The following is a 115,009-nucleotide window of genomic DNA, read 5'->3' on the forward strand; positions in this document are numbered from 1 at the left end:
GGCCAGCCGATCCGGCCGTCGGTGTGCCGCACCATGGGCCCCAGATGACCGGCCCGTACCGCCTTCGCGGCGCCCGTACCGAGATCGACCTGTGCGTAGGTACACGTGGCGAAGCGTTCGGTGTCGAGTTCCGCCAGGAAGCGTGAGGCGCGCGCCAGCACGGTGGACGGGGTGTGGCCCTCGGCCGCGTAGGCGCGCAGGGCGATGCGGAGCTGGCCCATGATCGCGGCGGCGTGGGTGTCGTGGCCCTGGACGTCGCCGACGACGATGCCGATGCGTCCCCTCGGCAGCAGGATCACGTCGTACCAGTCACCGCCGACGTCCCGGCCGCTCCAGGCCGTCCGGTAGCGCACGGCGATCTCGGCGCCGTCCACGTCGGGGATGTGGCGCGGCAGCATGGCGGACTGGAGGTCGGTCGCGAACTTCCGCTCCTCGTCGAAGAAGATGGCCCGTTGCAGGGACTGTCCGACGATGCCCGCGAGGCCGATGCACAGGTTGCGGTCCTCGACCGAGAACTCGGTGCGGTCGCGGTAGAAGAGCCCCAGCCCGCCGATGGAGCGGGCCTGGGCGACCAGGGGCAGGAAGGCCGCCGCGTCGAGCCGGCGTCGCCGGATGTACGGGCCGAGGCTGGGGAAACGGTCGGCCAGGGCGGGCAGCGAGGCCACGAAGCGTGGCTGCTGGGTCAGGACGGCCTCGGCGAGCGGCTGTGAGTGGTCCGCGAGGGGGAACGAGTTTTCGACGTGGTCGAGTTCCATCTCGGTGAGCATCGACATCGGCTCACCCGCGAGGCCGACGAGCTTCAGTTCGCTCCCCTCGACCAGCCCCAGCACCAGCCCGTCGGCACCGAAGCGCTCCATTCCGCCGGGGCCGGTGAGTACGGCGGTGACATCGGCGACGGTCACGGCCTGCGAGAGCGCCTCCGTGGTGCCCTGGATCATGGCGGTCATGCGCTGTCTGCCCGCTTCGAGCGGGCTGACCACGCTGAACTCGGACAGGTCCGTCGTCGCGTTCCGTACGATGCCGAGCACGCGAAAGGGCACGCCGGCTTCGTCACGGACCAGGTGGCCACGGATATGCGTCCACTGCCGCAGACCGTCACGCCGCCGGATCTGGAAGTAGCCGCCGTAGGACGGAAGCCCGGCGTCCACGGCCTTGCGCAGCGCCGTTTCGAGCCGGGCGCACTCCTCCGGGGGGACGCGCCGGGCCAGTGAGTCGGCCATGCCGTCGAATTCGTCCGGGCGCAGATCGAAGACGGCCAGGCCGCCCTCGTCGAACACGAACGTGGACCGTTCCAGGTCCCAGTCGAACGTGCCCATGCGGTTGAGGACCAGCCGCTTCTCCGCACCGATGTCCGGTCGATCACGTGCTGCCATGCGTACGCTCCACAGGGGCCGGTCTCACCGTGACTGCTGGTCCCGTGCTGTCCCGAGCATAACTTTGCGGCGTGTCCCGCGCACGGCCGCCGGAACGGGGCCGACCACGTCCGCCCTCACCTGGTGCGGCGGCGGAACACATACCCCCCGCAGACCGCCCCGGCCGCGAAGACTCCCACCAGCGCGAGCCACAGCGGCATCGTGACCTCGGGAATCCACAGACGGATGGTGACGTCGCCCGTGTTCACAAAGATGAAGACGACCGCCAGAACGGCCACGGCGATGACGGCGATCCGGCCGGGGGTGAGCAGGCCCTTCCCGGTCGTTCCGCCGCTCGATACGTCCTTGGGGCTCATGGTCCGGCCTTTCGCTGGAACCTCGTCGGCGGCACCCCGCAGCCGCCCCCGGCTCCCATGGTCCCCCACCCCGGGCACGGAGAGCAGCGGTGTACCGCCATTCGGGTGACAGCGTCCGCAGTCCGTGGCCGGTGAGCCGACCGGTCAGCCCGCCGGCACCACGGGCAGCTCCAGCACCCCGGTGTCTCCGGGTGCGCTGACGACGGTGACGGGCTTGATGCCCCGGTTGCCGAAGTACGCGGTGTCGCTCGCCGCGATCACGAACCGGAGCCGGTGCCCCGCCTCGTACCGGTGCACGATGCCGGGCAGTTCCACGGTGAAGGGTCGGGTGACGTCGGGGACCCGCACCGGGGAGACCAGGCGGTTGACCAGCTTCTGGCTGCCGTCCGGGGCCACGTCGTAGACCTTCGCGAACAGGACCAGTCTGTCGGAGGCGTCACCGCTGCTCTGGACACGCTCCGTCTTCGGCGACACGACCTTCAGGGTGGCCTTCGGGGCGCCGACGACATCGACGGGCGCGGTGAGCGGCGCACTGGTCCAGCCGAGGTACGTGCCCTTCGTGTCGTAGGGCGCGCGGTCGGGCAGTCCGGTCAGACCGGCGAGCGAGCTTTCGGAGTGGCTGGTCGGTACGGGCCAGTTGTTGTACTGACGGCTGCCCCGGACGACCTCGGACCGGTTGTCGACCAGCTTTCCGTCGCCCGAGAGGTACATCGCACGCGAGAGGGCGGGCAGGGCGCCGGCCGTGCCGTATCCGCTCCGCCAGCTGCGGTAGTACGCGAACGCCGGTCCGGTGCCGGTGTCCTTCTTCCGGAGGTAGCGGTCGAACCAGGCGAGCACGCGCCGGCCGACGTAGCTGGTCTCCAGGTTCCCTTCCGAGAGGTTCAGTTCACCGGGGACCTGGCCGCCGCTGTGCCCCCACGACTGCCAGATCATCTTCGCCGTGGTGCCCCGCGCGGTGAGCGTCTTGTACGTGGCGGTGGCCTCGTTCAGGTTGAACAGGCTGTCGGACTGGCCCTGGACGAGGAGGGTCGGCGCCTTGACGCGGTCGAGGTACGAGGCGGGCGAGACACTGCGCGCGTAGGCGAGCATCCGGTCCGTCTCGTCCTCGGGGTAGCGCCCGGAGTTCAGCAGGCGGATGGTCTCGCAGGCCCGCGCCGCGAAGTGGAGGCAGGTGAGGCTGCCGAATCTGGACGGGTCGAGGCTCGCCTCGATCAGCGTCTGCCCCTCCCCCATCAGATAGAAGCCGTTCGTCCACTGCCACTTGAAGACGCCGGGGGTGTCGGAGGAAACACCCTGACGCGCCCCGGTGTTGTTGGGGGCGAGCGCGTAACCGAGGTCGTTCCAGGTGATGAGCGGGACGAGGGCGTCGACCCGGTGGTCGACGGCTGCCGTGGCCAGTTGGACCGCCCCGCCGTACGAGCCGCCGATCATGCCGACGCGCGGGTCGCCCGCCCCGTCCTGCGTGACGAAGTCGGCCTGGGTGCCGTCGTCGGCGGCGCGGGACCCGGCCAGGAAGTCGAGGAGCCCGGAGGCCGCCCTGCCGTCGACGGCGGGGTCGTCGAGGGTGATGAGACAGCCGGATCTGCCGAAGCCGAGACCGGAGTAGACGAGGCCGACGTACCCGCGCGCCGCGAAGGCCTTGCCGATGGCGTCCGTCGATCCGTCGGACTTGCTGCCGCCGAACCCGTTGGTGGCGAGGACGGCGGGCGCGGGATGCGCCGCGTCGACGCCTGCCGGGCGGTAGAGGTCGGCGTCGACGGTGCAGGAGCGCTCGCCCGCCCGGACGGTGAACTTCAGCGGGGTGACGGTGTACGGAGACGTGTCCGCCCGGGCCGGACCGGCGAGTGCGAGGGGTGCGGCCAGCGCCGCGCTCGCTGCGAGGACAAGCGGTTTGCGGAACCTGGAGACAGCACCTGACACGAAGACCTCCACACCGACGAAACCTTACCGACCGGTAAGTACCGGGCCCCGATCATGCTGTGGCAGGCGTCACAGGCGTGTCAACGCTCCAGGCGGCGTTTCCTGAATCCCGCTCAACTTCTGCACGCTTCCGAGGAATTCAGGCGAGCGCCGGCAGGTCCGCGGTGAGCGTGCACCGGCCGCCGTCCTCCGGTGCGTCCAGCACGGCGGGCACACCGAGCGGAATCGTCAGCGCCGTCGGGCTGTGTCCGAAGCCCAGCTCCTCGACCACCGGGACGCCCAGACCACCGAGCCGGTCCACGAGCACGGCCCGCACCCCCTCGTAAGGACCGCAGTCCACCCAGGAGCCGCACGCCACCCCGGAGATCCCGTCGAGGGCGCCGGCGCGCAGCAGTTGGGTGAGGATGCGGTCGATCCTGTACGGGTCCTCGCCCACGTCCTCCATGATCAGCAGCCCGCCCCGGGCCGACCTGCGGGCGTGCGCGGCGCCGATGTCCGCGGCGAGCAGGCTGACGCAGCCGCCGTAGGTGATGCCGCGGGAGCGGCCCGGGACCAGTGCGGTCGCGGACTCCAGACCGAGCGTGCGGACCGACTCCGGCTCGAAGAGGGTGGCGCGCAGGGACTCCTGGGTCGCGCTGTCCTTGAGGAAGGGCTCGGTGGCGACCATCGGTCCGTGCAGGGTGGAGATCCCCGTCCGTACCGCGAACGCCTCGTGGAGCGCCGTGATGTCGCTGTAGCCGACGAACACCTTGGGCCCGGCCGCCCGCATGGCCGTCCAGTCCAGGAGGTCGACCATGCGGTGGGCTCCGTATCCGCCGCGGGCGCACAGCACGGCGTCCACGGAGGGGTCGCACCAGGCGTCCTGGAGGTCCCGGGCGCGGCCCTCGTCCGATCCCGCCAGGTAGCCCAACGCCGGGTGCCCGTCCAGGACATGGGGGGCCACCACGGGGTCCAGATCCCAGCCGCGCAGCAGGTCGAGCCCGGCGTCGAGCCGCTCGGCGGGTACGGGTCCGCTGGGGGCGACGACGGCGACCCTGGCACCCGGCCGGAGGCGGGCGGGCCGGGTGAGGGGCTTGAGCGTCACTTGGTCAGCTCCAGTCGCGGTACGTCGGGGAGGTCGATGCCGAACGTCTGGGCGTACAGGGACAGTTCGGCCTCCAGCGCCCGGATCAGGGTGTCCGCGCGCCGGAACCCGTGGCTCTCCCCCTCGAAGGCGAGGTACGCGTGCGGGACGGCCCGGCCGGCCAGTCGGGCCAGGAACCGTTCGCACTGCACGGGCGGGCAGATCACGTCGTCGAGCCCCTGGAGCAGCAGGAACGGAACGGTGAGCCCTTCGGTGCGGTGCATCGGTGACCGCTCGTCGTAGCGCTCCGGCACCTCGGCGAACGGCCCGACGAGCGACTCCAGGTACTGCGACTCGAAGTCGTGGGTCTCGCCGGTGGCCCAGCCCGCGAGATCGAGGATCGGGTACTGGATCGTCCCGCAGGCGTAGACGTCGGTACCGGTCAGCGACGCGGCCGCCGTCCAGCCGCCGGCGCTGCCGCCGCGTACGGCCAGCCGGTCGGGGTCGGCCGCCCCTTCGGCGGCCAGTGCCTCGGCGACGGCGGCGCAGTCCTCGACGTCCACGACACCCCACTGTTCGCGGAGCCGTTCGCGGTAGGCGCGGCCGTAACCGGTGGAACCGCCGTAGTTGACCTCGGCGACGCCGATGCCGCGGGAGGTGAAGTAGGCGATCTCCAGGTCGAGCACGAGCGGGGACTGCCCGGTGGGGCCACCGTGCGCCCAGATCACATAGGGGGCCTTCTCGCCCTCGGGGCCGATGTGGTCGGGGTGGTGCGGCGGGTGGACGTGGGCGTGGATCTCACGGCCGCCGGGTCCGGTGAAGGTGCGTTCCCGCGGCTGGGAGTAGTACGCGGGGTCCACGGCGTCCTGGTGGTGCGCGCCGATGATCCGGGTGTGCCCGTCGGAGGTGTCCAGTTCGACCACCTCGTAGGTGGTGTGCGTGCTCGCGGCGACACCGATGACCCTGGTTCCCCGCACGGCGAGCGTTCCGGCCCAGGCGGTCCAGGGACCCGCCACGTCGGCGAGTTCGCCAGTCTCCGGATCGAGTACGCCGAGCCGGGTGGTGCCCGTGCCGTGGATGACGGCGATCAGTCCGTTGTCCAGAACACGGAACCAGCGCAGCCCGATCCGCCACAGGGGGCCGCCGAACTCCTCGCTCCGGCCGCCGCAGATCCCGCTGCTCGGTACGACGGAGCCCGCCGGGGCGTCGGGGCGGATGCGCTGGAGTTCCCACCAGCCACTGACGTCGGAGACGAAGACCAGGGAGCCGTCGTGGTCCCATTCGACCTGGCAGACGGACTCGTCGGTGTCGCCGACGAGCGGGTGGACGCCGGTGAAGGTGTCCGCCTCGGTGATGTCCGCGACCATCACCACGGTCCTGTCCCAGGGCATCTGAGGGTGGTCCCAGGCGATCCAGGCGGCCCGCCGTCCGTCGTGCGAGATCTTCGGTCCGGTGACGAACCGGTGCCGGTCGTCGGAGAGCTCCCGTACGGCTCCGCGGTCCTCGGCGGCCGAGCCGTCCAGCGGCACGGCCACGATCACCCGGCGGACGTCGGTCGGCGCCTCGCCGGTGAACTCCTCCATGACGCACAAGACCTCGCCCTGCGCACCGCTCTCCGTACGGACCGGGCGGAGCTGCGGGTCGGCCCAGCGCAGCCCGTCACCGACGGCGGACACGGGGGTGAGCGGCCACGGGTCGCGGGGGCCGTCCGGTTCGTACGCGTACAGCCGCTGGTCGTCGAAGTGGACGAAGACGATCAGCGGTCCGCCCTCGGAACGCTCGGCCCCGGCCCAGGGCTGCCCGCCGTACTCGATGACCCGGCTGCGGGCGTTCCAGGGTGCGGGCAGCGCCGACGCGGTGGTGCCGTCCGCGCGGCGGCGTACGAGGGCGCGGCGGCCCCCTTCGGCCGGGCGCGGCTCGGTCCACCACACTTCGTCGCCGATGGCGTCGACGTACTCGGGCCGGCCGTCGTGCGAGGCGGCGAGTGCCGCGTCGATCGGCGACGGCCAGCTTCCGTAGGGCGCTGTGGCCATGTGATTCCCCCGTATCGGTCAGGCGGTGCGCAGATAGTGGTCGAGGACGCGGACGCCGAAGTGCAGGGCGTCGACGGGGACCCGCTCGTCGACGCCGTGGAACATGGCCTGGTAGTCGAAGCCGACGGGCAGCTTCAGTGGCGAGAAGCCGTAGCCGGTGATGCCGAGCCGGGAGAACTGCTTGGCGTCCGTGCCGCCGGACATGCAGTAGGGCACGACGTGGCCGTCCGGGTCGAAACGCTCGACGGCGGCGCGCAGTCTCGCGTACGTGGGTGAGTCGACGGGGGCCTGGAGCGCGACCTCGCGGTGGTGGAACTCCCAGGAGACGCCGGGTCCGGTCAGCCGGTCCAGGGTCTCGTGGAACTCGTCCTCACCACCGGGCAGCATGCGGCCGTCGATGAAGGCGGTGGCACGGCCAGGGATCACGTTGACCTTGTATCCGGCGTCCAGCATCGTCGGATTGCTGCTGTTGCGGACGGTGGGTTCGACGAGTGCGGCAGCCGGTCCCAGCTTGCCCAGCAGTTCGTCGACGTCGAACCCGGGGGCCTCGGTGTCGACGGGGATGCCGTGCAGTGCGGCGATCTCGGTGAGAGCGGCCCGGACTGTCGGGGTGAGCCGTACCGGCCAGGGGTGCGCGCCGATCCGGGCGACGGCCGAGGCCAGGGTGGTGACGGCGTTGGCCCGGTTGACCTTGGAGCCGTGCCCGGCCTTGCCCTCGGCGGTCAGCTTGAGCCAGCCGGTGCCGCGTTCACCGGCGGCGATCGGGTAGAGGGACATGCCCTCGCCCGCGTGGAAGGTGAAGGCCCCGGACTCGCTGATGCCTTCGGTGCAGCCGTCGAAGAGGCCGGCGTGGCGGTCGACGAGGAAGCCCGAGCCGTCCTCTGCACTGGCCTCCTCGTCGGCGGTGTACGCGATGACGATGTCGCGGCGGGGGCGGACTCCGGCGCGCGCCCAGGCGCGTACGACGGAGAGGACCATCGCGTCCATGTTCTTCATGTCGACGGCCCCGCGGCCCCAGACGACGCCGTCGCGGACCTCCCCGGAGAACGGGTGCACGGTCCAGTCGGCGCTCTCGGCCGGGACGACGTCCAGATGCCCGTGTACGAGGAGGGCGTCGGCGGAGCGGTCCGTGCCCTCGATGCGGGCGACGACGTTGGTACGTCCTGGCGTGCGCTCCAGGAGGGCCGGTTCCAGTCCGGCGGCGGCCAGCCGTTCGGCCACGTACTCGGCTGCCGGGCGCTCCCGGCAGTCGCCGCCGCCCCGGTTGGTGGTGTCGATCCGGATCAGTTCGGAGGTGAACGTCACCGATTCGTCTAGTGCCTGCTCGTCCACCGGACCGAGCGGGCTGGTCGCCTCAGCCATATTGTTCCTCCACGGCGGACGACACGATGGTCGTCACCGCCTTGAACGTGCGAATACCTTCGTACATCGTGCCGCTCGTGTAGGCGACACGCCGTTCACCGGTGGGCGCCACGCCGGGTACGACGGTGGCGGCAGCGGCCAGATGCTCGGCATCGAACTCCAGCTCCACCGTATAGCCGCCGCCGGTGACCGGTGACCGCCGGACGGCCAGCGCGGTGGCGTCCGCGGCCGCGGCCCTGATGTCCGCGGCGGTCCGGGTGGGGGTGCGGCACACCGCCGCGTACCGCGACACGTGGTCCTTCACCGCGACCTTACGGGCGTCGGGCGCGTATCCGTCGGCGTCCACGCAGGTCAGGTCGTCCCCGGTGACCAGGACGACCGGGACTCCGTACTCGGCGGCGACGTGCGCGTTGAGCAGTCCCTCGCTCGCGCGCACGCCGTTGAGCCAGACTCCGGTGATGGAGTTGGCCAGATAGGTGTGGGCGAGCACACCTTCCGTACCGGCCCCGGTGTGATAGCCGACGAACGCGACGGCGTCGACGTCACCGTGCTGGATGCCCTCGACCATCGAGAGGGACTTGTGCTTGCCGGTGAGCATCTGGACCCGCTCGTCGAGCCTTTCCAGGAGCAGGTTGCGCATGCTCCAGTGGGCTTCGTTGACGAGCACCTCGTCGGCTCCTCCGTCGTAGAAACCGAGGGCCGCGGCGTTCACGTCGGAGGTGAACATGGAGCGGCACCGCTCCCACTGCGGAGTTCCGGGCAGCACATCGGCGGGCCACGTCACTCCCGTGGCGCCCTCCATGTCCGCGCTGATGAGGATCTTCATCGGCGTCACGTTACGCGTCGCCACGCGAGCGGGCCAGAACCACTGGAAGGTTTAATGGTCCAGTCCTGTGAAGCGGGTCGTCTTCACCGCCGGGGAGAGCTCGGCCGGCCAGGCGCCGCGGCACAGGTGTGGCGGTCACTCCGCGAACGGGTCTCCTACCCGGTCGCCCCATGCGAAGACGTACGCACCTCTTTCCCGGTCAGCCCTGACCGTGATGCCCGGGTCCGCCGCGCCGAGCCGCTCACCGAGCCAGCCCGCCATGCACACCGCGGCGACCTCGGGCCGGTAGTCGGCCACGGGATATACGAGAGCGTGCACCTGAATCTGGACACCGTCCGGGTACGCCTCGGTCAGCTGCCGTCGCATCAGCGAAGCGCCGAAGGCCAGCCAGACGAGATCCTTCCAGAAGATCCCGGCGGGCGGCAGCGTGAGCCAGATACCTCGGTGCACCGTGGTGCTGTGCTCCGGCCGGACATCGACCGGCCGGAGCTCGGCGTCCAGTTCGGCCGCCAGGCCGCCCAGGGGCGCCGACCACCGACGGAACGCGAAACTGCTTCTCACGGCTCTCCTCTCATGTTCCCGTCGGCCATCTATGTTTCCGGCCCCGCTCCGCCGTCGCGCGGACACGTGGCACAGGCCAGTGCCCCGACAGCCCCGCCGCCGGTGCCCGGGACGCTGTGACCGGCCAGCACGCCGGCTGCCCCGGCACCCACGACGAGACAGGCAGTCGTGAGTCACAGCAGGCCCCTTCCACCACGAGCGGTGCGGACAGCATGACTTCCCTTCGTCGCACAGTTGTCGCAACCAGAATGGGCCCCGCCGGTCGGATTCGCCGAACCGGTGGGGCCCATTCTGTTCATCTGCCGCTGTGCCGTCTCATCGGTTCGTCAGTCCCGTCGGTTCAGGAAGGGACGACGACCGAGCGAAGGTACACCGTGTAGGCGCTGTCGTTGGTCACGTCCACCGAGACCGTATACGTGGGCGACGGGCCCGGTTCACTGGTTCCGTCCGAAGAGCCCTCGAGGTAGGTCCGCCCCGGTCTGCTCGACCAGCCGGCCTCGTCGGCGTCCTCGACGTAGAAGCCCTTGCGCATCTCACTGCGCGGAACACCGATGCCGTCCAGGAACATCTCCATGTCCGTCTTCGGCAACCGGAACGTGAGGCAGAGGCTGTACGAGGACCATCCGTCGCTGATGAGGGAGTACACGTCCTGCGCACCTGGCGGAACGTTCAGCCGGTGCAGGTCCAGGACCTTGGCCGACGGGGCGCCGGATGTCAGTCGCCCCTGCTCGTCGGAGACCGTCTGCTTCGGGTCCGTACCGGAGCTCGTGACGGCTCCGTTCACGCCGCTCTCCTGTCCGCACCCGCTCACCCCCGCGAGGAGGACCGCCACGAGCAGCACGCCGACAGCGGAATTCGCTCTCCCCATGGCTACCACCCTCCGATGGTGAAGGCCGTGGTGCCCTTCACGTCATACTCCTGGGCCATGCCGACCACATGGAGGTGGGCCATATCGTACTGCTTCAAGGAGACAGGCCCGGCGTGCACATCCTTCCTCGGGACGGATTCGGTGCCGTTGCCCCAGTTGTAGCGCTTGTACACCGAAAGCTGCGCGACCATGACGACGTCACCGTTTCCATTCACGGTCTCGCGCCCTTCGACGCGGTACTGGAATCCGTTCAGCGCGTAGTACCAGTCGAGGCTGTCCTTCTCGTCGGTGCGGGTCGATACCCACCCACTGTCGAAGGAACTGTCTCCCTTGTATTCCTTCAGCGTCTTCCCCAGGTGCTCACGGAATCCGGGGAGGTCCTGGAGCATTTGCGCGGGGTCCACGTGGTAGTCCTCGCCCGAGTTCTGCATGTAGTGCATGAGCAGGTTGTACGCGTTCCCGAATCCCTTGTGCGCGAGACCCGACATGACGAGGGTGTTGACCTTCCACCACGTCTTGCGGTCCGTGGAGTTGGCTTCGTCCGTGTCGTAGGCCCGGTAGTCCGAGGCCGGCGGGACCGGCTTCCCGTTGGACTCGTAGTAGTCCGGGGAGACGGTGCCACCGCTGTCGCGCACGATGTTCTCGTAGTTGTTTCCGTAGCCGGTGACCTTCGTGCCGCCTTCGCATGTGTACATGCCGGAGGCGCACTCCTCAAGCTGGTGCCCGTCGAGTTCGATACGGCTGACGGGGTTGCCTCCGGTGAAGGCGTAGCGGTTGTTGGTGAACGGGTCCATACCGAGGCCCATGTCCGCGAGGGCGCCGTTGAACATGTCCCGGCTGGTGAAGCGGTTGAGGCCCGGGTCGTACGCGCGGAAACCCATGTCGTACGTTCCCGACGAGGCGTCCCACCGCTTGGCGTTGTAGCGGTAGGGGTTGTGCTCCTCCTTGGTCGGGTCTGCGGCATCGGGCTTGTCGATACCGGTGAACTCCGATGTGTCGTTCGCGCCGTAGGCCGTGTAGCCGTAGGTGGACTCGGTGTCGCCGGTGGCGCCGGTCAGGGTTTCGACGTCGGTGTGGCTGTTGTAGCCGTAGTACCCGTCCTCCGTCGTACCGTCCGCGTTCTGCTTGACCTGGGAGAGGCGTTCGCCCCACGGGCTGTACTGGTAGGACTTGGTCATTTCACCGGCGACCTCTTCACCCAGAACCTCTTCGGACATGCCGAGGTAGGTGAAGTCGGTGGTCTTGCCGTCGGCGGTCTTCGACGCGGTGCGGTCCAGCGGGTCGAAGGTGTACTTCGTCGACTTGAGCACGCCCGTGTCGTCCATCTTCTGCGACTCCACGACGTGGTCGAATCCGTCGTACACGCTCCGCGAGACGACCTGACCGCCCGAGGTGATCGACTCCTGGCGGCCGAAGGGGTCATAGGTGTAACTGCCGCTGACTCCGGACGTCGAGGACGTCAGCAGCCGGTTGCGGTCGTAGGTGAACGTCGTCGGCGTGCCCTTGACGCTCTGGCTGATGACGTTGGCGTTGTCGTCGTGGACGTACGTCTCCGTCCCGGCACCGTTACCGGTCTTGACCGACGAGGCGAGCCGGTCGGCCGGGTCGTAGGTGTACGCCGTGGTGGATTCGAGGTACGCCGCGTGGTTGTCGGCGTTCATCTTCTTCGCGACGTCCTGCGTCTTGCTGCCGTTCGCGTCGTAGGCGTAGGTGTGCGAGGAGACAAGGGTTCCGTTGGCCTTCTTCTCCACCGTCGACTTGACCGGTCCGTCGAGGAAGTAGGTGTAGTCGACGGTGTTCTTGTTGGCCTTGGTCTCCCGGAGCTTCACTCCGCGGTCGGTGTAGGTGTACGACGACACCTTCGGCGCCGTGTCCGTCGCCGTCTTGCCGACCGACACCGTCTTGACCAGCTGGCGCAGATCGTAGGTGTAGGTGGAGAACTGGTCGGGATGGGTGACCGTCTCCGGCTGCCCGTTGGCATCGTAGGTGTACGACGTCGCCTTCGTCTCCTGGCCCGCCAGCGCCTCCGTGGACTTCTGGACCTGGTTGAGGCCCGTGTACGTGAGGGTGTAGGCGTCGACCTTCGCGCCGGACGAGGTGTCGTCGATCGACGTCAGATTGCCGTTGACGTCGTAGACGTAGGTGAAGTTCCGCTTCTCCGCGTCCGTGTCGCCGCTGGTGTCACGCACCAGTTTGACCGCGTCCGCGACCACGGTGCCGCCGCTGTTCTGTTCCAGTTTCAGCTTGGCGTCGTTGCCCTGCTTCAGGGTGTACGCGCCGAGGCTCACCCACGTCCCCGGGGCCAGGTTCTGGTCCTTGGTGACCGGCGGCTGGACGTTGCTGCCCTGGGTGAGGGTGTACTTCGCCGTCGTCGCCGCACCTGTGACCTGCGGGTACTTCACGTACGCCGTGTACGTGCCGTCCTTGGGAACGTTGAGCGTCCAGTTGAACGAGTCGGTACCCGCACCGGCCGCGTGCGTCCGGTGGTCGTAGCCCTGCTGACCGGTCGCGCTGGCCTTCGCCCACGTGCCCACGGCCGAGGTGTTCTGGTCGTCGGAGTTGTCGGCCAGGATCACCGACTTACCTACCGGCACGCCGTCGTCCGACTTGGCCTTCAGTGACCCGTCCGGGTAGTACGCCCACGACATCGTGCGGTCGGATGACCCGCCGGCCGAGGTGAGCGTCCTGGCCTTCTGCTGCCCGAGCTCGGTGTAGTCGTACGTCGTCGCGATGTCCCAAGGGTCCGTGGACTTCCGTGCGAGACCGTTGTCGAAGTACTCGTACGTGGTGTCGTTGCGGACGGTCTGGCCCGCCGACGGAGGCAGCGAGGTCTTCGCCACCCGGCCCACGGCGTCGTACGCGGTCTGCGTGTAGACGTCCGCCTTGTTGTAGCGGGTGTCGGCGGGGTCGTACGGCTGGAACTGCTTGACCGGACGGTTCATCACGTCGTACTCGGTCCGTGCGGTGAAGTCGTCCTCGGCGGCCGTGGCCACACCGCGCGGAGTGATCACCTTGGTGGCGTTGCCGACCTGGTCGTACTCGAACTTCGAGGTCCGGTACGTCGGCGCGGCTGCCGTGCCTCCGTGCGGGGTCTGGACCTGGGTCCGCTTGCCCCGCGCGTCGTAGGTGACCTTGGTGGTGGCGCCTTCCTGATCGGTGGCCTCGATGATCCGGGAGTCGAGGTCGTACTTCGTGGAGGTGGTCCTGCCCGCCGCGTCCGTGGCCGTCGTGGCCCGGTGGTTCAGGTCGTAGGCGGTCTTGGAGGTGTAGTCGTCCGGGTCGGCCGTGGCGTTCTTCTTCGGGTCGACGACCTTGGTGACGTTGCCGACGTTGTCGTAGGTGTAGGAGATCTTGTCCTGCGCGGAGTTCACGACGTCGGTAGTCTGGTAGATCACGTCATAGACGTTGGTGGTGGTGAAGGAACCCGCCACCGCGCCGGTCACGTTGCCCTTGGGCTCGGTGGTCGTCTTGAGGTTGCCGACCTTGTCGTACGTGTAGGTCGACTTCCGCGGGACGGTGTTGTTGTTGGCCGGTGTCGTCGCCGCGACGATCTGGTCCGCCGGGTCGTACGTGGCGGTGGAGACCGCGCCGTTCGGCTGGGTGGATGTCGTCACGTTGTCGTTCGCGTCGTAGACCGGCGCCGGCGTCGTGATCAGGGCTCCCGCGTCCTGGTCCTTCGGCACGGTGCTGACCAGCGGACGGCCGTACGTGTCGTACGTCTGCGTGGTCTTCTTGCCCAGCGCGTCCGTGACCTGGGTGACCTGGCCCCGCGCGTCGTACACGAAGTCCGTCGACTTGCCCAGGGCGTCGGTGATCTTCGCCGGGAACCCGGCCGGCCCGAACTCGCTGTTCGTCGTCGGATTGCCGTTGGCGTCCGTCGCCGCGGTCATCTGGCCGTGGACGTCGTACGCGTACGACGTGGTGTAGTCACCAGTCGTGACCGTCTCGGTGCCCTTGGGGTCGCTGACTGTCTTGAGGTTTCCGTAGACGTCGTATACGAACTGCCAGGCGTGGCCCAGCGGGGACGTCCTGCGCGACAGGTCCGCCGCGTATCCGTCCGGACGCGGCTGGTATGCGAACTTGGCGGAATTCGCCGGGTACACGTCCGGAGCGCACTCCGCGGCGCTCGGCACCCCGGCCTTGTTGTTCTCCGGGTCACGTTGCCACAGCGGATAGCCGGTCTTCTGGTCGTAGCAGTAGGCGGTCCTGGCGCCGTTGGCCTCTTCCAGATAGGTGACGTTGTTGTCCGCGTCCCACGCCATTCTGGTGGTCTGCGACTTGGCGTTGGTGGTCCGTACCGCACGGCCGAAATCGTCCGTCACGTAGTCGGTGACGTGCGCCTCGGCGTCCTTGACCGCGGTGGCGGTGAACTTCGTGTTCGTGGCGTCCGGGGTGTACGTGAAGCCGGTGGCACCGTTCAGACGGTCGGTGATCGTCTGCGTCCACCAGTGGTACTTCGGGTCGTCGCCCTCCCTGGGGAAGTAATACGCAAGGTCGGTCGCGTTGCCGCGCGGGTCGGTCGCCCGCACCAGCTTGACGTTCTTGGTGCCCTGCGTGGCGTCGTAGGTGAACGCGAATACCTTGGGCTGGCCGGAACCGAGACCGTCGGTGATCTGCCCGAGGAGACCCTTGTCGGTGTAACGGAATGAGACCGTACGGCCGGAGACGTCGGTGACCGACTTGATGTGGTCGTAGATCTTCGAGTTGGTCAGGTTCGTACCGGTGGCGACCACGCCACTGTCATTGACGTACTCGTACGACGCGTCACCCTTGGTGAAGTAGTTCACCGTCAGCGACTGCCGGCCCACCGGGTCGGTGATGTACTTGAGGAACTTGGTGGGCTTGTTGTTGGACTTGCGTTCCTCGTATGTGTACGTCTGGGTGTTGCCGTTCTTGTCGACGGTCGACGTCATGTAGCCGTCGCAGCCGAAGAAGAACCGCGTGCCGTCCGGACGGGTCATCGTCCAGGCGTCGGGGATCGGGTCCTTCAGCGGGGTGCAGTCGAGGTCGGGCTTGGCGGCCAGTTTGTAGTGCACACCGGCCGGGGCCTTCCAGGTGCCGTCGGGCTGCTTGGCGAAGACGTGCGTGGTGCCGTCGCCGTCCGGGAGCCGGATTTCCCTCGGGTTGGGGTTGGGGTGGAAGTCCAGCGGCGCGCCGAGACGGATCGGACCGGCAGCCTGCATCGACCAGCCGTGCCCCGAGACCGTGTCGGAGGTGTCCAGGGAGTTGTAGGCCATACGGAAGAAGGTGTTCAGCCCACGCCCGGGGTTGGTGAAGGCGTTGTAGGACCACACTCCGTTGCCGGAGGCCAGGTTGTTCATCAGCGTGGAGCCGGCGCCGGTGTTCTTGCCGGTGTAGGAGTAGAACTTCTCCAGGCCGAGCTGGTTGGAGGTGGGGTCCTCCACGGCGACGTTCTGCTTCAGGCCGGCGATACCGGCCGTCCCGGAGACCCAGGTGCTGGTCGTCTTGTTGTAGACGTCCCAGGTCAGCGCGTAGTAGGTGCGCTTGTTGCCCGAGTCGGAGTTGATCGGGGTGTTGACCTGGGCCTGAAGGCTCACCGAATCGCCCGGTGCGACATCACGGGGCAGGGCGGTCTGGATCTGGTTGCCGCCGTTGGTCACGTCGGTGCCGTCCGGGAGGGCCCACGTGTAGGTGAGGACCTGGTCGGTGGCCTTCCATGTGGCCGTGGTGGTGTTCGTCAGGGTGAAATCGACCGTGTAGGTGGTGTTCGGCGTCATCCGGGCCGGGGTCTGCGGCGCGAAGTACGTCGAGGCCGTCGTCGAGTCGATGTACGTGACGACGATCTTGGGGTGGAGCTTGGGCTCGGCACCTTCGGAGGACAGGAACAGGGTGCGTTCCTGCTTCGCGGTCTCATCGGCCATCTTGATGGCGACGCCCTTCTGGGACGTCGGGGTGGTCACCCAGGACTGGGCGAGTGAGGTGACGTTCCAGTCGTGGCGGGCCGGGTCGTTGGTCTTGGACCCGTTGTCGGACACGACCGCGCCGACGTCACCGCCGGGGGCGGTCCAGCTGGTGGTCGCGTTCGACTTCACCCACGTCGCGGTCTCGTCGAAGTCCCGCGTCAGCGGACGCAGTTCGTAGACCGCTCCGGTGGTGTCCTGGCTGGTCTGGGTGCCCCACAGCCGTACCGTCGCGTCCAGGACACGGGCCGTGGCCGGGATGCCGAGGGCCGGGAACTTCAGCAGGGCGCGGGTGTCACCGTAGGTGAGGGAGTTGTTCCCGGCCGATATCCAGTTCTGCGGAACACCCTCGGTGAGGGTGTCATGGGGCAGGGAAGGCTCGGCGGACGACAGGGTGGTGTCGGCGGATGCCTCCAGCACCTTCGTGGTGCGGCCCGCCTTCGGAAGACGGACCAGCTGCGTCTGGGCGCTCAGGACCTGGCGGTCCTTCGTCTTCACCGCGACCATGTAGTAGTACGCGCGGCCGAACGGGTCCGCGTCATCCGCCTTGGTCGGAGTAGCCGTGGTATCGGTGAACGACGTGGTGCCCGGGGCGACCGGGGACACCATCGTCGCCGCCGACGGGGTGAACGACTGGTTGATCGAGCGGTGGACCTGGTACTCCACCAGGTCGTCATCCGTGCTCACCGCCGACGGGTCCGTGTACGCGGACCAGTTGAGTTCGGCTCCGGTGTCGTGGATCGTGGTCGGGGCAGCCAGGTCGACGCCCTGGCGGCCGTAGGTCAGGACCAGCTTGGGATAGTTCGCGTACTCACCCGCGTACCCGAACTCACTGCCCTCGTAACGCGGCCCGCCCTTGGGCCCGTTCGCCGATTCGTCACCGGCCTTGATCACGAAACCGTTGTTCGTGTTCGTACCGTCGATCCACGACTGCACGGTCTTCGTCACGGGGAAGGAGTGCCAGGTGTTGAGCTCACCGGGCTTCTTCGTGACCACACCCCCCTTGGTGAAACGCACCGAATCCGCCAGGACCGTGGTGGAGGTGGAGGCGGGCCCGTCACCCAGGACTACCTTGCCCAGGGTGCCCGCCTTGAACGGGTGCGTCCCCAGCGTCTTCCACACACCACCCGTACCGGCCTGCTGATTCACCGCGTACGTCTTGGAACCACCGCTGTAGGTCACGGTGTACGGGGCGTTGGTGGCACGGTCGACAGCCGGAACGTAATGCGCCTCGACCTGGTAGTCACCGTCCTCCGGCAGACTCGGCTGCCAGCTGTAGGAGTCCCCCGCGACACTGTCCTTGTTGTACAGGTAGTCCAGGTTCGTCGCGTACTGGGTGTACGCCGTGTTCCCCGACGCGGGCCAGGCGCCCACCGCCGCGGTACGCCCGGCGTCACCGTCATCGACCAGCACCGACGTACCCGACAGCTCACCCGTGTAGGTGCTGGCGTTGTTCCACGTCGCACCGGCCTCGGTCCACGGCTGCGTGGCCCGGTGCGCCTCCAGCTGCACCTCGGTGTCACCCGAGGTATGCGTCTGGTCGTAGTACAGCTTCAGATCCGCCGAATCCAGCTTCGTCCCCGCCGGAACCGTACCCAACGGGAAACGGATCAGCGCACGCGAAGAACCCGTGCTCGTGTTACCGACCGACAGACGCCAGTTGTCGTCGTAGTTCGACGCCGGACCGTCCGACGAGATCATCACGTCCTGCGCCGAGGACGGCGTCGGCGCGATCGTGATCGTCGGATCGATGGTGACCGGATACTGCCGCTCCTTCGCGGCCAGCCACTTCACATCCGGAACAACCGTCAGCTTCCAGCCCTTACCGGACTTGGTGAGCTTCTGCTCGACAGACCGGCTGTAACCCGTCCCATAGGCAGCCTTCACGTCCCTCTTCGCGTCCGTCATGAACGCCGGAGGAATCACCAGCACCGGATTCGGAGCGTCACCGTACAGCTTGACCGAGCCGTCCTTGCCCGCCTTCGGCGTCAGACCACCCGCGTCCAGGGTGAACGTGAACGACACCGGACCCGTGGGCGGCTCGGGCAGGACGATGTTCTCCTTCACCCGCCCCGCACCCACCACATACGACAGATCCGCGCCACCCACCGCGTTCTTGTACGTCACGGTGCTGCCCTCGGCCACCGGGGCGAGCTTTCCCGCACCCTCCAGGCCCAGCGTCACCGTGTGACCCCCGGCCTCGAACCGCAGCAGCCGGCCCGCATCCGTACCGAACCAGCTACGCGCCGCGTTCGTCGTGTTCTCCAGCACGAAACCCTTGGCACCGGTGGGCCTGACCGTCGGATCGATGTCCTTGAACGACTTCCCCGACCGGTACCCCGTCGGCGTCACCGACACCTCGGCCTGCACCCGGCCGTCCGACAATCGCCAGAACCGCTCGTTCGCCGTCCGCCGCCCCGTCAGCTCAGCAACACGCTTCGCCTTCGGAGCCGCCTTCCCGGCCGGCAACTTCTCCCGGCTCGGCAGCGTGGGACTCCCGCCGGTCGATGCATCCGCGGACGCGTTCCTGTCGCTCTCGTCGTCGGAGAACCAGCCCGTGAAAGCATCTGCAATTCCCTCGCCGCCATCATCCGAAACATCGGCCGCATAAGCGACCTGCGGCAACAGAGTGGAAGCGACCGCCGACACCACGAGACAGGCCACAGCCCGCCCGAATCTCACTTTCAACGCCATTCCCTTCATCGGCACGCCGGCGAGGGCCCCCCTGCCGGTCGCGCTGAATGCCGACCCCGATCACCTCGAATCCGGGCATGACAACCGGACCACCCTCCCGAGCACGGGAAAAGCGGCCTCGCCGGTCACGTATCGATCAAGGTCCGGGACTGTTTAACCGACAGCTCGAACCATGGTCAAGGGAATTCACAATTCGGGCATTCGGCTCCCTCGCGAGAAATTCGACGAGCATTACAGAGAGAGCCGAAGGACAGCGGGAAGAGAATCGTGGTGTCCATATTCGCCCGCTTCTTCCCTGTCCTGGCACACACGGATTCCGATGGTGTATAACCCAGGGCGAACTCGCTTCGACCGAAAGCGCGGCCATGCCCACAACGCAGGAACAAAACGAACCGGAACAGGCAGATCAGGCAGAACAGGCAGAACAGTCCTGCCCGTCCGACGGGCAGGAAGCCACCGGAAAGCCGTCCCGGAGCCCCGACCGCCGCGGCATCGCCGTCGCGGCCGCGCTGCTGCTCGCCTGTGGCGCGCTCATCACCTACGGGATCCTCGACACCGGCGACGACCGGGCCGACAAGGAATCCGCGGTGCCCACCGCCGCCGTGACCTACGAAGTACTCGGCGAAGGCACCGCGGACATCACCTACCGTGGAGACGGCGACGACGACCGCGCCGACACCGTGAAGAACGCCGAACTCCCCTGGAAGAAGACGGTCGACGTGCCCCTCGGCACCGCCCCCGTCATCAGCATCACCCTCGGCGAAAAGGGCGGCGAAGCCAGCTGCACACTCGCCGTCCGCGGCAAACACGTCCAGCGCTCCACCGCCTCGGGAGCCTACGGACGCAGCACCTGCACCACCGAACTCTCCGCACCGGAACCCTCGGCGCCCACCGAGGAAACCGGGTAGTGCGCCCGGCGGGGTCTCGGGCTCACGCCCCCCGGCGGATATGCGGCGGTGGAGGCGCCGCCGCCAGGCTCTGTTCCGTCCAGATGACCTTGCCGTCGCCGGTGTAGCGGGTCCCCCACCGGTCGGCGAACTGGGCGACGAGGAACAGGCCGCGGCCGCCCTCGTCCGTGGTGGCCGCCTGCCGCAGATGCGGCGAGGTGCTGCTGTGGTCGGAGACCTCGCAGATCAGCGAACGGTCGCGGATCAGCCGTACGCGGATGGGGCCGACCGCGTGGCGAATCGCGTTGGTGACCAGTTCGCTGAGGATCAGCTCGGTGGTGAAGGATTCCTCGGTCAGCCCCCACTCGGCCAGCTTGCGGGACACGTCGGCCCGTACGAGGGATACCGCCGCCGGATCCGACTGCACGTCCCAGTCGGCCACGTCCGCCGGATCGAGCCGGTGCGTACGGCCGACGAGCAGGGCGATGTCGTCGCGGGCGGGATGGCTCACCAGTGTGCGGACGACTGCCGAACAGGTGACCTCCGGCAGGTCGTCCGCGTGGTCGGCGAGGGTCCGGCGCAGCAGTTCCAGTCCTTCGTCGATGTCACGGCGGCGGTCCTCGACGAGCCCGTCCGTGTAGAGCACCAGCTCGCTGCCCTCGGGGAGTACGACGTCGAGGGTCTCGAAGGGCAGGCCGCCGAGCCCGAGCGGCGGACCGCCGGGCACGTCGGCGAGTTCGGCGGTGCCGTCCCGGTGGACGATCACCGGCTGGAGATGGCCTGCCCTGGCCATGGAGCAGCGTCCTGAGGCCGGATCGTAGATCGCGTACAGGCAGGTGGCTCCGGTGACCCCGGCCTCGCTCGGGTCCAACGCCTCGTCCTGGTCGATGCGGGCGACCAGTTCGTCCAGGTGCCAGAGGATCTCGCCGGGCGGGAGGTCCAGGGTGGAGAAGTTGTGGACCGCTGTGCGCAGCCGTCCCATGTTGGCGGCGGCGTGGAGTCCGTGGCCCACGACGTCGCCGACCACGAGTGCGACCCGGGCGCCGGGCAGCGGGATGATGTCGAACCAGTCGCCGCCGACGCCGCCGCGTCCGGCGTGCGCGGGCAGATAGCGGTAGGCGACGTCGAGGGCGTTCTGTTCGGGGAGGCCGTGCGGCAGCAGACTGCGCTGCAGGGTGACCGCCATGGTGTGCTCGCGCGAGTAGCGGCGGGCGTTGTCGATGCTGACGGCGGCGCGGGCCACCAGTTCCTCGGCGAGGGACAGGTCGTCCTCGTCGAAGGGTTCGGGGTTGGCCGAGCGCCAGAACAGTGCCACGCCCAGAACGGCGCCGCGGGCGCGCAGCGGTACCGCGATCTTGGAGTGGACGCCGTTCTCCACGAGCCTGCGGGCCCGTTCGGGGTTCTGCTCCTGCCACCCGGCGAAGTCCGCCAGGTCCGTTTCGAGGACGGCCTCTCCCCGGGCCAGCCCTGACCCCAGGGGGGTGGTGGGGACGAAGCGCATGGTGGAGCCGACAGGGTGCAGGCCCATGTTCTCCCGGTCCGCGCTGAGGGCCGTGCGCCGCATCTCTGTTCCCCCGCGGATGGCGGCCGGCTCCTCCCCCTGGAGCACGGCCTCGACGACGTCGACGGTGGCGAGGTCGGCGAAGCTGGCGGCGGCGAAGTTCGCGAGTTCCTCGCAGGTGCGCACCACGTCGAGGGTGGTGCCGATCTCCGCTCCGGCCTCGTAGAGCAGGTTCAGCCGTCCCCGCGCCACGTCGGCCCGGCCGGTCAGGGCGCGCAGTTCGGTGGTGTCCCGCAGGGTCGTCACGCTGCCGGGTGGTCCGCCGTTCCTGTCCGTCGACCGCTGGTTGACGGCGAGCAGCCGGTCGCCGACCGGGTGCAGTACGTCGGTCACGGTGCGGCCGGAGGCGAGCAGCTCCGTGGTGACCGGGTCGAGGCCCAGTTCGGCGACCGTGCGCCCGTCCACGTCGGGCGGCAGGCCGAGGAGCTTGCGCGCCTCGTCGTTGGCGAGCAGCAGCCGGCCGTCTCCGCCGACGATGACCACCCCCTCCCGTACCGCGTGCAGGACGGCGTCATGATGCTCGTACATCCGGGTCATCTCGGTGGGTCCGAGCCCGTGTGTCTGACGGCGCAGACGTCGGCTGACGAGCGCGGTGCCGCCCGTGGCGAGGACGAGGACGCCGGCTGCGGAGCCGAACAGCAGGGGGAACTGGCCCTCCACGACGCCGCTCACGCGATCGATGGTGATCCCCGCGGACACCAGTCCCACGACGGAGCCGTCCGGGCCGACGATCGGCACCACCGCCTGCACGAGTGGTCCGATCGTCCCGGTGATGCGCTCGACGACGATGCCGCCCCGCAGGGCGGGCTCGACGTTGCCGACGAACTTCTTGCCGATGCGGTCGGGCAGCGGGTGGGTGTAGCGGATGGCATCGGTGTTCAGTACGACGATGAAGTCGACCCCGGAGCGTTCCCGGGCCCTCTCTGCGGCCGGCTGGAGCACTGCGGTCGGGTCGGGGCTGTTCAGCGCCTCCGCGGTGCCCGGCGCGTTGGCGAAGGTCTCGGCCACAGCGACGGACCGGTTGCGGGCCTCCGTGTCGGAGTCGGCCCGGGACTGCAGCACGAGCGCGGCCACGGCGGCGGCGACCAGCAGCACCACGATCGCCACTTGCAGGAGAAAGACCTGACCGGCGACGGTACGCATTCTGAGAACCGAGCGCGGGCGGCCGTAGCGTCCGGCCATGCCTTCTTTCTACACCCTTCGCCTGCGCCGGGCGAGCCGCGCGGCTCCGCAGGGAGACGTCCCGTGGCGCACTGTGCCCGGTGAGGAGCGGCGCACCGGCCTCCGGCGCCGAACCAGGGCTCCAGGCGCGTCAACCGGTGGCACCGCGTAAGCGGTGCGTAAGCGGTGCGTAAGCGGTGCGTAAGCGGTGCGTAAGCGGTGCGGGCGACGGCCCGGGCCCGGCCGCTCCGGCTGGCCGGATGGCACACTGACGGCCCCGCGCGTGAAGGAGCCCGCAGTGCCGATCGTCCGCAGACTACGCCACGTGGTACGCCGCACCCGTCGGCCCGGAGTGGACCTCAGCCACCCCGCACGCTCGCCGCTGGGCAGCGCGGTGGTCAACTGCGTGCTGTACGAGGACGGTGTCCGGCACCCGGTCGCCTGCCCGGCGGACAAGGCGCTGCGCCAGGTCCGTCGCGGCGGACGGGGTTTCGTCTGGCTCGGTCTGCACGAGCCGTCCGCTGAGGAATTCGCCTGGGTGGCCGAGCTGTTCGGCCTGCACCCGCTCGCCGTCGAGGACGCGGTGACGGCCCACCAGCGGCCGAAGGTCGAGCGGTACGAGGAGACGCTGTTCGCCGTCTTCAAGACCTGCGGCTACGTCGAGCACGAGCGACTCACCGCCACCAGCGAGGTGGTGGACACCGGCGAGATCATGATCTTCACGGGTGCCGACTTCGTGATCACGGTGCGGCACGGCAGCCATGGCTCGCTCGGACCGCTCAGGGAGGCCCTGGAGGCGGACCCGGAGCAGTTGGCCAAGGGCCCCGCCGCCGTGCTGCACGCGATAGCCGACCATGTGGTCGACAACTACCTGCTGGTCGCCGACGCGGTGCAGCACGACATCGACGCGGTGGAGACGGCTGTCTTCAGCGAGGAGGCGGGCCGGGGCGACGCCGGGCGCATCTACCAGCTGAAGCGTGAGCTGATGGAGTTCAAGCGGGCGGTGGCGCCACTGAACCGACCGCTCCAGAACCTGGCGGACCGGCCGATGAAGCCGGTGGGCCCGGAGTTCCAGCCGTACTTCCGCGACGTCGCGGAGCATCTGGCCCGTACGGCGGACCAGATCGCCTCCTTCGACGCGCTGCTCGACTCGGTGCTCCAGGCCCATCTGGCGCAGGTGACCGTCGCCCAGAACGAGGACATGCGCAAGATCACGGCGTGGGCCGCAGTCATCGCCGTACCCACGATGGTCTGCGGGGTGTACGGCATGAACTTCGCGTACATGCCGGAGCTGCGGTGGACCTACGGCTATCCGTTCGTCGTCGGCCTCATGGCCACCGCCTGCTTCGTCATCCACCGCGGCTTCCGCCGCAACGGCTGGCTCTGACGGGACGCGTCAGCCGGCGGTGAGGATCTCCTCGATCCCGGCCAGCTCCTCGTCGCCGAACTCCAGGTTCGCCACGGCCCCCACACTGCTCTCCAGCTGCGCGACGCTGCTCGCGCCGACCACCGCTGAGGTGACCCGGCCGCCGCGCAGCACCCAGGCCAGGGCCAGCTGCGCCAGGGTCTGGCCGCGCTCCTTGGCCACCTGGTCGAGGGCGCCCAGTCGGCGCACCAGCTCCGGAGTGACCGCGTCCGGCGTCAGGAACGGACTGGCGCCCGCCGCCCTGGAGCCCTCCGGGATGCCGCGCAGATAGCGGTCGGAGAGGATGCCCTGCTCCAGCGGCGAGTAGGCGATGGACCCGGTGCCCAGCTCGTCCAGAACGCCCAGCAGCCCCTCCTCGGGGCGGCGGTCCAGCATCGAGTAGCGCGGCTGGTGGATGAGCAACGGGGTGCCGAGCTCTCCGAGGATGCGGGCGGCCTCGCGGGTCTGCTCGGGCGAGTAGTTGGAGATACCGGCGTACAGCGCCTTGCCCTGGCGCACCGCGGTGTCGAGCGCGCCCATCGTCTCTTCGAGCGGGGTCTCGGGGTCGGGCCGGTGGGAGTAGAAGATGTCGACGTAGTCGAGGCCGAGCCGGGTCAGGCTCTGGTCCAGCGAGGAGCGCAGGTACTTCCGCGATCCCCACTCGCCGTACGGTCCGTCCCACATGCCGTAGCCGGCCTTGGTCGAGATGACGATCTCGTCCCGGAGGTGCGCGAAGTCCGTCTTCAGGGCGCGGCCCATGGTGATCTCGGCGGAGCCGGGCGGCGGCCCGTAGTTGTTGGCGAGGTCGAAGTGGGTGATGCCGAGGTCGAACGCCCTGCGCAGGATGCGGCCCTGGTCCTCCGGGTTCCGGTCGCCGCCGAAGTTGTGCCAGAGCCCGACGGACAGCGCGGGGAGCAGCAGCCCGCTGCGTCCCGTTCGCCGGTAGGGCATGGCGGAGTAGCGGTCGGCCGACGGGAGGTACATACACGGGCTCCACGGGAGAGTTCCTGGGTACGCGCCGGGCTCGGTGCGCGCACCCAGGCTCGCGCAGAACGATCCAGCAGTCCAACAGGAGATTCCGGTCGGATTCATCGCCTACATTTCTCAATCATGGAACTGCGTCAGCTGGAGCACTTCGTCGCCGTCGCCGAGGAGCAGCACTTCACCCGTGCCGCCGAGCGCCTCGCCGTGTCCCAGTCGGGGCTGTCCGCGTCCGTGCGGGCGCTGGAACAGGAGCTGCGGACCCCGTTGTTCAGCCGTACGACGCGTTCGGTCCGGCTGACCGAGGCGGGGCGGGCCCTTCTCGTGGAGGCGGAACGGACTCTGGCGGGGGCGCGGGCGGCGAAGGACGCCGTCGATGCCGTGCGGGGGCTGCTGCGCGGCACTCTGACCGTGGGGGTCGAGCAGTGCGTGGCGGGAGTCAGTCCCGCGCAGCTCCTCGCGGCGTTCCACCGGGCCCATCCGCACATGGAACTCCGGCTCCGTCAGGAGGGCACGTCCAGTCTCCTCGACGGGGTGGCGGGTGGACGACTCGACATCGCCTTCGCGGCCACGGTCAGCGCGCTGGAGTGGCGCGGCCGGCTGATGCCGCTGGCCAGGGAGCCGATGGTCGTCCTGTGCGCCCCGGGCCACCGCTTCGCCCGGGAGTCGTCGGTGGCGTGGACGGATCTGGCCGGGGAGTCGTTCATCGACTTTCATCCGGACTGGGGCCCCCGCCGGGCCGCGGACGAGGCGTTCGCGGCCGTCGGGGTGCGGCGCACGGTGGCCCTTGAGGTGAGCGACGTGCACAGCCTGCTGGAGCTGGTCCACGAGAAGCTGGGCATCGCGGTGGTGCCGCAGCACTTCGCCCGCAAGCCCGAGGCCGGGCGGCTGGTGGCGGTGGAACCGCGGGGCCCGCACCGGCCGGTGTACGAGAGCGTGGTGGTGCTCCCGCCGGCCCTGGCCATGAGTCCCGGTGCGCGGGCCCTGATGAGCCTGGTCGGCACGGACGGCAGGTGCTGAACGCGCGGGCGTCGAGGGCGCCGGTGCTGGACGCGGCGGCGCGGGGACGCGCCTGACGACTCCGGCAGGACGGCACTCGAGCACACCGAGGACAGCGGCTACGAGGAGATCGCCCGCCTGCTCCGCGGGTGAGGGGCGGGCACGCCGCTCAGTCCTCGTGACCGAGCTGGAGGTCCCGTTCGGTGCGACCGCCGCCCGCCATCTGGAGGACCGTCGCCACGGGCGGGTACCCGGCGGCGATGACCGTGTACTCCCCCGAGGACAGGTCGACGAACCTGAAGGTGCCCTCGGGGCCTGTGGTGAGGGTGTCGACCACGTTGCCCGCCGCGTCGAGCAGAGTCACCCGGGCGTCCTCCACGGGCCGCCCGCCGTTGGCCCGTACGGTGCCGCGCAGGACGGCGCCACCGGCCAGTTCGATGTCCTGCCGGGTCTCGCGGGCCGCCTGCACGCTGACCGGCAGCGCGGCCGGCCTGAACGCCGGGGCGCTGGCGGCGAGGGTGTATTCGCCGGCCACCAGCTCCGTGATCACATAGCCGCCCTCCCGCCCCGTGCGGGCGGTCGCGACGACCTCGCCGCGTACGTCGGTCAGGGTCACCGCGGCGTCGCGTACCGGGAGTCCGTCGGCCGTGACGACCGTACCGGCGAGCCGGCCGGCGCCGCCGAGGACCACGTCGAGCTCGACGGGCCGGTCACCGACGGTGACGCTGACGGCCTGCGGCTGGTGCCCGCCCGCCGCGGCGATCAGGACGTACGAGCCGGAGCCGGGCACGCTCAGCGCGTACCGCCCGTCGTCGCCGCTGGCGCTCCGCCCGGCCTGCATCCCCTGACCGTCGATGAGGGTGAGGGCGGCCCGCGGGACCTTGGTGCCGTCGGGGTGCTGGACGTAGCCGCAGACCGGCACGCCGGCTGCGTGACCGACCGTCACCGTGACCGAGTTCGAACGGGCGGCGGGGACGGTCGCCGAGCCGAGTGCCGTGTCGGCTGCCGTGTCGGGGATGGGGTGGGACACCAGCGGTTTCTCCTTGAGGAAGAAGGCGAGGAACAGACCGAGCAGAAGGACCGGCACCAGGTACAGGAAGATGCGTGGCATCGCGTCGGCGTACGCCTGGATGTAGGCGTCGCGCAGAGCGGGTTCCATGGCGTGGACCAGTTGTGGGGTGATCGACTCCGGGTCGGGGAGCCCGACGCCGGCCGGGAGGCGTACGTCGAGGGCGTCCGAGAGCCGTCCGGCGAAGAGCGTGCCGAAGATCGCGGCCCCGACGCTGCCGCCGATCTGCCGGAAGTAGTTGTTGGCGCTGGTCGCGGTGCCCAGGTCGGCGGGGCGCACCGAGTTCTGCACGGCGAGCACCAGCACGGGCATGACCAGGCCGATCCCCAGGCCCAGGACGGCCTGGGCGAGGCTGTACTCGAAGCGGGAGGTGCCGGTTTCGAGCCGGGAGAGCAGCCACATGCCGACGGCCGAGATCGCACTGCCGGCCAGGGGGTAGATCCGGTAGCGGCCGGTACGGGAGATCAGCTGCCCGGAGACGACGGAGGCGCCGACGATGCCCCCCATCATCGGCAGCATCAGCAGTCCGGACTCGGTGGCGGAGGCCCCGTCGACCATCTGGAGATACGTCGGCAGGTAGCTGGCCGCGCCGAAGAGCGCGACGCCGATGACCGCGCCGACAAGCCCCGTGACGGTGAAGACCGAGTCGCGGAAGAGATGCAGCGGAATGATCGGTTCGGGCGCGCGGCGTTCCACCGCGAGGAAGAGCAGGGTCGTTCCAGCTGCTCCGGCGGCGAGCCCCAGGATGGTCCGCGAGCCCCAGGCGTACTCGGTCCCGCCCCAGCTCGTGAGCAGCACGAGGCAGGTGGACGCGGCGGCGAGCAGCACCGCGCCGAGGATGTCGAGGCGGGGGCGTACGGTCGGCTTGGGGAGCTTGAGCACGACGGCGATGACGACGAAGGTGACGAGGCCGAACGGGACGTTGATGTAGAAGCACCAGCGCCACGAGGCGTGGTCGGTGAAGAAGCCGCCGAGCAGCGGGCCCGCGACGGACGCGAGGCCGAAGACCGCGCCGATGAGGCCCATGAAGCGGCCTCGCTCCCGGGGCGGGACGATGTCCGCGATGATCGCCTGGACGCCGATCATGAGGCCGCCGCCGCCGATGCCCTGGATCGCGCGGAACGCGATCAGCTCGTCCATGGTGCGGGACCAGCCGGCGAGCGCGGAGCCGATGACGAACACGACGATGGCGAACTGGAAGACGCCCTTGCGGCCGAAGAGGTCGCCGAGCTTCCCGTAGATCGGCAGGCCGATCGTGGAGGCGAGCAGATAGGCGGTGACCGCCCAGGACATCTTCTCCAGGCCGTGCAGCTCACCGACGATCTTCGGCAGTGCGGTGGCGACGATCATCTGGTCGAGCGCCGCGAGCAGCAGGGTCAGCATCAGGCCGACGAAGACCATCCTGACCCGGCCGTGGGTGATTTCGGAGGGCGGGACGGCGGGCGCGGCGGGGTCCTGGTCCGACGGCGGTGGGGGTGGCGCGGTCCGTGTCCCGGCTCCCCCTGTGCCACTCGGTTCGTCCTTCACCAGAGTGATCCCACCCACCACGAAACGCTCCCCTCGTCGCACCTGCGCCGCCCATTTGTCGCATCGCGCGGCAAGGCGGGGCAAACGCGACCGGGAGTGCGACCGGCGCATTCGGAGGGCTTATGCGCCGGTCGGGGGCACTACGGCGCACAACCGGCCGTCCCGGAAAACCACCCGTTCCGGTGAGGCCGGCCGACGGCGCCCGGAGGCTACTTCTCGACCTCGGTGGCGAGGTTCTGGAGCAGTTCGTCGTAGATGCGGCCGAGCCCCTTGGGCGCGAAGGTGCGCTCGAAGAACCCGCCGATGCCGCCGGCGCCGTCCCACACCGTGGAGACGACCGCGCGGGACCTGCCCTCGCCGGCCGGGGTGACGGTCCAGGTGGTGACCATCGAGGAGTTTCGGTCCTTCTCGACCAGCTGGCCGTCGGTCGGCTCGGTGACGTCCAGCAGGCAGTCACGGACGCGCTTGCTGGTGGCCTGGAGCTTCCAGTGCACGACGGTGCCCTCACCGTCGCCGCCCTCTCGCACCTCGTACTCGCCGAAGTGACCGGTCATCACCTTGCCCCGGACCTCCTTGTAGTCGGCCAGCGCATCGAACACCGCTTCCGCGTCCGCCGCGATGACCCGCTCTGTCGTTGCCTCGACCTGCGCCATGCCTGTTCCTCCACCACTCGACCGTTCGGGGTGTGCTGAGCCAACCACCTCGGGCACGCCCCTCAAAATCGGTCACGCATGATCATGGGAACGGAAGTTCTATTCTCTGCCCACGTCACCCACGTCACCCCGCCCACGCGTGTCCCCCTGTCCAAATGGGTCAACTCTCGGCAGATCGTGTCCTTCCGGGCCGGAATGCGGGGAACATGCGGCGGGGGCAGCGGCACCCTCGGCCGTGCTCCCTCATCTCGGGAGGCCGTATGACGAAACGTGCAGGAATTCTGGTAGCCGTGGGCGCGGCGGTGGCGGGCCTGGTGACCGCCGTACCGTCCGCCGCGACCACCGACACGGGGACGGGAGCGTCCCGCGCCGCACCGGTCGAGTGGACCGGCTGCGCGACCAAGTCGTATCCGACGCTGCAGTGTGCGACGGTCCGTTCCCCGCTCGACCACGACCGCCCGTCGGGCCGTCAGGTCGCCCTCGCGCTCTCCCGGATTCCGCACACGGCGAAGACCTCGCAGGGCCCGCTCCTGGTCAATCCGGGCGGCCCCGGTGGCAGCGGACTCTCGATGGCCGGATTCGTGGCCTCCGCACTTCCCGCGAAGCTCGCCGCACAGTACGACGTGATCGGCTTCGATCCGCGCGGGGTCGGGAAGAGCCGCCCGGCGCTGAACTGCCTTCCCACGCACTTCGACCCGGTGCGCCCCGACTCCGTACCCCGCTCCCACCAGGACGAGCAGGCCCTCCGCGAGCGGGCCGCGAACTTCTCCGCGGCGTGCGGCGAGAAGCACGGGGATCTGCTGCCGTACATGGACACCGTCAGCGCCGCCCGGGACCTGGATGTGATCCGGGAGGCCCTGGGCGCGCGGCAGATCAACTACTTCGGCTACTCCTACGGCACCTACCTGGGCGCGGTCTACGCGAAGCTGTTTCCCGAGCGGGTCCGGCGGCTGGTGCTGGACTCCGTCGTCGACCCCGAGGGGGTCTGGTACGACGACAACCTCGGTCAGGACTACGCGTTCGACGCCCGCCACAAGGCGTTCGCGGCCTGGGTCGCGAAGCATGACGCCACCTACGGCCTCGGCCAGGACCCGGCGAAGGTCGAAGCGGCCTGGTACGACCTGCGCGAGTCGCTGCGGACGCGCCCCGCGGGCGGCAAGGTCGGAGCGAGCGAGCTCGAGGACACCTTCATGCCCGGCGGTTACTACGACGGCTACTGGCCATATCTGGCCGAGGCGTTCGCCGGGTACGTCCTCGACAACGACGAGGACGCCCTCGTCTCGGCGTACGAGAACTTCGGCGCCACCGGCGCGGGCGGCGGGAACAGTTACTCGGTCTACACGGCCGTGCAGTGCCGGGACGCCGGATGGCCGCGGGACTGGAACACCTGGCGCAACGACACCGCGACGGTGCACGCCAAGGCCCCGTTCATGGCCTGGAACAACACCTGGTACAACGCGCCGTGCGCTTCCTGGCCCGTGGCACCGCTGAATCCGGTGCGGGTGACCAATCACCGAATCCCGCCGGCCCTGCTGTTCCAGGCGACCGACGACGCGGCCACCCCGTACGAAGGCGCCGTCACCATGCACCGCAAGCTGAAGGGCTCCGGCCTCGTCGTCGAACAGGGCAGCGGGAACCACGGCATCACACTGAGCGGGAGCACCTGTCTGGACGCGTACCTGGTGGACTACCTCGCCACGGGCAGGGTCCCGCGCGGCGAGGGCGGCCGGGTGGACGCGGTCTGCGAGGCGCTCGCCGACCCGAAGCCGCTGCCCGCGGAGAAGTCGCTGCGGAGCACGGACGGCGCCGGTGGCGGTTTTGACGGCAAGGCGCTGCACGGGATGCTCGGCTTCCGCGGCTGACCGGGCCCGCCGGGCCGGTGGCCGGCCGGGCAGTTCACTGCCCGGCCGGCAGTCGGCCGAGGGCCTCGGCCGCGGCTCCGCCGAGGCGGGGGTGCGGCAGCGCCGCTTCGAGGACCGGTCGGGCCGCGCCGTCACCCAGTCGGCCCAGCCCCTCCACACAGGCGAGGGCCACACGCCAGTGCGGCTCGTCGGGGTTCAGCAGGCGCTCCAGGGTGCTGACCAGGGCGGGTACCGATTCGGGGGCCCGCAGCTCGGCCAGCAGCCGGACGGGGTGCACCGCGTAGGCCGTGCGCAGGGTGTTGGTGGCGAGTGCCGCGGCGGCCCGGGGTGTGCGCGGGTCGCCGAGGCGCACCAGGGCGTGGGCGGCGGAGACACAGCGTTCGGGATCGCGGTGGTTGAGGAGGAGGACCAGTGCCTCGAAGGCCCTGCGGTCACCCGAGCAGCCGAGCCGGAACGCGGCGATCTCACGCGCCCACAGAGGGCGTCCCCGCTCCACGAGCACCCGGGCCAGCTCCTCGTCGTCGTCGGTGGCCACGAGCCGGTCGTACGCCGCCGAATCCCCCGCCTCCCCACACAGCCGGTCCGTCAGCGACCTGAACTCCTCATCCATGACGCTCAGCGTATCGGCGGACACGGACCGTACGGGCCCGGCCGCCGGACAGGCAGCCGCGAAGTGTGGTCCAGTGCACAGGGACTCAGGGCTGGCGCGCTCGTTACCCGCCGGTTAACCTCATGTGAGCGGGGCACAACCCCGTTGCTCCGACGGCCTGGTGACGCAGCCGCCCGGAGTGCTTGTCGGTTCGGCAGCTTTGTGAGACGCGACTCGGGACGGAGTCCGTCACCCTTCCCGGTTCCGGGTACGCCTGTGGCGCCCCGGCCCGTGCACCACGACACGCAGCTCGCGCACGCCCCGCGCCCGGACTCCTTCCTCGCGCGCTCCGTGCTTCCTCTTCAGTCGTCACTCACCCTGGAGTCCCGTGATGGACACCCCGCTCAGCACCATCGCCGTCGTCGGTCTCGGCACCATGGGAACCGGCATTGCCGAGGTCCTGGCCCGTGCGGGCCGCGAGGTCATCGGCATCGACATCAGTGACGAGGCCGCCCGCCGGGCCGTCGCCTCCCTGGAAGCCTCCACCGCCCGCGCCGTGCGGCGCGAGAAGATCACCGAGGAGGAGCGGAGCGACGTCCTGGCCCGCTTCCGTACGTTCTCCGACCTCCAGGCCGCCGCCGCGGCCGAACTGGTCATCGAGGTCGTGCCCGAGTCCTACGAGATCAAGCAGCAGGTCTTCCGCGACCTCGACGCCGTCGTCTCCCCCACCGCGATCCTGGCGACGGGCACGAACGCGCTGTCGGTGACCCGGCTGGCCGCCGAGTCGCAGCACCCCGAGCGGGTGCTGGGCCTCCACTTCTTCAACCCCGCGCCCGCGATGAAGCTGGTCGAGGTGGTCTCCTCGGTGCTCACCGCGCCGCCGGCCGTCGAGACCGTCACGCGGCTGGCCAGGGAGCTGGGCAAGGAGCCGGTCGCGGTCGGCGACCGGCCGGGGTTCGTCGCGGACGGCCTGCTGTTCGGCTACCTCAACCAGGCCGCGGCGATGTACGAGGCGAACTACGCCTCGCGTGAGGACATCGACGCCGCGATGAAGCTGGGCTGCGGGCTGCCGATGGGCCCGCTGACCCTGCTCGACCTGATCGGCGTCGACACCGCGCGTACGGTCCTGGAGGCCATGTACTCCGCGTCGCACGACCGGCTGCACGCCCCGGCCCCCATCCTCAAGCAGCTCAGCGAGGCGGGCCTGACCGGGCGCAAGACGGGCCGCGGTTTCTACACGTACGACGCTCCGGGCGGCCAGACGGTGGTGCCGGACGCACTGACGCCGAAGGAGAGCACGGGGGCGGTCGCCGGGCGCCAGGTGAACTCCGTGGGGGTCGCGGGGTCCGGGACGATGGCCTCGGGCATCGCCGAGGTCTTCGCGAAGGCCGGCTACGACGTGGTGCTGGCCGCGCGCGGCCAGGAGAAGGCGGACACGGCCAAGGGCCGGATCGCGAAGTCGCTGGAGCGTTCGGTGGCCAAGGGCCGGCTGACGGCCGAGGCGCGGGACGAGACCCTCGCACGGATCACCGCCGCCGGTTCGCTGGACGCCTTCGCCGACGTGGACCTCGCGGTCGAGGCGGTCGCCGAGGACCTGGCGGTCAAGCAGCAGCTCTTCGCGACGCTGGACAAGGTCTGCCGGCCCGGCGCGGTGCTGGCCACCACGACCTCGTCGCTCCCCGTCATCGCGATCGCACGGGCCACGGCACGGCCCGAGGACGTGATCGGGATGCACTTCTTCAACCCGGCGCCCGCGATGAAGCTGGTCGAGGTGGTCCGCACGGTGCTGACCGCCGACGACGTCCACGCCACCGTCCGCGAGGTCTGCGCGAAGGTCCGCAAGCACCCGGTGGACTGCGGGGACCGGGCGGGATTCATCGTGAACGCGCTGTTGTTCCCGTACCTCAACAACGCCATCAAGATGGTCGAGGAGCACTACGCGACCCTCGACGACATCGACGCCGCCATGAAGCTGGGCGGCGGCTACCCGATGGGGCCGTTCGAGCTCCTGGACGTCGTCGGGCTCGATGTCTCGCTGGCCATCGAGAAGGTCCTGCACAGCGAGTTCCGCGACCCGGGTCTCGCCCCGGCGCCCCTGCTGGAGCATCTGGTGGCCGCGGGCTGCCTCGGCCGCAAGACCGGCCGCGGCTTCCGCGAATATGCCCGTCGCTGAGCCAGGAGGCGGGAGGGGCGGGTGGGGCGGGTTGCTGGGCCGTGCGGGCGGCCCGCCCCCACGGGCGCGTCCCCCCGCACCGATGCAGTACGTTCACACCATGTCCCAGCCCGCCAGGTCCACCCGTACCTCAGTCGCGCCCGATGCCCCGGAGACCGCCGCGGGCACCCGCGCCGCCGCCCAACGGCTCAAAATGCGCCGTGAGCTGGCAGCCGCCGCGATGGAACTCTTCGCGACGAAGGGGTACGAGGCGACGACGGTCGACGAGATCGCGGGTGCCGCGGGCGTCGCCCGGCGGACGTTCTTCCGCCACTTCCGCTCCAAGGAAGAGGCGATCTTCCCGGACCACGACGACACCCTCGTACGGGCCGAGGCCGTCCTCAACGCGGCGCCGGCGCACGAGCACCCGCTCGACACGGTCTGCCGGGGCATCAAGGAAGTCATGAAGATGTACGCGGCCAAGCCCGCGGTCTCCGTGGCCCGCTACAAACTGACCCGTGAGGTGCCCACGCTGCGGGAGGCGGAGATCGCCTCGGTGGCCCGCTACGAGCGGCTGTTCACCCGCTATCTGCTGGGCCACTTCGACGAGCGCGACCACCATGTCGGCAATGACGACCCGCTGCTGGCCGAGGTAGCCGCGTCAGCCGTCGTGACCGCGCACAACCATGTGCTGCGGCGCTGGCTGCGGGCGGGCGGCCAGGGCGATGTGGAGGCGCAGCTCGACCACGCCTTCGCGATCGTCCGGGACACCTTCGGCTCCGGAATCGGGGCGGGGCGCACCGCGGCGGCCGAGCCGTCGAAGACCCCGGCCGCCGCCACGGTGGCGACGGAGGGCGAGGTGCTGGTCGCGGTGGCGCGGACGGACGCGCCGCTCGACGAGGTGATGCGCACGATCCAGCAGGCGCTGAAGGACCGCTGAGAGCCGCGTGGTCAGAGTCCGCCGGTCCGGTCGTCCACCGGAGGGGCCGCCTCCCAGGGCGGTGGCGTGCCGCCGTCGCTCCACGCCGCGAGGGCCTCGTGGTCCACGCAGAGAATGCCGCACCGGTCCGCGTAGTCGAGGGCGGGGTAGGTGAACGCGCCCGTCGTCACGACGAGCGCGACGTCGGCTTCGTGCACGGCGAAGCAGGTGCCTCCGAACCGCTGCACGTCCTGGGAGCCGACCTTGTTCTCGGCGCCGTACCGCTTGCACTGGATGACGACGCGCCGCCCGTCGCGGGCTGTCGCGACGACGTCGGCCCCGAGGTCTCCCGCTCCGCCGACGACCTCGACGTCCTGGCAGCCGTCGCGCTCGCAGAGTCCGGCGACGGCCTGCTCGAACTCGTCCGCGTCCAGCGCCGCGTAGTCCACCGGTCCGGTGGCGTCCTGCGCACGCAGGGCTGCGGCGGCCTCGGCGAGTCCGGTGTCCACGAGGTCGTGGGTGACCTCGGTCACCGCCGCGGTGGCCCTGCACGCCGCCCTGCGACGGGAGCGGCTGCGCAGCAGCGCCACCGCCCCCGTCACCAGGAAGGCCGTCACCACGACGGCGACGGCCGGATGTCTTCCGGCGCTCTGCCAGGCGGCCCGCAGGACGGTCCCCGCTCCCCAGATCAGCACAGCGGCGAGCGCGAAGCCCACGGCCGTGCGGCGGACGCTGAATGCGGGCCGGCTGTCCGGCGCGGTGCCTCTGCGGGCGGGTATCGCCATCTTCGGTGCCTCTCCCAGCTGCTGGTCGTCCAAGATCACTCGCTTGTGCCACCTGCCCCGGCCCGCGGCGCCGACGCGGGGGAATCCGTTTGCTCCTGCGGGCCCCGGCTGTTCAGGTGGCCGCATGGAATCCGAACGAGATGCGCTGCTTGCCCTGTTCGACCACGAGATGCGGGAACACGCACGTCCCGAAGGCCCCGGTGTCCGGGTCGAGCGTGCCGGTGACGTCGTACGCCAGGTCGGCAGGGCCGACGACTGGAACGGTGTCGTGTGGTCCGCCCCCGGCCTGGACTCCGCCCGGGCCGACACGGCGATCGCGGCGCAGGTCGCCTACTTCACCTCGCTCGGCCACGACGCGTTCGAGTGGAAGGTGTACGCCCACGACCGGCCCGCCGACCTGCCCGAGCGGCTGCTGGCCGCCGGATTCGTACCGGAACCGCCGGAGACCCTGCTGGTCGCCCCGGTGGCGGACCTCCCGACCGCCGTCGTCCTGCCGGCGGGCATCGAGCTGCGGACCGTGACCGACGCGGCCGGCGTGGAGCTCATGGGCCGGGCCCATGAGGAGGCGTTCGGCACGGACTGGGCGCGGATCGGCCACCAGGTGCTCACCCGGCTGAAAGAGGACGCGGACAGCTTCGTGGGGGTCCTGGCGATGGCGGGCGACGAGCCGGTCGGCTCCGCCCGGATGGAGTTCTGTCCGGGCACGGGCTTCGCGGGGCTCTGGGGCGGCGGGACGGTGGCCCCCTGGCGCGGCAAGGGCGTCTACCGGGCGATGGTCGCCTACCGCGCCCGGATCGCGGCGGAGCGCGGCTACCGCCATCTCCAGGTCGACGCCACCGACCGGTCCGCCCCGATCCTGCGCCGACTGGGCTTCTCGGAGCTGAGTACGACGACGCCGTACGTGTACCGCCCCGTGCGCTGACCGCTCGTCGGCAGGACAGACCATCCCGTAGCACCCATGGTGTTGCTCATGCGTGCCCTCAGGATGACAAGTGAGAGAAATTGTTGGCACTCGGTGCCTTGTCAGGTGTCACGGAGTGCCATACGTTGATGGTGTCCGGGCGGCCGGCGTGCTGGGACCTCACGTACGCCGGCTGTCCCCGCAAACCACGTGTCTGCGCGCCCGGGCGCCTGCGTCACAGGCAAACCCTTCTGCTCCACAGAGCAAGCCGAAGCTCCACCCGCCGAACCGACGGCACACCTCCACACCGCACCGAACGCCCTGCCCGCAGGGTCCCCTCAAGCGTTCCCTCGACGCCCAGCTTTGCCGGAGGCATCACCGTGAAGGAAATCCTGGACGCGATCCAGTCGCAGGACAGCACGGCCGCGGACTTCGCCGCCCTGTCCATCCCCGAGTCCTACCGCGCGGTAACCGTGCACAAGGACGAGGCCGAGATGTTCGCGGGCGTCGCCAGCCGCGACAAGGACCCCCGCAAGTCCCTGCACCTCGACGAGGTGCCGGTTCCCGAGCTCGGTCCTGGCGAGGCCCTGGTGGCGGTCATGGCCAGCTCGGTCAACTACAACTCCGTGTGGACGTCGATCTTCGAGCCCGTCTCGACCTTCGGTTTCCTGGAGCGGTACGGCAAGCTCAGCGACCTCAGCAAGCGCCACGACCTCCCGTACCACGTCATCGGCTCCGACCTGGCGGGCGTCGTGCTGCGCACCGGCCCGGGCGTGAACGCCTGGCGGCCGGGCGACGAGGTCGTCGCGCACTGCCTCTCGGTCGAGCTGGAGTCCTCCGACGGCCACAACGACACGATGCTCGACCCCGAGCAGCGCATCTGGGGCTTCGAGACCAACTTCGGCGGGCTGGCGGACATCGCGCTCGTCAAGTCCAACCAGCTGATGCCCAAGCCCCAGCACCTCAGCTGGGAGGAGGCCGCCGCTCCGGGCCTGGTCAACTCCACCGCGTACCGCCAGCTCGTCTCGCGCAACGGTGCGGGTATGAAGCAGGGCGACAACGTGCTGATCTGGGGCGCGAGCGGCGGACTCGGCTCGTACGCCACGCAGTTCGCGCTGGCCGGCGGCGCCAACCCGATCTGTGTCGTCTCCAGCGACCAGAAGGCGGAGATCTGCCGGAAGATGGGCGCGACCGCGATCATCGACCGCAACGCCGAGGGCTACAAGTTCTGGAAGGACGAGCACAACCAGGACCCGCGCGAGTGGAAGCGGTTCGGCAAGCGCATCCGTGAGCTGACCGGTGGCGAGGACGTGGACATCGTCTTCGAGCACCCGGGCCGCGAGACCTTCGGCGCGAGTGTGTACGTCACCCGCAAGGGCGGCACGATCGTCACCTGCGCCTCGACCTCGGGCTACAACCACGAGTACGACAACCGCTACCTGTGGATGTCGCTGAAGAAGATCGTGGGCTCGCACTTCGCCAACTACCGCGAGGCGTGGGAGGCCAACCGGCTGGTCGCCAAGGGGAAGATCCACCCGACGCTGTCGAAGGTCTACTCCCTGGAGGACACCGGCCAGGCCGCGTACGACGTGCACCGCAACCTCCACCAGGGCAAGGTCGGAGTGCTCGCCCTGTCCCCCCGTGAGGGCCTGGGCGTGCGCAACCAGGAGATGCGCGAGCAGCACATCGACGCCATCAACCGCTTCCGGGACATCTGACATGGCCGAGCGCCGGAAGGACCGGCCCTGGCTGATGCGGACGTACGCCGGTCACTCGACGGCCGAGGCGTCCAACGCGCTCTACCGGCGCAACCTCGCCAAGGGCCAGACGGGTCTGTCGGTCGCCTTCGACCTGCCGACGCAGACGGGGTACGACCCCGACCACGTCCTCGCCCGTGGCGAGGTGGGCCGGGTCGGTGTTCCCGTCTCGCACATCGGTGACATGCGGCGGCTGTTCCAGGACATCCCCCTGGAGCAGATGAACACCTCGATGACGATCAACGCCACCGCGATGTGGCTTCTGGCGCTCTATCAGGTGGTCGCCGAGGAGCAGGGCGCCGACCCGGGGAAGCTCCAGGGCACGACGCAGAACGACATCGTCAAGGAGTACCTCTCGCGCGGAACGCACGTGTTCCCGCCGGTTCCCTCGCTGCGGCTGACGACCGACATGATCACGTACACGGTCAACCGCATCCCCAAGTGGAACCCGATCAACATCTGCAGCTACCACCTGCAGGAGGCGGGAGCCACTCCGGTCCAGGAGATCGCGTACGCCATGTCGACGGCCGTCGCGGTCCTCGACGCGGTCCGTGACTCCGGGCAGGTGCCCGAGGAGAAGTTCGGCGACGTGGTCGCCCGCATCTCCTTCTTCGTGAACGCGGGCGTCCGCTTCATCGAGGAGATGTGCAAGATGCGCGCCTTCGGCCGCATCTGGGACCAGGTCACCCGTGAGCGGTACGGCATCGAGAACCCCAAGCAGCGGCGTTTCCGTTACGGCGTGCAGGTCAACTCCCTGGGTCTCACGGAGGCCCAGCCGGAGAACAACGTCCAGCGCATCGTGCTGGAGATGCTGGCCGTCACCCTGTCCAAGGACGCCCGTGCCCGCGCCGTCCAGCTGCCCGCCTGGAACGAGGCCCTGGGGCTCCCCCGCCCCTGGGACCAGCAGTGGTCGCTGCGTATCCAGCAGGTCCTCGCGCACGAGAGCGATCTGCTGGAGTACGAGGACATCTTCGCCGGGTCGCACGTGATCGAGGCCAAGGTGGAGTCCCTGGTCACCGAGTCGCTCGCCGAGATCGACCGCATCGAGCGGATGGGCGGCGCCATGGCCGCCGTCGAGTCCGGGTACCTCAAGTCCGAGCTGGTGTCCTCGCACGCCGCCCGGCGGGCCAGGATCGAGGGCGGCGAGGAGAAGATCGTCGGCGTCAACATCTACGAGACGACGGAGCCCAACCCGCTCACCGCGGACCTCGACGCCGCGATCATGACGGTGGATCCGGAGAACGAGGCCCGGGTCGTCGCCGCTCTCCACGAGTGGCGCGACAACCGCGACGAGGCACGCGCCACCGAGGCGCTCGCCGCGCTGAAGAAGGCCGCCGCCGGCACCGAGAACATGATGGAGGCGACCGTGGAGTGCGCCCGGGCGGGCGTCACCACGGGCGAGTGGTCCTGGGCGCTGCGCGATGTCTTCGGCGAGTTCCGTGCCCCGACCGGTGTCTCGTCGGCCCCGGTCGCGGTGACGGCCGAGGCGGGCACCCCGCTGGCCCTGGTCCGCGAGAAGGCCGCGCGTACCGCCGAGGACCTGGGGGCGGGCCGGCTGCGTCTGCTGGTCGGCAAGCCGGGTCTGGACGGTCACTCCAACGGCGCCGAGCAGATCGCCGTACGGGCCCGTGACGCCGGTTTCGAGGTGGTCTACCAGGGCATCAGGCTGACGCCCGAGCAGATCGTCTCGGCGGCCGTGGCCGAGGACGTGCACTGCGTCGGCCTGTCGATCCTGTCCGGCTCGCACGCCGAGCTGGTGCCCGATGTGCTGCACCGGCTGCGCGAGGCCGGGGCGCCGGACATTCCGGTGATCGCGGGCGGCATCATTCCGCCCGCCGACGCCGCCGCCCTGATCGGAGCCGGCGTCGCCGCCGTCTTCACCCCGAAGGACTTCGGCATCACGGAGATCATCGGCCGTATCGTCGACGAGATCCGGAAAGCGAACAAGCTCGACCCTCTGGAGGTCTCCGCATGACCACGCCCGTGAACCGTCTGCGCCCGCGCCGCTCCTGCCTGGCGGTACCCGGCTCGAACCCCCGGTTCCTGGAGAAGGCCCAGGGCCTCCCGGCCGACCAGGTCTTCCTCGACCTGGAGGACGCCGTCGCGCCGCTCGCCAAGGAAGGCGCCCGTCAGCACATCGTCGACGCGCTGAACAACGGCGACTGGACGGGCAAGACCCGGGTCGTGCGGGTCAACGACTGGACCACGCACTGGACGTACCGCGACGTCATCGCCGTCGTCGAGGGCGCCGGCCCCAACCTCGACTGCATCATGCTGCCGAAGGTCCAGGACGCCCAGCAGGTCGTGGCCCTGGATCTGCTGCTGACGCAGATCGAGAAGACGATGGGCTTCGAGGTCGGGAAGATCGGCATCGAGGCGCAGATCGAGAACGCCAAGGGTTTGGTGAACATCGACGACATCGCCGCCGCCTCGCCGCGCCTGGAGACCCTGATCTTCGGCCCGGCCGACTTCATGGCCTCGATCAACATGAAGACCCTGGTCGTCGGTCAGCAGCCCCCCGGTTACGGCGCCGACGCGTACCACTACATCCTCATGCGCATTCTGATGGCGGCCCGTACGCACGACCTCCAGGCGATCGACGGCCCCTTCCTCCAGATCCGTGACGTGGACGCGTACCGCGAGGTCGCGGGGCGTGCGGCGGCGCTGGGCTTCGACGGCAAGTGGGTGCTGCACCCCGGTCAGGTCGACGCGGCCAACGAGGTGTTCTCACCCGCGCAGGAGGACTACGACCACGCCGAGCTGATCCTCGACGCCTACGACTGGTGCACCTCCGAGGAGGGCGGCAAGAAGGGCTCGGCGATGCTCGGCGACGAGATGATCGACGAGGCCAGCCGCAAGATGGCGCTCGTCATCGCGGGCAAGGGCCGTGCGGCCGGAATGCAGCGCACCTCCAAGTTCGAAGCCCCGGAGGCCTGATCATGCAGTTCGGACGCACATATGAGGAATTCGAAGTCGGTGCCGTCTACAAGCACTGGCCCGGAAAGACGGTCACCGAGTACGACGACCACCTCTTCTGTCTGCTGACCATGAACCACCACCCGCTCCACATGGACAGCAATTACGCCGGGAAGACGACCGACTTCGGCAAGAACGTCGTCGTCGGCAACTACATCTACTCGCTGCTGCTCGGCATGTCGGTCCCGGACGTGTCGGGCAAGGCGATCGCGAACCTGGAGGTCGAGTCGCTGAAGCACATCGCGCCGACCTTCCACGGGGACACGATCTACGGCGAGACGACGGTCCTCGACAAGACGCCGTCGAAGTCCAAGAGCGACCGCGGGATCGTGTACGTCGAGACCAAGGGCTACAAGCAGGACGGCACCGTCGTCTGCGTGTTCCGCCGCAAGGTGATGGTCCCCACCGAGACGTACATCAAGGAGCGCGGCGGCGAGCAGCCCGGTCGCCCCGTCCCCTCCAACTAACCGCGTGAAGCCACAGGAGAAGCAGTCATGACGCGACTCGCCCAGACCGCCGGTCTGACCGACATCCAGCAGGAAATCCTCTCCACGGTCCGGGATTTCGTCGACAAGGAGATCATTCCGGTCGCGACCCAGCTGGAGCACCGCGACGAGTACCCGACGGAGATCGTCGAGGGGCTCAAGGAACTCGGCCTGTTCGGGCTGATGATCCCCGAGGAGTACGGGGGTCTGGGTGAGTCGCTTCTCACGTACGCGCTGTGCGTGGAGGAGATCGCCCGCGGCTGGATGAGCGTGTCGGGCATCATCAACACGCATTTCATCGTGGCGTACATGCTCAAGCAGCACGGGACGCAGGAGCAGAAGGACACCTTCCTGCCGCGCATGGCGCTGGGCGAGGTGCGGGGCGCGTTCTCCATGTCCGAGCCGGCGCTCGGTTCGGACGTCTCCGCGATCACGTCCAAGGGCGTGCGGGACGGCGAGGAGTACGTCCTCAACGGCCAGAAGATGTGGCTCACGAACGGCGGTACGGCCAACCTGGTCGCGGTCCTGTGCCGCAGTGACGAAGGACACCCCGAGGGCACGGCGCCGCACAAGTCGATGACGACCTTCCTCGTGGAGAAGGAGCCGGGCTTCGGCGAGGTCCGCCCGGGCCTGACCATCCCCGGAAAGATCGACAAGATGGGTTACAAGGGCGTCGACACGACGGAACTCATCATGGACGGCCTACGTATTCCGGCCAATCGTGTACTCGGCGGCACGACCGGCCGAGGTTTTTACCAGATGATGGACGGAGTGGAAGTCGGCCGGGTCAATGTGGCCGCACGTGGCTGCGGTGTAGCTCAGCGTGCTTTTGAGCTGGGTGTTTCGTACGCACAGCAGCGCCACACCTTCGGAAAGCCGATCGCCCAGCACCAGGCCATCCAGTTCAAACTGGCCGAAATGGCCACCAAGGTCGAAGCCGCTCATGCGATGATGGTGAATGCGGCACGCAAAAAGGACTCCGGGGAACGAAACGACCTGGAGGCAGGGATGGCGAAGTACCTCGCCTCCGAGTACTGCAAGGAAGTCGTCGAGGACGCCTTCCGTATCCACGGCGGTTACGGCTTCTCCAAGGAGTACGAGATCGAGCGCCTCTACCGGGAGGCCCCGATGCTGCTGATCGGTGAAGGTACCGCCGAGATCCAGAAAATGATCATTGGGCGCCGACTCCTCGAGGAGTACCGGTTCCAGGGCTGATGTCCCCTTCTAGGTGATTTTGCCGCGAAGAACATCACACCCTGTGATCCTCGGCCGGCGCCCGTCGGCGGTTCGACTCGGCTGCTGGCTTGCCCAGTTGTGGCCCGCAACCGATAGCATCGCCGGAAAAGCCGCCGTCCCCCGTTGCCTGCGCGGCACCATCCGCTACGAAGGTCATTCATGCCCGACAGCCATACCTCTGCACCCCGCGGCGGGGTCCGCCTCGCACGCGGAGCTTCGCCGTGGCTCCTCCCGACCGTCGCCACTGCGGCTCTCAGCCTCGTCCGGGCTCGCAAGTCCGGGCGCTGGGCCGCAGTGGCCGTGCCCACCACCGCGCTCGCGGCGGGCATGCTCTGGTTCTTCCGCGACCCCGAGCGCGAGATCACCGAAGGCCGGGTCATTTCGCCGGCCGACGGCGTGGTGCAGAGCATCATGCCGTGGAAGGACGGGCGCACCCGCGTCGCGATCTTCATGAGCCCGCTGAACGTGCACGTCAACCGTGCACCTCTGGCCGGCACGGTGACCTCGGTCGAGCACATCCCCGGTGGGTTCGTTCCGGCGTTCAACAAGGAGAGCGAGAACAACGAACGCGTTGTCTGGCACTTCGACACCGAGCTCGGAGACATCGAGATGGTGCAGATCGCGGGAGCGGTCGCCCGTCGCATCGTTCCGTACCTCCCGCAGGGCACGAAGGTCGAGCAGGGCGAACGCATCGGCCTGATCCGCTTCGGCTCGCGCGTGGACATCTACCTTCCGGAAGGTATCGATGTCGCGGTCGAGGTCGGCCAGGCCACCACCGCGGGGGTGACTCGCATTGACCGTGATTGATCCTGATACGCAAGCCGGCTGGGTGTCGGAGGCGGCCGACGAGGACGACGTCGAGGACATGCCGCTGTCGATGAGGCTGTCGATAGCGGACACCCTCACACTCGGTAACGCCACCTGTGGATTCATGGCGGTGTACTTCACCACCACGGGCATCCTCATCCCGCACCTCACGGGCAGCAACGAGAGCGGCATGGCGCGGAACTCCGCCGCCACCGCCGTCATACTGATGCTGCTGGCGGCGATCTTCGACCTCTGTGACGGCCTGGTCGCGCGCAAGCTGCGCTCCTCGCCGATGGGCGCGGAGCTGGACAACCTCTCCGACCTGATCAGCTTCGGGCTCGCTCCGGCGTACTTCGTGCTGGTGTACGGCATGGTCGCGGACGACGCCCAGCAGCGGGTGTCGGCGCTGGCCGCCATCGTGGTGCTGCTGGCGGTGGTCCTGCGGCTTGCGAGATTCTCCTGCGTGACCTTGAAGGACGGCATGTTCCAGGGCATGCCGAGCCCCTTCGGCGCGCTCACGGTGGTCTCGATCGTGCTGCTGGAGCTGCCCTTCGTGCCCACGCTGCTCGCGATCGTCGGAGTGGCGTGGCTGATGGTCAGCCGGGTCGAGTACCCCAAGCCGCGGGGCGTCCTCGCGGTGGCGATGCTCGGCTGGATCGTGGCCGCGATGGGCCTCCTCGCCGCCTGGGCGTTCGACGCCCCGGGCGGTCAGCTGCTCCTCCAGACGGGCTGCGCGCTGCAGGTCGTGATGGGTGCGGTGATCCCGCTGTTCGCGACGGCACGACGGGTGAACACCTTCCGTGGCAACCGGCGCGAGGCGCGTGCGGCTCAGCTGCCGTAACGCCTGACACAGCACGTACGACGTACACGAGGGCCCGGATACTCCCCAGTATCCGGGCCCTCGTGCGTGGGGGCGGGCCGTTGCGGCGGCCTGTGCGGCCCGTACGGGCCCTGTGAGCCCGGCGCGCTCCCCGGGGGGCCCATGCCCCGATCGCGGGGCGCCTGGCGGGGCCGGGAACGCCTGAACGGGCCCGGCCGGGTCGGCCGGGCCCGTTCAGGGCCTGCGGATCAGAGCGTTCGGTGCGGTGGGGTGGGTCAGGGCTTCAGCGCGAAGCCTTCGGCGGCGGGGGCCACCGAGGCCGGGCGCACCACCTTGAGGCCGCCGGGGGCCTTGGCGTCCGGCTTCATGATGACGCTCTCGCGGGTGGAGGGCGCCGCCGGGTCCGAGAAGTCGTGTGTGATCCCGAATCCGTTGTCGTACGCCGTGAGGGTCAGCAGCGCCCTGTCGACGCCCTCGCGGGTGAGGTCCTTGGCCTCGCACGCCTTCTTCAGGGCCTCGCCGAAGACGGACGCCGCCGAGTAACCGGCGACGACGCCGTTGTCGAGACCGTCCTTCGGGTACTGGGCCGCGTAGTCCTTGGCGAGCTTCGCCGGGCCGGCGCCCGGGTCGCCGATCGGCAGGGTGGAGGAGGCGATGTAGTAGTCCTTGAGCAGGGCCGGGCCCGCCGGGGTCTTGAGGAGCTGCGGGGCGTACGCCGAGTTGTTGCCGACGACCGGGACGTTGAAGCCGGTGGCCGCGGCGACACCGACCAGGGAGGCCGCCTGGCGGGGGCCCGCGCTGAGGACGATGGCCTTGACCCCCGCCTGCTTGAGCGCGGAGACCTGTGCGGTCATGTCGTTGTCCGTCGGCTTGATCTTCTGCTCGACGACGGTGAGGCCCGCCGCCTTCGCCGCGTGCTTCGAGCCGGCCAGGGCGTTCTCGCCGTAGTCGCCCTCGAAGTAGACGTGGCCGACCTTGTCACCCTTGGCGATGCGCTTCTCGGCGAGCAGGTAGTCGATCAGGTTGATCGTCTCGACGTCGTAGGTGGCGCCGATGACGCGGACGTACTTGGAGCCGAGCAGGTTCGCCGACCAGGCCTGCGGCAGCACGAGGCCCTTGTCCTGGGTGTCGATGCGCTGCTCGACGGCCGCGACGAACGGGGAGCCGATGAACTGGGTGAAGCCGAGGACCTCCGGTTCGAGCTCGGTGTAGGCCGCGATGGCCTTCTGCGGGTCGTAGCCGTGGTCGCGGACCGTCAGCGCGATCTTCCGGTCGCAGATGCCGCCCGCGGCGTTGGTCTCCTTCACCCACAGCTGCTGGGCCTGGGTGACGCTCTTGCCCAGCGAGGCGTACACGCCGGTCATGTCGGTCAGGGAGCCGAGGGTGATCGTCGAGGCGGTGACTCCCTCGCCGGTCTTCACTCCGCTCTTGTCCTGCTTGTCGCCGCCGTTGTCGGCGGCCTTTCCGCTGCATCCCACGAGCGTGAGGGTGAGGGCCGCGCATACGGCCGGGATCACTCGCAGTTTCATTTCTTCTCCCCTGGTTTCTTCAGACGCGTAAGGCCGCCGGGCAGGAACAGGACCACCGCGACCACCGCGGCGCCGTACAGATAGCGCGATGCCTCACCCGGTGCGAGACCACCCGTACCCGGGGCGGAGACCAGGGGAAGGGAGTCGCTGTAGTGGGTGAGCACCTGAGGCAGCAGCGAGACGAAGGCGGCGCCGACGACGGCTCCCGCGACACTGCCGAGCCCGCCGATGACGATCATGGCGAGGTACTCGAGGGACAGGATCATGCCGAAGTACTCCGGCACGGTCCGCTGGAAGACCAGTGCGAGCAGGACGCCCGCGAGGCCCGCGTACATCGAGGACAGGACGAAGACGCCGGCCCGGTAGCGGGCCACCGGGACGCCCATGACGCCTGCGGCGATCCGGTGGTCGCGGATGGCGTTGAGCGCCCGGCCCGGCCTGCCGCGCAGCACCCCGCGGGCGAAGAGCCCGCTGAGGAGCAGGGCGAGCAGTGCCACGTACCAGAGCTTCTCGGAGGACTGGAAGGGGACCGCCGCGATGACGACCTCGGTGTCGTCGAAGGTGAACCCGAAGAGCGAGAGCGGCGGGACGGGGCGGCCGTTGAAGCCGCCGGTGAGCGAGCCGGCGTTGAACAGCACGTGCTGGCCGATGAAGATCAGGGCGAGTGTGGCGATGCCGAGGTAGGCGCCGCGCAGCCGCCCCGCGATCGGGCTGAAGACTCCGCCCGCCGCGCCCGCCAGGAGCACGGCGAGGATCGCCGCGAGCCAGGTGGGCAGTCCGAGTCCGGTGAGTGTGTGCCCGTTCTCGGTACTGCTCTCCCCCGCCAGGATGCAGTAGCTGTACGCGCCCACGGCGAGGAAGAAGGCGTGGCCCATGGAGAGCTGGCCGGTGCTGCCGGTGAGGAGGTTGATACCGATGGCCCCGATCGCGGCGGCCATCGCGAACAGTCCCGCCTGGAGCCAGAAGCGGTCCAGGTAGAACGGGAGCACGAGGAGCAGGAGCGAGCCGACGAGCCAGAGGTACGTACGGGGCCTGCGCAGCCGCAGGAGGGCGCCGGCCGGTGCCGGTGTGCTGTCCGGTGGGGTCCCGGGGGCTGCCGTGGCGGTTTCGACGGTGTCAGACACGGGCGAGCTCCTTCGTGCCGAAGAGTCCCGCGGGCCGGACGAGCAGGACGATCACCATCACCAGATAGGGAGCGAGGTCCCCGATGCCCCGTCCGAGGAAGGACAGGTCGCTCTGGTAGCCGGTGGCCAGTGATTCGGTGACGCCGACGATGAGCCCTCCGGCGAGTGCGCCCGTCGTCGAGTCGAGACCGCCGAGGATCGCGGCGGGGAACGCCTTGAGTGCGGCGAGCGAGGTGGCCCGTTCGAGGCCGGGGGTCGGGAACACCGTGAGGAACAGCGCGGCGACGGCGGCGAGGGCTCCGGCCACCGCCCAGGCGGAGAGCGAGACCCTGCCGAGCTTGATGCCCATGAGCGCCGCGGTCTGCGGGTTCTCGGCGGCGGCGCGCATCGACACCCCCCAGGAGGTGAACCGGAACGCGAGCAGGAACACCGTGATGAGGAGTCCCGCGACGAGGAACGCGGCGATGCGCGTCTCGGCGAGCGTGACTCCTCCGATGGTGACGACGTCGTCGCCCCACGGGTCGCCCATCGCCATGACGTCGGTTCCCATGCGGCGGGTGAGTTCCGTGACCAGGATGATGTCCACGCCGATGGTGACGATGGCCAGGACACTGTGGTCGCTGCCCCGGTAGCGCCGCATCACGAGGAACTCGACTCCGGCGCCGACGACCGCGGCGCCCGCGATGCCGGCGCCGAGCGCCGGCCAGAAGCCGATGTCGTCGTGGAGCACGGCGGTGACGTATCCGCCGGCCAGCAGCAGCGAGGCGTGGGCGAAGTTGACGACCTCGGTGGCCTTGAAGATGACGACGAAGCCGAGCGCGATGAGCGCGTAGACCGAGCCGATGGAGAGGCCGCCGAGGAGGAGTTCGATGAAGGTGGTCATTCCTGTGCCCCCAAGTAGGCCCGGACGACGGCCGGGTCGTTCTGGACCTCGGCGGGGCTGCCGCCCGCGATCCTGCGTCCGAAGTCGAGTACGGTCACGGCGTCCGCGAGCCGCATCACCACGCCCATGTCGTGCTCGACCAGCACGATGGAGATGCCGAGGCTGTCGCGTACCCCGGCGACCACGGCCGCCACGCGGCGCCGTTCGTCCGCGGTCATTCCGGCGACGGGTTCGTCCAGGAGCAGGACCTGCGGTTCCATGCACAGGGCGCGGCCGAGCTCGACGAGCTTCTGCTTCCCATACGGGAGAGCGCCCGCAGGGTGGTCCAACTCCTTCTCCAGGCCGATGAATTCGGCGATCTCACGGACTCGTTCGAGATGCAGCCGTGCCTCGCGGGCCGCGGAGGGCAGCCACAGACCGGTGGCCAGGAACCCGGAGCGGGTGAGGCGGTGCCGGCCGAGCAGCATGCTCTCGGCGACGGTGGCGTGCGGGGGCAGTGCCAGGTTCTGGAACGTACGGGCCACGCCGAGTGCGGCGATTTGGTGCGGAGCGAGGCCGGTCAGTTCGGTGTCGCCGAGGTGCACGGCCCCGGAGGTCGCCCGGTAGACGCCGGAGAGCACGTTGAAGCAGGTCGACTTGCCCGCTCCGTTGGGGCCGATGACGGCGTGCACACTGCCCGGTTCGACGGTGAACGAGACCCCGTCGAGGGCGGTGAGCCCGGCGAACCGTACGGTCACGTCCCGGACGGCGAGTGCGGCCGGTGCCGTCGGGGCCGTGGGGGTGGCGGGTGCGGTCTTCACGCGGACCACCTGCTCAGGGCGCGGGGTGTGCTGTCCGCCCGGCCGGCGTCCTCGGCGGCGGTCTCGTCGACGACGCCCAGGTAGCGGCGGCGTACCTCGTCGGACGCGGCGAGTTCGTCGGCCGGTCCTTCGAGCGCGACCTCGCCGACGTCCAGGACGTACGCCGTGGAGGCGAGCCGCAGGGCGATGGACGCGTTCTGCTCGACGAGCATCACAGAGGTCCCGGAGGCGTTGATCTCCTGCACGGTCTCGGCGATCTTCTGCGCCATCAACGGGGCCAGACCGAGGGACGGTTCGTCGAGCAGGAGCAGCCTCGGTCCGGCCATCAGGGCTCTCCCCATGGCGAGCATCTGCTGCTCGCCGCCGGACAGCAGCCCGGCCCGCTGGTGCGCGCGCTGGGCGAGGACCGGGAACAGTTCGTGTACGCGGGTCAGCGCGGCGGCCACGGACTTGCGGCCGCCCCGGGCCCCGAGTGCGCCCGCCCGCAGGTTGTCGGCCACCGTCATCCGGGCGAACACCTGCCGCCCCTCCGGTACCTGGACCACTCCCGCGGCCACCACCTGGGCGGGCCGCAGCCCGTCCAGGGCCTGGCCGTCGAAGCGGATGGTGCCCGTGCCCGTCCCGCGGTGGAAGCCGAGGGTCCGCGATACGGCCCGCAGCAGCGTGGTCTTGCCGGCGCCGTTGCCACCGAGTACGGCGGTGATCGCGCCGGCCGGCACGTCGACGGAGACGTCGCGCAGGGCCCGTACCGGGCCGTAGCCCACGGACAGTGCGCGGATCTCGAGCGTTGCCATGCGTCCTCCTCCTTCCGCCTTGTCGTTGTCGTGTGCAGTGCGTGGTGTGGTGCCACAGACCAGCACCGGGCGGGCCGGGCGTCCACGGCGTACGGCCGAGACGAGGCGGGTGACCAGCGAGTGAAGGGCCCTGTTGTGCAGGCGCACAGCGCGGCGCCAGGCGCTGGTGACCCGGACCGCACCGGTGGCATCCTCACCAGCCATGAGCGGCCGCAGAGCCCGACGTGACCGCGGAACGGGGAGCAGACCATGCAGCGGCGCAGTGACGAGCGGGTCCGGGCGCTGCTCGACGCGCTACTGGAGGGCCGGTCGTCGCCGGGCCTCGTGGAGCGGGCCGCCGCGGGGCTGGGACTGCCGGAACGCGGGCGGTACGCGGTGGCGGTGCTGCGCGCCGAACGGCCCGAGCCGGTCCGCTGGGCGGTGGACGTGGACGGCATGCGGTTCTGGTGGCGGACACGGGCGGACCGCGAGATCGCGGTCGTCGGCCTCGGGGAGCGGGGTCTGGCCGAGCTGACCGCTGTGCTGGTGGGCCGGTGCAGCGGGCCGGGCGGGATCAGCCCGGTGGTGGATGGCCTGGCCGAACTGGACCGGGCCCGGCTGCTGGCCGAGGCGGCGCTGCTGACGTGTGCGGGGGGATCGCGGAGGATCGTGCGCGTGGAGGAGCGGCTGACGACGGCGCTGCTGGTGAGTCAGCCGGAGCTTTCGGCGCGGCTGGTCACGGATGTCTTCGGTCCGCTGCTGACGCTGGAACCCGCGGAGCGGGCGCTGCTGGTGGAGACGCTGGACGCGTGGCTGGAGTGCGGTGGGTCGGCGGGGCGGGCCGCGGGGCAGCTGTTCTGCCACCGGAACACGGTGTTCAACCGCTTGCGGCGCCTGGAGACGCTGACGTCACGGTCGTTGTCGCGACCGCGTGAGCTGATCGAGATGACGCTGGCCCTCGACGCGTTTCGCCTGACGGCGGTGCGGTGACCGGGGCCCTGTCGGTGGTCCCTACCCGGGGCTCCGCCCCGGACTCTGGTCCTCAATCGCCGGACGGGCTTGGTTTTTCCGCCGCCCGGGTTCTCGAGCACAGACTGGGCAGCGCGTCCAAGGACCGGGGACGATGTCAAGCCCCTCCGGCGATTGAGGAGCGGGGGTGTGGGGGCGGAGCCCCCGCCGCCGCCGGCAGGGCCCCGCCACCGCACTCGTCAGGTCGGCTCGGCTCAGGTCAGGAAGTCGTGTGCGATCGACTCCGCGACGCGTTCCAGCAACGGCCCCGCCTGCGCCATGCACACCGCCGGGTCCGGTTCCAGCTCGGTCAGGGCGTACGCGCGCCGGATTCCCGCCCGGCCCAGGGCCTCGGGGGGAAGTGCCAGGCGCCCGCACACGGCGACCACCTCCACGCCCGCCGCCCGGGCGGCCGCCGCGACGCCCGCCGGGGCCTTGCCGTGCAGGGTCTGCTCGTCGAGGGAGCCCTCGCCTGTGATGACCAGCGTCGCCCGCGCCAACGCTGGCGCGAAGCCGAGGACGTCGAGCATGACCTCGATGCCGGGGCGGAAACGGGCCCCGAGCGCCACCAGGGCGCCGTAGCCGATCCCACCGGCCGCGCCCGCGCCGGGAAGCGCCGCGTGGTCCGGGCCGAGGACCGACGCGTAGTGGGTGAGTGCCGCGTCGAGGGCCACGACGTCGTCCTCGGTCGCCCCCTTCTGCCGCCCGTACACCTCGGGTGCGCCCTTGGGCCCGGTCAGCGGGTTGTCCACATCGCTGGCCAGGATCAGGTCGACGTCCGCGAGGCGGGGGTCGAGCCCGGAGAGGTCCGCCTCGGCCAGTTCCGCCAGGGCGCCGCCGCCGGGACCGACGGGCTTGCGGTCCGCGTCCAGGAACCGGGCTCCGAGCGCGGAGAGCATGCCCGCGCCGCCGTCCGTGGTGGCGCTGCCGCCCACTCCGAACACGATGGCCCTGGCGCCCGCGTCGAGCGCGGCCCGCAGCAGTTCGCCGGAGCCGTACGTCGTCGCCGTGAGCGGGGCGAACACCCCCTCGGGCAGATGCTGGAGACCCGAGGCCTCCGCCATCTCCACCACCGCGGTGGACCCGCGCAGCGCGTACGCCGCGGTGACCGTCTCCCCGAGGGGCCCGGTCACCCGCGCCTCGCGGCGCTCGAATCCGGCGGCCACGGCCGCCGCCACCGTGCCGTCGCCACCGTCCGCGACGGGCAGGGTCTCGACCCGTACGCCGGGAACGGCACGCCGCAGCCCAGCCGTCACCCGCTCCGCGACCTGTACGGCCGTGAGCGAGCCTTTGAACTTGTCCGCCGCCACGAGCACGCGAGCGGTCTCGATCACTGCTCCGTCCGTCACCTTGCATCCCTTGCTTTCGAACAGGCAGTCGCGCCGCCCCGACCCTATCCGGACCACCCCTGATCCGCCCATGGGTGTCCAGCGACCGGGCGCCCGCGCAGCACTACGCTGCCCCGGGTGACCACCACTGACTACGCCACGTACATTTCGGGGCTGCCCCGTGTCCTGGCCGCCGCGGCCTCGCTGTTCCGCGACGACGACGGGCGTCTCCTCCTCGTGGAGCCCAATTACCGTGCCGGCTGGGCGCTGCCGGGCGGCACGGTCGAGTCCGACACCGGCGAGAGCCCCCGAAAGGCCGCACGGCGTGAGACTGCGGAGGAGATCGGCCTCGATCTGGAGCCCGGCCGGCTGCTGGCCGTCGACTGGTCGCGCGGCAGCGGGCGTCCGCCGATCGCCGCGTACCTCTACGACGGGGGCGTGCTCACAGAGGCGCAGTGCGCGGCGATCCGGCTCCAGGAGGAGGAACTCCTGTCCTGGAAGCTCGTGGCGCCCGCCGATCTCGGCCGCCATCTGCTCGGCACGCTCGCCCTGCGGGTGGCCGCCGCGCTTACGGTGCTGGACTCGGGCGCGGGCACGGTGGAGCTGGAGGACGGCAGACCCGTCACCGTCTGAACCCGCTTTCATTCACGCGCCATTGGTCCCTCGTGCACCCGCGCCCGGAGACATCCGGGGTCCACGACGGCGAAGGGATCGGGCACCCGATGGGACACATACGCGGCCTGTGGAAGACGGCCGTAACAGTATCCACCGCAAGGTTGTCGAGCTCGATGTACGGCTTCGAAAGCGTCTCGCACTGCTCGACCAGCAGCAACTGATGTCGACGAAGCCACCTCGGATCCTCAACGCAGCGATTGTACTGAGCGTTTCCGATCTGCCTTCTTGCGAGTGAAGATCGCTTCTGTGCGATCACGAGCAGGGCACGAAACGCGCTCGGTAGGGCCAAGCCAGGGCATGTGCGGATCGTCCGGCTACCGCTTCGTGGCGATCAACGGTTTCAGGAATGGGCTCGGTTGTCCGTGCCAGAAGATGTCGAGGCTGTCGCGGGTCCGGGTGGTCGCCACGAACAGGAGGGAGCGGGCGCGCTGTACCTCGCGGCGGTAGCGGACCGGGTCCTCGGTTGGGGCAGGTGCCGGGCTCATTGCCAGAAGCACTCGTCGATCACGATCTGTGGGTCCGTGGCGCGGGCGGTGAAGTGGTACCTCAGCCATCCGCGGCCGTAGTCGAAGTAGAGGATGTGTTCGCCGCGTGGGCGGGTGGACTGGACCGGTTCGACGCTCATCCCGGCCGCCAGACCCCTGTCGGCGTCGATGCCCAGGAAGTACGGATCCTGTGCGGTGACCAGCTCGGCGCGGGCGGCGGCGACAGGGGCCTGGGCTGGTTCGGGGAGGGCGTTGCGGTTGTCCTCGGCTCCCTTGGTCCAGTCCGCCTGCCAGGGTGGTCCCATGAATTTGCTTGTCACTGGCCGGGGTTCACCTGCGCCACCGTGCGGCGGATGCGTCCGGCTTCCTCGATGAGGGCCTTGGCGCGGGCATAGTCGGGTTCCTGGCCGGCCTCGTCCTCCAGGCGGTGGACCGTGGCCTCGTTCCGTGGGTCGCGGGCGAGGGCGTACTCGCCCCACCAACGGGCCATGAAGGCGGGCACCGGCGCGAGGTCGTAGGCGTCGGCGATGTCGCGGCGCCAGTGCCGGTCGAAGTCGACGAGGAGTTGCGGCGCGTACTGGGCGATGGCGGCGCGGAGGGCCTTGGGATTCCGCTCGGGCATGGGCGGGACACCCCTGGCGCTGTGGGCGGCTGTGCTCATGAGCGTGAGCCCTTTCGTGATGACGGGGTGATCAGGCGGCCGTGGCCGGTTCCTGTACGACGGTGGTGACGATCTTGAGCCGACCGTCGCAGTAGGCCACCAGTAGCGCTTCGAAAGCGGCGGAGATCGAAGTCCCGCCCTGCGCGGCGCGGTGCTCGGCCGCCGTCCAGTCGGCATCGCCGATCCTGATGAGTTTCGCGGTGCGTGAGGCGGCTGCCGGGTTGTCCGCGGGGTCGGGAGTGATCCTGCCGTGGCCGTAGGCGGCGACGAGGCGGCCGCCGGTCCAGCCGATCGGGCGGCCGTCACGCTGCTTGCTCTTCTCACCTGCGCGTTTCCACACGGAAGTGTCCACGTACAGCGAGTGCTGCCGTTCGGGCATGGTGGCCTCCTCCATGGCGTGGCGCCAGCCTACTACTCCTTTTTGAGATAGAGAGGTGGGGGCGCATCGCCGCGCGGTCGGGACGTGCGCGCCACCTCGGCCCAGACCGTCTTGCCTGGGGCGTGGAGCCGGTAGTGCCAGTCCCAGCGAGTGGCGAGGCCCCCGACCAGGAGGAGGCCACGGCCTGCCGTGGCCAGTTCCTCGTGGGGCGCGGGAAGAGCGGGGAGTCGCTCGCTGCGGGTGTCGTCGACCTCGACGCGTACGCAGGCGGCGTCGGCGGTCACCCGGAGACCGAAGTCGCGGCCGGGGACTCGGCCGTCGCCGCCTCGGTCGGCCGGCTCGGCGTGGTCCTTGCCTACCTCGCCCTCGACATCACCGCTGTGAGCAGCCAGGACATACCGACGGTACGAGGTGCCTACGCCCGATGAAGGTGACAGTCCTGTATGCCATCTTGCCGCTGGCCGTCATATCGGAGCTCATCGGGATCGTCAACGAACTAGGTCCTGTCTGGAGTTCCAGCGCGGGAGAAGGAGCGGCGTCCGGTGCCGTCGAATCCAAGGCGGAGGAGGGAGCGATGGCGGAGCCCTCGCGACTGACGACAACGCCGGAGGCGGCGGTGCCGGACGCCGCGTCGCCGCGGGGGAACTCCAGACAGGACCTAGGCACGCCGTGGGCCCTGTTCCGGAACTACTGGAGGCTGGTGAAACTCCTGCTCACAGTCTTCGCCGCCACGGTCCTTCTGATAGAGACACAGACCGCGAGCCAATTGGCAGAGACAGCGGCATCCAGCGCCGATCCCCACGAGCTGTTGCACTCGGTCGGCGGCCTGGTGGTGCTGCTCATCATCCTGAGCCTTGACCCGTACGGCGGTTGTCGACACCGCGGGGGCCGCCCACAGCGGCGCCCGCCCGGAGCGGTGGCGGCGCGGCCGGAGGTGTCACGGGCGGAGGCTGCGGACAGCCGCCCGGCCGGGCACGACACCCTCGCCGTTCGCGCCGCTGGGCTGAGGGTTCTCAGCGGCCCGGGCGCTCCAGCTCAGCCTGTACACGACGGGAGGGCTGGAACACGTACAGGTCGAGGATGTCGGGGGCGTCCACGAGGCCGGGGCCGCCCCCGGCGACCCAGGCCGCGATGTCGGCCACCGCGTCCGGGTCGTTGACCAGTCCGAGCCAGACAGGCCGGCCACCCGCCCTGCGGCCCTCGGCGGAGGGCTGTACGACGATGACGTTGCCGTGCTCGCACGCGTCCAGGCACTCCACGGCGCGCACCGTGGCGGTGGCACCGGCTGTCTCCTTCAGCCGGCGCAGCTGACCGGCGTGATCGACGCCGGGGATCTTGGCGGTGCCGCAGCAGCAGCCCCGGCAGACACTGACGGTGGGGCGGGGCGTGCCCGGTTCGGGGGCGGCCTTACGGGTGCGGCGGCTCATTCGGGAACACTTCCGGTCGCGGCGCGGATGATCACCGTGGGACTGTACCGACCCGCCCGCACGTCGAACAGCTGATCTCCGCCACCGCGGGATCGGGTATCGTTGGTGGCTGCGAAGGGGAGTAGCCCCGCAAACCGGTCGTCGACACACTGGAGCCCTCGGGTTCCCGGTGGCCGGGCTCGTAGATCCTTACGGGCGGGCGAGACCTTCGGTCAGGTATGACGCGCCCGCGCCCTGCGGGCGCTGACGTCATGCCGGGCCGAGTGGTGCTCCGGAAGCCCGCCTGGCGCTTCGCGAAGATCCCGGGCCCGGCTCGTAGAAGAAAGCCACCCGGTATGCATCTCGACCCCCTGGCGATCCTCACCGCCTTCGGGCTGATCTTCCTCGCGGAGCTCCCCGACAAGACGATGTTCGCTTCGCTGGCCATGGGCACGCGCATGCGCCCGCTCTACGTGTGGTTCGGCACGTCCTCCGCGTTCGTCGTGCACGTCGCCATCGCCGTCGGCGCCGGCGGGCTGATCGGTCTGCTGCCCGACTGGACGGTCAAGCTGGTCTCGGCCCTGCTCTTCGCGTTCGGCGCGTTCATGCTGCTGCGCAACGGGGCCGACGACGGGGACGAGGACACCGAAGTCAAGACCGTGACCGGTTTCTGGCCGGTCTACTCGACGGCCTTCATGGCGGTCTTCATCAGCGAGTGGGGCGATCTCACCCAGATCACCACCGCCAACCTCGCGGCGAGCAACGGAGCCTGGTCCACCGCGATCGGTTCGGCCGTCGCCCTCATGTCCGTCTCCGCGCTGGCCCTGCTGGCCGGGCGTTTCATCGCCAAGCGGGTGCCGCTGAAGACGGTGCAGCGCATCGGCGGAATCTGCATGCTGGGACTCGCGATCTGGTCGGCCGTGGAGATCTTCACCGGCTGACCGGCCCCGCACCGGGATCGGAAGAGTCCGGTACGGCACGAGGGGGCGGCGGCCGGAAGAGGACGGTAGGCCGAAGAAGGCAGTGGTCAGAAGAGAGCCGGTACGTCGCCCTCCGCCCCGCTCTCGAAGGCCAGCAGCCGCTGCTTGCGGTCCAGACCGCCGCCGTATCCGGTGAGGCCGCCCGACGCTCCGACGACCCGGTGGCAGGGGACGATGATGCCGATGGGGTTCTTGCCGTTGGCGAGGCCCACGGCCCGGGAGGCACCGGGGTTGCCGAGGAGGTCGGCCAGCTCTCCGTACGAGCGGGTCTCTCCGTACGGGATACGGGTCAGCTCGGCCCAGACGCTGCGCTGGAACGGGGTGCCGGCCAGGTGCAGCGGCAGATCGAACGCGCGCAGTCCGCCCGCGAAGTACGCGTCGAGCTGCTCGGTCACCGGTCCGAAGGGGCGGGGATCGGGTGCCCCGAAGGTCTCCTCGGGCGGGCGGTGACGCTGGCCGGTCATGTAGAGGCCGGCCAGGACCCCGTCCGTCGCGACGAGCGTGAGCGGCCCGTAGGGGCTGTCGACGACCGTGTGCTGCCGGGTCGCGGAGTGAGTCGTTGTCATGGGAGGCGTCCTTACGCGGGCAGGTGGTTGATCGGGTGGTCGTCGACGGTCCACAGGTATTGAACGGCGTACGCCCGCCAGGGGCGCCAGTGCGTGGCGCGCGCGGTGAGCGCGGCGGGGGTCGCCGGGAGGCCGAGTTGTGCTGCCGCCCGTCTGATGCCCAGGTCGGTGGGGAGGAAGGCGTCCGGATCACCGAGCGCCCGCATGGCGATCACCTCGACCGTCCAGGGGCCGAAGCCCGGGAGTGCGGTCAGCTCGGCGCGGGCCCGCTCCCAGTCGGTGTCCGTGCCCAGGCGCAGGGAGTCGTCCGCGAGCGCCGCCACGAGGGTGGTGAGCGTGGTGCGCCGGGTACGCGGCAGCGCGAGCGCCTCCGGATCGAGTCCGGCGAGCGCCTGCGGGGTGGGGAAGAGATGGGTCAGTCCGCCCTCGGGGTCGTCCACGGGCGTCCCGTGGGCGGTGACGAGCCGGGCGGCGTGGGTGCGGGCGGCGGCCGTCGAGACCTGCTGGCCGAGGACCGCCCGTACGGCGAATTCCGCACCGTCGACGGTACGGGGCACCCGGCGTCCGGGGGCCTCGTCGACGAGCGGGGCGAGCAGCGGATCGGCGCGCAGCTGTTCGTCGACGGCCACCGGGTCGGCGTCCAGGTCCAGCAGCCACCGGCAGCGGCTGATCGCCTGGGTGAGGTCGCGGGGGTCGGTGAGCAGGAGCCGGCAGGCGATGTGGCCGGGGCGCGGGGTGAGGGACACGATGCCGTGCCCGTGCGGGAGGGTGAGCGTGCGGCGATACGCGCCGTCGCGCCACTCCTCGACGCCGGGCACCGCCGTCGCGGCGAGATGGCCGAAGAGGTTGCTGGGGTTGAGCGGGGCACGGTAGGGGAGGCGCAGGGCGATCACACCCGGCGTCGCGGCCGGTCCGCTCCCCCGGGCGGCGCGGGTCCGCAGTTCGCCAGGGGCGAGCCCGAAGACCTCGCGGACGGTGTCGTTGAAGGTGCGGATCGAGGAGAACCCTGCGGCGAACGCCACCTCGGCCATGGGGAGTCCGGTGGTCTCGATGAGCAGCCGGGCCGTCTGCGCACGCTGCGAACGGGCCAGCGCGAGGGGCCCCGCGCCGAGCTCGGCGAGCAGTTGGCGTTCGATCTGGCGGGCGGAGTATCCGAGGCGTGCGGCGAGGCCGGCCACACCCTCACGGTCGACGACCCCGTCCGCGATGAGGCGCATGGCGCGGGCGACGGAGTCGGCGCGCGCGTTCCACTGCGGGGAGCCGGGGCTGGTGTCGGGGCGGCACCGCTTGCAGGCCCGGAATCCGGCCTGCTGGCAGGCGGCGGCGCTGGGCAGGAAGGTCATGTTCTCGACCTTGGGCGGCACGACGGGGCAACTGGGGCGGCAGTAGATCCGGGTGGTCAGGACTGCCGTGAAGAACCATCCGTCGAAGCGGGCGTCCTTGGACCGGACGGCCCGTACGCAACGCTCGGTGTCGGTGTGCATGGTTCAAGGATGGGGCAGTCGCGGCTCGACGGCTGGCGGAAATCCGACATCAGCCTTCGCCGGCCAGGGCCTTTCGGAACGACCGGGCATCAGAGCGGGACGAAGGCGGGCCACCAGGCCGGGATGTTGTCCGGGCAGGCCGGGGACGGGTAGTCCATGGCTCCCACGGCGGAGGCGATGAACCAGAGCAGCCAGAGGTTCGCCGCGACCGCACCGATCACGGCGGCCCTGCGGCCGAACCTTCCCGCGGCTCCGCGAACGAGGGTCCACAACACGACGGTCAGCACCCAGAAGACCGGCAGCAGGAAGATCAGGACCATGGAATTCGCGGAGGAATTGACGCCCGTGTCACAGGAGTTCCACATGGCGCCGACGAGGAGGACACCCGCCAGTGACGTCGGAATTCCGGAAAGGGCCCCCATGCGAAATCCGACGGACCAGTGACCGCCGGAGACCCGGTCCGTTCCTGCACTCATCACTTCTCCACCTCAAGCATACGAAAAGGCGGTACGGCAGCCGTGCCGACGCTTACGAGAAGCGCCGGCACGGCGTACACCCGGGTCCTCGCAGCAGTCCGGACGGGTGGCCGTCGGTCTCGCTAACGGCGCCCGGCTCAGGACGCGCGCAGTCGCCGCCAGACCGCCTTCGCCGCGTGGTGGCCTGACATGCCGTGCACACCCGGGCCGGGCGGGGTGGCCGAGGAGCAGAGGAAGACCGCCGGGTGCGCGGTGGCGTACGGCACGCGGGCCAGTTTGGGGCGGATCAGCGTCTGGAGACCGGCGAAGGCACCGCAGGCGATGTCACCGCCCACGTAGTTGGCGTTGCGGGCGGCGAGTTCCGGGGGGCCCGCGACGGCGCGGGCGAGGACCAGGTCGCGGAATCCCGGCGCGAAGCGCTCGAGCTGGCGCTCGATGACGTCGGTGGCGTCGCCCGTCCAGCCCGCCGGAACATGCCCGTACACCCAGAAGACATGGCGGCCTCCGGGCGCCCTGGACGGGTCGGTGAGCGTCGGCTGAGCGGTGATCAGGAAGGGGACGCTCGGGTCACGGCCGTCGACGGCGGCGCGCAGGGCGCTGTCGATCTCCCCCTCGGTGGGGCCGATGTGAACGGTCCCGGCCCGCCTGGCGTCCTTCGCGGTCCACGGGACGGGGCCCGACAGCGCATAGTCGATCTTGAAGGCGGCGGCTCCGTAACGGTATCCGCGGTAGGCGTCGCCGAGGCCCGCGATCCGCGCGAGGGCGGTCGGCGAGGTGTCGAAGACGTAGGCGCGGGCGGGCGGCAGCTCGTCCAGGCGTTTGACCTCGAAACCGGTGCGGATGGTGCCGCCCAGTTCCCGCAGATACGAGGCGAGCGCGTCGGAGATCGCCTGCGAGCCGCCGCGCGGCACGGGCCAGCCGTTCTCGTGGGCGGCGAGCGCGAAGACGAGAGCGATGGCGCCGGTGGCGAATCCGCTGGTGGGAGCGATGGCGTGGGCGGCGAGGCCGGCGAGGAGACCGCGCGCCTTCGGGTCGCGGAATCGCCGGGCGAGCCAGCTCGCGGGCTGGAGGCCGACCAGACCGAAGCGGGCGAGACGGTACGGATCGCGGGGCAGTCCGTCCCACGGGGTGCGCAGGAAGTCGGCGGCCAGGGTGTCCCAGTGGCCGAGATGCGGTGTGACGAGACGGCGGTAGGCCCCCGCGTCCCGCGGCCCGAGCGACATAGCGCTCTCCCCCACCGACTGTGTGAGCACGGCGGCGGAGCCGTCGGGGAAGGGGTGGGCGAGCGACAGTTCCGGCTGGAGCCACTCCAGACCGTGGCGGCCCAGCGGCATGCCCCGGAAGGCGGGCGACCCTGTGCCCAGCGGATGTACGGCCGAGCACGGGTCGTGGCGGAAGCCGGGGAGGGTGAGCTCTTCGGTACGCGCCCCTCCGCCGATGGTGCCGTGGGCCTCGAACACCTCTACGGAGAAGCCCCGGCGGGCCAACTCAACTGCGGCGGTGAGTCCGTTGGGCCCCGCCCCCACGACGACTGCATCAAGCATCGACGACACCTTGGGACTCCTTTGTCAGCCGGCGGCCAGGACACCCAGGATATTCGGGGCCCCGGCTCGGGGTGGTGCGGGTCCGGTCAGACGCCGGTGCGCAGCGCGGCGAGGATGCGGTCCCTGGTGTTCTCGTCGCGGGCTGCCGTGAAGGGCAGGTCGTTGCCGCCGGTGATCCGGAAGGCGGCGCCGGAGAGCGTGGCCTGTGCGCCGCCCGCCTCGGTGACCAGGAGCAGGCCGGCCGCGTGGTCCCAGGCGAACTCCCAGTTGAACGCCACCGCGTCCTGGGCGCCGCAGGCGACCGCGAGGTATTCGAGTCCCGCTGATCCGCAGGGGCGGGGGTCGATGCCCTCCGTGCGCAGTCCGAGCAGGGCGCGCTTCTGGGCGTCCGAGGTGAAGTCGGGGTGGGACATCGCCACCTTCAGGACGGCGCCGGGCGCGGGCGAGCCCGCCTGCAGCGGCTTGCCGTTGAGGGTGGCGCCCCGCCCGCGCACCGCGATCGCCATCTCGTCCAGCGCGGCGGCGTACGTCCACGAGGCGAGGACCTGGCCGTGGTGGGCGAGGGCGACCAGGGTGCAGAAGCCGGGTTCGCCGCGGACGAACTGACGGGTGCCGTCGACCGGGTCGACGATCCATACGGGAGCCTCGCCGCCGAGGGCGTCGTACACCCGGGGGTCGGCGTGGACGGCTTCCTCGCCGACGACGACCGAGCCGGGGAGCAGCCGGGTCAGGGACTCCGTCAGATGCTCCTCGGCGAGCCGGTCGGCGGTGGTGACCAGGTCGTGCGGACCGCTCTTCTCGATGATCTCGTGGGTGGCGAGCTGCTGGTAGCGCGGCATGATCTCGGCGGCGGCCGCTGCGCGGACCGCCGCCTCGACCTGGCTCAGGTGCCCGGCGTTCCCGGCGGTCTCGGCGTTCTCAGCCAGAAAGTCATCGATCATGCCTCCAGCTAAGCACGGTCGGCGGGGGACGCGTCGGGCGGGCGGTCAGCGGCCGACCGCGTACCCCTGCATGCCACGTGGGTTGGCGGCCGCGGACAGGACTCCGGTGCGCGGGTCGCGGGCGACGGCGCACATCCGGCCCTCCGACCACGGGTCGCCGACCGTCACGTCGTGGCCACGGCGGCGCAGCTCGGCGACGGTCTCCGGGTCCATCCCTTGATCTTCGCAGGGAATCCCGGCCTGAAGGCCGGGATTCCCTGCGAAGATCAAGGGATGGCATGTCGCATCAGTGAACTGGTCATCGACGCCGCCGACGCCGAGCGGCTCGCCGTCTTCTGGAGCCAGGTCCTCGGCTACGTCGAACTCGGCCGGGAGGACGACGGCAGCATCGAGCTCGGGCCGCCCGACGCGGGCTTCGGCGGCCCGCAGCCCACCCTCGTCATCAGCCCCAGCAGCGACCCGCGGACCGGGAAGCTCCGGCTGCACATCGACGTCAGTCCCACCGACCGCGACCAGGACACCGAGTTGGAGCGCCTGCTCGCTCTCGGCGCCACGCCCGTCGCCTTCGGTCAGACCGGGAACTGGCACGTCCTGACGGACCCGGAAGGCAACGAGTTCTGTCTCCTGCACTCCAGGCTCCGGCCCGTCTGACCACACGCGGGCACCGTAGAGCGCTCAGGGCCGGCGACCCACCCGCTTCCCGCCCGGTCAGCGGCCTTCGTCGGTGAGCGTCGCGGCACGGTTCCAGGCCGCGTCGCGGAGCAGGCGCAGGCCGTTGAGGCCGACGATGACCGTCGAACCCTCGTGGCCGAGTACGCCCAGGGGCAGCGGCAGGTGGCCTGCCAGGTCCCAGACGACCAGGCCGGAGATGAACACCCCGGCGATGACCAAATTCTGGATCACCAGGCGGCGGGCGGCGCGGGACAGGGCCATGACCGCCGGGACGGTCGCCAGTTCGTCGCGGACGATGACGGCGTCGGCCGTCTCCAGGGCCAGGTCGGAGCCGGCACGGCCCATGGCGATGCCGGTGTGGGCGGCCGCCAGGGCGGGGGCGTCGTTGACGCCGTCGCCGATGACGAGGACCTTGCGCCCGGCCGCCTCCTGTTCCCGTACGGCGGTGACCTTGTCCTGGGGCAGCAGCCCCGCGCGGATGTCGGTGATGCCGGCGTCCGCGCCGAGGCGCGCCGCCGCGCGCGGATTGTCGCCGGTCAGCAGCATCGGCGTACGGCCGGTGAGAGCGGCCAGAGCCGTTACGGTCGCTGCCGCGTCCGGGCGGAGCCGGTCGGCGACGGCCAGGACGCCGACCGGAACGCCGTCCCGCTGGACGAGGACGGCGGTACGCCCCTCCCTCTCCAGCTCGGCCGTCAGCACGGCGGCGGCCTCGACGGGGGCGCTGTCCGCGGCGGGGAGGAGGCGGGCCGGGGAGCCGACCGCGACGGCGTGGCCCAGGACCGTGGCTGTGACGCCCGTCCCGGGGGCCGAGGTGAAGTCCTCGGCGGCGGGTACGTGCAAGCAGCGGTCGCGGGCGGCGTCGACGACAGCACGCGCCAAGGGGTGCTCGCTGGGGTGCTCGGCGGCGGCCGCGAGGGCGAGCAGGCCGTCCTCGTCCAGGCCGCTGCCGTCCAGTGGACGGATCGCGGTGACGCGCGGGGTGCCCTCGGTGAGGGTGCCGGTCTTGTCCAGGGCGACGGCGTCGACCTGGCCGAGCCGCTCCATGACGACGGCGGATTTCACGAGCACACCGTGGCGGCCCGCGTTGGCGATGGCGGAGAGCAGGGGCGGCATGGTGGCCAGCACGACCGCGCACGGCGAGGCGACGATCATGAAGGTCATCGCCCGCAGCAGCGCACTCGTGAGGTCGGCACCGAAGGCCATCGGGACGAGGAAGACGGCGAGGGTGGCGACCACCATGCCGAGGGAGTAACGCTGTTCGACCTTCTCGATGAAGAGCTGGGTGGGCGCCTTCGTCTCGGAGGCTTCGGCCACCATGGCCACGATCCGGGCGATCACGGAGTCGGTGGCGTCCCGTCCGACGGTGACACGCAGGGCACCGGTGCCGTTGAGCGTGCCGGCGAAGACCTCGTCACCGGCCTCCTTCGCGACCGGCAGGGGTTCGCCGGTGATGGTGGCCTGGTCGACCTCTCCGGCGCCCTCCACCACCCGGCCGTCGGCGCCGACACGCTCACCGGGACGGATCAGGATCGTGTCACCGACCCGGAGATCCTCCGTGGCGACGGTCTCCTCACCGCCGCCCGGGGTCAGCCGGGTGGCGGTGGCCGGGGCCAGGTCGAGCAGACCCCGAACGGCGTCCTGGGTACGGGCGGTGGCCAGTGCCTCCAGGGCGCCGGACGTCGCGAAGATGACGATCAGGAGGGCGCCGTCCATCACCTGGCCGATCGACGCCGCCCCGATCGCGGCGACGATCATCAGCAGGTCGACGTCCAGGGTCTTCTCCCGCAGGGCGCGAAGCCCCTCCCAGGCCGGTTCCCAGCCGCCGGTGACATAGGCGAGGGCGTACAGCGGCCCCCAGGCCCAGGCGGGGGCGCCGGTCAGCTGGAGGGGAAGCGCGGCCAGGAACAGGAGCAGGGCGGCACCGGCCCAGCGGGCCTCGGCCAGCGCGAGGACACGTGTACGGCGGCGCGGCGGTGTCGCGGGACCGGCCGGTGCCGCCCGTTCCGGACGCTGAAGCAGGACAGAAGGCATGACAAGACAACCCTTCACGGGCAGGTGGCTGGCGACGAGCCCACCATACAGGAACATCTGAACAGGTCTTCATATGTAATCGGTAGGATGGCGTCCATGGGTCACGGAGCCGACGACACGAACACCGCCACCACACGCGAACGCCTGGACGCCGTGGGGACCGCCGATGTCGCCGCGACCCTCCAGGCCCTGGCCACCCCGTCCCGGCTGCGCATCCTCGCCCGCCTCCAGGAGGGCCCCTGCGCGGTCGGCGATCTGGCGCAGGCGGTCGACATGGAACCCTCCGCCTGCTCCCACCAGCTACGCCTGCTGCGCAACCTCGGCCTGGTGACCGGTGAGCGCCGGGGCCGGTCGATCGTCTACGCCCTGTACGACCACCACGTCGCGGAGCTCCTCGACCAGGCCCTCTTCCACGTCGAGCACCTCCGCCTGGGCCTGCAGGACACGCCCGCGGCAGCGGAAGCAGACTGATTCACCGCTCGCGCCCGACCGCGCACAGGTACGAACAATCTTCCGATTGTCTTCGGCAAAGCCCTTTCGCATATGCGGAGTTGGGTAAGTCTGTAGGCTTCGGCCCTCATCAGCACCAATGAGGGGGGTACCTCAACGTGCGTAAGCACCTCGTCGTCGCCACTGCCATATCCACCGGCATCCTGGCCACGCTCGCCGTCGCTCCGGCGCAGGCCGCCGAGTACAGCTCGGCCCTGAAGATCCGCGGCATCCAGTACGACGCGCCCGGGCGCGATTCCAACAGCTGCTCCTCGGGCAACACCCGCTCGGAGTACCTGACGCTCAAGAACTACTCGTCCGGCACGACCGTCAACCTCAGGGGATACGCGGTCAAGGACGCCGCCGGCAACAAGTTCACGTTCACCTCGAACCACTATCTCCAGCCCGGCGACTACATCAAGCTGCGCGGCGGCAACGGCACCGACTCCGACGCCGACAACGTCGTCTACCGCGACAACTGCAACTTCATGTGGAACAACGACAAGGACACGATCTACCTCTACAAGCCCTCCGGCAGCCGCTCGGACGTGCACGCGTACTCGAAGTCGGCGAACGACCGTGACGGCAACGGGTACATCACCTTCCACGGCTGAGCCAGTACACAGCTGAGCCAGTACACAGCTGAGCCGATGCACAGCTGAGCCGATGCGCATGAGCGCTCGAATGACGAGCGCGCACAGAGGAGGGCCGGTTCGCACGGTGTGTCCGCGCGAACCGGCCCTCCCGCCGTCAGACCGTGACGACCCGCTGAAGCGGCAGATCCCGCGACGACCGGCCGGCGTGGACGGTGTACCGGCCGGGAACCAGGTTCCACCCGCCGCCGCTCCAGGCCGACAGATCCCGGGCAGGCACGGTGAAGGTCAGCCGTGTCGTTTCCCGGAGGTCGAGACGCACCTTGCGGAAGCCGATGAGCCGGCCCTGTCCCTCGCCGAAAGGTCACCGTAAGCCACGTCTTCTTCCTGCCGGGCCTCACGGATCCTGAACTCGGCGCCGTGGCAGCAGACTTGGGCGACCTCGACATCGCCCTCACCACGGTGGACCGTCGGGTTCGCTGGTGCTGCCGATCGACCGGCCGCGCCGACACGGAACCGCCCCGGCCGGGCAGAGTGCCGGCCGGGGCGGAGCGCTGTGCGCAGGGTCGCCGCCGGGTGTCAGCCGAGCGTGGCGATGGCCTGGTTGAACGTGGCCGACGGACGCATCACGGCCGCGGCCTTGGCCGGGTCGGGCTGGTAGTAGCCGCCGATGTCGACCGGCGAGCCCTGGACGGCGATCAGCTCGTCGACGATGGTCCGCTCCTGCTCGGCCAGCGTCTTGGCGAGCGGCGCGAAGGCCTCGGCGAGCTTGGCGTCGTCGCTCTGCGCCGCCAGCTCCTGGGCCCAGTAGAGCGCCAGGTAGAAGTGGCTGCCGCGGTTGTCGATGCCACCGAGCTTGCGGCTCGGCGACTTGTCCTCGTTGAGGAACGTGCCGGTCGCACGGTCCAGCGTGTCGGCGAGGACCTGGGCGCGCGCGTTGCCCGTGCTCGTCGCGAGGAACTCGAAGCTGGCCGCGAGGGCGAAGAACTCGCCCAGGCTGTCCCAGCGCAGGTAGTTCTCCTTGACGAGCTGCTGGACGTGCTTCGGGGCGGAGCCACCGGCGCCCGTCTCGAACAGACCGCCACCGTTCATGAGCGGGACGACGGAGAGCATCTTCGCGCTCGTGCCGAGCTCGAGGATCGGGAACAGGTCGGTGAGGTAGTCACGGAGCACGTTGCCCGTGACGGAGATGGTGTCCTCGCCGCGGCGGATGCGCTCCAGGGAGAAGGCGGTGGCCTCCACCGGCGACATGATCTCGATCCGCAGACCGTCGGTGTCGTGGTCGGCCAGGTACGTCCTGACCTTCTCGATGAGCTTCGCGTCGTGCGCGCGGGTCTCGTCGAGCCAGAACACGGCCGGGTTGCCGGTCGCGCGGGCGCGGGTGACGGCGAGCTTGACCCAGTCCTGGATCGGCAGGTCCTTGGCCTGGCACATCCGGAAGATGTCACCGGCGCCCACAGCCTGCTCCAGCACGGCGTTGCCGTCGGCGTCGAGGACCCGCACCGTGCCCGTGGTGGGGACCTCGAAGGTCTTGTCGTGGCTGCCGTACTCCTCGGCCTTCTGCGCCATGAGACCGACGTTGGAGACCGAGCCCATCGTGGACGGGTCGAAGGCACCGTTCGCACGGCAGTCGTCGAGCACGACCTGGTAGACGCCCGCGTAGCTGCTGTCCGGGAGGACGGCGAGGGTGTCGGCCTCCTGGCCGTCCGGGCCCCACATGTGGCCGGAGGTGCGGATCATGGCCGGCATGGAGGCGTCGACGATGACGTCGCTGGGGACGTGCAGGTTGGTGATGCCCTTGTCGGAGTCGACCATCGCCAGGGCGGGGCCCTCGGCGAGCTCTGCCTCGAAGGACGCCTTGATCTCGTCGCCCAGCTGGGGCACCGAGCCGAGGCCCTTGAGGATGCCGCCGAGACCGTCGTTCGGGGTCAGGCCGGCCGCGACGAGGACCTCGCCGTACTTGGCGAACGTCTTCGGGAAGAAGGCGCGGACCACGTGACCGAAGATGATCGGGTCGGAGACCTTCATCATGGTGGCCTTGAGGTGCACCGAGAAGAGGACGCCCTCGGCCTTGGCACGCGCGATCTGCTCGGTGAAGAACTCGCGCAGCGCCGCCTGGCGCATGACGGCGGCGTCGATGATCTCGCCCGCGAGGACGGGTACCGACTCGCGCAGGACGGTGGTGGTGCCGTCGTCACCGACGAGCTCGATGCGCAGGGTGCCGGGCTCGGAGACGACGACGGACTTCTCGGTGGACCGGAAGTCGTCCACGCCCATGGTGGCGACGTTCGTCTTCGAGTCGGCCGACCAGGCGCCCATGCGGTGCGGGTGCGCCTTGGCGTAGTTCTTGACCGACGCGGGGGCGCGGCGGTCGGAGTTGCCCTCGCGCAGGACGGGGTTGACCGCGCTGCCCTTGATCTTGTCGTAGCGCGCCCGGACGTCCTTGTCCTCGTCGCTCTTCGCGTCGTCCGGGTAGTCCGGAAGCGCGTAGCCCTGGGCCTGCAGCTCGGCGATCGCGGCCTTGAGCTGCGGGATCGAGGCCGAGACGTTCGGCAGCTTGATGATGTTGGCGCCGGGAGTCCTGGCCAGCTCGCCGAGCTCGGCGAGTGCGTCATCGATACGCTGGCCGGCTTCGAGGCGCTCCGGGAAACTGGCGATGATCCGGCCCGCCAGGGAGATGTCACGGCTTTCCACCGTGACACCGGCCGTCGAGGCGTACGCCTCGACGACGGGCAGGAACGAGTACGTCGCCAGGGCAGGGGCCTCGTCGGTGTGCGTATAGATGATGGTCGAGTCAGTCACCGGGTGCTCCGCTCCACGTCTGCAACATTGCTTGACATCAAGATATCTCGTAGCCGGTCCCCGCTCCACAGGGCCCCGCCCCCGGTCTTGTGCGAAGCCGTCATCTGCGACGGGGTTCGACGAGCCCGGCCTCGTACGCGAACACGACCAGTTGGGCCCGGTCCCGGGCGCCGAGCTTGATCATGGCCCGGCTGATGTGGGTCTTGGCGGTGAACGGGCTGAGCACCATATGGGCGGCGATCTCCTCGTTGCTCAGTCCGCGGGCCGCCAGTGCGGTGACCTCGCGCTCCCGCCGGGTGAGGATCTCCAGACCGGGGGCGGTGGCGCGGTCGGGGGGTCTGGCGACGAACTCGCCGATCAGCCGACGGGTGATGGCGGGCGAGAGGAGGGCGTCGCCGCGCGCGGCGACCTTGATGGCCCGGAGGAGCTCGGCGGGTTCGGTGTCCTTCAGGAGGAATCCGGCGGCGCCCGCGCGCAGGGCGTCGAAGACGTACTCGTCGAGGCCATAATTGGTGAGGATCACGACGTGCACCCCGGCCAGCCGGGGGTCGGCGCCGATCTCGCGGGTGGCCTCGATGCCGGTCATCACGGGCATCTGTACGTCGATCAGCGCGACGTCCGGGATGTGGCGGCGGGCGAGTTCCACGCCCTGACGGCCGTCGGCGGCCTCTCCGACGACTTCGATGTCCTCCTCGGCGTCCAGCAGGGCCCGGAATCCCGCCCGCATCAGGGCCTGGTCGTCGACGATCAGCACGCGGACCGTGTCCTGGCTCATCCGGTGACCGCCCGCCCCGGCCGTAAGGCGTCGCTGAGCGGGAGCTCGGCACGCACCGAGAACCCTCCGTGGTCACGGGGTGCGAGGACGAGAGTGCCGCCGAGCGCGCTGACGCGTTCACGCATGCCGGTCATCCCGGTGCCCGGGGTGACCGTGTCGCCGGGCCGGCACGGCCCCTGGTCGTCCACCGCGACTACAAGACTGCTGCCGGTGTAACCGATCCGTACGGTGGTTGTGGCCCGGTCGGCGTGCCGGGCCACATTGGTGAGGGCCTCCTGAACGATGCGGTAGGCGGCCCGGTCCACGTCCGCGGGCAGCGGCCGCGCGTCGCCGTCCAACGTGACGGTGAGCGTGATGCCCGCCGCGCGGGCCCGCTCGGCGAGCTCCCCGATCCGGTCGAGACCGGGGCCCGGCTCGGCCACGTCCGTACGCAGGACCTCCAGGGTCGCGCGCAGTTCCCGCATCGCCTCACCGCCGGCCTCCTGGATGGCGAGGAGTGCGGGCTCGACCTCGGCGCCGCGTTTCCTGGCGAGGTGGACGGCGACTCCGGCCTGGAGCTTCACGATGGAGATGGAGTGGGTGAGCGAGTCGTGCAGTTCCCGGGCGATGCGCAGCCGCTCCTCACCGGCCCGGCGCGGTCTCCTCCCGGGTGCGTTCGGCGTCGAGGGCGCGCTGTTCGGTCTGACGCAGGTACGCCTGCCAGTTCTTGTCGATCAGCCCGGTGACTCCGGCGCAGAGGAACCAGCCGAGCAGGAGCACGCTCCGCTCGACGGTGTCCCGGGTGTCCGGCGCGGTGGCGAGCAGGACGAGGACGTAGCCGGTGAGGAAGACACCGCCCGCCGCGACGCCCTGCGCGCGGTGTCCGCTGCGCGCCGCCGCGTGGACGGCGGCCAGTACGGGGAAGGCCGCCCAGGTCCCGGGCTGCGCGTGGATGACGTACGCCGACATGCAGAGGGTGGTGACGGCCAGGACGGTGCGCGGGGCCCTGCGGTGAGCGGCCAGCGCGAGCGAACCGGCCGCGATGAGCAGCAGGTCCAGGACTCCCGGCGTGGCCGCGGTGACGGCCGCGAGCACCACCGCCGCGCCGATCACGGCGGCGAGTGCCGTGTCCAGCAGCTGTGTACGCCGGCCGATGTCCCCCTGCATGTGCCGCACCCTAACTCCCTTACCGCGTACGGCGCGTCCTTCCGGGGGACCGTCCGCGCCCTACTCCCCCGGGAGTAGTCGCCGTCCCGGGACATCGCTCCGGCGCAGCGCCGGATGCCTTCCGCCGTACGACGACGGGGGCCGGGTCCTGGGGTGAGCATCGTGGTCATGACCGGACACTTCCGATACACCTCGCCCCAGCCGCCCAAGTCCGCGACCGGAGTCGTCGCGGACGTCTACGCCCAGTTGGCCACCGACTTCGGGATCGAACGCGCCTCGACCTTCGTCGTCCTGTCGGCGTCACCGCCCCTGCTCACCGCGACCTGGGCGCTGGTACGTGAATCCCTGCTGGCCGGACACGTCTCCCGTACGGAGAAGGAGGTGGTCGCGGCCGGGGTGTCGCTGGCCAACCGGTGTGCGTTCTGCGTGGTCGCGCACACCGTGCTGCTGCACGCGACGGGTGACCACCGGCTGGCCGAGACGATCGGCGGCGGCGGGACGCCCGACGCCCCCGGCCACCGCGAACTGCTCGCCTGGGGGAAGGACATGAGCATCCCGCAGCCCTTTCCCGCGGGGCACGCGCCGGAGCACATCGGGACAGCGCTCGCGTTCCACTTCGTCAACCGCGTCGTGTCGTCGCTGCTGACCGAGGACATGCTGCCCGGAGGTGCTCAGAAGTACCGGCTGGTGCGGAGCGCCGCGGGCCGTTCCCTGGCCCGCACCGTCCGTCGGGAGCTGCGGCAGGGCGCGAGCCTCGCGCTGCTCGAAACGGAAGGCGCGGAGCCCGCCTGGGCCGCGGGCAGCCCGGTGGGGACGGCCTTCGGGGCGCTGCGGACGGCCGCGCACCTGGGTGCGGGCCTGCTGAGCGACGAGGACGCCGCGTTCGTACGGGAGTCGGTGGCCGGCTGGGACGGTGTCACCGCCTTGCCGCTCAACAGCGCGGAGTTGCCGGGCCGGGTGGAGCGGCCCGGCGCCCGGCTCGCGCTGCTCGCCGCCCGGGCCCCCTACCGGATCACCGATGAGGACGTGGCGGCCTGGCGCGTGCCGCCGTTCACCGATCACTGCCTCGTCCATCTGATCGCGTTCGGCGCGTTCTGTGCCGTCGAGCGCATCGAAGCGAATCTGCCGACTCACTCCAAGGAGCTCGCATGACCGTCGCCGCAGCATGGAACGGCCCTCTCGGTGCGCACTGGGCCGACGATTCCGAGCGCTACGACGCGATGCTGTCCGCGTTCGACGGGCCGCTCATCGACGCCGCCGCCCTGGAGGCCGGGGACCGGGTGCTCGACATCGGATGCGGCAGCGGCGCCATGAGCCGGATGGCCGCCCGACGCACCGTGCGGGGCCGGGTCGTCGGCGTCGACATCTCGGCACCGCTGCTCGACAGGGCCCGGGCCCTGACCGACTCCCGGCAGTACCCCTCTGTGGAGTACGAGTTGGGGGACGCCGAGGTGCATCCGTTCCTGCCCGGCGGCTACGACGTGGCGATCAGCCGGGGCGGGGTGATGTTCTTCGCCGACCACATCGCCGCGTTCACCAACATCGCGGGGGCTCTGCGCCCCGGCGCGCGGCTGGCCCTGGTCTGTCCGCAGCCCGCACCGCCGGAGGGCGAGGAGCGCAAAGCGCTCGGTCTGCTGGCCTCACTGCTCGGCCGTGATCATCCGGTCGAGGGGGCGGTGGCGTCGGCCATGGCGTCCCTCTCCGCGCCGGAACGCATCCATCAGGTGCTGGCGGCGGCCGGTTTCGAGGAGATCCGGACCACCCCGGTCGTGGCCGCCACCCACTGGGGGAAAGACGCTGCGGACGCGCTCGACTTCTTCGTCTCGCGCACGCCCGGGACGACGGTGCCGGACGAGGTACGCGCCGCGATGCTGGACGTCCTGCTGCCGTACGAGACACCCGGGGGTGTGCTGTTGCGGGCGGGGGTGTGGGTGGTCAGCGCCCGTCGCCCTTCCTGAGCCCGGGCCCGTGCGGGGCCGGTGGCCGGTGCTCGAACCAGCGGCGGTCCGCCTCCAGTTGGGCGGCGAGGGAGATGAGCCTCTCCTCGCTGCGGGAGGGGCCCAGCAGTTGGGCGCCGATCGGGAGGCCGTCACCGGTGAAGCCGGCCGGCACGCTGATTCCGGGCCAGCCGAGGACGTTCCACGGCCAGGCGTAGGGGCAGGCCGCCGCCATGGCGACATCGGTGCGCCAGGCGCTCAGGCCGTCGAACGCACCGATGCGGGGTGGCGGCGCGGCGGTCGTCGGGGTGAGCAGTACATCGAAGCCGGACGCGTCGAAGAGCGCGCCGATCCGCCGGTGCTGGCGCACTTCTCGGGCCCTGGCCGCCCGCACCGCCCGCCCGCCGAGGCGGGTACCGGTGCGCAGGGCGCTGCGCGTGCGCGGGTCGAGGAGCTCGGGTTCGGGGTGGAGTGCGGCGAGTTCGGCGATCCCGGCGGTGGCGCGGGGGACGAAGGAGAGGCCGATCAGCCCGTAGCGGGGGCGGGCCTCCTCCACGTGGTGGCCCAGGCGGGCCAGCGTCTCGGCGAGCGCGGAGACGGCCCGGCGGACGTCGGGATGGGGCGCCGTGTACGTGAGGGTGAGCGCGGGGCGGAAGGCGACGGCGATCCGCAGGGTGCCCGGGTCGCGGCGGGCGGCGGCCGACGCGCCGACGGTGGGCGGGCGGTGCGGGTCGTCGGGGTGGGCTCCGGCGACGGCGTCCAGCAGGAGAGCGGCGTCGGCGACGGTGCGGGCCAGGGGGCCGTTGACGGTGAGCCCCTGGAAGGCGTCGCTGTGCGGGTGTACGGAGATCCGGCCGCGTTGCGGTTTGATGCCGACGAGGTGGGTCCAGGCGGCGGGGATACGGACGGAACCGGCGCCGTCCGAGCCGAGCGCGGCGGGGACGAGGCCGGCGGCGACGGCCGCCGCGGATCCGCCGGACGAGCCGCCCGGCGTGTGCGCGGTGTTCCAGGGGTTACGGGTGGCGCCGAAGGCGGGCCCCTCGGTGAACCCCCACTGGCCCAGCTCGCAGGAGTTCGTCTTGCCGACGACGACGGCCCCGGCCGCGCGCAGCCTGCGCACCGCCTCGCTGTCGGCTGCGGCCGGTGTCCGCTCGCCCTCGCAGCCGAAGTAGGTGGGCATACCCGCGACATCGGTGTCGTCCTTGACCGCGACCGGCACGCCGAGCAGCGGCAGTCGCTCCCCCGTCGCGAGTCTGCGGTCGGCTTCCGCCGCCTCGGCGAGCGCGGCCTCGGGACGCAGGTGCCGGAAGGCGTTGAGAGTGGACTGCGTCGCCTCGATGCGGTCGAGTGACGCGGCGACCAGTTCGGCCGACGTGGTCAGACCGTCCGCGAGACGGCGTGCACTCTCCGCCAGGCCGCTCGTGTCTGCTGAGGGCATGGGCCGACGCCTCCTCGTAGTGACTTACCGGAGGGTAACCACGGTGGGGCCTTCCGCTCAAGCATCCGGCCGACGCGAACCGGGGCGCGTTCCGGGCTCCGCGCCGACGCCTGCGCGCGTCCCGCTCCGGGCCGGCGTACCTCGAAGGCACGGATCGCACGCCTGAACATGGCCCTGACCAGGGCCTTTCGAAGGGGGCGATGTGACCGGACAGCGATGTCACCGCACTGCCGGGCCGGACTCCCGCTCCGGTCTGAGACCGAGCCCCAGGAGGGTGTAGAGCACCAGCGAGGAGGCCAGCCCGACGGCCCAGCCGTAGTCCGCGAGGGGTTTCAGGAACGGGATCAGCCCCTCGGCGGGGAAGGGCCCCTTGCCGGGCGCCGAGTGGGAGCCGCCCACCGCGAGGACCCCGCCCACGGCGAAGGCGGCGACCGCGCGCCAGTTCCAGCCGTGGGTGTACCAGTAGCGGCCACCCGGACGGTACAGGTCGGCCAGGTCCAGGACGGTGCGGCGGATGATCCAGTAGTCGGCGATCAGGATGCCGGCCACCGTGCCGAGCATTCCACCGACCAGGCCGAGCCAGGTGAAGATGTACAGCTCGGGGGTCTCGGTCAGCTTCCACGGCATGATCAGAACGCCGATGATCCCGGTGATCAGCGCGCCCGTGCGGAAGCTGATGAACTTCGGTGCCAGATTCGCCAGGTCGTACGCGGGCGACACGACGTTCGCCGCGATGTTGACCGAGATCGTCGCGATCAGGACGGTGATCAGCCCGAAGAGCAGTCCGAAGACGTTGTCGGTCTTGGCGACGAGCTGGACCGGGTCCCAGATCGGCGCCCCGTAGACCGCCTGCGAGCCCGAGGTCACGAAGACGGACAGCAGCGCGAAGAAGGTCATGGTCGTCGGCAGTCCGAGCGACTGCCCCCAGAGCTGGGCGCGTTGGCCCGCACCGAAGCGGGTGAAGTCGGGGATGTTCAGCGACAGCGTCGACCAGAACGCGATCATGCCCATCAGCGAGGGGAAGAAGACCGGCCAGAACTCCTTGCCCCAGCCGAGTTCCGACGGCTGGTCCAGCAACGGGCCGAAGCCGCCCGCCTTGACGGCGATCCACACCAGCAGGACCACCGCGCCGACGATGACGAAGGGCGCGGCCCAGTTCTCGAAGCGCCGCAGGGTGTCCATCCCCCGGTAGATGATGGCGAGTTCGAGCGCCCAGAAGAGCGCGAAGCAGAGCCAGAGCGTCCAGGGCTGGCCGCCGATCCGGGAGGCGTCCGCCCAGCCGCCGAAAATCTTGCCGAGCAGCGTGAAGATGCCGACGCCGCCGATCCAGGTCTGGATGCCGAACCAGGCACAGGCGACGGCTGCCCGGATCAGAGCGGGCAGATTGGCGCCGCGCAGCCCGAACGACGCGCGTGCCAGGACGGGGAAGGGAATGCCGTACTTGGGCCCCGCGTGACCGGTGAGCAGCATCGGGGCGAGCACGATCACGTTGGCCAGGGCGATCGTGAAGACGGCCTGCTTCCAGTCCATGCCGAGGGCGACGAGCCCGGAAGCGAGCAGCCAGGACGGGATGTTGTGCGCCATGCCGACCCAGAGCGCGGCGAAGTTGTACGTCGTCCAGCGACGCTGTTCGAGCGGGACGGGCAGCAGGTCGTCGTTGACGAAGCGGGGGTCGTCGGGGACGGAGCCGGGGGCCAGCCCGACGCGGCCCGACGCGTCGGGCGTCCGGTCGGGTATCCGGTCGGGTATCCGGTCGTTTTCCGGGGCGGGTGGGACGGTCGATGTCATGGCGGCTGGACCCTTCGCTCGGGAACGGTGCCGTGCGGGGCGGGGGTGGTGCGTTTGTGCAGCCGGGTCGGGCTCAGTCGGTGTCGGTGTCGGTGGTCAGCCGGACAGGACGGGGATGATCTCGGAGCCGTACGCGTCGATGGTCGCCTCGCGCGCGTCGTGCATGTCGTAGACGGCGAACTGGTCGACGCCCAGGTCCCGCAGGACCCGCAGCTTCTCGATGTGCGCCTCGGCCGGGCCCAGCAGGCAGAAGCGGTCGACGATCTCGTCGGGCACGAAGGCGGTGTCCGGGTTCCCCGTACGGCCGTGGTGGCTGTAGTCGTATCCGGACCGGCCGGCGATGTACTCCGTGAGCGCTTCGGGCACGAGCCCCGAGTGCTCGCCGTACCGTGCGACGAGGTCGGCGACGTGGTTGCCGACCATTCCGCCGAACCAGCGGCACTGCTCGCGTGCGTGGTCCAGGTCGTCGCTCACATAGGCGGGGGCCGCCACGCAGACGGTGATGGAGTCCGGGTCCCGGCCGGCCTCGGCCGCCGACTGGCGTACCGCCTTGACCATCCACTCGGTGAGGTACGGGTCGGCGAGCTGGAGGATGAACCCGTCGGCCTTCTGGCCGGCCAGCGCGAGGGCCTTGGGGCCGTACGCGCCCATCCAGACCGGCAGCCGTCCGTCCTTCACCCAGGGGATCCGGACAGGCTGCCCGTCGACGAGGGCCTCACGCCCCTCGGCCAGGTCGCGGATGACGTCGATCGACTCGCCCAGGCGGGCCAGGGTGTTGGGTCTGCGTCCGGCGACCCGCATCGCGGAGTCACCGCGTCCGATGCCGCACACGGTCCGGTTGCCGTACATCTCGTTGAGGGTGGCGAAGGTGGAGGCGGTGACCTCCCACGTGCGGGTGGAGGGGTTGGTGACCATCGGGCCGACGATCAGCCGCTCGGTGTGTTCCAGGATCCGGCTGTAGATGACGAAGGGTTCCTGCCAGAGCACCGTCGAGTCGAAGGTCCAGCCGTAGCGGAAGCCGTTGCGTTCCGCGCGGCGCATGAGTCCGATGACGGCCGATGCGGGCGGGTCCGTCTGGAGGACGAGTCCGAAGTCCATGACAGGTGCTCCTAGTCCAGGTACTGACACGTGGCGCGGGGGGTGTACATACCGTGCCCGGCGTGGCCGGTGAACGTCCGCCCCTCGATGACGGGTTCGCCGCGCGAGAGCACGGTCTCCACCTGACCGGTGAGCTGCCTTCCCTCGTACGCCGAGTAGTCGACGTTCATGTGGTGGGTCTCGGCGGAGATGGTCTGCGTGGCGTGCGGGTCGTAGATGACGATGTCCGCGTCGGCGCCCGGGGCGATGGTGCCCTTCTTCGGGTAGAGGCCGAACATCCGGGCCGGTGAGGCGCAGGCGATCTCGATCCAGCGGCGCCGGGTGAGGTGGCCGTCCACGACCGCCTGGTGCAGGAGGTCCATCCGGTTCTCCACGCCGGGCATGCCGTTGGGGATCCTGGAGAAGTCGCCGCGGCCCATCTCCTTCTGGCCGGAGAAGCAGAACGGGCAGTGGTCGGTGGAGACGACCTGGAGTTCGTTGTTCCTGAGACCGCGCCAGAGTGCCGCCTGGTGTTCCCTGGGCCGCAGCGGGGTCGAGCAGACGTACTTGGCTCCCTCGAAACCGGGCTCTGCGAGGTTGTCCGTGGAGAGGAACAGATACTGCGGGCAGGTCTCGCCGAAGACCGGGAGCCCCTTGTGGCGCGCGGCGGCGATCTCGGCGACGGCCTCGTCGGCGGAGACGTGGACGACGTACAGCGGCGCTCCCGCGACCCGGGCGAGCTGGATGGCCCGGTGCGTCGCCTCGGCCTCCAGCGCGACCTTGCGTACGTCTCCGTGGTAGCGCGGATCGGTGCGGCCCTCGGCCAGCGCCTGTGCGACGAGGACGTCGATCGCGATGCCGTTCTCGGCGTGCATCATGATCAGGCCGCCGTTGTTCTCGGCCCGTTGCATGGCGCGCAGGATCTGACCGTCGTCGCTGTAGAAGACGCCGGGGTAGGCCATGAACAGCTTGAACGAGGTGATGCCCTCCGATACGAGAAGGTCCATCTCCATGAGCGAGGACTCGTTCACATCGGCCAGGATCATGTGGAAGGCGTAGTCGATGGCGCAGTTGCCGTCGGCCTTCGCGTACCAGGCGTCGAGCCCGCCGCGCAGGCTGCCGCCCACGCTCTGGACGGCGAAGTCGATGATCGTGGTGGTGCCGCCCCAGGCCGCGGCCCGGGTGCCGGTCTCGAAGGTGTCCGCGGCGAACGTGCCGCCGAACGGCATCTCCATGTGCGTGTGCGCGTCGACCCCGCCCGGGATGACGTACTTCCCGGTGGCGTCGATCGTCCTGTCCGCGGTCCAGCTGTCGGCGGCTTCGGTGCCGTGGGCGGCGAGAGCGGCGACGCGCCCGCCCTCGATGAGCACGTCGGCGTGGATTTCGTCGGACGCGGTGATGACGAGGCCGCCGTGAATGACGGTGCGGCTCATGTACCCCTCCTCGCGGTGGCGGAATGGGTCTACGCACGTAGACAAGGTGCGTGGTGAAGAACGTAGAAGTGGGTTACCCACTGTGGCAATACCGCTGCCGCCAACCGGTGAAGACGTTTCCGTTTCCCGTACGGCGCACCCCACCGGCCCAACGCGCCGCGTCGTACACATCGGGCCGGCCGGGACCGGCGGACACCGCTCCCATGAGGATTCATCCGAGCAGCGTCTTCGTCGACGACCAGGCCGAGGCCCTTCGCTTGTGCACCGACATGCTGGGCTTCGTGAAGAAGCACGACGTCCCCGTGGGTCGTGCACGGCGAGTTCACCCGCCTGCGGAAGCTCGGGGTGCGCTTCACCCAGGAGCCGCGGAAGATGGGGCCCGTCACCACCGCGGTCCTGGACGACACCTGCGGAAACCTGATCCAGCTCGTGCACGGCGCGTAGGGAGCGGGCACCCGTTCCGGGTCTCGCGCCCGGCCCCGGCTGCACGCCGGACCTACTCGGCCGCGCGCAGGGCTTCGCCGAGGATCGCCGCTCCCTCCTCGGCCTCGGCGACGGTCAGGGACAGCGGTGGGGCGATTCGCAGGACGCTGGTGCTGTGCCCGCCGCCCTTGCCGAGGAGCAGTCCGCGCTCCCTGGCCGCTTCGAGGACCGCGGCGGCGGTCTCCGGGTTCGCCTCGTCGGTGCCCGGCTTCACCAGTTCGATGCCGATCATGAGGCCACGGCCACGCACTTCGCGTACGCACGCGGAGCCCGCGACGACCGCACGCAGCCGCTCGATGAGCAGTCCCCCGACGCGTCGCGCGTTGCCCGGGAGGTCGTGTTCCAGGAGGTACGAGAGGTTGGCGAGCCCGGCCGCCATGGTGACCGGGGAGCCGCCGAACGTCGAGATGGAGTTGGCGTCCAGGCAGTTCATGACCTCGGCGCGGGCGACGACACCGCCGATCGACATGCCGTTGCCGATGCCCTTGGCGAAGGTGAGGATGTCCGGCGGCCCGTGCTCGGCGTGTGCCTGCCACCCCCAGAAGTGGTCGCCCGTCCTCCCCCAGCCCGTCTGCACCTCGTCCGAGATCCAGAGGATGCCGTGCCGGTCGAGGACCTGGCGGAACGCCGCGTACAGCCCGTCGGGGGGCGAGGTGAAGCCTCCGACGCCCTGGACGGGTTCGGCGATCAGCGCGGCGGCATCGCGGGTGTGCCCGAGGAGGTCCTCCAGGTCGGCGACGCACGCCTTGACGAACCGGTGGTCGCTCAGCTCCGCGTACGGTCCACGGGTGCGGACTCCGCCGTGGACGTACAGGGTCTGGAGCGGCGACAGGCTGGTGGGCGACCAGGCGCGGTTGCCGGTGACGGACACGGCGGAGAAGGACCGGCCGTGGTAGCTGTTGCGCATCGCGAGGATCTGGTTGGACCTGCGGTACGTCGTCGCCAGCAGCAGCGCGGTGTCGTTGGCCTCGGTGCCGGACGTGGTGAAGAAGACCCGGGCGTCGGGGATGCCGGAGAGCGTGGCGACGCGCTCGGCGAGTTCCACCATCGGGCGGTTGAGGTAGAGCGTCGAGGAGTGGATGATCCGCCCGGCCTGCTCGGCGACCGCCTTCGTCACCTCGGGCAGGGCGTGCGCGGTCATGGTGGTGAGGATGCCGCCGAAGAAGTCGAGGTAGCGGTTGCCGTCCGCGTCCCAGACGTGCCGGCCCTCCCCGTGGGTGAGTTCCAGGGGATCGCGGTAGTAGAGCGCCAGCCAGTCCGGGCTGACCGCGAGATGGCGCCCGTGCAGTGCGGTCACGGCTCGACCAGCCCCTTGTACGCGTCGGGACGGCGGTCCCGGAAGAACGCCCACTGCTGCCGTACCTCCTCGATCATCCCGAAGTCGAGGTCGCGGACGACGAGTTCCTCCTCCTTGTCGCTCGCGACCTCCCCGACGAACTGGCCGCGCGGGTCGACGAAGTAGCTGGTGCCGTAGAAGTCGTTGTCGCCGTACTCCTCCTGCCCGACCCGGTTGATCGCGGCGACGAAGTACTCGTTCGCGACGGCGGACGCGGGCTGTTCCAGCTGCCACAGATGGCTGGAGAGGCCGCGCGAGGTGGCGGACGGGTTGTAGACCAGCTGGGCCCCGTTCAGACCGAGTTGGCGCCAGCCTTCGGGGAAGTGGCGGTCGTAGCAGATGTAGACGCCGACCTTGCCGACTGCGGTGTCGAACACCGGCCAGCCGGCGTTCCCGGGCTTGAAGTAGTACTTCTCCCAGAATCCCTTGACCTGCGGGATGTGGTGCTTGCGGTACTTGCCGAGATACGTGCCGTCGGCATCGATCACGGCGGCGGTGTTGTAGTAGAAGCCGGACTGCTCGATCTCGAAGACCGGCACGACGACCACCATGCCGGTCTCCCGGGCCAGGTCCCGCATGCGGCGGACGGTGGGCCCGTCCGGGACCGCCTCGGCCCAGCGGTAGTGCTCCGGTTCCTGCACCTGGCAGAAGTAGGGGGCGTTGAACACCTCCTGGAAGCCGATGATCTTCGCCCCCTGCCGGGCGGCCTCGCGCGCGTGCTGCTCGTGCTTGGCGATCATGGATTCGGTGTCGCCTGTCCAGGTCGCCTGGACGAGTGCGGCGCGTACGACGTGGGACATGAGCTGCTCCTTCGACGCGGCGTCAGAGAGCCTCTACGTGGTTTCTACGCCCGTAGACACAGTGCGTACGGGAGAACGTAAGCCCCGTCCCACAGTGGGGCAAGACCATCGCCGTGAACCGGCTGAGTCGATCATGTTTCGCACCCGGGCGGTCCACTCCTTGCGGGGACGGTCCTGCCCGGTCACTTGCGTTCAAGTGCGCTCGAACTCGTAGCCTCCGGTACACGACCACCGAAGGGAACCCCCGTGCGTTACACACTGTTCGGCAGGACCGGCCTCCGCGTCAGCGAGCTCGCACTGGGCGCCATGACGCTCGGCAGCCACGAGAAGGACCCCCGGGCCGTCACCGCGACGAGTGGGCGCATCATCGACGCGTATGTGGAGGCGGGCGGCAACTTCGTCGATACGGCCGACGTCTACGGCACGTCCGAGGTGGTCCTCGGCGAGGTGCTCGGGCCGCGCCGCGAGAGCCTCGTGCTGGCCAGCAAGTACACCTGCGCCACCGCCAAGGGCAATATGAACGCGGCGGGCAACCACCGCGGGAACCTCGTACGGTCCGTGGAGTCGAGCCTCACCCGGCTGAACACCGACCGGCTCGACGTCCTGTGGGTACACGCCCGCGACAACTTCACCCCGGTCGAGGAGGTCATGCGGGCCCTCGACGACCTCGTCAGGGCCGGGAAGGTGCTCTACGTCGGCGTCTCCGACTGGCCCGCGTGGGAGATCGCCCAGGCGTGCACGCTGGCCGAACTGCGCGGCTGGACCGCGTTCGCCGGATCGCAGCTGCGCTACAGCCTGCTGGAGCGCACACCCGAACGAGAACTGCTGCCGCAGGCGCGCGCGTTCGACCAGACGGTGTTCGCGTGGAGCCCGCTCGCCCGGGGCCGGCTCACCGGCAAGGACCTGGCCGGCGGCCCGGAAGCGGCGGACAGCGGGTGGGACGCGACCCGGCGCCAGGAGCACGCCACGATCAGCACCGTCGTGGACATCGCCCGGCAGGGCGGCTGGACCCCGGCGCAGGTGGCACTGGCCTGGCTGCGCGGGCGGCCGGGCAACATCGTCCCGATCATCGGCGCCTCCACGGAGAGCCAGCTCGCGGACAACCTGTCCTGCCTGGACGTCGAGCTCGACGCCGCAGCCGTGGCGCGCCTGGACGAGGTCAGCGCCGTACCGCTGGGGTTCCCGCACGACTTCCTGCGCGAGCCGGGTGTCGTGGAGACGGTGTACGGCGACCGCTGGGCGGAGATCGACGACCGGCGCTCCACCTACCGGCGCACGACGGACGGGGCCTGACACGGCGTGACTAAGGCCCCCTTCGCACCGGGCCCGGGAGGCGGTCCCACCCCTTCGGTGGCGGCGGTCGTGTCCGGGCCACCGGGCAAGGGTGAGACCACGCTCGCCCTGCACGCCGCCCGTGAGCCGACGGACCGCTTCCCCGGTGGGCAGCTGGTGCTGGGCCTGCGCGGTACGGAGGACGACCTGGCTCGGGGCCGGGCCGCGACAGCTCCTCGCCACGCCGGGGGGAAGGCCCTGTGACCTGGTGTGATCGACGCTCCAGGTGAGCTCGGCGAATCCCGGGGCATAAGCGCCGTCAGACGATGGGAGGTTGCCATGGATGGCAGAGACCTGGAACTTGGCGAGCTTCTGGCCGCCGCGGAGTCCGCGCCGCCAGGGGAGTCCGTCGGCGTGATCGCGCACGATCTGCGCAAGCGCTTCGGGGCGGAGCGCGTGTCGTTCCTGTTCGTGGATCTCATGGGCCACCGGCTGCTGCGCCTGACCGCGCCGGCCGAGGGGGACAGGGCGGACGCCGCCGAGCGGATCGACATGAAGGGCAGCGCGTACGACACGGTCCTGCGCACCCAGCGCCAGCACATCGAACCGGACGGCCAGGGCGGACGTCGCGTGATCTCGCCCGTGAGCAACCGCGGCGACCGCATCGGCGTACTGGAGGTCACACTCCAGTACGCCGATGACGCCGTGCTCGCACAGATCAGTGACGCGGCCCACGCGCTGGCCTACATCATCGTCACGGACCGCCGCTTCACCGACCTGTACCACGCGGGCCGGCGCACCACTCGGACCAGCCTGGCCGCCGAGATCCAGCACCAGCTGCTCCCTTCGGCGTCCTGCTGCGAGGCACCGCAGTTCACCCTGGCCGCGGGTCTGATCCCCGCCGACGACATCGGCGGCGACACCTACGACTACACCCTCGACCAGGACACCCTGCACCTGTCCATCACCGACGCCATGGGCCACGACACCGACTCCGCCCTGCTGGCCACGCTGGTCACCAGTGCGCTGCGCGGCGCCCGCCGCGCGGGCTGCGACGCGCTCCGCCAGGCCCATCGCGCTCACGAGGCCCTGCTGAGCCACAGTCGCGGGCTGGCCACCGGCCAACTGCTCTGCATCCAACTGGAGACGGGCACCTGCGAACTGGTCAACGCGGGGCACCCCTGGCCTTTGCGCCTGCGGGACGGTGCCGCCGAGGCCGAAGAGGTGCAGTTGGCCGTCAACCTGCCGTTCGGCGTCGCGGCGCCCACCTCCTACCAGCTCCAGGAGCTTCAGTTGCACCCTGGCGACCGCTTGGTCCTGCTCACCGACGGCATGCAGGAGCGCGGAGCCGCAGCTGTCGATCTGCCCTCGCTCGTGACGGAGACCCGCACATCGCATCCCAGGGAGGCCGTCCGCACCCTGACCACAGCGGTACTGGATGCCTGCCGGGGCAACCTCAAGGACGACGCCACCGTCGTCATCCTGGACTGGCACCGCACCGAGGGGTTCGCTCCACCCGGCGCTCGCGGACGACAAAGACCTGCTCAGGCCGCGTCAGGCACAGCGGCCTGAGCGTGGGGCCCGGCCCGGACCCCTGGACCGGATGATGCGGAGGGGGCGACGGCTGACGACCGTGCCGGAGGTCAGGCACCACCGTGTACGCGCTGACCGGGAGCGCCCCCGTAGAGACCGGCCCGTGCAGACAGTGAGCTGACAGCCTAGGCCCCGGTGATGCCCGCCATCCGCAGCGCGTGGACGAGATCCCACTCCCTCGCCGCCGACACCTCCCGGGCCGCGGCCAGCAGCTGGGGGACGAGGCAGTGCGGGTCGCACTCGGCGATCCGCGCCGCGTCCTGCGGGGTGCGCACCCGGACGAAGGCGCCGAGCAGCGCACGCGCCTGCGGGTCCAGACCCGCCCGCCTGAGGGCGGCCACGGCGTCGGCGACGTCGGTGGCGGGGCGTGCCGCGCCCTGACGCAGCAGGTCGGCGCAGTCGTCGGGCCGCCCGGCCGCGGTCAGCGCGCCCGCCGCCGCGGCCAACGCGGCGGGCGGCAGCGTGGACACCTCCCACAGCAGGGTCGCCCAGTCGGCGGCCAGCCCCGCCCGGTGCAGGGCGAGCGCGAGGACGGGCAGGTGTCCGGCCGGCCAGGCCGCCGCCTCGCAGAGCACGACGTGCGCCTCGCCGCTGCGGCCTTGTGCGCGCAGCCACAGGAGCCGTTCGACGGCCTCGTCGGAGGCGCGCGGGGCGGCGGGGTCGGGTGCGGTGGCGGGCGTGGGCGCCGCAGCGGCCTGGCTGTCCGGCTGGGCTGCGGCGCCCCGGAAACGCGCGCCTCGCGGGCCCGTGGCGGCCGTCGGCGGTACGGGGAGAACAGGCACCGCCGAGGGGGCGGTCGTCGCCGTCTCGTCGTCGACGTCCAGGCCGGCGAAGCGGGCGCCGCGCGGCTTCTTACGCTTCGGGGCGGGAGCGGGACCTGCTTGCGGGACGGACTCGGCCCGGCGAGCATCCGCGAGCGCCGTACGCGCGCCGGTTCCCGCGGGCACCGCACCCTCCGGTTCCCCGGTCCGGAACCAGCCCTTGGGCGCGGACACCGCCGCGAGCCGCTTGCGCAGTTCCGCGCTGCGGGCCGATGCCCGCTCCAGGTCGTCCCGGGCCCAGGCCAGGGCCTCCGCGCGGCCCTCCGGGGTGTGGCCCGCGTCCACGGAGACGGCGTGCAGTCGCTGCTCGGCGTGGGCCTGTTCACGGAGCATCAGTTCCAGCCGCTGGACGAGTGCCCGGCGGCCGCCGGGCCGCCGGTCGTGGGCGGTGGCCGACGCGGAGTACAGCGCGGCGGCCCGTACCGACTCGTGCTCGGCGAACGCCGTGCCGCGCGCCACGGCCAGGTCCTGGAGCAGCGACTCGACCACGTCCCAGGGCGGCACCTCGGTGCCGTCGAAGCAGGCCCCCATGCCCTCGGGGTCGCGCCGCAGGAACACCCCGTACCAGCCGTGTCCGGGGTCGAGCAGGGCCGTCAGGTCCCGCAGGTAGTGCGCGAACGTGGCTACTTCCACCGCAGGTTGATGCACCGTCATCGTCGCCCTCGCCGACCGTCGACTGGAACCTTCCAGTCCGGGGGTATTCGATCGCAGGCGTGTTACGGGACGGCTACGCGGGTCTTTCGGGCGTGCTGCGGTCTGCCCGCGCGCAGGCTCCCACGGGTCTCAGAACGTGATCGCGATGCCCGTGTGGGGGCGCTTCCCGAGCCGTACGACTGTCGCGGGCCAGTCGAGGAGCCAGTACTTCCAGGTGTACTTCCGTCCGATGACCTTGCGGACCTTGCGGGTGCCGTCCTCGTCCAGCAGCCGCGCGGCGCCCTCGGCGCTCGGGGCGCGCTCGGCGACGCGGCCCCGCACGTCGCAGACCGTGACGGTGACGCGGCTGTTGTTGCGCAGCCGCTTGACCTTCCACGAGTCGGACCGGGTCCAGACGTACAGCACCTCCCCCTCCGCCGCGGCCCAGACGGGCGTGGCGACGGGGGTGCCGTCCTTCCGGTACGTGGTCAGGCTGACGTACTCACTGCGTGCGAAGTCCTGAAGAGTCACGGGCGCGACCCTACGCGCCCTCGCGGGCCGTAAGTCAGGTGAGGGGTGCCTCAGGCCGTGAGCGGGAAGGGTGCGGGCGGAGTCCCCGGTCCGCGTGGTGCGAGCGGACCGGGGGCACTGCCCGCAGCCCCGGAAACGGGCTCGCACGCGCACCGGGCGAGCAGGTCGTCCATCGAGAGGCCGAGGGCGCCCGCGAGGGCGGCGACCGTGAAGAAGGCGGGGGTGGGGGCCCGGCCCGTCTCGATCTTCCGGAGGGTCTCGGGGGAGATTCCGGCGCTCGCGGCGATCACGACCATGCTGCGCCCGTCGCGGGCTTCACGCAGCAGACGGCCGAGGCGTTCGCCGCGTGCGCGCTCTTCAGGGGTCAGGGGTGTACGAACCATGCCGTCATTCTAATACCGCTTCGACCGGTATAGTAATTGGCATGGTGCAACTCAAGACAGACACATCCATCGAAGCGATGCGCGAGGCCGGCCGGGTCGTCGCACAGATCCTGACCTCCGCGCGGGAAGCCGCCGCCGTCGGCGTCTCACCCCGCGAACTCGACGAGTTGGCCCGCGAGGTCCTGCGTGAGGCGGGGGCGACCTCACCGTTCCTGAACTACCGGCCGCACTTCGCCCCCACACCCTTCCCCGCGGTGATCTGCGCGTCCGTCAACGACGCGATCGTGCACGGCATCCCGACGACGGACCGGCTCCGCGACGGCGACCTGGTGAGCATCGACGCGGGCGCACTGCTGAACGGCTGGGCGGGTGACTCGGCCATCAGCTTCACCGTCGGCCGCGCCCGCCCCGAGGACACCCGGCTGATCGACACGGCGTTCGCCGCGCTCGACGCGGGCATCGCGGCGGCGGTCGTCGGCAACCGGATCGGCGACATCGCCCACGCGATCGGCACCGTGTGCCGCCGGGCGGGCTACGGCATCCCCGAGGGCTTCGGCGGCCACGGCATCGGCCGGTCGATGCACGAGGACCCGGGTGTCCCGAACGAGGGACGCCCTGGCCGCGGTATGCCGCTGCGGCACGGGATGGTGCTCGCGATCGAGCCGATGCTGATCGGCGGCGGAGGCGACGACTTCCGCCCCGACCGGGACGGCTGGACCCTCCGTACGACCGACGGCAGCCGCGCGGCCCACGCGGAGCACACGGTCGCGATCACCGACGACGGCCCCCGCATCCTCACCGCGCTCTGAAGACCCGGCACCCGGCGGTCAGTCGCGGTTCACGAACTCCCTGGCCAGTGCCGTCCCGGCGGCGACCGCCGCGTCCGGAGACCCCGCACGGGCCTCCCTTCCGATGCGGTCATGCCCGCATCAAGGCCTCGGGGCCGGTTCGACGCGACACGTCGTACCGGCCCCGAGGCCGCAGCTGCTCCGTCATGACGTTCAGCCCGGACGCACCACCATGGCCGAGCCGCCGCCCCTGCGCACCTTCTCCGCCGCCGCGACCCAGCGGCCGTCCGGCAGCCGCCGCACCGCCGTCGCCGCCCCGATCTCCGGATTGAGCCGGAAGGCGTGGCCGAGCGATTCCAGACGGGCGCGGACCGGGCTGTCCCAGAGGCCGGGCTCGATCTCCGTCGTCGCCGAGTTGCGCTGACTCGCGCGCGGCGCCGCGATGGCCTCCACCAGGGGGAGCCCCCGGTCGAGATGGCCGGTCAGGGTCTGGAGCACGGTGGTGATGATCGTCGCGCCGCCGGGCGAGCCCAGTGCCATGACCGGCCTGCCGTCCTCGAGCACGATGGTCGGCGCCATCGACGACCGGGGCCGCTTGCCGGGACCCGGCAGATTGGGATCGTGCACCGCCGGGCCGGCGGGCGCGAAGGAGAAGTCCGTCAGCTCGTTGTTGAGCAGGAAGCCACGCCCCGGCACCGTGATGCCGCTGCCGCCCGTCGACTCGATGGTCAGCGTGTAGGCGACCACGTTGCCCCACTTGTCGGCCGCGGTCAGATGCGTCGTGTTCTCCCCCTCGTACGGGGTGGGCGCGGCCTCGCCCGTGCTCGCGCAGGCGGCCGGGTCGCGCGGGTCACCGGGCGCCAGCGGGCTGGTCAGCGCCTTGTCGTCGTCGATCAGACACTCCCGCGCGTCGGCGAACCGCTGGCTGAGCAGTTCCCGCGTGGGTACGTCCTCGAACGCCGGGTCACCGACCCAGCGGCCCCGGTCGGCGAACGCGATCCGGCTCGACTCGATGAGCCGGTGCAGATACCGCTCCGGGCTCGCCTTCGAAAGATCCGTGGACTCCAGGATGTTGAGCGCCTCTCCGACGCTCGTACCGCCGGAGGAGGACGGCGCCATGCCGTACACGTCAAGACCCCGGTAGCCCACCCTGGTCGGGGCCTGGCGCAGGGTGCGGTACCGCTTCAGGTCCTTGGCCGTCAGGTCACCGGCCCGCACCACCCGGTCCGCCTCCGGATCGAGGGGCGGATTGCGGACCGTCGTCACGATGTCCTCGGCCAGCTCACCCCGGTACAGCGCGCCGGCACCCTCGCGGCCCAGCTTCTCGTACGTCCGCGCGAGATCGGGGTTCTTGAAGACGGAGCCGGTCACCGGGAGCCGGCCACCGGGCAGGAACAGCTTCGCGGAGTCCGGGAAGTCCGCGAACCGGGCCTGGTTCCCCTCCGTCTGCGAGCGGAAGGTGGCGTCCACGACGAAGCCGTCGCGGGCGAGCCGTTCGGCCGGTTTCAGCAGCTGGCGCAGGGGCTTGCTGCCCCAGGCGTCCAGCACGGTGTCCCAGGTGGCCGGGGTGCCCGGTGTGCCGACGCCGAGACCGCTGGTCATGGCCTCGGCGAAGGGGATCGGTTTCCCGTTCTCCAGGAAGAGCGAGGAGTCCGCGCTGCGCGGGGCGGTCTCGCGGCCGTCGACGGTCTGCACCGTGCGCCTGGCGGCGTCGTAGTGGACGAAGTAGCCACCACCGCCGATGCCCGCCGAGTACGGCTCGGTGACTCCGAGCGCGGCCGCGGTCGCCACGGCCGCGTCGACGGCGTTGCCACCGTTGCGGAGCACCTCGATACCGGCGGCCGACGCGTCGGCGTCGACGCTCGCCACCGCGCCGCCGTACCCCACCGCCACCGGTGACTTGGGCGGCGGGCCGGCGGGTGTGGACCCGGCTGGAGCCGCTGCCCCGACGGAGGCGATGACGGCGAGAACACCTAAGACCGAGACATTCCGCCTGACGGAACGACGCATGCGCACCTCCGGTGAAGGATCGTCCGCGCAGGGTAACGCCGTTCCGTCCCGATCGTCAGGACCGCCTCGAACAAGAACCCGAATGACCGCTGGCATGCCCGCACCTGTCCCCTGCTGCGCGGACTCGGCCGGGGGCGGCGCATGAATGTGGGCGTGACCGTCACCGCCGACCGGACCCGAGCCGAAGCCCTTCTCACCCGGCTCATGACGCCCGGTGAGGTGAATCCGTCGCGGAGTCACTCGGATGCTCCTGTACAAACGGCTGAATCACGGAAAGTATCCACTGCATGCGTGCCGCATCGTCATCAGAGCGGCATATCCGTGCAATTGCCGATCGATGGGGCTGACGCGCCGTCGGGGAGACGGACCCGCGTCGCCGACGAGGCCGTCACCCGCCCAGCCAGGTCCTTGGCTGCATGAAGAACCGGATCCGCAAGCAAGGTCCGCCCGGCCGATCTCCCCGTTCCGCCATCGTCCGCGCCTGATTTCCACCTCGTGCCAGGGGCGGGCTCGGGCGCGGCCCCGCACGCAGGAGCCTCACCCTTGAAACTCCCTCACACCACGCCCGACGCCGCGGCTTCTCCTGGTACCGGCACGCTGGGGCGCCTCGGCGTCTGGTCGGTACTCCACTTCAAGACGGTGGTCGCCGGATGGTTGCTGATCGTCGCGGCGCTCGGCGCCTTCGCCCCCCAGGTCACCACAGCCCTCTCGGGGGCCGGATGGCAGGCCGACGGCTCGGACTCGGTCAAGGTTCGCGGGATCGCCGAGAAGCATTTCGACGGCAACGCGTCCACCGCACTGCAGATCGTGGTCAGTGCCGACCGCCCCGTCACCGGCCCGGAGGTCCAGGCCGTCATCGACAGGGCGAGCGATCTGGCGGCGGCGGATTCCAGGATCTCCACCGTGATCCCGCCACAGCGGGGGGCCACGATCAGCGCGGACGGCCGAACCGCCATCCTCCTGGCCGGTGCGGACGCGGACCCGGACACGATGGTGCGGGCGGCCGACGACCTGAAGGAGCCGCTGGAGGAACTGTCCGGTGACGGAATCGAAGTGCATGCCACCGGCGCGTCCGTGTTGTGGAGCGACTTCAACGAGGCCAATCACGACGCGATGCTGAAATCGGAGCTGCTGTCCTGGCCCGTCACCCTGGCCATCCTGGTGCTGGCGTTCGGCTCCCTGGTCGCGGCAGGACTCCCCCTGCTGCTCACCCTGGCCGGACTGGTCGCGTCGGCAGGATCCCTGGTGCTGATCAGCCACCTGGTCCCCGTGTCGATCTGGGCCATGAACTTCGCGATGATGTTCGCCCTCGCCCTCGGCATCGACTACGCGCTGTTCATCGTGGCCCGTTTCCGCGGCGCCCGCGTAGGCCGCTCACTGGGCATGCACGAGGCGGTCGCCGAGACGATGGACACCGCGGGCAAGGCGGTCCTGCTGTCAGGCGCGACCGTCCTGGTCAGCCTCTCCGCCGTCATGCTCGTGCCGTCCCCGGCGTTTCGGTCCATGGCCGGCGGCATCATGCTCGCCGTCGCGTTCATCCTGGCCGCCACCCTCACCCTGCTGCCGGCTGTGCTGGGCCGACTCGGCCACCGGATCGACTCACTCGCTCTGCCCTGGGTCCGTTCCGGCGAGCACCGCTCGGCCCGGTTCGCCGCCTGGGGCGAACGGCTGTGGGCGCACCCCTTCAGGTACGGGGCGCTCGCACTCGCGGTTCTGCTGGTCCTGGCCGCCCCGGTGATCGGCCTTCGCACCGCGATGCCCTCGATCACCGTCATCCCCTCCGACACCAGCGCCCGTGCCGGCTACACCGCGGTCCAGGAGGCTTTCGGTGAAGGGGCACCGGGCACCCTGCAGATCATCACGACCACCGATCGCACCGAGGCCGTCACCGCGCAGATCAAGGCTTCCGAGGGCATCGCCGGCGTCATGCCCGGACAGGAAGCCGCCGACGGCTCGGGATGGTCCATGATTCAGGCCGTACCCACCGTCGATCCGTCCGACCCGGAACTCGGCGCCACTGTGGACACACTGCGTGCCGACCTGCCCGAGGGCACCCTCGTCGGTGGCGCCGCTGTGGAGAACCTCGATCTTCAGCACCTGCTCAACCAGAAGACCCCGCTGGTCATCGGGGTGGTCCTCGCTCTCGGATTCGTCCTGCTGCTGTTCGCTCTGCAGGCCCCGCTGATCTCGTTCCTCGGCACAGTCGCCAGCCTGCTGTCCACCGGCGCCGCCTTTGGCGTGGCCCGACTGGTCTTCCAGGACGGCCACGGTGCGGATCTGCTCGGCTTCACCCCACAGGGCTTCCTCGACGGCTGGGCTCCGGTGTTCTTCTTCGCGATGATCTTCGCCATCGCCATGGACTACACCGTCTTCCTCCTGGCCTCCGCCAAGGAGCACTACGAGCGCAGCGGTGACCCCCGGGAGGCCATGACGGGCGCCCTCGCCCACTCCGGCCGAGTGATCTCCGCCGCCGCCGCCGTCATGGTCGCCGTGTTCTTCACCTTCGCCCTGTCCGGCCCGCTGCCGCCCAAGGAGATGGGCATCGTCCTGGGTGTGGCGGTGCTCCTGGATGCGGCCCTTGTCCGACTCATCCTGCTTCCGGCGCTTCTTCGTCTGTCCGGGCATGCCGCGTGGTACAGCCCCCGCTGGCTGCGCCGCATCCTGCCCGACATCACCTTTTCCCACGGCTGAGCGCGACGCCTGTTTCCTGACGCCCCGCGGAACCCGCCAGGGCGCGGGACGGCGGGGCGCGGAGCGGACGCGGCCCCCGGCGGCGAGGGAACTCATCGGTCGCCATCCTCCTGCGGCGACCAGGTCCGAAGAGGGTGCGCGGCCCTCCTGCGGGCCACCCGTGCGAGACGCGCGCGATGCACGCCGTACGCCCGGCCGGCCGGCTGCGGCTCGAGTGTGTCCGCCTCACGGAACTTCGCGATGAGCTTTTCCAGCGCGGCCTCGGAGAGAGCGCCCGCCCGGGCGTGCAGGACGACGTTGTCGCGCATCACCATGAGCATGGGGATCGAGGAGATCGCGAACGCCGTCGCCAGTTCCTGCTCGGACTCCGTGTCCACCGTGCCGAACACGATGTCCGGGTGACGCTCGGACGCGCGCTCGAAGACCGGCGCGAACATCCGGCACGGGCCGCACCACCGGGCCCAGAAGTCGAGGAGGACGATGCCGTCGCCCTTGACGGTGGCGTCGAAATTGCTGTGCGTCAGTTCCACTGCGGCCATGGTCGTCTCCAGACATAGAATATACCCCCTAGGGTATAGAAGGCCCCGCGGTGGCCCGTTGTTCCTCCTACGGCGGGCCGGGTCGAGGATGTCCGAGGATATACCCTGGGGGGTATCTGCGACACGGGCGCTCCCGCCGACCGGGACGGGTGCCGCGATCGTGGCAGCGACGTGCGGCCGGGCGGTGGGTCCGCCCGGCGGGAGGGTGCCCTGACCCGGAGGCGTGCCGGGCGCCACCTGGTGGACGGGCCGCTTACGGGCGTCGCTCACGCCAGGGAATCCGGGCCGCCCATGCCCGGGTCTGGATACCCGGGGGGGTATTTGACAGGCGCGACTCGGACCCTCTACCGTCGGACGAAATACCCGTGGGGGTATCTGGAGGTGAATCGGGCATGGCTCGTGAAGTGGATATGGACTCCTTCGCCGCGGCTTGGGCCGACAAGGCGTACGTCCTGGACGTGCGGGAACCGGACGAATATCAAGCCGGGCATGTGCCCGGTGCGCGGCTCGCCCCGCTGTCGGCACCGGCCGCCGCGATGCGCGGTCTCCCCGACGGCCGGCCGGTGTACGTGATCTGCGCCAGTGGCAACCGCAGTAAGACGGCCGCGGACCGGCTCACCGCCGCCGGAGCGGACGCGTACTCCGTCGCCGGCGGCACACGGGGCTGGACCCGCACGGGCCGCCCGGTCGTGACGGGGCTCGCCCCCGGCTCCGCCTGACATCCCTTGTACATGCCCGGCCCATCGGGGCCGGGTCCCTTTTGACTCCTCATATACCCCGCCGGGTATATGAGGGCCGATCGCTTCGGAGGCTTCCCGTGTTCTTCGCCCAGTACTACCTCGACTGCCTCTCGCAGGCGTCGTACATGATCGCCGACGAGACCACCGGCCAGGCCGTGGTCGTCGACCCCCGCCGGGACGTGACCGAGTACCTCGCCGACGCCGACGCGCACGGCTTCAAGGTTGTCGGCGTCATCAACACCCACTTCCACGCCGACTTCGTCGCCGGGCACCTGGAGATGGCCGCGCGCACCGGTGCGTGGATCGGCTACGGCAGCCGTGCCGAGACCGAGTACCCCATCCGCAAGCTGACCGAGGGCGAGACCATCAGCCTCGGCGACGTCACCCTGAAGATCATGGAGACGCCGGGGCACACCCCGGAGTCGATCAGCGTGCAGGTCTACGAGCACGGCGACGACACCGCCCCTTACGGGGTGCTGACCGGCGACGCCCTCTTCATCGGGGACGTGGGCCGTCCCGATCTGCTCGCCTCCATCGGTGTAACCGCCGACGAGCTCGGCGCCATGCTCCACGACAGTGTCCAGAACAAGCTGATGGGCCTGCCGGACGAGGTCAGGGTCTTCCCCGCGCACGGCGCCGGATCCTCCTGCGGCAAGAACCTGTCCAGCGAGAAGCAGTCCACCATCGGTGAGCAGCGCACCACCAACTACGCGTGCGCGCCGATGGGTCAGGACGAGTTCATCGCCCTGGTCACCGCCGGCCAGTCCGCCGCCCCCGGCTACTTCGTCTACGACGCCACCCTCAATCGCCAGGACCACGAGCTGTTCGACCCGGCCGCCGCGCCCCGGCCGCTGTCCGCCGAGGAGTTCGCCACCCGACGGGCCGAGGGGGCGGTAGTCCTGGACGCCCGCAGCCCGCAGGAGTTCGCCGCCGGCCACCTGCGCGGTTCGGTCAACGTGCCCGCCGACGGCCGGTTCGCCGAGCAGGCGGGCACCGTGCTGCCCGCGGACGCCGACCTGCTGGTCCTCGCACCCCAGAACCGCGAGGAGGAGATCGTCACCCGGCTGGCCCGAATCGGCTTCGACCGCGTGTCCGGCTACCTGCGCGGCCCGGAGGACGCCCTGGTCACCCTGGCCGACGAGGTGACCCCCGCCAGTCGCCTGACCGCCGCGCAACTGCGCACCGCACTGGAGGGCGAGAACCCGCCGGTCGTCCTCGACGTACGCAACTGCGGCGAACGCGGAGAGAACGGGCTCATCGAGGGCGCCCTGCACATCGCGCTCGGCGAACTGCCCCTGCGCCTCGACGAGATCCCCACCGACCAGGCCCTGGTCCTGCACTGTGCGGGCGGCCACCGCTCCTCCATCGCGGCCAGCCTGCTGCGCCACCGCGGCTTCACCGACGTCTCCGACATCCTCGGCGGCTACGCCGCCTGGGCGCTGCTCGACGCTCCTGCGGCCGTCTGACCGGGCGCGGCACCGGCGAAGAAACCGGCCACCGGCCGCGCCAGGCCGCCTGCGCCCCCGCGGGGAAGCCTTCATGCCCTGACGGGCCCCTCCCCGCGGGGGCGCAGGCACACCACTGCCCTCGCCTATACCCCCCCCCGGTATTTCCGGGGATTCGCACACCACAACCCGGAGCCTCCATGACGACCGACGCCTCACGCACCGCCGGACTCACTCCCGCCGTCCTCCAGCAGCTCATGACGGACGGAAACGGCCCCCGCATACTCGACGTGCGCACCCCCGGCGAGTTCCAGAGCACCCACATCTCCGGCGCCTACAACGTGCCCCTGGACACCCTGCGCGAGCACCGCGCCGAGCTCCTCGCCCACATCGGTGAAGACGTCGTCCTCGTCTGCCGCTCCGGAGCCCGCGCCGCCCAAGCCGAGCAGGCACTCACCGAGGCCGGCCTGCCCAACCTGCGGGTCCTGGACGGCGGCATGATGGCCTGGGAGATGGCCGGGGCCCCCGTCAACAGGGGCCCTGAGCGCTGGGATCTGGAGCGCCAGGTCCGGCTGATCGCCGGATCCGTCGTCCTCATCACCGGCATCACCGGACTGTTCGTGCCCGGAGTGCACCTGATCGGCACCGCCTTCGGGGCCGGGCTGACCTTCGCCGCGCTCAGCAACACCTGTGCCATGGGCATGATGCTGTCCAAGCTGCCCTACAACCGCGGTCCGCGTACGGACATCCGGACCGTCATCACCTCCCTGCGAGGCCGATCATGATCACTCTCGTCCTCCTGGCCTCGGTGCTCATCGGCATCAGCCTGAGCATCCTGGGCGGCGGCGGCTCCATCCTGACCGTGCCGATCCTGGTCTACCTGGCCGGCCAGAGCAGCAAGGAGGCCATCGCGACCTCCCTGTTCGTCGTCGGCGTCACCAGCGTGGTCGGGCTCATCGCGCACGCCCGCGCAGGCCGGGTACGCTGGCGCATCGGCCTGATCTTCGGCGCCGTCAGCATGGTCGGCGCCTACGGCGGCGGACGTCTCGCCGAGTACATTCCCGGCACCGCCCTGCTCATCGCGTTCGCGCTGATGATGCTCGCCACCGCCGCCGCCATGCTCCGGAAGCCCCGCAAGGCTGCCGCGCACAAACCCGCCCACCATGAACTCCCCACGAAGCACATCGTTGCCGAAGGGCTCGTTGTCGGCGCCGTCACCGGGCTGGTCGGGTCGGGCGGCGGATTCCTGGTCGTCCCCGCACTGGCCCTGCTCGGCGGACTGCCCATGAGCGTCGCCGTCGGCACCTCGCTTCTGGTCATCGCCATGAAGTCGTTCTCCGGACTCGCCGGCCACCTGTCCGCAGTCCAGATCGACTGGGGCCTCGCGCTGGCCATCACCGCCGCGGCCATCGTCGGCAGCCTCATCGGCAGCCGTTTCGCCGGACGCATCCCCCAGGACACTCTGCGCAAGGCGTTCGGCTGGTTCGTCGTCGTCATGGGCGTCTTCGTCCTGACCCAGCAGCTCGGTTCCGGATTCTGGACCAGCCCCTGGACCTGGGCCACCACCCTCGCCCTGACCGCAGCTGCACTGACATGGCGCACCGCACGAGCACGCCGCCGCACTCCCGCCGTGGACCCGCCGACCGAGCACCTCTCACGAACGGAGAACACACCCCGGAGCAAAATACCGTAGGGGGTATATCCTCGTGTTAATAGTCGATGAAACGGAGGAACCCGGTGAAAGTAGAAGATGCAGCGGCGACCGCGGTCCTCAATCGGCTGCGTCGTGCCCAGGGCCAGCTCGCGGGAGTCATCGCCATGATCGAGGCGGGCCGGGACTGCAAGGACGTCGTCACCCAGCTCGCCGCTGTCTCCAGCGCCCTCGACCGGGCGGGCTTCAAGATCGTCGCGAGCGGGATGCGCCAGTGCCTCACCGAAAGTGAGGACGGTGCCCCGCCGATGACCGAGGCGGAACTGGAGAAGCTGTTCCTCGCTCTTGCGTGACCCACGACTTCGGCCCGCCGACGGACACCCGTCGGCGGGCCGTCCGCTTGCCGGGCGCAGCCCGAACCGGGTTGGGGGGCGGACCAGGTGCGCACGGCATGCGCCGGACGTCCGTGGCATGGGTGAGGGCGCACCGCACGAGACAGTGCGGGCTTCGGCCGGCTCCGTCGCGTACGGCCCCGACGTCGTGGAGCGGGTGGCCGGCGGTGCGACACCCGCCGTGCAGGCCCCTCTGCCCGTGGCCCCGCGAACCACACACCGGGCCGCGAATCACACACCGGGCCGCGGGCCGCCCGGAACCGGAAGAGCGGCCCTCGTCGTGTACGTCCACGACGCCGGGCCGCTCAAAGTGTCGAGCACAACCCGCCGGCACGCAGCTGACCTTCTACCCGGCCACCGCGGTCCGGATGGTGTCCGGTTCCGCCGCACGAGAAGTGATCACCGGCTGCTGCCGGACGGGTACCGCTCGGCCGCCGCCTTCAGGGCAGCAGCGTTCCGGGTTCCGCCGGAGCGACCTCGACGGCCTTCGTCTTGACGTTGCGCCGCTCCCGTTCGGCCACCCACGTGGCGAACCACGAGAGCAGCATGCAGAGCCCGATGTAAATCGGCGAGATCACCATCACCACAGGGATGAAAGGAAGATCGTAGTCGAGATTCGACGCGATCAGCTTCCCCGCGTGGAGAAACTCCTCGTAGGTGATGAGAAAACCGAGCGAGGTGTCCTTCAGCGCCACCACCAACTGGCTGATGATGGTGGGCAGCATGGCCCGTACCGCCTGGGGCGCCAGCACATAGGTCGTGACCTGCGTCTTGCGCATACCGAGCGCGTAGGCCGCTTCCCGCTGGCCGCGGTCCACCGAATGGATTCCGGTACGGAAGACCTCGGCGAGCACCGAGCCGTTGTAGAGGGTCAGGCCCGCGACGAGGGCGGGCAGCGGCTGCACCTTCAGCGCCACGAAGATGAAGAAGATCATCACCAGGACGGGCATGGCGCGGAAGAACTCGACGAGCAGCGTGGAGATCCAGCGGACCGGCCGGTGGTCGGAGAGCCTGCCCACGGCGAGTACGGCGCCGAGCGCGAGGGAGAGCACCGCGGCGTACGCGAACGCCTTGAGGGTGTTGCCGAGGCCGCGCAGCAGCAGTTCCTGGATGCCCGTGTACGCGAAGGGCGTCCACTTCTCGGCTGTGAACTGGTCGGTGTCGAAGAGCAGATAGATGATCCAGCCGACGAGGGCGAGGATCACAACCGTGGACACGATGCCGTACAGGCGGTGCCGTTTACGGGTCAGCGGCCCCGGGATGTCGTAGAGCGCGGTGGCGGAGGGCGCGGAGTGGGTCATCGGGCGACTCCCCAGCGCTTCTCCAGCACATGGAAGAGCGCGCTGATGGACAGGGTGATGAGCAGGTAGCCGACGGCGATCCAGACGAAGGACCAGATGATGCTGTAGCCCAGTTCGTTGAGGGTCTTGTAGGTGCCGAGCAGTTCGGTGACGCTGAAGGCGCCGGCGATCGCCGAGTTCTTGGCGAGGGCGATCAGCGTCGAGCCGACCGGCGGGATCACCGAGCGGAACGCCTGGGGCAGGACGACCGTGCTGAGGGACTGTCCGAAGGTCATTCCGAGGCTGCGGGCCGCTTCACCCTGGCCCGTGGGCACGGTGTTGATGCCGGAGCGCAGGACTTCGCAGATGAACGCGGAGGTGTAGCAGCCGAGCGCGAGCACGGCGAAGACCTCGAACGGCAGGACGAGCCCGAAGCGCGGCAGCCCGAGGAGCACCGCGAAGAACAGCAGGGTGAGCGGGGTGTTGCGCAGGACGGTCACCCAGACGGTGCCGAGCGCCCGGAAGGACCCGACGGGCGCCACCCGGCACGAGGCCATGAGGAAGCCGAGGACCAGGGCCAGGATCGAGGAGTAGACGGTGAGTTCGACGGTGCCGAGGAACCCTTCGCCGTAGAGGGTGAAGTTCTCCGTGAGTACATCCATGTGATGGCCGGTCCCCTCAGTTCGCCGGGTAGCGGTCGATGGGCGGGGGCGTCGGTGCGGGCACTCCGGAGAGCCCCAGCGTCGCTTCGAACGCCTTCTTCCAGTTGCCGTTCTTCTCGTTGGCCTCCAGGGCGTCGTTCAGCGCGGAGCGCAGGGCGTTGTCGCTGCGCGGCACTCCGATGCCGTACGGCTCCTCGGAGAACGGCTTTCCGACGACCTTCATCTCCTCGGGGACCTTGGCGGCGAAGCCCAGCAGGATGGCGTCGTCGGTCGTGACGGCGTCGACCTGGAAGGTCAGCAGGTTGTCGACGCAGATCGAGTACGTGTCGTAGGCGACCAGGTCCGTCTCGGGGTAGTCGGCGGCGATCCGCTGGTACGGCGTGGAACCGGCGGCGGAGCAGACGGTCTTGCCTGCCAGGTCCTGAGGCCCCTCGATGCCGTCCTCGTCGGTGCGTACCAGCAGGCCCTGACCGGCCATGTAGTACGGACCGGCGAACCCCACGAGCTTCTTGCGCATGTCGTTGATCGTGTACGTGCCGACGTAGTAGTCGATCTGCCCGTTCTGGAGGGCGGTCTCACGGTTGGCGGACGCGATGGTCCTGAAACGGATCTTCTTCGGGTCGAAGCCCAGGGAGGCCGCCGTCATGCGGGCGATCTCGATGTCGAAGCCGGAGTAGATGCCGCTGGCCGGGTCCTTCTCGCCCAGGTAGGGCTGGTCCTCCTTGGCTCCGACGATCAGGTGTCCGCGGCTCCTGGCCTCGCGCCAGGTCCTCGAATCGGTCAGCTCGAAGCCGGTGTCGACCTCGTAGCGGGGCAGCGCTCCGGCCTTGGGTCCCTTGACCGGCGGGCTGCCCTCCTTGCCGCAGCCGGCGGCGAGGACGGCGAGCAGCAGGCAGGCCAGCGCGGCCACGGCTTTTCTCGTACGCACCATGAATCCCCCCGTCAGTGCTTGAGGATCTTGGACAGGAAGTCCTTGGCGCGGTCGCTCGCCGGGGCGGTGAAGAACTCCTCCGGGTGACGGTCCTCGACGACGGCTCCGTCGGCCATGAAGACGACACGGTTGGCGGCCGAGCGGGCGAAGCCCATCTCGTGGGTGACGACGACCATCGTCATGCCGTCCCGGGCGAGCTGCTGCATGACCTCCAGCACCTCGTTGATCATCTCCGGGTCGAGGGCCGAGGTGGGCTCGTCGAAGAGGAGGGCCTTGGGGTCCATGGCAAGGGCGCGGGCGATGGCCACGCGCTGCTGCTGGCCGCCGGAGAGCTGGGCGGGGTACTTGTCGGCGTGTGCGGCGAGCCCGACGCGCTCCAGGAGCTCCCGTGAACGCTTGTCCGCCTCGTCCTTCTTGCGCTTGCGGACCTTGATCTGCGCGAGGGAGACGTTGGCCAGCACGGTCTTGTGCGCGAAGAGGTTGAACGACTGGAAGACCATGCCCACTTCGGCTCTGAGCTGCGCCAGCCCCTTCCCCTCCTCGGGGAGTGGCTTGCCGTCGAGGGCGATCTGGCCCGACTCGATCGTCTCAAGTCTGTTGATCGTCCGGCAGAGCGTCGATTTGCCGGAGCCGGAGGGGCCGATGACCACCACCACCTCCCCGCGGCCGACGGTGAGATTGATGTCCTGCAGCACGTGCAACGCACCGAAGTGCTTGTTGACGCCCCGCAGCTCGATCAACGGATCGACGGCCATACACTGCCCTACCCATATGTCGCTGTTGAAGTCAGCGCAAACTATCCGTCCCGGTACGGGACTTAGCGGGCGACACGCATTAGAGGGGCATAAGGCTGTTTATCTCGATTTGAAGACGGTGTCAGTTCTCGGCGGACTCCGCGTACACCTGGGAGAGCTCGGGGCTGCCCGACATCGCCCAGTCGAGACCGGCCTCGACCACGTCGATCTCCCGCCCGGAGTCCAGGCAGACCACGGGCTGGCCGCTGGGCCGGATGTGCCACACGGCACCGGGCACGTTCCGCACGAGGACGGTGCCGAGATAGAGGCCCGCGTCGTTGCCGAACCAGGGCAGTTCCTCGGGGTCGTCACGCCAACGGGGCGGGAGCTGATCCAGTGCGGTCAACGAGGCCGGACTGTCGTCCAGTTCGAGTCCGTTCTGCTCGGCTCGGACGCGCAGCAGCTCACATTCGGCGAGCAACCCGGCCACACCGGCCGGGTCCGCCTCGACGGCGCCCACGAGAGCGCCCCCCTGCGTACCGCCCTGGCGCTTACGCCAGTTGTCCAAGAAAGGGATGTTCATACCACTAGGGTCCCACCCCCGGCGTGTTCCGCACCACAGGGCGCGCGGCCGATTCCGACCTGAGACCTGACAAGTCAGAACGCGTCAGGCCAAACCATGCCAAGGGAGAGCCGACCGCAGATCACAGCAGGACCCCGCTTAGGCTTTGGCCATGATCACGCAGTCGTATCTCTCCGGGCTCTTCGCCCTCGACGGCCGTGTCGCCGTGGTGACCGGCGGCAGTTCGGGCATCGGCAGGTCCATCGCCGGAGCCCTCGCCCACGCGGGCGCGAGCGTGGTGATCGTGGCCCGCCGGGAGGCCGAGCTGACCGCCGCGGCCGCCGAGCTGACCGCGGACGGCTGTCGTGCGGCCTGGGTCAGCGCGGACCTGGGAACCTCCGAGGGCGTCCGCGCGGGTGCGGACGAGGCGGCCTCGGTGTTCGGGGAGCCCGACGTCCTGGTCAACTGCGCCGGGATCAACCTGCGGCCGCCGATGGGTGAACTGGGCGAGGACGTCTGGGACACCACCATGGCGGTGAACCTGAAGGCGCCGTATCTGCTGGGCGAGCGGTTCGGACCGGGCATGGCGGAGCGGGGCTACGGCCGGATCATCCACGTCACCTCCCAGCAGGCGCACCGGGCCTTCGTCAACAGCGGCGCCTACGGGGTCTCCAAGGGTGCGCTGGAGTCGCTGGCCCGCTCGCAGGCGGAGGCCTGGTCGCCGCACGGAGTCACGTGCAACACGCTCGTGCCCGGCTTCGTGATGACGCCGCTCAACGCCCGTCTTTCGTCCGACCCGGAGAAGGTGGCCGCACTGGCCGCGCGCACGATGGTCAAGCGCAACGGGCTGGCGGACGACTTCGCGGGCGCGGCCGTGTTCCTGGCGAGCGCCGCCTCCGCCTATGTCACCGGGCAGTCGCTCTTCGTCGACGGCGGATTCTCGGTTCACTGAGTACGCACGGGCCTGGCTGTCATGGTGATGGGGCAGGGCCAACAGGCCCACGGCGCAACGGAATGCTCAACGAACTACTCAAGGGAACGCTCAAGGGAACGCTCAACGGACGAAGGGCTTGCGATGGCGGACCGCACAGGACACGGGTACAGCAGCGATGACGAGGGCATGGTCGTCTACTGGCGGCCCGGCTGCCCGTACTGCATGAAGCTACGGCTCCGGCTCCGCTTCTGCGGACTGACGTACACCGAGGTCAACATCTGGCGGAATCCGGACGCCGCCGCCTTCGTACGGTCGGTCGCGGACGGCCACGAGACCGTGCCGACGGTGACCATCGCCGGCCAGGCCTTGGTGAACCCGTCCAAACGGCAGATCACCGACGCCGTACGGTCCCGCGCACCGCACCTGCTGCGGGGCGCGAAGAACCTTTAGGACCAATGCCGTCAGGACCTGACGCGGGGGCGCCGGCCCCCGCTCACAGGTCGAGGTCGACGACCACCGGGGCGTGGTCGGACGCACCCTTGCCCTTGCGCTCCTCGCGGTCCACGTAGCTGTCCCTGACCGAGGCCGTGAACGGGGCGTTGCCGTAGACCAGGTCGATACGCATGCCCTTGTTCTTCGGGAAGCGGAGCTCCCGGTAGTCCCAGAAGGTGTAGGGGCGGTCGTACTTGAGGGGGCGCGGCATCACGTCCGACAGCCCCTCCTGGCGCAGACTCGCGAGCGCGGCGCGCTCGGCGGGGGTGACATGCGTGGCCCCCTCGAAGAGCGCGGGGTCCCAGACGTCCTCGTCCGCCGGGGCGACGTTGAAGTCACCGAGGACGGCGAACGGCTGCGAGCCCGCCGCGTCCGCGGCGACCGCCTTCTGGAGGGCCTCCAGCCAGGCCAGCTTGTACGTGTAGTGGTCGTGGGCGACCTCGCGGCCGTTCGGCACGTACACCGACCAGAGGCGGACGGGGCCGCAGGTCGCCGAGATGGCGCGCGGCTCCTGCACCCCCTCGAAATCCGGTCCGCCGGGCAGGCCGGTGACGACATCGGCGAGGCCTACGCGGGAGATCAGCGCGACCCCGTTCCACCGGCCCGTGGCGTTGACCGCGGACTCGTAGCCCAGCTCGCGCAGGGCCTCGGCCGGATACTGCTCGGTCGCGCATTTGGTCTCCTGGAGGCACAGCACGTCGGTGCCGGTGCTCTCCAGCCAGGCCAGCAGCCTCGGGAGGCGGGCGGTGATCGAATTGACGTTCCAGGTGGCGATGCGCATGGCAGTAAACCTAACGCCTCCCACTGACAGCCGCCCCGCTCCCGGCCCCCGCCACCCCCCGCCGGTCAGAGTTCGGCGGCCTCGCCCGGGACCAGCCTGCCGTGGTCGGAGCCGCCCAGCTTGCCGATCTGCAGGTCGTAGATCGGGCGTGCGAGATCGGTGAGCAGGGCGTCGTGGATGTCGATGGCACGCCGCGGCCGGACCTCGCGGACGTAGTCGATGACCTCGGAGATCTTGTTCCACGGGGCCATCACCGGCAGCATCAGCGTGTCCACCGGACGGTCGGGCACGGTCAGCGCGTCACCGGGGTGGAAGACCGAACCGTCGATCATGAAGCCCACGTTGGTGACTCTGGGGATGTCCGGGTGGATCACGGCGTGCAGCTCGCCGTGCACCTCCACTTCGAAACCGGCGGCGGTGAACGTGGCTCCGTGGCCCACGGTGTGGACCCGGCCGGGAAAGGACGCGGAGAGCTGCTCGGCCACGCTGCGCAGGGTCCAGATCTCCACGGCCGGACCGGCTGCCAGGGCGGCGCGCAGCCGTGCCTCGTCGAAGTGGTCCGGGTGCTCGTGCGTCACCAGGATCGCGTCGGCGCCGGCCACCGCGTCACCCTCGGAGAAGCCGCCGGGGTCGATGACGATCGCCCGGCCCTCCCTCTCCAGCCGGATACAGGAGTGCGTCTTCTTCGTGAGAGTGAGAGGCGATGCGTCCATGGGCCCATCTTGCTACGCGGGCGGCCTGGTTACCTCCTGTATGACTCCCCTGGCGATGGCGAACGCGGCGCCCGCGGCCGGCATACCGCAGTACACGGCGGACTGGAGCAGCACTTCCTTGATCTCGTCGGGGGTGAGCCCGTTGCGCAGCGCGGCCCTCGTGTCGGCGGCGAGACTCTCCAGCCGGCCCGAGGCGACGAGCGCCGTGAGCGTGACACAGCTGCGGGTGCGGCGGTCGAGGCCCTCGCGGTTCCAGACCTCGCCCCACGTGTAACGGGTGAGGAGGTCCTCGAAGTCCTCGGTGAAGGCGTCGGACGCGGCGAGCGCACCGTCCACATGCGCGTCCCCCAGCACCTCGCGGCGGACCTTAATGCCCCTCTCGTAGCGGTCCTGGCCTGCTGCTGCCGTCGCTTCGGGCACGACGGCCGCCGGGGCGATCTCCGCGACGGGTGCGAAGTGGACGGAGAGAGCCGGGACGGCTGGTGGTACGGGGATCGGGCCCAGGGTGTCCTGCCAGGCCGTGGAGAAGTGCGTGAGGAGCAGGTCGGTGACGGCTCCGGGCTGCTCGACGGGGGCCAGGTGGGAGGCGCCGGGGACGAGCGCGAGCCGGGCGTCGGGTATGCCGGCGACCAGTGTGCGGGCCTCGGCGGGCCCGGTGACCTGGTCCTCCGCGCCGACCAGGACGAGGGTGGGGACGGTGATGCGGCCGAGTTCCGTCCGTATGTCGAAGGCGGCAAGCGCTTCGCACGCGGCGATGTAGCAGCCCGGATCGGTCGTGCGGACCATCTGGACCGCCCATTCGACGATGGCGGGCTGGGCAGCCACGAAGCCGGGGGTGAACCAGGCCTCAGGGGCGGTACGGGCCATCGGCTCCAGGCCGTTGGTACGGACGATCACGCCGCGCTGGCGGAACTCGTCGGCACTGCCGAACCGGGGCGAGGCCGCCACGAGGGCCAGCGAGGCGACCCGGTCGGGGTGGCGCAGCGCCAGCTCGGTGCCGATCGCGCCGCCGATGGAGCAGCCCGCGTACCCGAAACGCTGGACTCCGAGGCTGTCGAGCGTGGCGAGCAGCCGGTCGGCGAGATCGCCGATGCCGGTGGCGGGGTGGGCGGGGGCGCCGCCGTGGCCCGGCAGGTCGTACCGGAAGACCCGCCAGTGCTGGGCGAGCTCGGGCATCTGCCGATCCCACATGTGCCATGTGGTACCCAGAGACGGCCCGATCACCAGGACCGGAGCGTCTTCCGGCCCGTCAAAGCGGTATTTCAGGGTTTCAACGTTCTTCTGACTCACCCACTCACGCTCCCACATCTCACATTCGCTCCGTGGGCGGGGGCCGGAGCACTCGCCAGATCACCCCACGTATCCGCGGCCGACCGTAGATCCTCCACATCCGGCTTCACATACCAGCGCTTCGTCGTCCGGACATCGGTGCGCCCCGCCCAACGGGCCAGCAGATGGTCCGGCACCCCCTTGTTCGCCAGGTAGGTGAGTGCGTTGTGGCAAAGGGAGTCCCTGTTCGATGAGCAGGGGCTTCTTCGTGTGCAGGGCATGGCTGCGGAGGGGTAGGGGCAGGCAGCGGACGGCTTGTTGTTGATCGAGGAGGTTGTGATGCCGTCGGTGCTGGGGTTGATGGAACTGCGTGAGGCGCGGGCGAGGCAGGAACTGGAGTCCTGGACGGAGGTCCTGGAGCAGGCTCAGGCGGAGGTGGATGCCGCGCGGGAGCGTGTCGGGCGGGCTCGGGTGGGGCGTGAGGAGCTCGTTTCGGCGCTGGGGATGCCTCGACTCCTGCCCGCAGGAGGCGGGTGGGTAAAGCCCCCGAGTAGCCGAGGGATTTTCACCCCTCGGCTACTCGGCGGTCAAGGCCCCCATGTCGTCCAAGGCGCCGCCGTACATGTCGTGGGGTAACGGAAGCCCCGCCGGACCGGCGGGGCTTCCCCCCTACCGACCAGGGTTCGCTTACGACCCCGGCCGACAGCCATGCACGACGGCTACGCGCCGTTCACTGGATCAACCGATCGAGCTTGTGGACCCGTGCGCACGTACCGGTGTCCGACTCGATATCCGCGGTCCTCAGTCGATAGACCGCGGGCTCGATCTCCACCAGCAGAAGTTCGTCCGCACGAGCTTCTGTTCCCGGCAGAGCAGCATCGAACACGGCGAGCGGACCGTTCACTTCCACGACCGGGCCGTCCACCCATGTATCCACGAATTCGATGCCTCCGCGCACGACTTCGACGAATCGGCCATCGCTGGACGACGAGATCCATTGAACAATGGCAAGGAACTCCTCCATGAATGCGGTCGGGGCGGGGATGTCATTGATCGCCAGCGCGGGCCTGGGAGCCGACGGTTCTCCGAACGGCACCAGCCCGACGTAGCCTTCGACCTCACACGCGTTTTCGTAGTCGGAGTTCGTGTAGCCGCCCCAGAGACCTCTCAGTGACTCCTCAACGACAATCATCGGCCCGCCCTCCGACTCAACCCATGTAAGATCCATGGCGTTCCAGCCTCCTTAGTATCCGAGTTCCTTGGCGATTCGCTCGTAGCTCGGCTTCATGACGGGCGCTAGCTGTCTAGCCCATCCGGCCTGCTTCCGACTGCAATCGAGGCATTGTGGATAAAGCCGCTGCGGAAAACCGTCCGGCACCCACGAGCTGATGGGCTGATGGTCAGGAACATACCCCTTCTTCGACCCGAAGGGGAATATGATTCCGCAGCTGTGACACCCGAATTGAATTCCGATCTCATTAATCTGATCCCTTTCTCCGCCGGGAGTCTCGTCGAACTTCTGAGACTTGCTCCGCGCCGGGATCGATTCGGCCGCATAGCGGCCTATCGGACAAACCTCCTCGGGGTCAATCGAGTTCGCCCGCGCCGGCCAGGAGTCGCGTGCTTGTCTACCCATCCTCGATTGATCTCTCCAGCTGCACCTTGCGGATCCTGACCGGACAACTTACAGCCAGGCGGCAGGGGATCGGGGCACGGTGGCGGCGCCTTTCCTCTGTACGTCAGGCCCTGCTCGCGCTGGCCCACCTGCGGTGCGGTGACACCTACGCTCAGCTCGCCGCCGGATTCGGTATCGGGATCGCGACCGTTTATTTACCGCTACATACGCGAAGCCGCCGAGACCCTGTCTACGCTCGCTCCGTCCCTGGCCGAGGCGATGAGGACGATCTGGGGGAAGCCGTTCGTCATCCTCGACGGCACCCTGCTGCCGATCGACCGCATCGCCGCCAACTCCCCTTACTACTCCGGGAAACACGAACGCCACGGCATGAACGTCCAGGTCCTCACACATCCGTTCGCACGGCTGCTCTGGGCCTCGTCGACGCTGGCGGGCTCGACTCACGGACCTGACCGCCGCGCGACAGCACGGGATCATCGGAGCCCTCGCTGATGCGGGGCTCAAATGCTGGGCGACCAAGGCGTATCAAGGCGCCGGCGGATCCGTCCGGGTACCGTTTCGGGGCCGCCGTCTCAAGAGATGGAAGCGCCGCCGCAACAGCACCCACGCCAAGATCCGCTGCCTCGGCGAGCGGGCCATGGCCACCCTCAAGGGCTGGAGCCCCTTCACCACGCGTCAGCGTGAGGTCGGAAAAGGCTCACGACCAGGAGATAGTGCGCCTTCTTGGTCTCAACCTGCCATTTCGCGTGATCGCGCGCGATCTGCAACTCGGCCTACTTGTATTCCTGTTCCAGCCCAAGCTCAGCAACGGCAGGCCACTTCAGGTCGTGCACATGTGGGTGTGCAGGTCGGGCCTTGTCGAACGCAACGAAGCTCCGGTTGTCCGGGGTGACCTTCCCAAGTCGCCCTAGCCGAGGGCGAAAGGGTCTCGGGACACCGGCGACCGCTGATCGGTGAACAGTCCTTCCGGTGGGGTGGCCATCGGCAGCGGCTCGGGGGTCTGGTGGCCGTCGGCGCAGCGGGCGAACGGTCCGGTGACGGGGTTCAGCAGGGCTCCTACGTGGGGATCCACGTGGTGGAGCCACCAGTTCGACATGCCGAGTCCCGCGTCCCAGCGCAGAGCCTCCCAGGCACGCCATATGGCGTCTAGCCGGGACAGGGCTTCGGCGTGCCGGTACCACTCGGGGCACCACGTCCGCCCGGACTCGGGTGTGGGACAGGGGACGAAATAGATGAACCGGTCCGCGACGAACTCGCCGACGTTCGGGTAGAACAGCTCGGCCGGGCGGGCCGTGTCTTCCTCGTCCCGCCGTATATCTGCGTCATGCCGGATGGCCTGGTTCCGCTGGGCGTCCTCGGTCATATCGTCCTGTTCGTCGTCGTGTAGCGGTGGTGTAGCTGTCATACGCGGCAGACTCCTCACATGTTCCTTCAGACTGCCCTGCGCAGCCGGACGTCTGCGGCCTCGTCGTGGCGGCCGAGGCGGTCCAGGACTCTCGCGAGTCCGGCGACGGCATAGTTGAGGTCGGCCTGTGCGCTGGGATCTCGGTCCACGGCCCGCCGGTAGAGGCGGACGGCCCGTCGTGCCGGCGCCAGTCCGCGTGCTGCCCGGCGGATGTCGTGCCGGCCGGCCAGGCTCAGTGTCCCGCCCAGCCGGTAGAGCAGCCACGCGGTGTCGTCCGGCGGTTCGCCGGGGCGGGTTGCCAGCGTTTGGCAGGCGCGTTCCGCCTCGAGTGCGGCGCTCCAGGCGATGGTCGGCCGGTCGGCCATCGCCTGCGCGTCGGCCAGGCGCAGCAGAGCGTGGCAGAGGGGCCGCTCGTGCTGCTCCTCACCCAGGGCGAGTAGCCGTTTCCTGAGGTGCACCTCGTGTTCTGCGACGTGGGCGGCGGCGGGGAAGCGGCTCGTCCGCAGCAGTGCGTGACCAAGCCCCGCGCAGGTGTCCGCCAAGGCCGACTCGTGTTCGGGCCCCGGGTCGTCGGCCGAGAGGGCGACGCGTAGTTCGTACGCCTCCCGCAGCACGGGAACCGCGCGATCGGCCGTCGCCCAGGACGTGGCATAGCTGGTGCCCAGGTCGTGCAGGCAGAAGGCCAGTCCTTGACGCCCCTCCCCGTCGCGGGCCAACCTGCGGTACTGCAGCAGCGCTTGGCGCAGCAGGATACGCGCTGCCACCGGCCGGTCGTTTCTCCAGAACAGGTCGGAGCCGTTGTGCAAGCCGGTGGCATGGCTCTCGGTGTAGAGGCTGGGGGCGTACGTGCTCAGCCGCCTACGGACGGCGAGGGCGTCGTCGAGGGTGGCGAGGGCGTCCGCCGCACGGCCCAGGACGTCGTAGGAGGAGACAAGCCTGAGGGCGACTGCGGACTGGCGGAACATGTCGCTCGCGCTGAGGGGCAGTGCGGAGCCCGTGTAGATCCGGAGGGCCTCATCGAAGCCCTCAACCGCCGTGCGGTGGTCGCCCAGGCGCGCCTGGAACGTGGCGCGCGTGCTCACCGCGCGGGCCAGACCGGACACACCAGCCCGGGCCTCGTCACGCGCTCGGGCCCGCCGCAGGTCGACGGCCTCCCCAGCGGTCTCCAGCGCGGCCTCGTGCTCCCCGTCGTCGAACTGGTCCCAGGCGAGGTTGTGCAGCGTCTGCGCCAGGGTGGGCTGGTGCACCTCGGGCAGATCCTTCGCCAGCGGGCGCAGCAACGCGATCGCCTCCCGTTGCAGCGCCGCCGACTCGGCGGGTGGCCGTGAGGCACTGCTGTAGGCGAGGGCGAGGCCGCGCAGGGCATCGGCGAGGTGTGCGATCCAGGCGTCAGGATTCTCCGTCGCGAGCCGGCGGGAGGTCTCGAGCGCCTCCTCGCTGAGGGGCAGTGACTCGGTGTGCCGGGAGAGACGCCAGAGGTTCGTGCCGCGTTCCGTCAGAGCCGCGACGAGGAGAAGCGGGTCCAGGTCCGGTTGGAGGGCGGCCAGTTGACGGGCGCGGCGCACGGCCTCGTCCGTGTGGGCGTCGGACTGGGCGATCTGATCGAAGGGGATCGCACTCGGGTCGACCCTCCAGACCACGCTTGACAGGTTGAGCAGTGCCCGTACGAGTCCGCTCTCGCGCTTTTCCCGTTCCTCGCCGTTCTCGGCGGCCAGCTCGCGGTACAGGCCCAGTGCCCGTACGCCGGCGAGGTGGGCCTCTGTCAGGCACCCGGTGTTGAGCGATGCACGGGAGAGGACCAGCAGCGAGTCGGCCCACTCCGTGCGGTGGGTTGTCGTCCCGTCGTCGGCGAGCCGTTGCCGCAGGGTAGCGGCACCCTTGGCGGCCGCTGCGGCGTCGGTCCAGGCGCCGACCGCCAGGTGCCGTTCGGCGAGATTGTGCAGCGCCCATGCGCGGTCGCGCAGCGCCTGCGGGCCGTCACCCGCGGCCCCGCACAGTCGGTCGAGTCGGCGGGCGACATCGAGTACGTAGTCGCGCAGTACATGGGTCTGCCGCGGCAGCGCGTCGGCGTGTGCGCGCAGCATGGCGGCGGTGAGTGGCACCTGATCAGGAACGTTGCGCAGCACTGCACGGAGTCGCTTGATGACATGGTGCGCCTCCCGCGCCCGCCCTTCGTTGGCATGGGTCACGGCCGAGCGGGCCAGGACGGTGAGGATCTGCACCCGCTGGTGATCAGGGGCACTGGCGAAAAGCTTCGGCAACAGCTCGCGTTCGCGGACGACCTGCTCAGAGGCATGGAACTCCGCCAGACGGTCCGGCTCCAGTCGGCCCCAATGGCGGCCCTGAGGCGGGGGGTACACGTCGCGCAACCAGGCGACGACGTTCGCCGCACGCGTCGGCTCGTCGGGCAGCAACTGGGCGATGGTGGCCCTTGCCTCCGGCCCGTTCTGCGCGGGACAAAGGACGGCCGCCGCCACGGCCTGTTCCAGCAGGTCCGTGTCCCGGGCCCCCAGACCCCGCCCGCCCGCGGCGTCCACCCAGTACGTCTTCTCGTGCGCCAGGAGCCTGGCCTCCAGCGGGCCGTCGTTCCGGTCGGGGATTCGCGCGAAGCGCAGCAGCGCGGCCAGGGCGGCCATCTGCACGGTCAGCGCGGTCTCGGCCACAGGGGTCGTGCTGGGGTGATCATCGGGCGTCGCATGAGGATGCGTGCCGGCGGCTGAGCTGGAGTGCGCGCCGGGGCGGTCGTACCGGAGGGAGTCCGCGAGTCCGGGCCAGTCGACGTCCGCCACGCCGGGGACGCTCACCTCCGCGAGACGGCGGGCGAGGTCCTGGGCCGCCATACGGAAAGCCCGTTCTCGGCCGCCGGCCCCGGGGTCCAGCGCGTGCAGCCTGGTCTCGGGCAGATACCCGGTCGCTCGCGTCGCCCAGGAGCCGAGCGAGCGGGCGAGTAGCAGCAGACGTACCTGGTGCCCGGACTCGCGCGTCTGCTCCCACAACTCCCTGACCAGTTCGGGCCGGGTCTCGGCGTAGTCCACGATCAGAAGTACCGGCTGCTGGACCATGCGCAGCGCCCGCAGTCCCTGCGGCTTGCGGAGGACCTGGCCCGCTGTCCAGCCCCGGTCCCGCATCCGCGCCGTCAACTGCCGAGCCAGCCGGGTCTTGCCCTGCCCTCCTGGGCCCGTGAGCACACGGGCGGCCGGGGCGCCGTCGGGGTCCGCCAGACACCAGCGCTCCAGGTCGGCGAGCGTGTCCTCTCTGCCGTGGAACGACACCACCTCTGCGTCAGCCCGCAGCAACATGGTGGGAGAGGACACCTCCAGCCTCGGCGGTGCCGGCTCCAGCAGCCCGGCCAGCTCGGCCGGTTCGAGCTGAGGGGCGGCCGGGACCGCCTCGCGGAGCACTGTACGGAAACCGGCGCAGGCCAGCAGGTCTTCGCTGCGGGTGTATGTCAGCCGGGTACCCCGGTCTGGCCTCCGGTCCTCGGACACCACGCCGAGCAGCAGCTTCGCGTCCGACAGCAGGACGGCCGCGCCCGACATCCCGGACCAGTGGGTGGTCTGGCGAGCGGTCTCGTGGTCGAGGCCAGCAGTGTTGTACGGCGGCAGGCCGATATCGTCGAGAATCTCGAAGGACTCACCGCCACCGTGTGGTCTGACCCTGCCGATCAGGGTCACCCGACCGCGGTTGATCACCATCTCCTGGCCCCGGCCGGCCACGGCCCGCTGCATCCGCGGGTAGCCCGTGGCGGCGACGGCCACTTCGGTGCCACTCGTCGCACAGCGTCCCCAGCGCTGCGGACGCCGGCCTCGGGCCCCCCGCAGTGTGCCGGGTGGCATCCAGCCCCCGACCTCGGCCGGGATCTCCAGCAGAGCTGCATCCACGCCGTCATCGTCGAGTCCCCGCCACCTTACGACCGCGGGGTAGCGCACGTCCGACTCCGCAAGCGCCACGGTCACCTCCCCCGGGGCATGGGGCGACGGGACCACATGCGCCGCCGTCAGCACGAGCCGCGGCGCGATCAGATAACCACTGCCGAAGCCCGCCACACTGCGGACCTGGACGACATGCCCCTCCTCCACCGCTCCGCCGCCGAACTACTCGACGTCGCCCACGGCCACGCTCTCGCCGCCGCGCTGTTCCGGATTCAGGCGCAGGGTCAGGCGCTGGAGGGACCGGGCTGAACGCTCCCCGCGGGCGTTGGCTTCCACAACCCCGAATCGCAGCGCCCCGCCGCCGTTCCGCGTCCGCACCAGTTCGATCTCGAACTCCGCGGTGATTTCGCCGAGGACGAAACGCAGTTGGGAGTCCTGGCCACGTCGCTGCGCCTCTGACAACTGGTCGCGCAGCACGTCGATGGCGTCAGCCAGATCCAACCAGTCCTCGTTGTGCTCGTCGCGCCCCACGCCTCAGCCTCCGTTGCCCGAACCAATAACCCCGAGGTGCCTCATTGTCGCCCCCACACCGACGGATGGACACCGTTTTCCTATGCCTGCTTCGCAGCCGGGTTGGATGGCTGTCGGGGTTCCGGACGCCCGCGAAGCGGCTCTCGGCGAAGGACATCGCGTGCCGCGGCGATGGCCGATGACACGGCGGTCGAGGCTCCAGGACACCTTCCGGACTTCCGGGTCCATTCGCATTTTTCGCATTTTTTCGACTCAGCGAGCCGTTCCGGGCCGGCATGTTCCCTCATGATCTGGTCGAGTACCAGGTCCACCGCTCGATCAATCAGACGTTCACCCCGTCGGCCGCGACCATGGTCGCCCCGGTCGCCCCGGGTACCACGTCGTTCACAGACACCTCGGCCACGCCGACGAAGGCGGACGACGCGGACCCGTTCGGCCGCGCGTACTACTACATGGTCGCGGTCAAGACGAAGGACCGCCAGGTCCTCGGCGCCCAGACCCAACTGGTGAGGCTCCCCAAGGCCGGGCGTACGACGAAGGTGCTGTCAGCTTCGGCGGACACCACCCTGTCCTCGGCCGAACCAGCCCTCGCCCATGACACCCTGACCGAGGGCGGCCCGCAGTCCTGGATCTCGGCGGGCAACAACTCTCTCACCTACGGTGACACCCGGGCGCTGCTGAAGTCTCCCCAGCTCGACATCCCCGCCACCGCACGCGTGCTGGATGCGACGGTACGACTGTGGGGCACCCAGACCAACCAGGAGAACCCAGGCGCCGTCTACGAACTCCGCCCGCTGACACGGGACTTCGACGAGACCGCCACCTGGGCGAAGGCCAACGCGACCACCGCCTGGACGGCCCCGGGTGGTGATATCGGTGCCGTCGTGTCCGACAACGGGTCCAAGACCAACGACCCGGCCCGCCACGACTGGAACGTCACCTCACTCGCCCAGTCCTGGGTGACCACCCCGACGTCCCAGAAGGGCGTCGCCATCAAGATGGCCGATGAGACCGCGAAGCAGGAACGCACCCTGTTCCTGTCCTCCGAAGGCGCCGAGCCCAAGCTCCACCCCAAGATCGTCGTCACGTACATCGACTCGACCACGGCCTCGACGTACTTCGCGCCGCAGACCCCGGCCCGGATGACGCCGAACACCACGTACACGGTGGACTTCAACCTCACCAACACCACCACGACCACGTGGAAGGCCACCGACCAGGTCCTCACCTACAAGTGGGCGCTCCCGGACGGCACCGACGTCACCAACGGCGGCAACCAGATCCAGACCGCCCTGCCCCGCGACGTCGATCCCGGTGACTCGGTCAGCCTCCAGGCCCAGGTGAAGACCCCGATCAACTCCGACTCGGGCAACAAGCGCACCGACTACGCGCTGACCTGGGACGTCTTCAACAAGACCAACAGCACCTGGGTCTCCGGCACCGCCGGCATCCCGGGCCTGAAGCAGAACGTCGCGGTGGAGGACCCGACCTCCAACCAGCTGGGCCTGGAGAAGTTCTACTCCTACGCGGGCAAGAACACCGGCGCCGGCTCGACGGTCATGAACAACACGGCCTCCGGGAACAGCGTCTGGTGCTACAACGCGTTCTCCAACCCCGGCCGTGGCATCAGCACCTTCGCCCGCTTCTCCTACAACACACTGGACACCTCCGACACCGTCCTCGGGCACGGCTGGTCCGGCCAACTGGCGGGACCCACCCGACTCGGCGCACCGCTGGAGTTCCACCCCAAGCCACACCCGACCGAGGTCAAGCTCCCGGACGGTGACGGCACCACGCACATCTTCGCCAAGCAGCCCGATGGCAGCTGGAAGGCCCCGGCGGGTGTCCACTACAAGCTGGAAGCCAAGCCGGGGCTGGACTGCACCCCGCTGAAGGACCCGATCCCCGACGCCTGGACGATGACCCGTCCCGACGGGACACGGTTCCTGTTCGGCTGCGACGGCTACATGACGTCGGTCGTCGACAAGAACGGCAACACGCAGACCTACACGTACGAAGAGCGCAAGTCCAACAACAAGCCCACCAAGTTCCTGAAGTACATCACCGACCCGGCGGGCCGCCAGAGCCTCACCGTCGAGTACTACGCCAAGGGTGAGGCCGGCCCGAAGGTCGACGACCACGTCAAGTCGATGACCGACATCTCCGGTCGCAAGGTCACCTTCGAGTATTCCGACAAGGGGCTGCTCACCAAGCTCACCGACGGCGCGGGCTCGGCCCAGCCCAAGGTCTTCGGGTTCGAGTACGACGCCACCCAGGGCAACAAGAACGTCAAGCTGGTCAAGGCCACCGACCCCCGGGGCAACGCGACCGACCTGCCAGCTGTCGAAGGTGGAGGAGAAGTCGGGCAGCACGGTCAAGAACACGACCGCGCTGGACTACGACATCAACGGCAACATCACCAGCTCCACCCACGATCTGACCTGGTCGAAGATCGAGTACGACATCCGGGACAAGATCTCCGAGGTCACCAACGCCGACTCACCCACGGCCGGCGCCCAGCAGGTCTTCACCCAGACCTACACCGACCGGAACCAGCCGCTGAAGCAGACGAAGGCGAACGGCAACACCGTCGACTTCACCTACTTCCTCGACGGTCCGGCCAAGTCGGTGCTGGAGAAGACGTCGGCGGGAGCGGTGGTCGCCCGGCACGACCTGGAGTACGACCCGAACGGGAACCGCTCCAAGGACACCGCGAAGCTCATGAACGCCGACGACTCCTCGGCGTACCTGGACACCGTGTCCTCCTTCGAGTACGACCCGCAGGACAGGATCCGGAAGGTCACCAAGACCGGTGACGGTGCGGGGACGGAGTCCTACCAGTACGACGCCAACTCCAACGTGGTCAACCAGACGGTCGGCGGGCTCACCACGTCCTCGACTGGCGAGGTCGCCGACGGCGCGAACGCCATCTGGTACGCGGCCGAGGGCAACTGGGTCGACGCCGGACTCTCCGCGGCCGGCATGATCCCCTTCGCGGGCAGTGCCGTGACCGGGGCACGACTGGCGTCCAAGACCGTCAACGCCGTCGACGCCATCTCCGACAGCGCCAAGGCCGCGGACAACGTGGCCGACACGGCGAAGGCCGCGGACACAGCAACCGACACCGCGAAGGCTGCACCCGCGGCCCCGGCCGCACCGAAGGACGCACCAGCGGCTACGCCGCAGGCGGCACCGAGCTGCAGGAACAGCTTCGTGCCGGGCACCAAGGTCGTAATGGCGGACGGGTCCACGAAGAACATCGAGGACCTCGACGTCGGTGAGCAGGTCCTGGCCACCGACCCGGAAACAGGCGACACCAGGGCCCGCGAAGTCACCGACACCCGCAACCACAAGAGCGACAAGCACC

95 protein-coding genes and 5 pseudogenes (2 of these 100 only partly in view) are annotated in these 115,009 nt (G+C 70.1%); 39 read left to right on the forward strand and 61 right to left on the reverse strand.

Features of this window, described 5'->3' with window-relative positions:
- The 10 genes from F0344_RS03740 to F0344_RS03785 form a co-directional block, all read right to left on the reverse strand.
- Positions 1-1,373, reverse strand: partial view of a SpoIIE family protein phosphatase gene (locus F0344_RS03740; protein WP_185297399.1) — the 5' portion only. 700 nt of this gene lie to the left of the window's left edge; only the first 1,373 of its 2,073 coding nucleotides appear in the window; its start codon is at positions 1,371-1,373; its stop codon lies beyond the left edge, outside the window.
- Positions 1,374-1,489: 116 nt separating this feature from the next.
- Positions 1,490-1,729, reverse strand: coding sequence for a LapA family protein (locus F0344_RS03745; RefSeq protein ID WP_185297400.1), 240 nt, complete (start codon positions 1,727-1,729; stop codon positions 1,490-1,492).
- 144 nt (positions 1,730-1,873) lie between these two features.
- On the reverse strand, positions 1,874-3,661 hold the full coding sequence (locus F0344_RS03750; RefSeq protein ID WP_185297401.1) for a CocE/NonD family hydrolase: 1,788 nt from the start codon (positions 3,659-3,661) through the stop codon (positions 1,874-1,876).
- Positions 3,662-3,788: 127 nt separating this feature from the next.
- Positions 3,789-4,733, reverse strand: a complete 945-nt coding sequence (locus F0344_RS03755; protein ID WP_185297402.1) for a S66 peptidase family protein — start codon at positions 4,731-4,733, stop codon at positions 3,789-3,791.
- Positions 4,730-6,745 carry a prolyl oligopeptidase family serine peptidase gene (locus F0344_RS03760; RefSeq protein ID WP_185297403.1) on the reverse strand — a complete coding sequence of 672 codons (2,016 nt, stop codon included), beginning with the start codon at positions 6,743-6,745 and terminating at the stop codon, positions 4,730-4,732. Before F0344_RS03760 ends, F0344_RS03755 begins: the two co-directional genes overlap by 4 nt.
- Positions 6,746-6,763: 18 nt before the next feature.
- The gene (locus F0344_RS03765) at positions 6,764-8,107 is read right to left on the reverse strand and encodes a M20/M25/M40 family metallo-hydrolase (RefSeq protein ID WP_185297404.1); all 1,344 of its coding nucleotides are present in this window, start codon (positions 8,105-8,107) and stop codon (positions 6,764-6,766) included.
- Positions 8,100-8,933 carry a M55 family metallopeptidase gene (locus F0344_RS03770; protein WP_185297405.1) on the reverse strand — a complete coding sequence of 278 codons (834 nt, stop codon included), beginning with the start codon at positions 8,931-8,933 and terminating at the stop codon, positions 8,100-8,102. Before F0344_RS03770 ends, F0344_RS03765 begins: the two co-directional genes overlap by 8 nt.
- Before the next feature lie 135 nt (positions 8,934-9,068).
- Positions 9,069-9,494 (reverse strand): hypothetical protein, encoded by a 426-nt coding sequence (locus tag F0344_RS03775; RefSeq protein ID WP_185297406.1) that lies wholly within the window; start codon positions 9,492-9,494, stop codon positions 9,069-9,071.
- Positions 9,495-9,834: 340 nt separating this feature from the next.
- Positions 9,835-10,362, reverse strand: coding sequence for a hypothetical protein (locus F0344_RS03780; protein WP_185297407.1), 528 nt, complete (start codon positions 10,360-10,362; stop codon positions 9,835-9,837).
- A 2-nt stretch (positions 10,363-10,364) separates the two neighbouring features.
- Positions 10,365-18,977 carry a golvesin C-terminal-like domain-containing protein gene (locus F0344_RS03785; protein WP_258049647.1) on the reverse strand — a complete coding sequence of 2,871 codons (8,613 nt, stop codon included), beginning with the start codon at positions 18,975-18,977 and terminating at the stop codon, positions 10,365-10,367.
- 365 nt (positions 18,978-19,342) lie between these two features.
- On the opposite strand from F0344_RS03785, the gene F0344_RS03790 reads away from it, so the two are divergent.
- A complete protein-coding gene (locus F0344_RS03790; RefSeq protein WP_258049648.1) occupies positions 19,343-19,885 on the forward strand; it encodes an MmpS family transport accessory protein in 543 nt (180 codons plus the stop codon).
- Positions 19,886-19,907: 22 nt separating this feature from the next.
- Here the strand turns inward: F0344_RS03790 and F0344_RS03795 are convergent, their stop codons facing one another.
- Positions 19,908-22,607: a SpoIIE family protein phosphatase/ATP-binding protein gene (locus F0344_RS03795; protein ID WP_185297408.1), complete on the reverse strand. Its 2,700-nt coding sequence runs from the start codon at positions 22,605-22,607 to the stop codon at positions 19,908-19,910.
- A 277-nt stretch (positions 22,608-22,884) separates the two neighbouring features.
- Here F0344_RS03795 and F0344_RS03800 point away from each other — a divergent pair, with 277 nt between their 5' ends.
- Positions 22,885-23,973 (forward strand): magnesium and cobalt transport protein CorA, encoded by a 1,089-nt coding sequence (locus F0344_RS03800; RefSeq protein WP_185302501.1) that lies wholly within the window; start codon positions 22,885-22,887, stop codon positions 23,971-23,973.
- Positions 23,974-23,982: 9 nt separating this feature from the next.
- On the opposite strand, the gene F0344_RS03805 is transcribed toward F0344_RS03800, so the two are convergent.
- A complete protein-coding gene (locus F0344_RS03805; RefSeq protein ID WP_185297409.1) occupies positions 23,983-24,975 on the reverse strand; it encodes an aldo/keto reductase in 993 nt (330 codons plus the stop codon).
- A gap of 126 nt (positions 24,976-25,101) precedes the next feature.
- Between F0344_RS03805 and F0344_RS03810 the strand changes: the two genes are divergently transcribed.
- Positions 25,102-25,992 (forward strand): LysR family transcriptional regulator, encoded by an 891-nt coding sequence (locus F0344_RS03810; protein WP_185297410.1) that lies wholly within the window; start codon positions 25,102-25,104, stop codon positions 25,990-25,992.
- Positions 25,993-26,140: 148 nt separating this feature from the next.
- Here the strand turns inward: F0344_RS03810 and F0344_RS03815 are convergent, their stop codons facing one another.
- Positions 26,141-28,588 carry an MFS transporter gene (locus F0344_RS03815; protein WP_185297411.1) on the reverse strand — a complete coding sequence of 816 codons (2,448 nt, stop codon included), beginning with the start codon at positions 28,586-28,588 and terminating at the stop codon, positions 26,141-26,143.
- A gap of 188 nt (positions 28,589-28,776) precedes the next feature.
- Positions 28,777-29,220, reverse strand: coding sequence for an SRPBCC family protein (locus F0344_RS03820; RefSeq protein WP_185297412.1), 444 nt, complete (start codon positions 29,218-29,220; stop codon positions 28,777-28,779).
- A gap of 260 nt (positions 29,221-29,480) precedes the next feature.
- Between F0344_RS03820 and F0344_RS03825 the strand changes: the two genes are divergently transcribed.
- Entirely contained in the window at positions 29,481-31,082 is a 1,602-nt protein-coding gene (locus tag F0344_RS03825) for an alpha/beta hydrolase (protein ID WP_185297413.1), read from the forward strand.
- 34 nt (positions 31,083-31,116) lie between these two features.
- On the opposite strand, the gene F0344_RS03830 is transcribed toward F0344_RS03825, so the two are convergent.
- Positions 31,117-31,692 carry an adenylosuccinate lyase gene (locus tag F0344_RS03830; RefSeq protein ID WP_185297414.1) on the reverse strand — a complete coding sequence of 192 codons (576 nt, stop codon included), beginning with the start codon at positions 31,690-31,692 and terminating at the stop codon, positions 31,117-31,119.
- A 370-nt stretch (positions 31,693-32,062) separates the two neighbouring features.
- Here F0344_RS03830 and F0344_RS03835 point away from each other — a divergent pair, with 370 nt between their 5' ends.
- The gene (locus F0344_RS03835; protein ID WP_185297415.1) at positions 32,063-33,844 is read left to right on the forward strand and encodes a 3-hydroxyacyl-CoA dehydrogenase family protein; all 1,782 of its coding nucleotides are present in this window, start codon (positions 32,063-32,065) and stop codon (positions 33,842-33,844) included.
- Between the two features lie 100 nt (positions 33,845-33,944).
- A complete protein-coding gene (locus tag F0344_RS03840; protein WP_185297416.1) occupies positions 33,945-34,763 on the forward strand; it encodes a TetR family transcriptional regulator in 819 nt (272 codons plus the stop codon).
- An 11-nt stretch (positions 34,764-34,774) separates the two neighbouring features.
- Here the strand turns inward: F0344_RS03840 and F0344_RS03845 are convergent, their stop codons facing one another.
- A complete protein-coding gene (locus tag F0344_RS03845) occupies positions 34,775-35,527 on the reverse strand; it encodes a restriction endonuclease (protein ID WP_185302502.1) in 753 nt (250 codons plus the stop codon).
- Positions 35,528-35,651: 124 nt separating this feature from the next.
- On the opposite strand from F0344_RS03845, the gene F0344_RS03850 reads away from it, so the two are divergent.
- From F0344_RS03850 to pssA, 8 genes are all read left to right on the forward strand, one after another.
- Entirely contained in the window at positions 35,652-36,449 is a 798-nt protein-coding gene (locus F0344_RS03850) for a GNAT family N-acetyltransferase (protein ID WP_185297417.1), read from the forward strand.
- 359 nt (positions 36,450-36,808) lie between these two features.
- Positions 36,809-38,146 carry a crotonyl-CoA carboxylase/reductase gene (gene ccrA, locus F0344_RS03855; RefSeq protein WP_185297418.1) on the forward strand — a complete coding sequence of 446 codons (1,338 nt, stop codon included), beginning with the start codon at positions 36,809-36,811 and terminating at the stop codon, positions 38,144-38,146.
- A 1-nt stretch (position 38,147) separates the two neighbouring features.
- Positions 38,148-40,160, forward strand: a complete 2,013-nt coding sequence (locus tag F0344_RS03860) for a protein meaA (RefSeq protein ID WP_185297419.1) — start codon at positions 38,148-38,150, stop codon at positions 40,158-40,160.
- The gene (locus tag F0344_RS03865) at positions 40,157-41,122 is read left to right on the forward strand and encodes an HpcH/HpaI aldolase/citrate lyase family protein (RefSeq protein WP_185297420.1); all 966 of its coding nucleotides are present in this window, start codon (positions 40,157-40,159) and stop codon (positions 41,120-41,122) included. The genes F0344_RS03860 and F0344_RS03865 overlap by 4 nt, the downstream gene beginning before the upstream one ends.
- Before the next feature lie 2 nt (positions 41,123-41,124).
- Positions 41,125-41,628: a MaoC family dehydratase gene (locus tag F0344_RS03870; RefSeq protein WP_185297421.1), complete on the forward strand. Its 504-nt coding sequence runs from the start codon at positions 41,125-41,127 to the stop codon at positions 41,626-41,628.
- A gap of 27 nt (positions 41,629-41,655) precedes the next feature.
- Entirely contained in the window at positions 41,656-42,861 is a 1,206-nt protein-coding gene (locus F0344_RS03875) for an acyl-CoA dehydrogenase family protein (protein WP_185297422.1), read from the forward strand.
- A gap of 180 nt (positions 42,862-43,041) precedes the next feature.
- Positions 43,042-43,689 carry a phosphatidylserine decarboxylase gene (locus F0344_RS03880; protein WP_185297423.1) on the forward strand — a complete coding sequence of 216 codons (648 nt, stop codon included), beginning with the start codon at positions 43,042-43,044 and terminating at the stop codon, positions 43,687-43,689.
- Entirely contained in the window at positions 43,676-44,530 is an 855-nt protein-coding gene (gene pssA, locus F0344_RS03885) for a CDP-diacylglycerol--serine O-phosphatidyltransferase (protein WP_185297424.1), read from the forward strand. The genes F0344_RS03880 and pssA overlap by 14 nt, the downstream gene beginning before the upstream one ends.
- 254 nt (positions 44,531-44,784) lie before the next feature.
- On the opposite strand, the gene F0344_RS03890 is transcribed toward pssA, so the two are convergent.
- Genes F0344_RS03890 through F0344_RS03910 form a run of 5 tightly spaced genes read right to left on the reverse strand, consistent with a single transcriptional unit; the run spans position 44,785 to position 49,639 of the window.
- Complete coding sequence (locus F0344_RS03890) at positions 44,785-46,038, reverse strand: ABC transporter substrate-binding protein (RefSeq protein WP_185297425.1); 1,254 nt, start codon at positions 46,036-46,038, stop codon at positions 44,785-44,787.
- On the reverse strand, positions 46,035-47,162 hold the full coding sequence (locus tag F0344_RS03895; protein ID WP_185297426.1) for a branched-chain amino acid ABC transporter permease: 1,128 nt from the start codon (positions 47,160-47,162) through the stop codon (positions 46,035-46,037). Before F0344_RS03895 ends, F0344_RS03890 begins: the two co-directional genes overlap by 4 nt.
- Positions 47,155-48,045 carry a branched-chain amino acid ABC transporter permease gene (locus F0344_RS03900; protein ID WP_185297427.1) on the reverse strand — a complete coding sequence of 297 codons (891 nt, stop codon included), beginning with the start codon at positions 48,043-48,045 and terminating at the stop codon, positions 47,155-47,157. Before F0344_RS03900 ends, F0344_RS03895 begins: the two co-directional genes overlap by 8 nt.
- A complete protein-coding gene (locus tag F0344_RS03905) occupies positions 48,042-48,854 on the reverse strand; it encodes an ABC transporter ATP-binding protein (protein ID WP_185297428.1) in 813 nt (270 codons plus the stop codon). Before F0344_RS03905 ends, F0344_RS03900 begins: the two co-directional genes overlap by 4 nt.
- Positions 48,842-49,639: an ABC transporter ATP-binding protein gene (locus F0344_RS03910; protein ID WP_185297429.1), complete on the reverse strand. Its 798-nt coding sequence runs from the start codon at positions 49,637-49,639 to the stop codon at positions 48,842-48,844. Before F0344_RS03910 ends, F0344_RS03905 begins: the two co-directional genes overlap by 13 nt.
- Positions 49,640-49,888: 249 nt before the next feature.
- Here F0344_RS03910 and F0344_RS03915 point away from each other — a divergent pair, with 249 nt between their 5' ends.
- Complete coding sequence (locus F0344_RS03915) at positions 49,889-50,608, forward strand: PucR family transcriptional regulator (RefSeq protein WP_185297430.1); 720 nt, start codon at positions 49,889-49,891, stop codon at positions 50,606-50,608.
- Between the two features lie 233 nt (positions 50,609-50,841).
- Here the strand turns inward: F0344_RS03915 and F0344_RS03920 are convergent, their stop codons facing one another.
- A complete protein-coding gene (locus F0344_RS03920) occupies positions 50,842-51,957 on the reverse strand; it encodes a glycerate kinase (protein ID WP_185302503.1) in 1,116 nt (371 codons plus the stop codon).
- A 135-nt stretch (positions 51,958-52,092) separates the two neighbouring features.
- Here F0344_RS03920 and F0344_RS03925 point away from each other — a divergent pair, with 135 nt between their 5' ends.
- Positions 52,093-52,587 (forward strand): NUDIX domain-containing protein, encoded by a 495-nt coding sequence (locus tag F0344_RS03925; RefSeq protein WP_185297431.1) that lies wholly within the window; start codon positions 52,093-52,095, stop codon positions 52,585-52,587.
- Between the two features lie 356 nt (positions 52,588-52,943).
- On the opposite strand, the gene F0344_RS03930 is transcribed toward F0344_RS03925, so the two are convergent.
- From F0344_RS03930 to F0344_RS03945, 4 genes are read right to left on the reverse strand one after another with little or no spacing between them, the layout of a single operon-like run.
- Positions 52,944-53,114 (reverse strand): hypothetical protein, encoded by a 171-nt coding sequence (locus F0344_RS03930; RefSeq protein WP_185303025.1) that lies wholly within the window; start codon positions 53,112-53,114, stop codon positions 52,944-52,946.
- Positions 53,111-53,419 carry a hypothetical protein gene (locus tag F0344_RS03935; RefSeq protein WP_185303026.1) on the reverse strand — a complete coding sequence of 103 codons (309 nt, stop codon included), beginning with the start codon at positions 53,417-53,419 and terminating at the stop codon, positions 53,111-53,113. Before F0344_RS03935 ends, F0344_RS03930 begins: the two co-directional genes overlap by 4 nt.
- An 11-nt stretch (positions 53,420-53,430) precedes the next feature.
- Positions 53,431-53,775 (reverse strand): DUF6247 family protein, encoded by a 345-nt coding sequence (locus F0344_RS03940; protein WP_185297432.1) that lies wholly within the window; start codon positions 53,773-53,775, stop codon positions 53,431-53,433.
- Positions 53,776-53,806: 31 nt separating this feature from the next.
- Complete coding sequence (locus F0344_RS03945) at positions 53,807-54,154, reverse strand: hypothetical protein (protein WP_185297433.1); 348 nt, start codon at positions 54,152-54,154, stop codon at positions 53,807-53,809.
- 134 nt (positions 54,155-54,288) lie between these two features.
- On the opposite strand from F0344_RS03945, the gene F0344_RS36445 reads away from it, so the two are divergent.
- Positions 54,289-54,582 carry a hypothetical protein gene (locus tag F0344_RS36445; RefSeq protein ID WP_185297434.1) on the forward strand — a complete coding sequence of 98 codons (294 nt, stop codon included), beginning with the start codon at positions 54,289-54,291 and terminating at the stop codon, positions 54,580-54,582.
- Positions 54,583-55,167: 585 nt separating this feature from the next.
- Here F0344_RS36445 and F0344_RS03955 read toward each other — a convergent pair.
- The gene (locus F0344_RS03955; RefSeq protein ID WP_185297435.1) at positions 55,168-55,581 is read right to left on the reverse strand and encodes a (2Fe-2S) ferredoxin domain-containing protein; all 414 of its coding nucleotides are present in this window, start codon (positions 55,579-55,581) and stop codon (positions 55,168-55,170) included.
- Between the two features lie 335 nt (positions 55,582-55,916).
- Between F0344_RS03955 and F0344_RS03960 the strand changes: the two genes are divergently transcribed.
- A complete protein-coding gene (locus F0344_RS03960) occupies positions 55,917-56,501 on the forward strand; it encodes a TMEM165/GDT1 family protein (protein ID WP_185297436.1) in 585 nt (194 codons plus the stop codon).
- An 86-nt stretch (positions 56,502-56,587) separates the two neighbouring features.
- Here the strand turns inward: F0344_RS03960 and F0344_RS03965 are convergent, their stop codons facing one another.
- The 6 genes and pseudogenes from F0344_RS03965 to F0344_RS03990 form a co-directional block, all read right to left on the reverse strand.
- A complete protein-coding gene (locus F0344_RS03965) occupies positions 56,588-57,106 on the reverse strand; it encodes a methylated-DNA--[protein]-cysteine S-methyltransferase (RefSeq protein ID WP_185297437.1) in 519 nt (172 codons plus the stop codon).
- An 11-nt stretch (positions 57,107-57,117) separates the two neighbouring features.
- Positions 57,118-58,590: an AlkA N-terminal domain-containing protein gene (locus tag F0344_RS03970; RefSeq protein ID WP_185297438.1), complete on the reverse strand. Its 1,473-nt coding sequence runs from the start codon at positions 58,588-58,590 to the stop codon at positions 57,118-57,120.
- Positions 58,591-58,679: 89 nt separating this feature from the next.
- Positions 58,680-59,066, reverse strand: a complete 387-nt coding sequence (locus F0344_RS03975) for a hypothetical protein (RefSeq protein ID WP_185303027.1) — start codon at positions 59,064-59,066, stop codon at positions 58,680-58,682.
- Positions 59,067-59,203: 137 nt separating this feature from the next.
- A complete protein-coding gene (locus tag F0344_RS03980) occupies positions 59,204-60,619 on the reverse strand; it encodes a phytoene desaturase family protein (RefSeq protein ID WP_185297439.1) in 1,416 nt (471 codons plus the stop codon).
- A gap of 77 nt (positions 60,620-60,696) precedes the next feature.
- Positions 60,697-61,551 carry an inositol monophosphatase family protein gene (locus F0344_RS03985; RefSeq protein WP_185297440.1) on the reverse strand — a complete coding sequence of 285 codons (855 nt, stop codon included), beginning with the start codon at positions 61,549-61,551 and terminating at the stop codon, positions 60,697-60,699.
- Between the two features lie 45 nt (positions 61,552-61,596).
- A pseudogene (locus tag F0344_RS03990) lies at positions 61,597-61,764 on the reverse strand (hypothetical protein); the annotation flags it as partial.
- A 60-nt stretch (positions 61,765-61,824) separates the two neighbouring features.
- Here F0344_RS03990 and F0344_RS03995 point away from each other — a divergent pair.
- Positions 61,825-62,202: a VOC family protein gene (locus F0344_RS03995; RefSeq protein WP_185297441.1), complete on the forward strand. Its 378-nt coding sequence runs from the start codon at positions 61,825-61,827 to the stop codon at positions 62,200-62,202.
- Positions 62,203-62,259: 57 nt separating this feature from the next.
- On the opposite strand, the gene F0344_RS04000 is transcribed toward F0344_RS03995, so the two are convergent.
- Positions 62,260-64,254 (reverse strand): heavy metal translocating P-type ATPase, encoded by a 1,995-nt coding sequence (locus tag F0344_RS04000; RefSeq protein WP_185297442.1) that lies wholly within the window; start codon positions 64,252-64,254, stop codon positions 62,260-62,262.
- A 96-nt stretch (positions 64,255-64,350) separates the two neighbouring features.
- Here F0344_RS04000 and F0344_RS04005 point away from each other — a divergent pair, with 96 nt between their 5' ends.
- The gene (locus F0344_RS04005) at positions 64,351-64,725 is read left to right on the forward strand and encodes an ArsR/SmtB family transcription factor (RefSeq protein ID WP_185297443.1); all 375 of its coding nucleotides are present in this window, start codon (positions 64,351-64,353) and stop codon (positions 64,723-64,725) included.
- A gap of 137 nt (positions 64,726-64,862) precedes the next feature.
- Positions 64,863-65,357, forward strand: a complete 495-nt coding sequence (locus tag F0344_RS04010; protein WP_185297444.1) for a lamin tail domain-containing protein — start codon at positions 64,863-64,865, stop codon at positions 65,355-65,357.
- Between the two features lie 136 nt (positions 65,358-65,493).
- On the opposite strand, the gene F0344_RS36710 is transcribed toward F0344_RS04010, so the two are convergent.
- The 4 genes and pseudogenes from F0344_RS36710 to F0344_RS04030 all read right to left on the reverse strand — a co-directional run bounded on the left by F0344_RS36710 (position 65,494) and on the right by F0344_RS04030 (position 70,059).
- Positions 65,494-65,673 (reverse strand): fibronectin type III-like domain-contianing protein, encoded by a 180-nt coding sequence (locus F0344_RS36710; RefSeq protein WP_374940140.1) that lies wholly within the window; start codon positions 65,671-65,673, stop codon positions 65,494-65,496.
- A gap of 242 nt (positions 65,674-65,915) precedes the next feature.
- Complete coding sequence (locus F0344_RS04020; protein WP_185297446.1) at positions 65,916-68,138, reverse strand: NADP-dependent isocitrate dehydrogenase; 2,223 nt, start codon at positions 68,136-68,138, stop codon at positions 65,916-65,918.
- A gap of 100 nt (positions 68,139-68,238) precedes the next feature.
- Positions 68,239-68,913 (reverse strand): response regulator, encoded by a 675-nt coding sequence (locus F0344_RS04025; RefSeq protein ID WP_185297447.1) that lies wholly within the window; start codon positions 68,911-68,913, stop codon positions 68,239-68,241.
- Positions 68,910-70,059 (reverse strand): annotated as a pseudogene (locus F0344_RS04030) (sensor histidine kinase). Before F0344_RS04030 ends, F0344_RS04025 begins: the two are co-directional and overlap by 4 nt.
- A gap of 168 nt (positions 70,060-70,227) precedes the next feature.
- Here F0344_RS04030 and F0344_RS04035 point away from each other — a divergent pair.
- Together F0344_RS04035 and F0344_RS04040 are read left to right on the forward strand one after the other, a co-directional pair.
- Positions 70,228-71,211 (forward strand): carboxymuconolactone decarboxylase family protein, encoded by a 984-nt coding sequence (locus F0344_RS04035; protein ID WP_185297448.1) that lies wholly within the window; start codon positions 70,228-70,230, stop codon positions 71,209-71,211.
- Positions 71,208-72,017: a class I SAM-dependent methyltransferase gene (locus F0344_RS04040; RefSeq protein WP_185297449.1), complete on the forward strand. Its 810-nt coding sequence runs from the start codon at positions 71,208-71,210 to the stop codon at positions 72,015-72,017. The genes F0344_RS04035 and F0344_RS04040 overlap by 4 nt, the downstream gene beginning before the upstream one ends.
- Here F0344_RS04040 and F0344_RS04045 read toward each other — a convergent pair.
- From F0344_RS04045 to hydA, 4 genes are all read right to left on the reverse strand, one after another.
- Positions 71,995-73,434 (reverse strand): amidase, encoded by a 1,440-nt coding sequence (locus F0344_RS04045; RefSeq protein WP_185297450.1) that lies wholly within the window; start codon positions 73,432-73,434, stop codon positions 71,995-71,997. The genes F0344_RS04040 and F0344_RS04045 overlap by 23 nt on opposite strands.
- Positions 73,435-73,653: 219 nt before the next feature.
- Positions 73,654-75,222, reverse strand: coding sequence for an NCS1 family nucleobase:cation symporter-1 (locus F0344_RS04050; RefSeq protein WP_185297451.1), 1,569 nt, complete (start codon positions 75,220-75,222; stop codon positions 73,654-73,656).
- Positions 75,223-75,318: 96 nt separating this feature from the next.
- Positions 75,319-76,320 carry a TIGR03842 family LLM class F420-dependent oxidoreductase gene (locus F0344_RS04055; protein WP_185297452.1) on the reverse strand — a complete coding sequence of 334 codons (1,002 nt, stop codon included), beginning with the start codon at positions 76,318-76,320 and terminating at the stop codon, positions 75,319-75,321.
- Positions 76,321-76,331: 11 nt separating this feature from the next.
- Positions 76,332-77,732 carry a dihydropyrimidinase gene (gene hydA, locus F0344_RS04060; protein WP_185297453.1) on the reverse strand — a complete coding sequence of 467 codons (1,401 nt, stop codon included), beginning with the start codon at positions 77,730-77,732 and terminating at the stop codon, positions 76,332-76,334.
- 203 nt (positions 77,733-77,935) lie between these two features.
- Between hydA and F0344_RS04065 the strand changes: the two are divergent.
- Positions 77,936-78,176, forward strand: a pseudogene (locus F0344_RS04065) (hypothetical protein).
- A 52-nt stretch (positions 78,177-78,228) separates the two neighbouring features.
- Here the strand turns inward: F0344_RS04065 and F0344_RS04070 are convergent.
- A complete protein-coding gene (locus tag F0344_RS04070) occupies positions 78,229-79,512 on the reverse strand; it encodes an aspartate aminotransferase family protein (protein WP_185297454.1) in 1,284 nt (427 codons plus the stop codon).
- Positions 79,509-80,351: a nitrilase-related carbon-nitrogen hydrolase gene (locus F0344_RS04075; RefSeq protein WP_185297455.1), complete on the reverse strand. Its 843-nt coding sequence runs from the start codon at positions 80,349-80,351 to the stop codon at positions 79,509-79,511. Before F0344_RS04075 ends, F0344_RS04070 begins: the two co-directional genes overlap by 4 nt.
- A gap of 246 nt (positions 80,352-80,597) precedes the next feature.
- On the opposite strand from F0344_RS04075, the gene F0344_RS04080 reads away from it, so the two are divergent.
- The 3 genes from F0344_RS04080 (at position 80,598) to F0344_RS04090 (ending at position 83,195) form a co-directional block, all read left to right on the forward strand.
- Positions 80,598-81,644: an aldo/keto reductase gene (locus F0344_RS04080; protein WP_185297456.1), complete on the forward strand. Its 1,047-nt coding sequence runs from the start codon at positions 80,598-80,600 to the stop codon at positions 81,642-81,644.
- 6 nt (positions 81,645-81,650) lie between these two features.
- Entirely contained in the window at positions 81,651-81,887 is a 237-nt protein-coding gene (locus F0344_RS04085; protein WP_185297457.1) for a hypothetical protein, read from the forward strand.
- Between the two features lie 75 nt (positions 81,888-81,962).
- Entirely contained in the window at positions 81,963-83,195 is a 1,233-nt protein-coding gene (locus tag F0344_RS04090) for a PP2C family protein-serine/threonine phosphatase (protein WP_185297458.1), read from the forward strand.
- A gap of 146 nt (positions 83,196-83,341) precedes the next feature.
- On the opposite strand, the gene F0344_RS04095 is transcribed toward F0344_RS04090, so the two are convergent.
- The 3 genes from F0344_RS04095 to F0344_RS04105 all read right to left on the reverse strand — a co-directional run bounded on the left by F0344_RS04095 (position 83,342) and on the right by F0344_RS04105 (position 85,584).
- Positions 83,342-84,691, reverse strand: a complete 1,350-nt coding sequence (locus F0344_RS04095) for a hypothetical protein (protein ID WP_185297459.1) — start codon at positions 84,689-84,691, stop codon at positions 83,342-83,344.
- A gap of 129 nt (positions 84,692-84,820) precedes the next feature.
- Positions 84,821-85,201, reverse strand: a complete 381-nt coding sequence (locus tag F0344_RS04100; protein WP_185297460.1) for a PPOX class F420-dependent oxidoreductase — start codon at positions 85,199-85,201, stop codon at positions 84,821-84,823.
- Positions 85,202-85,251: 50 nt separating this feature from the next.
- Positions 85,252-85,584 (reverse strand): helix-turn-helix domain-containing protein, encoded by a 333-nt coding sequence (locus tag F0344_RS04105; protein ID WP_185297461.1) that lies wholly within the window; start codon positions 85,582-85,584, stop codon positions 85,252-85,254.
- A 41-nt stretch (positions 85,585-85,625) separates the two neighbouring features.
- On the opposite strand from F0344_RS04105, the gene map reads away from it, so the two are divergent.
- The gene (gene map, locus F0344_RS04110) at positions 85,626-86,393 is read left to right on the forward strand and encodes a type I methionyl aminopeptidase (protein ID WP_185297462.1); all 768 of its coding nucleotides are present in this window, start codon (positions 85,626-85,628) and stop codon (positions 86,391-86,393) included.
- Between the two features lie 192 nt (positions 86,394-86,585).
- On the opposite strand, the gene ggt is transcribed toward map, so the two are convergent.
- Positions 86,586-88,382: a gamma-glutamyltransferase gene (gene ggt / locus F0344_RS04115; RefSeq protein WP_185297463.1), complete on the reverse strand. Its 1,797-nt coding sequence runs from the start codon at positions 88,380-88,382 to the stop codon at positions 86,586-86,588.
- Between the two features lie 543 nt (positions 88,383-88,925).
- On the opposite strand from ggt, the gene F0344_RS04120 reads away from it, so the two are divergent.
- A complete protein-coding gene (locus F0344_RS04120) occupies positions 88,926-91,073 on the forward strand; it encodes an MMPL family transporter (protein ID WP_185297464.1) in 2,148 nt (715 codons plus the stop codon).
- Between the two features lie 92 nt (positions 91,074-91,165).
- Here F0344_RS04120 and F0344_RS04125 read toward each other — a convergent pair whose 3' ends face one another.
- Positions 91,166-91,612, reverse strand: coding sequence for a thioredoxin domain-containing protein (locus F0344_RS04125; RefSeq protein WP_185297465.1), 447 nt, complete (start codon positions 91,610-91,612; stop codon positions 91,166-91,168).
- Between the two features lie 392 nt (positions 91,613-92,004).
- Between F0344_RS04125 and F0344_RS04130 the strand changes: the two genes are divergently transcribed.
- From F0344_RS04130 to F0344_RS04150, 5 genes are all read left to right on the forward strand, one after another.
- Complete coding sequence (locus F0344_RS04130) at positions 92,005-92,331, forward strand: rhodanese-like domain-containing protein (RefSeq protein ID WP_185297466.1); 327 nt, start codon at positions 92,005-92,007, stop codon at positions 92,329-92,331.
- A gap of 98 nt (positions 92,332-92,429) precedes the next feature.
- Entirely contained in the window at positions 92,430-93,818 is a 1,389-nt protein-coding gene (locus F0344_RS04135) for an MBL fold metallo-hydrolase (RefSeq protein ID WP_185297467.1), read from the forward strand.
- Between the two features lie 179 nt (positions 93,819-93,997).
- Positions 93,998-94,582, forward strand: coding sequence for a rhodanese-like domain-containing protein (locus tag F0344_RS04140; protein ID WP_185297468.1), 585 nt, complete (start codon positions 93,998-94,000; stop codon positions 94,580-94,582).
- Positions 94,579-95,490: a sulfite exporter TauE/SafE family protein gene (locus tag F0344_RS04145; RefSeq protein ID WP_185297469.1), complete on the forward strand. Its 912-nt coding sequence runs from the start codon at positions 94,579-94,581 to the stop codon at positions 95,488-95,490. The genes F0344_RS04140 and F0344_RS04145 overlap by 4 nt, the downstream gene beginning before the upstream one ends.
- Positions 95,491-95,516: 26 nt before the next feature.
- Positions 95,517-95,801, forward strand: a complete 285-nt coding sequence (locus F0344_RS04150; protein ID WP_219732105.1) for a metal-sensitive transcriptional regulator — start codon at positions 95,517-95,519, stop codon at positions 95,799-95,801.
- Between the two features lie 479 nt (positions 95,802-96,280).
- Here F0344_RS04150 and F0344_RS04155 read toward each other — a convergent pair whose 3' ends face one another.
- From F0344_RS04155 to F0344_RS04175, 5 genes are all read right to left on the reverse strand, one after another.
- Positions 96,281-97,141 (reverse strand): amino acid ABC transporter permease, encoded by an 861-nt coding sequence (locus F0344_RS04155; protein ID WP_185297471.1) that lies wholly within the window; start codon positions 97,139-97,141, stop codon positions 96,281-96,283.
- Positions 97,138-97,782, reverse strand: a complete 645-nt coding sequence (locus F0344_RS04160) for an amino acid ABC transporter permease (RefSeq protein ID WP_185297472.1) — start codon at positions 97,780-97,782, stop codon at positions 97,138-97,140. The genes F0344_RS04155 and F0344_RS04160 overlap by 4 nt, the downstream gene beginning before the upstream one ends.
- A gap of 16 nt (positions 97,783-97,798) precedes the next feature.
- Positions 97,799-98,713 (reverse strand): glutamate ABC transporter substrate-binding protein, encoded by a 915-nt coding sequence (locus F0344_RS04165; RefSeq protein WP_185297473.1) that lies wholly within the window; start codon positions 98,711-98,713, stop codon positions 97,799-97,801.
- Between the two features lie 11 nt (positions 98,714-98,724).
- Positions 98,725-99,468: an amino acid ABC transporter ATP-binding protein gene (locus F0344_RS04170; protein ID WP_185297474.1), complete on the reverse strand. Its 744-nt coding sequence runs from the start codon at positions 99,466-99,468 to the stop codon at positions 98,725-98,727.
- Between the two features lie 121 nt (positions 99,469-99,589).
- A complete protein-coding gene (locus tag F0344_RS04175; protein WP_185297475.1) occupies positions 99,590-100,030 on the reverse strand; it encodes a DUF6278 family protein in 441 nt (146 codons plus the stop codon).
- Between the two features lie 151 nt (positions 100,031-100,181).
- On the opposite strand from F0344_RS04175, the gene F0344_RS04180 reads away from it, so the two are divergent.
- Positions 100,182-100,961 carry an SDR family NAD(P)-dependent oxidoreductase gene (locus tag F0344_RS04180; RefSeq protein WP_185297476.1) on the forward strand — a complete coding sequence of 260 codons (780 nt, stop codon included), beginning with the start codon at positions 100,182-100,184 and terminating at the stop codon, positions 100,959-100,961.
- A gap of 123 nt (positions 100,962-101,084) precedes the next feature.
- Entirely contained in the window at positions 101,085-101,393 is a 309-nt protein-coding gene (locus tag F0344_RS04185; protein ID WP_258049652.1) for a glutaredoxin domain-containing protein, read from the forward strand.
- A 43-nt stretch (positions 101,394-101,436) separates the two neighbouring features.
- Here F0344_RS04185 and F0344_RS04190 read toward each other — a convergent pair whose 3' ends face one another.
- The 4 genes from F0344_RS04190 to F0344_RS04205 all read right to left on the reverse strand — a co-directional run bounded on the left by F0344_RS04190 (position 101,437) and on the right by F0344_RS04205 (position 105,426).
- Positions 101,437-102,216 (reverse strand): exodeoxyribonuclease III, encoded by a 780-nt coding sequence (locus F0344_RS04190; RefSeq protein WP_185297477.1) that lies wholly within the window; start codon positions 102,214-102,216, stop codon positions 101,437-101,439.
- A 65-nt stretch (positions 102,217-102,281) separates the two neighbouring features.
- Positions 102,282-102,929, reverse strand: coding sequence for an MBL fold metallo-hydrolase (locus F0344_RS04195; RefSeq protein WP_185297478.1), 648 nt, complete (start codon positions 102,927-102,929; stop codon positions 102,282-102,284).
- A gap of 12 nt (positions 102,930-102,941) precedes the next feature.
- Positions 102,942-104,237, reverse strand: a complete 1,296-nt coding sequence (pcaDC, locus tag F0344_RS04200) for a bifunctional 3-oxoadipate enol-lactonase/4-carboxymuconolactone decarboxylase PcaDC (protein ID WP_185297479.1) — start codon at positions 104,235-104,237, stop codon at positions 102,942-102,944.
- 691 nt (positions 104,238-104,928) lie between these two features.
- A complete protein-coding gene (locus tag F0344_RS04205) occupies positions 104,929-105,426 on the reverse strand; it encodes an Imm21 family immunity protein (RefSeq protein ID WP_185297480.1) in 498 nt (165 codons plus the stop codon).
- A 392-nt stretch (positions 105,427-105,818) separates the two neighbouring features.
- Here F0344_RS04205 and F0344_RS04210 point away from each other — a divergent pair.
- A pseudogene (locus tag F0344_RS04210) lies at positions 105,819-106,492 on the forward strand (transposase family protein); the annotation flags it as partial.
- A 249-nt stretch (positions 106,493-106,741) separates the two neighbouring features.
- On the opposite strand, the gene F0344_RS04215 reads toward F0344_RS04210, so the two are convergent.
- Genes F0344_RS04215 through F0344_RS04225 form a run of 3 tightly spaced genes read right to left on the reverse strand, consistent with a single transcriptional unit; the run spans position 106,742 to position 111,642 of the window.
- The gene (locus F0344_RS04215; RefSeq protein WP_258049653.1) at positions 106,742-107,239 is read right to left on the reverse strand and encodes a DUF4913 domain-containing protein; all 498 of its coding nucleotides are present in this window, start codon (positions 107,237-107,239) and stop codon (positions 106,742-106,744) included.
- A gap of 26 nt (positions 107,240-107,265) precedes the next feature.
- On the reverse strand, positions 107,266-111,318 hold the full coding sequence (locus F0344_RS04220; protein ID WP_185297481.1) for a trypsin-like peptidase domain-containing protein: 4,053 nt from the start codon (positions 111,316-111,318) through the stop codon (positions 107,266-107,268).
- A 15-nt stretch (positions 111,319-111,333) separates the two neighbouring features.
- Positions 111,334-111,642, reverse strand: coding sequence for a trypco2 family protein (locus tag F0344_RS04225; RefSeq protein ID WP_185297482.1), 309 nt, complete (start codon positions 111,640-111,642; stop codon positions 111,334-111,336).
- A 287-nt stretch (positions 111,643-111,929) separates the two neighbouring features.
- Between F0344_RS04225 and F0344_RS04230 the strand changes: the two are divergent.
- Both F0344_RS04230 and F0344_RS04235 read left to right on the forward strand, forming a co-directional pair.
- Positions 111,930-113,978 (forward strand): annotated as a pseudogene (locus F0344_RS04230) (DNRLRE domain-containing protein); the annotation flags it as partial.
- A 385-nt stretch (positions 113,979-114,363) separates the two neighbouring features.
- Positions 114,364-115,009: the 5' portion of a polymorphic toxin-type HINT domain-containing protein gene (locus tag F0344_RS04235; RefSeq protein WP_185297484.1), read on the forward strand. The gene runs 602 nt beyond the window's last position; 646 of the gene's 1,248 nt are visible here — the first part of the coding sequence; its start codon is at positions 114,364-114,366; its stop codon lies off the right edge, out of view.

It is taken from the genome of Streptomyces finlayi (assembly GCF_014216315.1).
GTDB lineage: Bacteria > Actinomycetota > Actinomycetes > Streptomycetales > Streptomycetaceae > Streptomyces > Streptomyces finlayi_A.

Excerpts from the sequence above, each read along its gene's own strand:
- F0344_RS04150 (WP_219732105.1), top strand. The coding sequence starts at position 95,517 with ATGAAACGGAGGAACCCGGTGAAAGTAGAAGATGCAGCGGCGACCGCG.
- F0344_RS04170 (WP_185297474.1), bottom strand. The coding sequence starts at position 99,468 with ATGGCCGTCGATCCGTTGATCGAGCTGCGGGGCGTCAACAAGCACTTC.
- F0344_RS04205 (WP_185297480.1), bottom strand. The coding sequence starts at position 105,426 with ATGGATCTTACATGGGTTGAGTCGGAGGGCGGGCCGATGATTGTCGTT.
- F0344_RS03960 (WP_185297436.1), top strand. The coding sequence starts at position 55,917 with ATGCATCTCGACCCCCTGGCGATCCTCACCGCCTTCGGGCTGATCTTC.
- F0344_RS03810 (WP_185297410.1), top strand. The coding sequence starts at position 25,102 with ATGGAACTGCGTCAGCTGGAGCACTTCGTCGCCGTCGCCGAGGAGCAG.
- F0344_RS04000 (WP_185297442.1), bottom strand. The coding sequence starts at position 64,254 with ATGCCTTCTGTCCTGCTTCAGCGTCCGGAACGGGCGGCACCGGCCGGT.
- F0344_RS04050 (WP_185297451.1), bottom strand. The coding sequence starts at position 75,222 with ATGACATCGACCGTCCCACCCGCCCCGGAAAACGACCGGATACCCGAC.
- F0344_RS03930 (WP_185303025.1), bottom strand. The coding sequence starts at position 53,114 with ATGAGCCCGGCACCTGCCCCAACCGAGGACCCGGTCCGCTACCGCCGC.
- hydA (WP_185297453.1), bottom strand. The coding sequence starts at position 77,732 with ATGAGCCGCACCGTCATTCACGGCGGCCTCGTCATCACCGCGTCCGAC.
- F0344_RS03860 (WP_185297419.1), top strand. The coding sequence starts at position 38,148 with ATGGCCGAGCGCCGGAAGGACCGGCCCTGGCTGATGCGGACGTACGCC.
- F0344_RS04155 (WP_185297471.1), bottom strand. The coding sequence starts at position 97,141 with ATGACCCACTCCGCGCCCTCCGCCACCGCGCTCTACGACATCCCGGGG.
- F0344_RS03745 (WP_185297400.1), bottom strand. The coding sequence starts at position 1,729 with ATGAGCCCCAAGGACGTATCGAGCGGCGGAACGACCGGGAAGGGCCTG.
- F0344_RS03795 (WP_185297408.1), bottom strand. The coding sequence starts at position 22,607 with ATGGCCGGACGCTACGGCCGCCCGCGCTCGGTTCTCAGAATGCGTACC.
- F0344_RS03910 (WP_185297429.1), bottom strand. The coding sequence starts at position 49,639 with ATGGCAACGCTCGAGATCCGCGCACTGTCCGTGGGCTACGGCCCGGTA.
- F0344_RS03940 (WP_185297432.1), bottom strand. The coding sequence starts at position 53,775 with ATGAGCACAGCCGCCCACAGCGCCAGGGGTGTCCCGCCCATGCCCGAG.
- F0344_RS03760 (WP_185297403.1), bottom strand. The coding sequence starts at position 6,745 with ATGGCCACAGCGCCCTACGGAAGCTGGCCGTCGCCGATCGACGCGGCA.
- F0344_RS03765 (WP_185297404.1), bottom strand. The coding sequence starts at position 8,107 with ATGGCTGAGGCGACCAGCCCGCTCGGTCCGGTGGACGAGCAGGCACTA.
- F0344_RS04025 (WP_185297447.1), bottom strand. The coding sequence starts at position 68,913 with ATGAGCCAGGACACGGTCCGCGTGCTGATCGTCGACGACCAGGCCCTG.
- F0344_RS03985 (WP_185297440.1), bottom strand. The coding sequence starts at position 61,551 with ATGATCGATGACTTTCTGGCTGAGAACGCCGAGACCGCCGGGAACGCC.
- F0344_RS03825 (WP_185297413.1), top strand. The coding sequence starts at position 29,481 with ATGACGAAACGTGCAGGAATTCTGGTAGCCGTGGGCGCGGCGGTGGCG.
- F0344_RS04215 (WP_258049653.1), bottom strand. The coding sequence starts at position 107,239 with ATGACAGCTACACCACCGCTACACGACGACGAACAGGACGATATGACC.
- F0344_RS03970 (WP_185297438.1), bottom strand. The coding sequence starts at position 58,590 with ATGCACACCGACACCGAGCGTTGCGTACGGGCCGTCCGGTCCAAGGAC.
- F0344_RS04195 (WP_185297478.1), bottom strand. The coding sequence starts at position 102,929 with ATGGACGCATCGCCTCTCACTCTCACGAAGAAGACGCACTCCTGTATC.
- F0344_RS03865 (WP_185297420.1), top strand. The coding sequence starts at position 40,157 with ATGACCACGCCCGTGAACCGTCTGCGCCCGCGCCGCTCCTGCCTGGCG.
- F0344_RS03955 (WP_185297435.1), bottom strand. The coding sequence starts at position 55,581 with ATGAGCCGCCGCACCCGTAAGGCCGCCCCCGAACCGGGCACGCCCCGC.
- F0344_RS04180 (WP_185297476.1), top strand. The coding sequence starts at position 100,182 with ATGATCACGCAGTCGTATCTCTCCGGGCTCTTCGCCCTCGACGGCCGT.
- F0344_RS03830 (WP_185297414.1), bottom strand. The coding sequence starts at position 31,692 with ATGGATGAGGAGTTCAGGTCGCTGACGGACCGGCTGTGTGGGGAGGCG.
- F0344_RS03900 (WP_185297427.1), bottom strand. The coding sequence starts at position 48,045 with ATGACCACCTTCATCGAACTCCTCCTCGGCGGCCTCTCCATCGGCTCG.
- F0344_RS04140 (WP_185297468.1), top strand. The coding sequence starts at position 93,998 with ATGACGACCGACGCCTCACGCACCGCCGGACTCACTCCCGCCGTCCTC.
- F0344_RS03945 (WP_185297433.1), bottom strand. The coding sequence starts at position 54,154 with ATGCCCGAACGGCAGCACTCGCTGTACGTGGACACTTCCGTGTGGAAA.
- F0344_RS04175 (WP_185297475.1), bottom strand. The coding sequence starts at position 100,030 with ATGAACATCCCTTTCTTGGACAACTGGCGTAAGCGCCAGGGCGGTACG.
- F0344_RS03820 (WP_185297412.1), bottom strand. The coding sequence starts at position 29,220 with ATGGCGCAGGTCGAGGCAACGACAGAGCGGGTCATCGCGGCGGACGCG.
- F0344_RS04185 (WP_258049652.1), top strand. The coding sequence starts at position 101,085 with ATGGCGGACCGCACAGGACACGGGTACAGCAGCGATGACGAGGGCATG.
- F0344_RS03805 (WP_185297409.1), bottom strand. The coding sequence starts at position 24,975 with ATGTACCTCCCGTCGGCCGACCGCTACTCCGCCATGCCCTACCGGCGA.
- F0344_RS03845 (WP_185302502.1), bottom strand. The coding sequence starts at position 35,527 with ATGGCGATACCCGCCCGCAGAGGCACCGCGCCGGACAGCCGGCCCGCA.
- F0344_RS04125 (WP_185297465.1), bottom strand. The coding sequence starts at position 91,612 with ATGGCCGCAGTGGAACTGACGCACAGCAATTTCGACGCCACCGTCAAG.
- map (WP_185297462.1), top strand. The coding sequence starts at position 85,626 with ATGGTGCAACTCAAGACAGACACATCCATCGAAGCGATGCGCGAGGCC.
- F0344_RS03935 (WP_185303026.1), bottom strand. The coding sequence starts at position 53,419 with ATGGGACCACCCTGGCAGGCGGACTGGACCAAGGGAGCCGAGGACAAC.
- F0344_RS03790 (WP_258049648.1), top strand. The coding sequence starts at position 19,343 with ATGCCCACAACGCAGGAACAAAACGAACCGGAACAGGCAGATCAGGCA.
- ggt (WP_185297463.1), bottom strand. The coding sequence starts at position 88,382 with ATGCGTCGTTCCGTCAGGCGGAATGTCTCGGTCTTAGGTGTTCTCGCC.
- F0344_RS04190 (WP_185297477.1), bottom strand. The coding sequence starts at position 102,216 with ATGCGCATCGCCACCTGGAACGTCAATTCGATCACCGCCCGCCTCCCG.
- F0344_RS04005 (WP_185297443.1), top strand. The coding sequence starts at position 64,351 with ATGGGTCACGGAGCCGACGACACGAACACCGCCACCACACGCGAACGC.
- F0344_RS03875 (WP_185297422.1), top strand. The coding sequence starts at position 41,656 with ATGACGCGACTCGCCCAGACCGCCGGTCTGACCGACATCCAGCAGGAA.
- F0344_RS03915 (WP_185297430.1), top strand. The coding sequence starts at position 49,889 with ATGCAGCGGCGCAGTGACGAGCGGGTCCGGGCGCTGCTCGACGCGCTA.
- F0344_RS03995 (WP_185297441.1), top strand. The coding sequence starts at position 61,825 with ATGGCATGTCGCATCAGTGAACTGGTCATCGACGCCGCCGACGCCGAG.
- F0344_RS03785 (WP_258049647.1), bottom strand. The coding sequence starts at position 18,977 with ATGGCGTTGAAAGTGAGATTCGGGCGGGCTGTGGCCTGTCTCGTGGTG.
- F0344_RS04130 (WP_185297466.1), top strand. The coding sequence starts at position 92,005 with ATGGCTCGTGAAGTGGATATGGACTCCTTCGCCGCGGCTTGGGCCGAC.
- F0344_RS04040 (WP_185297449.1), top strand. The coding sequence starts at position 71,208 with ATGACCGTCGCCGCAGCATGGAACGGCCCTCTCGGTGCGCACTGGGCC.
- F0344_RS03890 (WP_185297425.1), bottom strand. The coding sequence starts at position 46,038 with ATGAAACTGCGAGTGATCCCGGCCGTATGCGCGGCCCTCACCCTCACG.
- F0344_RS03965 (WP_185297437.1), bottom strand. The coding sequence starts at position 57,106 with ATGACAACGACTCACTCCGCGACCCGGCAGCACACGGTCGTCGACAGC.
- F0344_RS03840 (WP_185297416.1), top strand. The coding sequence starts at position 33,945 with ATGTCCCAGCCCGCCAGGTCCACCCGTACCTCAGTCGCGCCCGATGCC.
- F0344_RS04160 (WP_185297472.1), bottom strand. The coding sequence starts at position 97,782 with ATGGATGTACTCACGGAGAACTTCACCCTCTACGGCGAAGGGTTCCTC.
- F0344_RS04075 (WP_185297455.1), bottom strand. The coding sequence starts at position 80,351 with ATGTCCCACGTCGTACGCGCCGCACTCGTCCAGGCGACCTGGACAGGC.
- F0344_RS03975 (WP_185303027.1), bottom strand. The coding sequence starts at position 59,066 with ATGAGTGCAGGAACGGACCGGGTCTCCGGCGGTCACTGGTCCGTCGGA.
- F0344_RS03880 (WP_185297423.1), top strand. The coding sequence starts at position 43,042 with ATGCCCGACAGCCATACCTCTGCACCCCGCGGCGGGGTCCGCCTCGCA.
- F0344_RS03870 (WP_185297421.1), top strand. The coding sequence starts at position 41,125 with ATGCAGTTCGGACGCACATATGAGGAATTCGAAGTCGGTGCCGTCTAC.
- F0344_RS04035 (WP_185297448.1), top strand. The coding sequence starts at position 70,228 with ATGACCGGACACTTCCGATACACCTCGCCCCAGCCGCCCAAGTCCGCG.
- F0344_RS04105 (WP_185297461.1), bottom strand. The coding sequence starts at position 85,584 with ATGGTTCGTACACCCCTGACCCCTGAAGAGCGCGCACGCGGCGAACGC.
- F0344_RS03780 (WP_185297407.1), bottom strand. The coding sequence starts at position 10,362 with ATGGGGAGAGCGAATTCCGCTGTCGGCGTGCTGCTCGTGGCGGTCCTC.
- F0344_RS03850 (WP_185297417.1), top strand. The coding sequence starts at position 35,652 with ATGGAATCCGAACGAGATGCGCTGCTTGCCCTGTTCGACCACGAGATG.
- F0344_RS04090 (WP_185297458.1), top strand. The coding sequence starts at position 81,963 with ATGGATGGCAGAGACCTGGAACTTGGCGAGCTTCTGGCCGCCGCGGAG.
- F0344_RS03770 (WP_185297405.1), bottom strand. The coding sequence starts at position 8,933 with ATGAAGATCCTCATCAGCGCGGACATGGAGGGCGCCACGGGAGTGACG.
- F0344_RS04145 (WP_185297469.1), top strand. The coding sequence starts at position 94,579 with ATGATCACTCTCGTCCTCCTGGCCTCGGTGCTCATCGGCATCAGCCTG.
- F0344_RS04055 (WP_185297452.1), bottom strand. The coding sequence starts at position 76,320 with ATGGACTTCGGACTCGTCCTCCAGACGGACCCGCCCGCATCGGCCGTC.
- F0344_RS04045 (WP_185297450.1), bottom strand. The coding sequence starts at position 73,434 with ATGCCCTCAGCAGACACGAGCGGCCTGGCGGAGAGTGCACGCCGTCTC.
- pcaDC (WP_185297479.1), bottom strand. The coding sequence starts at position 104,237 with ATGTGGGAGCGTGAGTGGGTGAGTCAGAAGAACGTTGAAACCCTGAAA.
- F0344_RS04095 (WP_185297459.1), bottom strand. The coding sequence starts at position 84,691 with ATGACGGTGCATCAACCTGCGGTGGAAGTAGCCACGTTCGCGCACTAC.
- F0344_RS03835 (WP_185297415.1), top strand. The coding sequence starts at position 32,063 with ATGGACACCCCGCTCAGCACCATCGCCGTCGTCGGTCTCGGCACCATG.
- F0344_RS04165 (WP_185297473.1), bottom strand. The coding sequence starts at position 98,713 with ATGGTGCGTACGAGAAAAGCCGTGGCCGCGCTGGCCTGCCTGCTGCTC.